We start from the raw sequence: 96442 nt of genomic DNA on the forward strand, positions 1-96442 counted from the left end.
CGCCCAGGTCGCCCGCCAATCACCGCTGTCGTAATAGGACTGTGAACGGAACCAAGCGGTATTGATCCAAGTGGCTCTCGTCAGCTGCCCCAGTTCACCGCTGCCAACCAATTCCTTGATTTTTTTATAATAGGGAAGCGTCCGTTCCTGGAACATCATGCCAAATGCCAGATCCGGAAACTTCTCCTTGGCTTCGGCATAAGCATCGATGGTAAGCTTGGCGTCATTGACATGAACGGCCAATGGCTTCTCGCAGAGCACATGGATTCCGCGTTCGAACGCATCACTTGCAATGGCCGGGTGGCTGTAATGCGGCACCGCTATAATGACGGCCTCGAGCCCGGATTGCTCGAACAGCTCCAAATGGCTGTAATATGCCTTTGTGCTGCATTCGGCAGCAAACCTGTCCGCCCGCTCTTGAACCGTATCACACACGCCTACAAGCTCAATTTGCTCCATCGACTTTATATTATGGATATGAGTTCTTCCGATGTTTCCTAAACCGACCAATCCGAGCTTCACCTTCTGCATGCTCATGCGTAATTCCCCTCTCCATAGTGTATTCGTTTCGATTACGACCAGGCCAGGCCTTCGTTTAACAGCAGCCTTTTTAAGGCTTGTGCCGCTATTTTAAATCGCTCGGGTCCTTCTTGTTCCGGGAATGCACGGTGCAGATGAGGCTCGATGGATAAAAATCCGGAAAAGCTTCTCTCCTTCAGTGCTTTCACAAACGCTGGGAACTCGCCATCCCCTTCGCCTGCAGGGACAAACATGCGCGACTGCTCGTTCGCATCCTTGATATGTACGTACTCCAGATAATTTGACAGCTGCGGGTACGCCTCACTCATCGGCATCACCCGGTTCATGACAAAATTGCCGGGATCAAAGGCAAGTCTCAGGCAAGGAGAGTCACAATGCTGCAGAATGCTCAAGCAGCGCTCATGGGTATCTCCGTAAACGCCGCTGTCATTTTCCATCAGCAGCGTAATATGTTCCTCCTCAGCTATTCCGGTCAGCATCTTCATACGGGAGAGCACTTCGCCGCGGTAGTTCTCCGGCTCTTCATTGTCGGGGATGTAATAAGAAAATACGCGGATATAGCGGGCATCCAATTGTTTGGCGATATCCGATGCGCGCTTCAATTTCGCAAGTTCGGGGGCAAAGGGGTCTTGAATCGGGTATTTACCGATTGGCGAGCCAATGGAGGACACGCGAATACTTTTTTTGCTTAATGCAGATTTCAATCGGACCAGTTCTTCATCGGTCAATTCCAGTACATTTTTACCATACACGTTCCGGAGCTCCAAATAGGAAATGCCCTCGGACACGAGCACGTCGAGCTGTTCCTCCAAACGATCGGAAATTTCATCGGCAAATCCGGTTAGTACCAGCACTCTCGCATCACCTCTCCTTAAATTCGCAGCGACTAGGCTTAACTGTCGATATGGATTAGTGTAGCAGGCGGCGAGAAGTTGAAGGTACTTTCCGGTTGACCAGGTTGGTATCCTAAATGTTCTAAAATTGACTTTTTACCAAGCGTCTGTACTGCGTCGGTGTTTTACCCTCCCATTGCTTGAACACCTTGCTGAAATGGGAATGATTTTTAAAGCCCGTTTCATAACAAATATCCGTCACCGATTTCTCCGGGTCGAGCAGAAACAGGATTTTGGCCTGATTGATCCGTCTTCTGTAAATGTAATGAAATATCGTCATCCCCGTCACTTCTTGAAAAATGCGCACCAAATAATACTTGTTGATATGCAGGTTCTCTTGCAATTGGTCGAGACGAATATCGGTCATATAATGTTGTTCGATATAGGACAACGCGTTCTGAACGTGCTGCTCTTTTTCGGACGGGAAACCGGCTTCTTCTTTCACCGGCTTCATCAGCACTTGGCAAATGAAAAAAAGCGCGTCCAGACACAAGACCCGAAACCGCTCATGGGAGACGGCATCCGGTGCGGAATATAAGCAGTTCAATTTACGCAGCATTTCTTCGAATTCGTCCTGCTCCTCCATGCTGAGTTGAACTTTGTAGTTCCGAAGTCTTTCGAAAGGCTGCAGGGGATTGATCGAAAATACATGCTCGGATGCAGCACGGAAGTAACCGGGATCAAAATTCAAAAGCGTCCGCACATAGGGATGTCCTTCAAAGCTCTTAGGCATATGAAGAGTCAAACCATGCATCACGATGAGTGTACCTGGTTTGAGAACATGAATTTTGTCACCGATCAAATACTGCCCTTTGCCCTCATGGAAATAAAAAATCTCATAGTGATCGTGGGATTGAAAATTCCCTGCCGTTACCGGGACGCTTTTTAAATACTCGTATTTCAGCAGATAAGCAGGTTCCACATCGCTGCCTCCGATCCAGGGAACGTAATTTGATGCCACAGGATGTCTCATCTGTCCACCTTATAAAATTTGCATAGGCATCACAATAATAACACTTCTTACGTATAAAAAATGGTTCTGATTGCATTTGTTTTAAATTTCCTCTTGCTCAATATTACCTATCCTGCTATTATGGAGAAGCGTAAATTTTGGAAAGCGAAATATTCGGATATATTAGGATCTTTCCAAGCAGATAAACTTTGACCACTTCCTCTCGGGAAGTTAAGGCCATACGGACAGCCGGGTCAAATGCCGACTGGCAACTTTCGTTGCCTTATTGATTGAGTTAAAAGCTCAAATTTTATAAGTTGGTAACTTTATAACCAGTGCTGACGCACACAACTTGTGAAACGGTCAATAAGAGTGGTAAAAGTAATTATTTGCTATATAGACTCTGATCCTAACAAAGTATATTTGAATATTAAGAGCCCTTCCATGAAACGTTAGCGTTTTATGGCTGAATGATAAGCACACTAGGGGTTTGTCCGGTCATGCTTATTGGAATTTCTTATTATTTGACTATATCAAGCAAGTGTGATGCGCATGGTGCGTGTTTCGCTTGCTTTTTTGTTGCCGTTTTTACAGAAAAAATTGAATTGGATGAGGAGATTGATTGAAAAATGGGAAAAGCACTAATCATCGGCGCCGGTGGCGTAGCATCTGTAGCAGTTCATAAATGCGTTCAAAACAGCGATGTCTTCGAAGAAATCTGCATTGCCAGCCGTACCAAGTCCAAATGCGATGAACTTAAAGCAAAACTTGACGGTGGAAAAACCAAAATTACGACCGCACAGGTCGATGCCAACAACGTGGATGAGCTGATCGCTCTGATTAACGAAGTGAAGCCGGATATCGTTATGAACCTGGCCCTTCCTTACCAAGATTTGACGATCATGGATGCTTGCCTGGCAACCAAAACACACTACATGGATACGGCTAACTATGAGCCGGAAGATACAGCGAAATTTGAATATAAATGGCAGTGGGAATACCGCGAGCGCTTCGAAAAAGCAGGAATTACAGCTCTGCTCGGCAGCGGATTCGACCCAGGCGTTACCGGCGTATTCTCGGCTTACGCGCTGAAGCACTATTTCGACGAAATTGAATACATCGACATTCTGGATTGCAACGGCGGAGATCACGGCTATCCTTTCGCCACCAACTTCAACCCGGAGATCAACATCCGTGAAGTGTCCGCTAACGGCCGCTACTGGGAAAACGGGGAATGGATCGAAACGAAACCGATGGAAATCAAACGCGAGTATAACTTCGCTGAAGTCGGCCAAAAGGACATGTACCTGCTGTACCATGAGGAGCTGGAATCCCTTGCGCAAAACATCCCTGGACTGAAGCGCATCCGCTTCTTCATGACGTTCGGCCAAAGCTACCTGATGCACCTCAAGGCGCTTGAAAACGTAGGAATGACCTCCATCGAACCGATCGAATTCGAAGGAAAGCAAATCATTCCGCTGCAATTCCTGAAGGCCGTGCTTCCGGACCCGGCTTCCCTCGGACCTCGTACGGTGGGTAAAACCAACATCGGCTGTATCTTCAAAGGGAAAAAAGACGGCCAAGATAAAACGTACTATGTCTACAATGTTTGCGACCACCAAGAGTGCTACAAAGAAGTCGGCTCCCAAGCGATCTCTTATACAACTGGCGTTCCTGCCATGATCGGCGCTGCGATGGTCCTCACTGGCAAATGGAACAAACCGGGCGTATACAACGTCGAAGAGTTCGATCCGGATCCATTCATGGAAGAGCTGAACAAATGGGGCCTTCCTTGGGTAGAAGACTTTAACCCGGTGCTGGTTGACGCCTTGCCTGAAGAAGCAAGAGAGCCGGAGCTTGTTCGTTAAGATGCGGTTCGAGGAGTTACCTACACCCTGTTTTGTAGTCAGTGAAGAACTCATTGAGAAAAACCTGAACATTCTGAACGGTGTCATGCAGCGTACGGGAGCCAAGATCGTGCTTGCGCAAAAGGCTTTTTCCATGACCGAGATGTACCCGCTTATCGGAAAATACTTAAGCGGTACGACCGCCAGCGGATTATTCGAGGCACGGCTGGGCCATGAGGAAATGGGCAAAGAGAATCATGTCTTTGCCCCCGCTTACCGTGAAGATGAGATCGACGAAATTGTTTCCATTTGCGACCATATCATCTTCAACTCGTTCTCCCAGCTGGCAAAGTATAAGGATAAAGCTCTTGCAGCCGGCAGAAAAGTCGGCCTTCGCATCAATCCGGAATGCTCGACGCAAGTGGGACATGAAATCTACGATCCCTGTTCGCCGGGGTCAAGATTCGGCGTGAAGCGGGAGGATTTCCAGCCGGAACTGCTTGAAGGTGTTACGGGACTGCACTTCCATACCCTGTGCCAACAGAACTCCGACGATTTGGAAACCACGCTGAATGCCGTCGAAGATAAGTTCGGACAATGGCTGCCGCAAATGGAATGGATCAATTTCGGCGGCGGCCACCATATCACGAGAGACGACTACGATATTCCGAGACTCGAGGCTTGTATTACTCGAATGCAATCCAAATACGGCTTGGAAGTCTACCTCGAACCCGGAGAAGCCATCGCGCTGAATGCGGGCTATATGGTCACTTCCGTGCTGGATATCCATCGTAACGGCATCGAGATCGCCATCGTGGACACCTCGGCCACCTGTCATATGCCGGATGTGCTGGAAATGCCTTACCGTCCGCCGCTGATCGGTTCAGGCGAAGCCGGCGAGAAGCCGTACACCTACCGGCTCGGCGGTCCGACCTGCCTTACGGGCGACGTCATCGGAGACTACTCCTTCGATCAGCCGCTTCAGAGCGGCGACAGATTAGTATTCGAAGACATGGCGATCTACTCCATGGTCAAAACGAATACCTTCAACGGCATGCCGCTGCCGGCCATCGCCGTGCAGGAGAAAGACGGCAGCTGCCGCGTCGTGCGCCAGTTCGGCTATCAGGATTTCAAGATGAGACTTGCTTGATGAATAAGAAAAACATCTATCGACGTACCTTCACAGAAGACAGACCGCGTCTAGAGGAAGTTTTTCTTGCGAGATCAGGAAGCAGAAGCTCCGAAACTTATACTTTCTGATCTCTTAAGCAAAGCCTTAACCCTGTCACAAGGGTTAAGGCTTTTTGGTTTAACGTTCTCTTTTAAGATAAAGCCTTGTATAGACTTACTTAAGGATAATTTTCAAATAGGCTAATTCCCCTGGCTGCATGATCAATTGTACATCTTTACCACTGCTAGGGATCTGGCGAACTACTTCCTCCAGCGGATTGACCAAGCAGGCAGCTTCGACTTCTTTATCCATTACGCTAAAGATGTACTCGGACGGCTCGGTTCCGGCATTTCGCAGGGTCAGAATAAACCCATTTCCATCCACAGCCGGTTTCACGTATAGCAGGACGACTGTACCGCTTGACTGGCTAAACCACTGCCCTTCTTCCTCCCTATCACACATCACCGCCGCATTCATGGCTATAGGATCCGCTGCAGCTATGCCCGCACGATATGCCTCAACGGGATCAAATTGCCCGAACGGACTTAGCTCATAACGCAAAACGATCTCTCCAGGTTGACTGGCCCAGAAGTTAGTATCCCAATAATTGTTCATGGCCCATGCAAGCAGCAGCGGATTTTCCTGGCGGTCGATCTGCTTACTCTCCTTGCCGAAATGAAAATCACCGATTTGAATGAGCGGCGCATCGGGACAAGCTAAGGTGATCCCCTTCTGCTGATCATAGATGGATACCGTCTGGTCAACCGTCACCCAGTCCCGGCAAGCGGTGCCAAGCTGCTCCCTGTCTAGCTCGACTAACAAGCCGGCTGTATCATAATGGGCGCGCCAGCCTTGATCCATCCGCAGCGGAAAGGCGAAATAGATCGACTCGGGCGTCCTTATATCCGATTTATTCATGGACGCAGTAAGACAGATTCGGGGATGGATGGCAAAAAAAGTAATCCGCTGTTCCAGCCGGGAAACCCCCGGCGCTTCAACCTGCAGGACATACGTTACCGAATCATTGGTTTGTTCGACCGAATAAGCTTGCAGCCGGTCGGCACCGGCACGCTTTGCTTTCCATTCATGATTCCAAACGGATATGCTGCGGTTCCCTTTATCGACATCCCGCGGGAACAAGGTGCTTCGATGCTCATGATTGTGAAGCCCGTCGATCGTCTCCTGAACAAACTCAAATAACGTCCATGGGCTCTTTTCGTCGAGCATAGGCCACTGATGTATCTTATCGAATAACTGCACAATTCTTCCGCTGACAGGGTTGTATGTCATCCGGTAAAATGGTGTTTCGATCACCCCTTCCGTGACCGAAATACGGTTGGACGAGGCGGCCAGCCGGGCTTCCAGCTGGGCAAACGGGATCTTTTTCCACGAAAATGGTGCCATCTCTACCGTTCCATACGATTTATAGCTCTGAATCTCCTGCGTGTACGGCAAGAAGTCCATGACACGCGAGGCGGCTAAATGACGACCGCTGCCGAGGAAGTATTCAGGTACCTTGACCTCCGCATGCTGCGTTTCACTTGAGGTGTTGACCAGCATGACGCCGCCAGGCTCATGGGATTGTAGCGGGTTCCCTGCAATCGCTTCCATTTGTTTGGCATACACGTAAGCAGACAGGTCTGCCGATTTGTACGCCGTCACCCTCTTGTGCAGCTGCATCGAAATCGAAAGCGGATGGTCAGGGAGGTTGACCGAGCCCCATGAACCCCATGTATGCTCATCATACAGCAACGCCTGCTCCCATGCCGCGGTTTTCGCTTTCGAGTACTGCAGGTTTGGCGCTCCTTGGATCGCTTCAAGAAAATCAGCCTTCTTCAGGTTTTGCTTCGTTTGGCGAACGATCTTGGTTTCCTTCGCGGAACTTCCCGCGCCGAAATTCCAGTAGTCCGTCCAATCGCCCGAAAGAGTCTGGATTTGTTCTTTCGGCATCCGGCGAACCCGCTCCAGAAGCATCTCCGGGGTCGCAAAAATCACCTTCTGGTCATGTCCTTCTGCATTGTATCGGCGGATCAGCGACAGCAGGTTCGGGTCCGGGCAGTTATTGTCATACAGCGGCGGATTGGTAGCCGTTAAGTACACGAAATCGTATGGATAGCCCTCTCCTTCCAAACGGTCGATATAGTCCCTAATCCCTTGCGCCATCAGCTGGGTATCATCCTGACTCGTGTGGAAAAACTGGCTGAACAGAGAATAATGCTCGCCCAAGAACGTCAGCAGCTGCCGATTATCGGGGGTTGTCCAGTTAAACACGGCAGGACGTGGCAGCGGTATACCCCCGAAATGCACGTTAATCCCTGTGATATAAAACTCGATTCCCGCATCGAGCAAAACCTGGCTGAGCGGCCATGGCTGCCCGTTGACGTCATGATTTATCGCCGTTTTGATGGAAACGCCAAATCGCTCCCGCAGCTCGCGAACCGGCTGGAGCATTCGTGCAAGCTGATCCGTATGTACAAGCGGCGTCGTATGCATCGGAAGTGCAGCAATACTGATCTGTCCATTGTGCAGCAATCTGCGGAAATCGGAAATTTGCTCAGAGGCGGCTGTCTCCAGCCATTGCATCACGGGATACGTGGCCTCGCAGGTCCAACGGAATTTTGAGTCCTCTGGCTCATGCTCCGATTGAAGACACAGCCGGATTGCTTCATCAATATAGTCTTTCTGCAGCTCCAGCAGTAACGGCTGGGGATGCGTGTAGCCGATATCCAGGTGACTATGGTGCAAACACAATATTTCTTTGATTTTCGCCATTCCTGTCACGCTCCTAAGACTTTATGCATTCGTCATCCTTCATCTTCAGGGTTAAATGATAAATCTCTTAAAAATTGTATCAAGTTCTGTGGTCTGCGTATTTACAGAAACGTATATCTTTTATACAATCGTCATGCCTATTTTCGGAGTAAAGGAGATGGTCTGTAATGGATTTTGCCAATCTTCATCCTTACGTCTACCATGCCTGCCTATATCCATTTTCCAGAGGCCAGAACAGCCTATCGCGTACTTGCTACGCTTCATCGCTCTATCTGATCAGCGAGGGTAAGGGCATCATTCGCTTTCGGGGAGAAGACCACCCGGTCGTTCCCGGTTCTCTTGTATATATGCCGCCGGGCTTGCTTCACGACTGGTATGCAGATTGGGAAGAGCCAATGGTTCATTATTGCTGCTATTTTGATTGGGCGTTTATCGATCGCAGAGAAGCCTTCTCGACGCCCAACATGATCTGTTTTGACCTTTCTCAACTGCAGCCGTCGCTCATTGGGCCTGCGTTCCCAGTGCCGATTCCCGAATTGATGACGGTGAGTAAGCTGCGGATCTGGATGGACGGGTTTGAGACTTTTTTTAATAACAATGAATACATAAACGAGCGAACCTATTATCGAGGCCTGAAGATTCAATCCAATTTTCAGCAGTTCATGGAGTACTTCCTCACCTTCGCTCTCAAGGAGAACAATATCCCCGATCCGCGAATGCTTCATCTTTTAGAACGGCTGGATCAGGATCTGATGACCGGCAGCGTGAAGCCGCTGGAAGTGTATTTTCGGGAGCTTCACATCAGCCGCGGCTATTTTTTCGAAAAATTTCATCAGGCCACCGGCTTATCACCCACGCAATATATGAACCATTTTCGGATTAACCGTGCCAAGGATGATCTGCGGTTCTCCCATTTGAGCATCACGGAAATTTCCGAGAAATACGGCTTCTCGTCGGTTCATTATTTCTCTAAGCTGTTCAAGCAGTTAACGGGAACGCCGCCAAAAGAGTACCGCGCAGCTTATATCAGCGAGGGCATTAAGCAGGTAGAAGTTTTTTCACCATAGTCAGGGGCGTGAGTCTACAAGTGCGCTCCCTCTTGTTCGAATGATTGATTAAAAAAAGACCGCTTTTTGCGGACTTTTTAGTATACTCTTGGTATACAGCCAAGTTCATCACAGCGTAAATTGTAGTTTTCGACTCTCCAGGAATGACATGACGGATGCGAGGTGAGATGATCTGATTAAGTAGAGCAATCGTTACTGCGGCTCATTAAAAATATGAATAAGGTGGGTTACGAATGAAAATTACAGGTTATGAATTATTCCTTGTACCACCACGCTGGTTATTTTTAAAAGTCGAAACGGATGAGGGCATTGCAGGTTGGGGAGAGCCTGTTATTGAAGGGAAAGCCGCAACGGTAAAAACGGCGGTCGAGGAGCTGATGACTTATTTAATCGGTAAGGACCCTTTGCGTATTGAAGATCATTGGAATGTGATGTACCGTGCTGGATTCTACCGCGGCGGCCCGATCCTGATGAGTGCGATTGCCGGCATAGACCAGGCTCTTTGGGATATTAAAGGAAAGTTCTATCATGCACCTGTCTATCAGTTGATCGGCGGCGCTTGCCGGGACTCGATGAAAGTATATTCCTGGATCGGCGGGGATCGCCCAAGTGAAACGGCACAAATGGCGCAGGAGTGTGTGAAAAAAGGTTTTCAAGCCGTTAAAATGAATGCAACCGAAGAATTGCAGTACATCGATTCCTTTGACAAGGTTGAGAAAGTGTTAGAAAACGTTGCGGCGATTCGGACCGCTGTCGGGAACCACATTGGAATTGGAATCGATTTTCACGGCCGCGTACATAAGCCCATGGCAAAAGTACTGGCTAAAGAGCTCGAAGTGTTTCGACCTATGTTTTTAGAGGAACCAGTGTTACCTGAAAATAATGAAGCATTAAAAGAGATCGCCTCGTTAACCTCCACACCGATTGCGACGGGAGAGCGGATGTTCTCAAGATGGGATTTTAAGCATCTGCTGTCCGGCGGTTACGTGGATATCATTCAGCCTGATTTATCCCATGCCGGCGGCATCACGGAATGCAAGAAAATCATCAGCATGGCGGAAGCCTACGATATCGCGGCTGCTCCGCATTGTCCATTAGGCCCGATTGCACTGGCCGCCTGCTTACAGGTCGATGCGACCGCCCACAATGCCTTCATCCAGGAGCAGAGCTTAGGCATCCATTACAATCAAGGAAATGATCTGCTTGATTATTTGATAGATCCCGCTGTTTTCCAGTATGAAAACGGTTACGTTAAAATACCGGACGGTCCAGGCTTAGGGATCGAGATCAACGAAGAAAAGGTGCGCGAAATGGCGAAAATAGGCCATCAATGGCAAAATCCGCTGTGGCGCCACAAGGACGGAAGCGTAGCCGAGTGGTAGAACCGCTCCTTGCGCATCTCATCCGGATCAACAAATTAAAAAGATCGTTCCTCTCACGATGGGGAGCGATCTTTATTTGTTTCAACATTAGCGAGTATGTTCAGTTTGACTGCCGTGACTTCTTCCCCACCGGGATACTTTGGGCAAAACGGAATACATTATGGGGGTCATATTTCCGCTTGACCCGCTTCAGTCTGTTAACATTCACTCCATAATACGCCTTGGGCCAGTTTTTGATTTGCAGATCGGGGAAATTTACATAATCCCCTTTGACAAAGGGACGTAACGCTTTGCGGAACCTTGTCACCCACTGGATATTCCGCTGCTGCTCGCCGTCGTTCCTCCATCTTGCCGACAGCTCATAGACCGTCTCTGCCTTCCGATGTGGATAGGCTGTCGCAGTCGGGGATATCCGGCTTACCGCACTTCCTGCCCCGCCTAAGCTTTGACACCACACAGTAGCATGCTGATTAGGCGCATGGGACAGAAAATCACGAATCACTCGCACGCCTTCGCGAGGCAGCGGCTTAAACCCGAAAGCCCCGGTAATTTTAAATTTCGGCTCCAGGTTGAGATCCCCTTGGGCAAAAAATTGGGTCGCTTCGATAAAAGGTACTGTCCTTACCATCACCTTCACCGGAGTTCCTGTTTGCAGCAAAGGTTGGATTAATCGCCGCAGTTCTTCCGCGCTTCCCAGCAGCTGTCCGGTAGACACGATGGTCCCCACCTGTTTCGCGGCGACTTCGATGGTTGAAGTTAAGCGGTTCGTAATAGCAGGAGCCCAGCGCTGCCAAGCCGGAAATACCTTCTCCAGATCGCGCCATTTCCAGGTGATGCTGTAGATAGAGACGTTCTGGATGGGCCTTACCCGAAACGTATATTCGGTAGCAATCCCAAAGTTCCCTCCCCCGCCCCCTCGTGATGCCCAGAGCAGATCGGAATGTTTCTTCTCGTTGACGATAATCGGCTTCGCCCCGCGCCGTCCTGAAGCCACAACCATCTTCACCTGTTTTAGGTTATCGCAGGTAAGTCCATACTTTCGCGAGAGCAGCCCGATTCCGCCTCCCAGGGTAAGTCCGGCAATGCCCACATCTGGCGCCGTTCCACCCGGCAGGGCTACCCGCTTGTTCCACAGTTTTCTGTATACGCGGGCTAGCGGATTGCCTGTTTCTACTCGGGCTACCATGTTTTTGCGATCCACCTTCACGTTATTCATTTCGCTCACATCGATAATTAACCCGCCATTAACAGACGAAAATCCTTCATAGCTGTGCCTCCCGCTGCGGACTCTAAACCGTACGCCTCGCTCACGAGCCCATTTCACTGCGTTGATAACATCCTGCGTTCGTTGGCAAAATACGATGATCCGTGGGAACTTGGAAAAGCGCCGATTGTATTCCATTCTGGCCGTATTATAAGACGGATTGCCAGGCACCACGATTCCTCCGGTCAATGGGGTGCCGGCTGTATTCCGCTTTTGTGTCATTATATGTCCACCATCCTCGATCATGGAGTCAGCTGTACTCATCTGCTTATTCCTATGTCGGGGCAATTGACCTGGCAACGGCACCTGCCTTATAGGCGCCCTGTATAGAAACCTTTGCATTTCCCGAAAATCATGTCACCTCTGATGTCATGTATTTAGTGAGTCGAAATGCAGGAAAGAAAAAACGGCTCCGGTTTACGGAAGCCGTTTTTTTGCGGTACTACTTCACTCAGCAGTTCTTTCCACTCTTTTTGCCTGGATTCATCGGTTGATTCCCCCCGGTTTCAGCCAGCTTCTCTCCGAATTGATCCAGCCGTTCTGGCGAAGATGCAGGGCCGTCGTTTTTCGGCTTGTTGTTTCTTCCAGTCATGACGCTCACCTCCATCCATAACATGAGCGCCTGGCCTTGTTTTCATACCCTGGTACTTCATCCGAACTTAAAATCAGGTCCTTTTTGCAGATTGCTTTGAACTCGGCACTATACAACCACTCCAAAAGCGCTTAATATTTTCAATAGCAAGTTGTTTCAAATCCGCAATCGTTGCAGTGAACTTATTCGAGAAGGAGTCATCAGAGGCATGCTGGAACCAAACATCACCAACCTATTGAAAAATACGCTGAAAGCAAGTATTGATAAAAAGGAGATCGCCGGCGCGAACTTCATGGTACTCAAGGACGGGAACGAAGTTTTTTACCATGAAGACGGATTAGCTGACCTTGAGTCGGGGCGCCCGATAACAAGGGATTCGATTTTCCGGTTATATTCGATGACGAAGCCGGTGACTTCCACCTCCATCATGATGCTGTTGGAGCGTGGGGCTATCGATCTGTTCGATCCTGTAAGCCGTTACATTCCGGGTTTCAAAAACCAGCCGGTTGAAAAAAACGGCGAACTGGTTCCGGCCGGCCGCGAAGTCAACATTCACGATTTATTGAATATGACATCAGGATTAGTATACGGCGGAACCAACCAAGGCGGGCAGCAAACGGATGCATTGTTCCAGGAGCTGGGCAGCCGGTTGAACGGTGATAACCCGATGAGCACACTGGAGTTCGCGAACCGCCTGGGCCAGATCCCGCTTTCGTTCGAGCCCGGCTCGTATTGGCAGTACGGAACGTCGGCCGATGTGCTTGGCGCGATTGTAGAAGCGGTGAGCGGTATGCGGTACGGACAATTTTTGAAAAAGGAAATATTCGAGCCGCTGGGCATGAAGGATACCGGATTCTGGCTGCCTGAAGAAAAAAGAGACCGTCTTGTGAAAACCTATCAAGATGATAGCGAAGGCGGCTTAAAGCTGTACTCGCACAGCCACCTGGGCATCGCCCATCAGCTGGACCGTGATCCGGCATACGAGTCCGGCGGAGCCGGCCTGGCATCCACGATTGACGATGCTGCCAAGTTCACGACGATGCTGATGAATCAAGGCAGCTTCAACGGTGTTCAACTGTTAAAGCCAAGAACGGTTCAATATATGACGTCGGCGGCATTAACCGAGTGGCAGCAAAAAGGCTTCGATACGTGGCACACCATGCGCGGCCACAGCTATGGCAACCAGATGCGCATCATGACCGACCCCGGAAAAGCCGGATTTATCGGCAGCCCGGGCGAATACGGCTGGGACGGCTGGCTGGGGGCATACTTCAGCAACAGCCCACGGGACGGACTGACGATCTTGTTTATGATCCAGAAAAAAGATGGCGGCACGATGCCAATTACGCGCAAGCTGCGTAATATCGTGTTCAGCACCTTGTAAGGCCAAACGAAAGAACCGCACGGGAGCAGAGCTCCATGTGCGGTTTTATTTTTTCACGAAGAATGGTCTATAGGTGGCAGCTCCCCATCAGGAAGCGCTGAAATCGTTAAAATAGTGCACGCCGTCATGCGCCGTATCGCCGGGTGCGGTTCTTCGGTTGGTGCTGAACCATAATTTATCTCCGTTCGCAACTCCAACGCCCTCGATCTCAAACAGGTCAGGAAATGCCGAAGACGTCACGCGGAACGATAGATTGGGATCCGCTTGAATAGTGCCCGAAGCCGTAGAAATATTGCGATAAACGAGCACAATGCTGACGTTTTTATATGTCATCGGAACATAGATGGTGTTGTTATAATAACCGAAGCCTTGGAAAGCATACGAAGTGATATTGGAAATCGTGCTGCCGTTGACCTTGGCATCTTCAATATTCAGAGAGAAGCTATTCGTTACATTGATCGTTCCACTGGTTGCGGTTAGCGGCAGTGAACCTCTGTACAAGGTTCGTCCGGATTTGAATAAAAAGTTTATGTTGCTCGCGTCTTTGCTCGTAATTTTCACACCCGACATCGCCTTGTCTGCACCATCGTATTTAATGGTGTAATTACCTACTTTGTAGTAAGTCGTTCCTACATATTTCAGTTTCACGAGACTCATGCTGCCAGCGTTCATGGTGACGATGAACATATAATAATTGCCGTCGTTGGAGCTGAGAACGATATCGTTGGCATGACCGAGATACGTAGCGTAAGTAGATCCGTTATCCCCGTTGGTCATGAGCGTTGTGGTACCGTCACTCATTTTGGTACGATAAATGACCGCTTTATTGTTGTCGCCATTGACTTTTACAGAATAGACGTAAGTTGATCCCACGGCAAATCCCTGAGCGGCGTAGCAATCATTGGCATTGCCCAGCGTAGCGACGGTGGAGTACGTGTTGTAATATGCTGCACTGGCTGCAACGGGCATCAGCATGGATGCGCAGAGAAGAATAGCGATAAATAAGGTCAGTCGTCTGCTGCTCCTCCAAGTCTGGCCCATGACAGCCATCCTTTCCGTTAACCTCCACTTCATACACGGACACCTCCATAAAATTGATGTTATGTTGTCTGTATGAATGAAATCAGTTTCCTACCTGCCAACCTCCACATTACAGAGCAGCTGTTTATTGGAATTCCGGCAAATAATGGATCGTTCTATTAGTTTAACCTGAATTCAAGCTCATTCAAGTCATTATAGTCCTAAATCAGGTAGTTCTGGGCCTAATCCTTTCGTCCCCCTGGTTGTTGTGATTCAAGTAAAATACTTGTAGCGTTACCTCAGAACGTATTGTCATCATCGGATCCTTCTCATAGCTGGTACTCAGATGTAAAATTCCCCCTTGAACCTTACGCAGCGTCATGTCCTAAGATTCAATTGCCGGCAAAAAATTAAAAAGGGAGATCGATGATGATGACGAAACGGCAACTTCAACACAGCACACCGTTTTTTAAGTATGCAAGGCGAGGAGTGGGATCCAAATGAGCAGCACATCGTACAGCAATGAGCTGAAAGCCGGCCTAAAGGAATGGATCGGACTTGCCGTACTGGCTCTGCCTGCCCTTCTGGTCTCGATTGATCTCTCCGTGATGATTCTCGCGCTGCCGCATATCAGTTCCGACCTAGGCGCAGATAGCGCTCAGCAATTATGGATCATCGACATCTACGGATTTATGCTCTCCGGATTTCTAATCACGATGGGCTCGCTGGGAGACCGGATCGGCCGCAGGAAGCTGCTGATGATCGGCGGAATCTCTTTTGCGGCAGCTTCCATATTAGCCGCCTTTGCTCCAAACGCCTGGACTCTGATTGCAGCGCGTGCGCTGCTGGGGATCGCCGGGGCAACGGTCGCGCCTTCGACTTTAGCTTTAATCAGCAGCATGTTCCGCAATCCCAAGCAGCGCTCTCTCGCCATCGGCATATGGATGATGTGCTCCATGGGCGGCATGGCGCTTGGTCCGGTTTTCGGCGGCATGCTGTTAAACCATTTTTGGTGGGGCTCGGTATTCCTGCTTTCCTTGCCCATCATGTTGATTTTGGTCCTTACCGGACCCGTTCTGCTGCCGGAATATCGTCATCCCCAAACCGGCCCTCTTGATGTAACAAGTGTTTTGTTGTCGTTGCTTGCCATTTTGCCGGTCATCTATGGACTTAAACAAATAGCCAAATACGGCCTGCAAATTGTACCATTACTGTTTGTATTCGCTGGCTTAGTCTTTGGCGTGTTTTTCGTTACGAGGCAGAAAAGGTTGACCAGTCCATTGCTGGATCTGCGTCTATTTGCGAACCGGGGATTCAGCTCCGCGCTGGGAGGCATGTTCGGCATCACATTTACGGGAGCAACGATGCTCTATATCGGGCAGTATCTGCAATTCGTAAAGGGACTGTCTCCGCTTGAAGCAGGGTTATTTATGCTCCCCGGAGCCATCGCCTCCATGGCCGGGATGTTACTCTCACCGCTGGCCGCACGGCTGGTGCGCCCGGCTTGCCTGATCGGTGGAGGCCTTTTGATCTCCGCGACAGGATGTCTGTTCCTCACTCAGGTGGGCAGTGAATCCGGACTCACCTATCTTGTCATCGGGTATATGCTGTTCAATCTGGGTGCTGCTCCATTACCCAGCCTGTCCAGCGATCTGGTGATCGGCTCGGTCTCTCCGGCAAAGGCAGGATCGGCCGCCGCCATGCTGCAAACTAGCGGAGAATTTGCGTTTGCGCTGGGCATTGCCGTTTTGGGCAGCATCGGCACCGTTGTATATCGCAGCCAGGTGACGAGCTCGATCCCTGCCAACCTCCCGGAATCCTCTGCACAACTCTCACGCGACAGTTTGACCGGGGCGATCGAGACAGCAAAAAGTCTCACAGTGGAAGCCGGTACTTCGCTCGTCGAGGGGGCAAGCAAAGCTTTTATGGGCGGGTTTCACGCTATTGCAGCGATAAGTGGAGTCATCATGCTTGGTATCATCGTTTTGGTCGCGATCCAGTTCCGTCACTTACGGCCGATTGGAGAGAACCAGCCGGACCAAGCAGAAAGTATTCCGGAAGCAGAGCATTCCCTGCTCTAATGAATAATTGACCTCGGATAGCCTTGGCCATTAGGCCAAGGCTATTTGCAAACGTGTGGGCGAAAAAAATTCAATGTTAATAGGCCGCCATACTGTGCGATTACAACAGGAAGGTCAATGCAAAGCTTTAGTTCAATCTATATAGCCAGCGTTTTGACCATAATAAAATCCGTTTGTTCTTCGTCACCCATATAAAAAGAGTGCGCGCCGGTTTGAACAAAACCTATTTTTTTGTAAAATCGTATGGCTTTCTCGTTCTTTTCCCAAACCCCGAGCCACAGTCTCTTTTTGTTGTGAATTTTGGCGATTTCCATCGCTTGGTTGATTAAATATTGGCCAAGCCCTTTTCTTTGAAACTGGCTTCGAATATAAATCCGCTCAATTTCAAGCGACTCATCGCCCATTGGTTCGGATTGAGCATCATTCATATTGACCTTTAATAATCCGGCAAGTTCATCATGGAAATAGACGAAATAGAACTCCGAAGAGCTATGAGCCAATTCTTTTTCCAACTGTTCGGCGTTAAATGCCCTTTCCAAATAGGCTTTCAAATTCTCCGGTGAATTCTGGTTTTTAAATGTATCCGTAAATGTTTCGATGCTGATTTCCCCGAGCCGCGGTAAATCTTCACGGCTGCACTTTGTTATGCGTACTGTCATGTTAGTCGAAAGCTCCTTTATCTAAAATCAATAACCCCTCTTGTTCCCCTTTTTGACGTATTCCCAATCTACTTCTATATTCTTTCTAACCCTTTGCAGAAGTTGAAAAATGGTATCTGTTTCTTCTTCCGAAAATCCCGCTAACGCGACCCGATTCGAATGATCATGTTCTCTTTGGATAAAAGGATATACCGATTGCCCTTTTTCCGTCGGAAAAAGTTTTTTGATCTTTCGGTTATGCTCGTCCGCCTTCTTCTCAATAAAGCCATTCGTTTCAAGCTTTTGTATGGCACGGGCTGCGGTTGTCCGGTCTACCTTAACCATTTCGGCTAGCTTTTCTTGAATGATCCCAGGGCTCTCGCAAATCCGGACAAGATACAAATACTGCCCTTTCGTCAGGTCATATTCCTTAAATTCGATGTTGCTGATTGAATCCAACGCCCTGGCAATCATTCCGATTTCGCGCAGAATTTCTTTCATACGGGCAGCTCCTCATCCTTTTCAACTGATCAATCGTTCTTGATCCATATTATATTATTTTTATTGCATTTGCAACAAAATGAAAAGTGCGAATGATTTAATTAATTAATAGTAAATACAACATCAGATTGCTTAGAGCGTAACCTTAAGGCACTTTCGGCAGACCCAGGCCATTCATGACATAAGGACGAACCATTTCCACGAGTACATCGGTTCGGTCATTTTCTCCCACCGTTAACCAAGAATGCGCAGCGCCATAAATCGCAGAGGCAGTCATCGCCGAGATGATTTTCGTATGGCTGTCTTCCATGAGGTGAAGATTCCCTCTCCGTAAAATGTGTTCAATGGATTGCTGCAGCAGCTGCTTGATTTTCTCATCGACGAGCGATGCAATCGGTTTGGCATCCATTCTGCATATCTGATAAAAATCCATAATGTAGTGGTAAGTCATCATGATCAGCCCGTCACAGATTTCATCCGTAAAGTCGCTTGCATTCAGCACTTGATCAGGAATTCGATCGCGAAAAGCCTGCTCTGTGATTTCTTCCAGCAAAGCATATTTATCTTCATAATGCGCATAGAAGGTGGCGCGGTTAATCGTTGCTCTTTGTGCGATATCGTTAATGGTTATGGAATCAAAATCTTTCTTTCGGAGCAGCTCCCTAAACGCTTCCCTGATTAACTGGCGTGTGCGCAATACCCTCGGATCCTGCTGATTTACCATATTCAGCCTCCTGTTAAAACATCAAATTTCAAAATGTGTTGTCTATGCAACGTTCCACTCCATCTGCCGATTGAAAACATTAGCTTGCCATACTATCATCTTACCCAACAGATGTTGCTTAAGCAATCTCTGACTAATTCATGGAAAGGGTAGATCACTGTTGAATACGATAAAAAAGAGACTTTTAGTATTTGGCGCAGGTATCGTTGGCAGCATATACGCGCTCCGGTTTGCCCAATCGGGTCTGGATGTCACTCTGTTGGCTCGGGGAAAACGGCTCGAAGCCCTTCAAAAGAACGGGCTGCGCTACAACGATCACGGCACGATAAAACAAATGTCGATCACGACGATCGGGAAGCTTGAGGACGACGATATTTATGATTTTATCTTTGTTCCTGTACGGTTTGATCAAGCCGAATCCGCCCTGTCTGCGATCAAAAATAACCGGAGCCAAACGATCGTCACTTTGACCAACACCATCGGTTATGAATCCTGGCTTGATATCGTGGGCGACCGGCTGCTCCCCGGATTTCCCGGGGCAGGTGGAGACATGAAAGAGGATGTATTATACGCCCAATTCGGTACGGAAAAACACCAAGGGACCATTTTTGGCGAAATCAATGGACAGACGACCGAAAGGGTCAAAGAACTGGCCAAAGTCCTTGAAACGGCGGGTTTGCATTATGAGATCCAGCATGATATGTATGCATTTCATGTTTCGCATACTGCGGTTGCCGTGGGCAACAAGCATTTCTTTACGGACGAGGGTGTGGTTGATCTGGAGACAGCAAGAAGCGAACGCACGCTCAACAGGATCGCGGCCGATATTAAACAAAATCTTCGCTTGGTCGAGCAAGCCGGAATCCAAATCATTCCGAGCGAAACGAAGGCCATGGGGGAATTGTCGGAACAAGAACTTACCGCAATGTACCACCAGATGCTGAGCAATGATTTTATCATTGATGTCATGCTTGGGGACCATGCCGTCAGTCAGAGAGCGGAAATTATGCTGTTGGATGAGAAATTTCATGAAAAGTTTTCTGTTGGGCAATAACACCAGAACGGCTAGCCCGGTTAATCCCATGCAAAAAGAAGCGGCAGCCTAGGACTTTCGAGCCCGGGTCTGCCGCATTTCATCCAGTCATACCAAAAGCAAACGAAATGTGAAAACATCCACGACAGAAAAAATAGCTTCCCACACCCTCCTTAACCGGAGGTTATGAAAAGCTAGCCTGCTCTGCGATGACTATCGCGTTTGTTTAAAATTTCTCAGAAAACTGTTTAACAATACCTTCTGTCAGGATGTCCGCCAAATGAATCATATGAATCTCGTTTTTGTCGGTCGCCGCGATATCCCCTTTCCAGTCTTCCTTGAGGCAGTCAAGGACGATTTCCGTGATCAGCTGAAGATGCGTATACAGCATATCCTGTAGCGTTTTAAACGGCCAATTCGGATTCGCAGTGCTCAGAAATTTGGCGATATCGTCGGCGTTTCGATGCCAATCCGCTTCCAGCTTTTGCACATCCGCCTGATTTCCCGCTTTGGCTGCCGCTACAATTTTCCCTGCAATGAGAATATGTTCTCTTAGAATCTCAGCCAGCTTATTGCCGGCGGCTTCCCCGTAATAGGGTTTGATCACATTTCCGATGTCCTGCTGGTTCCGCAGGAGCCGGTCCAATACGTCCTGCTGATCCGGACGGTTCGAAATGGCGCTGACTATATAACTTCTCGTCCAGATGGTATGGTCGATCCAAGCTTTTTGCATATCGGTTTTCAGCTGCACCATATTAGGGCTGATACAAACCGAATTCTTCTTCCCGTCTACCATGGCTTGTGCAGGTGATGCGATCTGAATCATGCTGAAAATAAGCGTCAACATTATAAGCAAAGCCTTAAGCTGTTTGTTTTTCACTTTTATCTGCTCCTCTATACGTTTGGAAACATCAGGCTGTCTTAATATGGATAAAAAATACCTGATTTTATACAGAGGTGCAGCTTCATATCTGATTGCTTCGTTGATTCCTTCTAATTAGACGGTAGGGACGGTTCCTCCATCAATGACATATTCAGCACCCGTAATGGAAGCGGCACGATCTGACGCCAGAAAAGCGACAAGTTCACCAACTTCTTCCGGCAGTCCTGGTCGTCCAAGGGGGATTCCTCCCAATGCATCCATGACTGATTGGAGCGCACTTTCAAAGCTGCCTGTTACCTGTGCGATATTCTCCATCATTGCGTCTGCTGCAGCTGTTTGAATAAAGCCAGGGGCAACGCGGTTTACACGGATGCCTTGTGGAGAAAATTCTTTTGAAAGGCTTTTGCTGTAGTTGCTTAGCGCCGCCTTTGCAGCTGCATAAGGAATTGTAGATTCAACCAGGGGCAATACCCGCTGGATGGATGAGATGTGGATGATGACCCCCTTTCTTTTTTCGAGCATCAACGGGAGCAGTCCCCGGTCCAAGCGTACAGCAGCCAAAAGGTTCAAGTTTAAAGCTTCGAGCCAATGCTCGTCACTTGCCGCAAGAAAACCTCCCGGAGGTGTGCTGCTCCCCCCTACGTTATTGACGACGATATCGATCGTGCCGAACCGCTCTTTAACGGCTTCGATAACCTTCATCGTTCCTTCATTTGAGGATAAATCGGCCTCCACGAACCGTTCCGGATCAGCCAGGTCCGCTGGCACAGAACGCGCTGTTGTCATCACCGCAGCACCAGCCGATGCAAATCTTTTGGCGATAGCTTCCCCCATCCCTTTTGTACCTCCGGTTACCAGCACTTTTTTGCCTTGATATTCCGTCATTGGATTTGCATAAGTTACAGCCATGTTGTTTCCTCCTGAGCATAAATGATTGGGTTGGTTAGAAATCAAGAACGCCGCTTGGTACAGTGAACGTCCCCTGAGAACAACCTTATTGTAAGCTTGACGGACCCCAGCGTCTAATTTATAGTTTTCATTAAATTCATGAATAAATTTTATATAAGCGGGTGCCAAGATGGAGCTGACACAACTCGAATACTTTTTAACCGTTGCCCGGCTGCAGCATATGACGATGGCTTCGAAGGCATTGAATATTACGCAACCAGCCTTAAGCCACGCGATTGCCAAACTGGAGACCGAACTGGGAGTACCCCTTTTCGAGCGAAACGGCCGGAATGTCGAATTAAATCGCTATGGAAAAATGTTCGGCAGATGGGTTGAGACAGCCTTGAACAACATCCAAAACGGCATACAGGAAATTGAGGAGTGGTCCAACCCCGAAACTGGTGTGATTCACATCTCCTATTTGAATATTCTGGGCGTGGATTTGGTCCCTTCTATGGTTCGGGATTACCAGGTCCATCATCCCCAGGTCCGTTTTGAACTGTACCAAGGAGATCACGGGGATATCGACGAGTATTTGGATAAGGGTACGGCGGACATGATGATCACTTCGAGGGAAACGACGCTGGACAATCATGAGTGGATTGTAATTCGCAAATTACCGCTGTTTATCGTTGTTTCCGCAGATCATCCCTTTGCAAGCCGCTCCAGCTTAAGCTTGTTTGAATTATCAGGTGAGCCTTTTGTGGGACTCAAGAGAAATTGCGGCCTTAAAGCGACCATCACCTCCCGATTTCAGCATACGAATTTTGAACTGGCTTCCACATATGACGCCGAAGATTTGATTACCGTGGCCGGTTTTATTAAAGCGGGTCTGGGCGTGTCAGTGCTTCCACAAACATTAGGGCTGATGTTAGACGGGCTGGTATGGATCCCCATACAGGAGGAAGGCTGGGATTGGGAAGTCGGGCTGAAGTGGCGGAAAGACCGCTATTTGTCGCCCGCTGCCAAGAGGTTTATTGAGCATATAGGATACGGCATCCAAGTGAGTGGCGGTCTTGATGGATCATAAAAAAAGATACCGCGATATACACGGTATCTTTCTAATCCTCTTTTATTCGCTCGCCGCTTCAAATGTCGTGACGATTTCGTACATCCCCGGCTCAAACTTCGCTATTTTCAAAGCTTCCTGCAGATACGGAAGAGGCCTAGGGTCATTTCGCATGGCTTGATAATCCTCTGCGCTTCTCCATTGGGAATACATCGTAACCTTCGTTCCATCCGTACCTCGATGGAGAATACATGTTATAAATCCTGGGGCGTACCGGACGGAAACATTCGTTGCGTCGGTCAGCAGTTCGATCAGCCGTTCCTGATTGGCCGGTTCAACGGTAAATACATTGATCAGTGTCAGAACCTGGTTATTCAATGATATTTGAGTCATGATGTCAACTCCTTGTTGTTATAAGTGGATCTGCTTATATCATGACTCCGGAAGCTCTTGAATCATACGCGAAACTTCAGGATCCAATTCTTTTGCCTGGTAGTCCGTGGACAGGCTAAGTTTCTCCCAACGCTTGGTTTCTTCCAATTTGCCCTTATCCACCGCGTTCGCTATCGCAACGGCATCGCTTCCGAGCAGTAAGCGAAGCGGCGGGTTATCCTCATTCACAATGGAAATGATCGCTTGCGCAGCTTTATCCGGATCTCCGTTCTCTTTGCCGGTAGTCTCGCGGGCATGCTTCAAATGATTGCCGACCGTGTCCTTATAATCGTCGATAGGCTCGACATGCTTCATGGATGAACCTGCCCAATCGGTACGAAAACCGCCCGGCTCAATCAGCGTAACCTTTATCCCAAGCGGTCCAACTTCTTTGAAAAGGACCTCGGAGAATCCCTCCACCGCCCATTTTGCCGTTTGGTATGGTCCTAGACCGGGCGCGCCGATGCGGCCGCCGATCGAGGAGAACTGGACAATATGTCCATGACCCTGCTCTCTCAGGTGCGGCAGCGCTGCTTTCGTAACGTTAATGACGCCCCAAAGGTTCGTTTCCAATTGAGCTCGGAAGTCATCCATCGGAGTTTGTTCAATGGAAGAGATATTGCCGTAACCCGCATTATTCACAAGTACATCCAAACGCCCAAACGTTTCGAAGGCAGCTTTCACGGCAGCCTCAGCCTGCTCGAACCGGGTTACATCCAGCTCAACGATGTGGACTTGGCTGCCAAAGCGTGCTGCAAGATCAGCGATTTGTTCTGTATTGCGGGCTGTTGCCACCAGCTGATCTCCTTTTGCCAGTACTGCTTCTGCAAGACTGCGTCCAAATCCCCGGGAACTGCCTGTAATCAGCCAAACTTTACTCATATCAAAAATGCCTCCTCAACCTAGGTTTGGAATGTTTGTTCCAAAGCAAATATAACTCAGCCGCCTCATTGAGTCAAGGGATTTTGGAATATATATTCCGTTCGAGCTAATTAACCTCTATCTATACTCCGCAAGTTAGATGACTGGTTTGTTCCGTAAACATGCTTTTCATTAGGATTTTACAGAATAAACAGCTGCAAATTTCTCGCATTATATTTAACCCCAATCGGAAAAGAAATTGAAATGAGCCAAATAATTGTAGAATTGTGGAACATGTATTCCATTGTGTATACAGATCTAATCGTCAACTGTTTACAAAACGGAACGATAATTCCAATCTTCAGCAGCATATTGAGATCGCCAACAGATTTTTTTGAAACCGACGCGGTTAACGCCCCAAAAGGAGCAGTGAGGATAACAGACGAGAGTAGTGAAGTTAAATTAGATAAGAAATTCATTAGGCCGAGGAATCGAGATAACAAAAAAACAGCCTTTTTAGGACCATTCATAGGCGTCCAAAAGGCTGTTTCTACACGAGTATAGCTTTCCAAGAGGCTTCCAGCACTTGCTGAACCTGGACCTCGTCTAACGGATATTTCTGAATGTAGTACCCTTTCAGGATAGAAGAAATAATCCCATGAATGAGCTGATGGTATAAATGGGGGTCCATTTCTTTGATGATTCCCTGCTTCTGGCCTTCAACAATCAAAGAAATGACCACGTCGCTCGAATGGAGGGCATCGCCCATGTTCCGCAGCTCCGGCGAAATATACGGGGAAAAGGAAAAGCTGTCGATAAACAGAAACTCTTTGGGTGAATCGATGCCGAACTTTAACCTGTTCAACTGCAGGCATTTAAATCGCTCATAAAGGCTTGCTTCCGGGTCATAACCCTGTAGGAGGTACTCCCCCATATGTGTCCGCGCTTCTTTGTAAACCGCATTCACCAATTCTTCTTTATTGGCAAAATAATTATATACCGTGCCGGAACCTACATTGGCTTTCTTAAATATTTTCGAAAAGGTCACCGACTGCAGCCCCTCTTCATGGATCAAATCCAGCGTGGCCGCCATTATGTCCTGCTTCTTGCTCATGTATTCCACCTCTTGAAATAACATTAGTACGGGCTTGAAGGAGATGTCAAGTTCACACCACCTAATAACGATGTTGTGCAGCAGACATGATAGCCGATAATGGTCAAATGTATGTCGGGTATCCGAGATCCGTCATACCGTTAAACGCACAAAAAGCCGCAGTGTATGCGGCTCTTTAAGTTTGCTTTTTCTTGACTTCAAACTAGCAGCGACTAACGATATCCAGATGCATCTGCAGGTTTGCCTGCTTCCTGAACCTCTACAAGATACCGCCAGCAATCTGGCTGCGAACCATCGAGATCTGTGAAACCATAAACTTTTGCGAGCTGGCCGCTTGACAAGGACTTCCCATTCCACCGGCCAGCTTCCGGATCTCCAGCTAATGCTGCAACCGCACGGCCTACATAACGCGGAGATTCCGATATGATGAAATGGGGTTCCTTTTCGGTGGCATCACGCCAGTTTTCTTCCCCCACGCCGAAATGATCAAGCATGATTTCAGAACGCATCCAACCCGGCGTCATGGCTACTGCGGTACACTGATAAGGTGCGAGTTCATGCGCAAGTGACTGTGCCATACGAATGACAGATGTTTTAACTAAATCATAAAACATCGATATGCGGTAATTTTTATGATTGTACTCAGCGGTACCGTCCGTCATTTCAACCACCAGCCCGTTCTTATTTCTAATCAACAACGGCAGGGCAAAGTGGCTTGTAATCAAATGCGTGTCTATGCCAAGGCGTAGCATGCGAAATCCACGTTCGAGGGAGTGATCCCATACGGGCACATTCCAGTCTGCCAAATTTTCACCGCCCCATACATCATTGACCAGTATATCTAATCTCCCCTGTTCTTTCTCAATGCGAGCGATAAGGGCCTGGACCTGTTCAGGCTGGAGATGATCGACTTGAACTGCTATTCCTTGCCCTCCCGCTGCAGTTACCAGTTCCGCTGTTTCCTCAATCGTTTCAGGACGGTTATATTCGGATCGTTGTTGCCTTGTCGTTCTTCCTGTGACATATACGGTGGCGCCGGCTGCACCTAATTCGACAGCTATTCCTCTTCCCGCACCGCGTGTTGCTCCTGCTACCAAACCCACTTTTCCATGTAGAGGTTTCATATCATTTATTAACTCCTTTCGTTGATCTACTATCCATGATAAGTTCTAAATACGTCAAAATTCGTCGTATTTAAATCGCTTATTTTTCCAAAAAATTTCTTAAATAGGTATTGACTTCCCCTCACTGAACTCGTATATTATATATCAAATAGATATATCAAATCGATACATTAATGAGGTGAGCGCGTTGCTTGAATACATCATCTTAGGGCTGCTGATGGAAGGAGACATGAGCGGCTATGACATGAAGAAAACGATCGATCATTCCGTAGGCATTTTTTATAAAGCCAGTTACGGGAGCCTCTATCCCGCTCTTAAGCGTCTGACGGAGAAACAGTGGGTATCCATGACCGAAGAACCCGGAAACAGTAAGAAGAAGAAAATATATTCCCTGATGCCGGAGGGCAAGGAGAATTTTATGGTTTGGCTGGCTGGACCACTGGAGATGAGCCGCAATGAGTTTCTGCTAAAAATCTTTTTCTTTGATTATCTGGATGAAGACACCCGGACTGCCCTTTTGGAGGAGTATGAATTTAAATTGAATCGGGAGATTGGCCGCCTTCAGGCTGTTGAGCAGATTGTAGCCGGCGAACTGGCTGAAATTCCGAATTCTCAAAACTACTATTACCGCGTGTCTGCTCTCTCGTACGGAATGCTTTTTTTTAACATGGAGAAACAATTCGTAGATAACATTAAAAAGGGAGCTGAACTGCCATGACAGCATCAACCAAATCAAGCCTTGAACGAACCTCGTTTTCGCAAAAACGTCCTGTTCTCAGTGTGATTCTTATCGAGCTGCTGCTTCTGATCGCAGTCTTCATAGCCGGGGCATACGCCACCCTCAATGAGTTAAGCTACACGACACCCGTTCTGCTTTCATTCATCCCGATCTCGATCGTGCTTATCATTTATATCACCATGAAGAGAAAATGGAGCCACTATGGCTTCCGCTCTCTACTGACTATTCCAAAGCGCAGCTGGATCTACTACCTTCCCCAACTTGCCGTGCTTATCGTGGTCGCCTTTAACGGCTTCAAGGCTTTTACGCTTCAGGATCTGCTGTTCTTCCTCTTTTTTACGCTGCTGGTTGCTTTTGTCGAAGAAACGATATATCGCGGACTAATCCTGCAAATTCTCCTCAGAAGCAAGGGCATTATGGCTGCCGTCATCACTTCCAGCATCCTATTCTCGGTCACCCATGTGCTGAATATGCTCTCCGGACAGAGCACCGCCGATACAATCATGCAGCTTGCATATGCCCTCCTAACAGGTGCCGCTCTGGCTCTACTGATGGTCAAGAACGGAAACATCATCACATTAATCCTGTTTCATTTCATACATAACCTGATGCAGTTTCTGGGGAATGAAGGTCGCGGCACTTCCGCATGGGATTACGTCATCATCTTGATTTTGCTCGCACAGTGCATCTGGTTGATCCCAGATTTGAGGAAAAAACCTTGTTTACTGCAGCACGCCTCCGATCAACCTGAGCATACCTATTAATCTTCGAAACTATACAGCATTGATCACTTAAACACACCCACATTTCAGCAGCAAGAAAACTTATATGTTCTTGTCCTTTTCGGCTAACGTTGTATAGTTTTGTCTTCCTGCACGTTTCCACCGTCATCCGATACTGAACGATAGAGACAAGCCTTTCCACTCGACCGGGTTTATTGTATGCTTGCCTTATAAGGGAGGGGGGTGAAATTATGATGAAACAATTAATCGTCGGGGACGCCTTTCAGGAACTGACCACAACGCGGCGCGTCCTGGAGCGATTGCCTGACGAGCATATGTCGTGGAAGCCGCATGTGAAATCGATGGCCCTCGGCGGGCTGGCCACGCATCTGATCAACCTGCTGAACTGGCAAGTCGCGATTTTTCTTTACCCGGAACTCGATCTCTCGACCGTGCCGGTTCGGCGTGAACCGTTGGCAAGTCGCGAAGACATCCTGAACGAATTCGACTCCAACATCGTTAAGCTGGAAGAGCTGTTAGCCGAATGCGACGAGAAGATGCTTGGCGAGGAATGGACCTTGCGAAACGGTGACCATATCATCCTGCGCCAACCGCGGGCTATCGCGCTCCGCACCTTCGGACTAAGCCACATGGTCCACCATCGGGCGCAGCTCGGAGTTTATTTACGGCTTCTCGACATTCCAGTGCCGGGCCTCTATGGTCCCTCTGCTGACGAGGGAAAACAAATGAACTAAGACACACAGAAAAGTCGCAAAGCATCGGCATAACCGCCGGTTCTCTGCGACTTTTCTAAACGAACATTTTCCATCATTTTCAATTCCGTCATCCGCTTACAGCACAAACCGGAGTACCATTAAGGAAAGAATGCCTACCACTACCGTTCCTAATAAGCTTCGCGTCAGGATCGCTGTCGCAAAGGTAGGGATGGCGGCCAAAATTTCAACGTAATGCTGTAAAATATGGACCTTTCCGTCCGTCGTGAACAGCTCCTGCGCGATTAATGCCGCCATAACGGCAACAGGTACGTAATTAAGCCAGCGCATGGTCCACTCAGGCAATTGCATACGGCTCAGCAACACGAGCGGAAGAACGCGCGGAAGAAGCGTGACGACGGAGGCGCCCATGATCGCCAGCAGGATGTCCCATCTTATTTCCATTTTTCCACCACCATTCCAATGGCAGCCGCCACGATGGTTGCTATAATAACCGCCACACTCCCGGATACAAAGGAGCCCGCTCCGAGCACGATCAGAACCGCGCAGACGGCTACGATAAGATCTTTCCGGATGATCTTTCTGCTGATCATCTGGAGGACAAGGAGCCCGATAAACATGGCGGTCAGCGCAAAATCAAGGCCGTATTTCTCAGGATCGGTAATCCACTTCCCGAAAAACGCTCCCGCGATGGTGGCGATGATCCAATTCAAATATGCGGTAATATTGAGGCCGTGCATCCATTTTTCACTGAGGGAGCTGCGCTTCATCGCCTTATTCATGGCGACCCCGAAAGTTTCGTCTGTAAGCAGCGTGCCGATTAACATCGTCTTGAATGCGGACAGGTGGCGGAAATAAGGCGACATAGCAGCGCTGAGCAGCAGATGGCGCAAATTGACGATGAATACCGTAAGAATGATCGCTGCCGCCGACCCATGCGCCGCAATCATGCCCGCCATAATAAATTGTGCCGAACCGGCATAAATCAAGGTGGACATCAAGGTAATTTCGAGGACGGATAAACCGGAGGTTTTGCCTACGACACCTGCGGCGAATCCAATGCTTAAGTAACCCAGCAGTGTGGGGATGCAGTCTCTGATCCCCTGCAGCAAGCTGTCTTCTTTCACTTCGATTTCTTGTTGATGGTGTTGAACATTCTCTGACACGTCTTTTATCCTCAATTCTTTTCTGTGTTGTTCGTTGTTGAGCCGGAAAATAAAATAACGATACGTCTCTAAGTGTGGTCACAGCCCGGTCAATTCGTGCGTTATACCATCCTTTTTGTACATTATAACACACAATATAACGGGTGCGGTGTATTAAACTTGAATGGAGTTGAGAACATTTCAGATTCCATTCGGGCTTTCCTGCCCCTGTTCCATTGATCCTGAAACCCAAGCAAAATCAAAAAAACCGGCCCCTTCGTACCCAGTACGAAATGGAGCCGGAGTCTGATTGATCCGCTGCTTAATCGTTATCTTCAATGACTGCAATACCGTCGATTTCAAGGAGAACGGATGGGCGGGCAAATTCCGAAACAAATAGAACCGTGACCAAAGGAGGATGTTCTAATTCACCCGCTATCTCCTGAAATGCTTTGTAACCAACTCGGGGATCGCTGCCGCTGACTAAATAAATATTGAGTTTAACCAAATTGGCGAAACTTGCATGTTCAGATGCTAGAATCGTTGCGATATTATGCAGCGCCTGCTTGGTCTGTACTTCCAAATCGCCGGGTCCAACAAGTTCGCCTGACGCATTAACGGCATTTTGCCCACCGATATAAATCGTTTTTGCCTTTCCGCTTACAGTAATCGCCTGACTGAACGCTTTGGATTGGAATAACCCCTCCGGGTTTTTATGCTCCATTCTGAATGTAGACATTCATCTTCCTCCTTCAAGATTCATGGTTTACATTCATTATAGGCATCTTCACTGACAGCCCCCGTCAGTGAAGTTCAATTTTCATCATCCGCATACAGTTCGGCGATTTGACAGGCCATTGCTTTGATTTGATTTTTCAACGCGATCGGCTCCAACACCCGGATGCTTGTTCCAAAGGTAAGCAGATATCTCGGAAGATACTTGTCAATCGTTGGGATGTCGATGAGGAACCGCGCTTCGGCGTCGGTACGTTCCGTCAAATAGTGATGCATATGCCAGTGGCTGCATATCGCATCCAGACTCCTCGTATCTCCTTCAATTCGGATTAACGCCATCGGTCCTTCCGCTTCTCGTTCCTTGTGCGATTGTTCGCGGAAATAGTCCTCTGTCGAGAAGTTCTCCGGCGTGGTGAAAAAGGCTTCAGTCCGGTATACACTCTCGATCCGGTCCACACGGAAAGTCCGAATTTCGGAAGATTGGTGGCAGTATGCGATAAGATACCATTCGTTTCTGCGTAAGGTCAACCCATAGGGATCGATACTCCGCTCTTTGGCCGAATCGGAGTTTTCTTTACGGTAAGCGATGTGAAGCGTCTGTCCGTCCAAAATGGCCTGCTCCAACTGCCGGAGCATAGGAACAATACCCGGATGGGACGCGGAAGAGATGACACTGAAGCCGCTCGTCAGACGCTGCAGATCCAGCATTTGTTCTTCATTCAAACTGTGTTCGATTTTATCCAGGGCTTGCTCGAGTTCATCCGTATACGGATACCCGACCCCCTTCGCGAACTTCGATGCGTCTACGATCGCCTTGAGTTCTACCGACCGAAAAAATAAAGGAGTTTCCCTGAAGGTCTCCAATACATAGAACCCTCCGTCATGCCCTGAATCCGCAACAATCGGAACGCCACTGGCGCTTAATGCATCGATATAGCGGTAAACCGTCCGAACGCTGATCTCCAATTGATCCGCTATTTGCGCGGCCGTCAGCTTTTTTCTAGATTTAAGCATCCAAAGGATGGACAGCATATTATCCCATTTTGCCAAGATGAGGTACTCCTTCCAAACCGTATTCTTCCAAAAGTATACCGTTGAAATGAGTGCGGAGGAAGTCTCTTCATGGGAAAGATTGCGTCTTGTTAAAATAGAAGTTGTTGGACATTCTTGATTAAGGATAAAGAGCCCCCTGATTTCTCAGGCGGCTCCTTGCTTCCGGCTAATTTAGATTGACTCTCGAATGTCGAATTCCAGTTCCCAGATTGAAGACGTCAGCCCTTTTTCACGTTTGCCATCAATGGATTAAAGCTTGTCTGGGCATATTCCATTGCATCGATATACGCCTGCTGCTGAGAGCGCTCGATCATTTCTTCCGAGCTAACGTCTTCTGCCTTTGACGTGATCCACCATATATTCCCAAAGGGGTCGACCACCCGGCCTCCTCGTTCTCCCCATGCCATCGTTGTCGGTTCTGTCATAGAAACCGCGCCAGCTTTGATCGCCCTCGCATAAAACGCATCGCTATCGTCCACATACAATCGAATAAAGCTGATAAACGGCGGCCACTCCGGAGCAGAATCGAACATGAGTATTTTCGAGTCGCCGATACGCACTTCCGCATGTCCAATGGTTCCATCCGGAGTGTATACCCGCCCGAGCTCCTGTGCATCGAAAGCGTTGGTCAAAAAGTCAATTAACTTCCCGGTGCTTTGCGTCGTGATCCAGGGTGTAACCGTGCGGTTCACCGTTTCCGAAACTTGGCTTTCATTCATTTGCTCCAACCTCCAGTAATTTATTCTGTTTGGAGTGTATCACCAAAAACTTGACAGCAGCTTGTCATCTTTTTGGGGTGTCAGAAGAATGAATGGCGATCTCTCAACGGATTTATTTTAACTCGAATAAAGGGAGCAGTATGTACGATCAAAATTACCCGCCAGCAAATCTTCCTTCCGGATGAAAAACTGCAGTTCGCCGGCATCCCACCAGCAAAAACCTACATCATCGTCCGAATCTAGTGCCAACAGCAACAGGGTATCCCTGATTTCCTGCTGCGCCCGATCCGAATCACCGTTCAGGTGTCGGGTGATCTGCTTCAGCGCCTCCGTTTCGGAATAGTTGTATTTTTCGCCGGTCAACAGCTTCAGTGCCGCTTCGTATTCGCAATCGCCATGCTGGGTTTCGGGATAGCCGAACATCGTCGCCAGGTCAATAGAGCTGTATCCGGTCAGCTCGAAGCAAAGCTCCTCGTAATGTTCGTAATCATGCTCATCGTCTTCCACCTGCTCGTAATCCACATAACCGTAATTAGGCGGCTCCAGGGTGGACCTTGCCGACACCTGATAACCCGTAAATGCATCTTCGAGTGCCGTCACTTCCGGCGCATGCCGCCGCTGCACTGCTTGAAGCTGCTCCTCCTGCAAATAGAGCACTTTATGCTCAATGTCATAAGCCGGTTCATCGATCCCAATGAAAAAATAAAGCGCGCCGTTTGCCGGAAGGCGGGAAGCTTCATCATAATCCATCAGCTCAGGCAGCCTAAGCTGGGCCAGGAACGTCATGGGAGTTCCCTTTGAATCCACAGGCCATTCCACATCAGCCGGGAGATCCGGATCACCACCGATCCTGGAGCAACCGGCTGCCTTGTAATCTTCTACCCTACTTTTGCTCAAACGAATGCCTTGGCGTACGGTCTCCATTAGATAATCCAATGCATGTCCGAATTGCTGTTCATGGATGATCCGCTTTAATTTATTTTCGTTGTTCTCACTTAACATCGATTGCCACCTCCTCATTGCTGTGATGTTATTTGAATACCTTATGATCAAGCCGTCGTTTGTTTATTGGATGGTTACCTCAAGTATTTTCCCGTGATCGACTGCTCCGCATGGATAATCTCTTGTGGCGTGCCTTCGAACACCACCTGTCCGCCCTTGCTGCCTCCGTCCGGTCCCATATCGATGATCCAGTCCGCCTGGCTGATCACTTCCAGGTTATGCTCAATGACGATCACCGTGTTTCCGGCATCCACCAGGCGGTTCATGATCCCAAGCAGGTGGCCGATATCCGACATATGCAGGCCGGTCGTCGGCTCGTCCATCACGTAGATGCTGCCTTTCTTATGCAGCTCGCTAGCCAGTTTGATACGCTGGCATTCCCCGCCAGAGAGCGTGCTGAGCGGCTGGCCGAGGGTAATATAGTTCAGTCCCACATCGTTCATGGCCTGGAGCTTGCGGACAACCTCTTTGATCTGGAAAAATTCCAATGCCTGCTCAACCGTCATCTCAAGCACTTCGGCTATGGACTTGCCATTCAGCTTGTATTCGAGCACTTCTCCCTTAAACCGTTTCCCTCCGCAGACTTCGCATGGCAGCTTCACGCTCTCGAAAAACGAAAGATCCAAGTACACCACGCCCAGCCCTTGGCAATTTTCGCAGGCCCCCTTGGAGTTAAAGCTGAACAAGCTTGGACTCACCTTGTTCGCGGAAGCAAACGCCTTGCGCACATCATCCAATATGCCTGTGTAGGTTGCAGGGTTTGAGCGTGTCGACACGCCGATTGCCGATTGGTCGATGACGATGGCGTCCGGATGCTGACTGAGAAATACATCGTTAATGAGGGTACTTTTCCCAGAGCCGGCGACGCCGGTTATAACGTTCAGAACCCCGGTTGGTATATCGACATTTACGTTCTGCAAGTTATGCAGATTGGCATTCCGGATGGACAGCTTGCCGGATGGCTGCCTGCAATCTTGCTTGAGCAGGAGCTGACGCTTCATATGAGTACCCGTCAATGTGCCGGATTCCAACAGACCGGGGTAGCTTCCTTCATAGACGATGGTTCCTCCGCGGCTGCCGGCATGGGGACCGACGTCGACGATATGATCCGCTACTTTGATGACATCGGGATCATGCTCAACTACCAGGACGGTGTTGCCTTTGTCGCGCAGCTTCTGAAGCAGTTCATTTAACCGGTGCACATCGCGAGGATGAAGTCCGACACTGGGCTCGTCAAAAATATAAGTGACATCCACCAGGCTCCCGCTCAAGTGCTTCACCATTTTGACGCGCTGCGACTCTCCGCCGGATAAAGTATCTGTCTCACGGTCCAGCGTCAAGTAATCAAGGCCGATATCCACCAGATGCTGCAGCCGTTCCGTCAGCGACTTGACCATCGGCGCTGCCGCGGCATCGTCAATCTCGCGAATTACGCGAATGAGATGTCCGACTTCCATGGAAGACAGCTCTGCAATGTTGTGTCCATTAATTTTGCAGCCCAGCGCCGCCTGACTAAGTCTTGCGCCGTGACAGCTGGAGCAGGGCCCCTCGGTCATGAAAGGAGCAACGGTCTGCTGCGTGCGTTCGGACTTCGTTTTCACGTCCTGTTTGATATATTTGTTGGTGAACTTCTCAATGACGCCTTCGACGGTAATATTGGTTGCCTTACCTGCGAAATCCATCTTCACTTTCCTTGCCTTGCCATACAGCAGCTGATCCAAGTCTTCATCCGAATAGTCGCTGAGCTTCTTATCCGGGTCAAAGGAGCCCGACTGGATGAGCATGTTCCATTCCCATCCGTCCACCGTATATCCCGGCAGCATAATGGCCCCTTCCCGGAGCGACTTGGACATGTCCACCGCTTTGCTCATGTCGACGCCGAGGCTGCGGCCAATTCCGTTACATTCGGGACACATGCCTTGCGGATCGTTAAACGAGAACATGTTCGCCCCTCCGACATAAGGCTGACCCACTCTGGAGAAAAGCAGCCGGAGTATGGGTGAAATATCGGTAATGGTTCCCATTGTGGAGTGGGACCCTCCGCCCAGCCGCTTCTGATCGACTATGACAGCCATGCTCAGGTTTTCGATCGCATCCGCATCCGGCTGCGGATATTTGGGCAGGAACGTCCGTACAAACATGCTGAAATTCTCATTCAACAATCGCGTAGATTCTGCGGCAATCGTATCGAAAACGATCGATGACTTGCCGGATCCGGATACCCCGGTGAAAATCGAAATTTTCCGTTTGGGTATTTGCAGGGAAACGTTTTTGAGATTGTTTTCCCTTGCAGCCGAGATGACGATATATTCCTGATTCGATTCGCTCATGGCTAACATCCTTCCGTTCGTGATCATTTCTATTATTCCATTCGTATTGTACCATTCATTGCCCGAAGAAAGTCTATGAATCGTGCAAAAGGATGCCGCGTCCCTTGGTATATGTCGGCTCACTATTCCACATCGACCACGAACTCAGCCCATTGTGTCATCATTTGCCTGGATTCTACGGAAGAAATATACGCAGGACTGAGTACTCTGATCAGGTAGCTGCCCTTCTCGCTTAAAGTAAACGAACCTGCGAATGCTTGGTCCTTAATGGGCAGCTCAATGCTTTTCACCTTTTCATATTGCTGATACACTTCCTCGCTTGATTGTTGATACTGTTCGACACTCACGGTCAGCTTATCATACAGGTCGTTATGCTGCAGGATATCTCCTGACATATCTATCTTTTGATTCGGTTCCGCTAGAATATAGCCTTGAGTCGGACTGGTGAAGGCAATGTTTTCTTTCCCTTCTCCCACGATCGTGACTGGCAGCGAGGCAAGATTTGTTACATTCCTCCTCACTGTAACTACCTTGCTTCCTGCCGAATTTGCTGTGAGCATCACGGGATTGGAACCTGGGCGCAAATTTACTGTAAACTGAATACGGTTATACAACCGTCCATCCATGGATATATCCTTTTGCGTGAGCTTGCCTGTGCCTCCTAACCAACCCGCTTCACCGTATGAGAACATGTACTGCGGAGTGTACATATCCTTCTGATACAGCATGGTAAACGTGGTGCTGTCTTGATCCGTCTCCCATTCCGGATTCAGCACCTCGATAACTTTATCGCTCCAGTTCCATCTCACTGTGTCATTCACGGTTGAGACCGCCAATCCAAGCCAGGATAACGCCCGAATCGGTACATAAGCCTTTCCCGAAGATAGAAACGGTGCCGGAATTTTTTCACCGATCGGCTTTCCGTCCGGACGGTATACGTCCTCCGAGCCGATTCGGAAGGTTAGCCGGCTGAATGTAGACAGCAGCTCAGGATGGACTACAACTTGTACCTCCCGTTTATAGGCATTCCAGGTCACGGTGTCCGCCGCACCAGACTGCCGAAGGGTACGGAGTGGAACATATACCCGCCCCCCTTTCAGGATCGGCTTATCCGCAGATATAACCTTCCCGTCAAGCGTCGCCTTTTTCCCTTGGAGATCAAATTTCATTTCATGCTTGACTCTGTACATTTTCGCTACATCGCCCTTCGGCCCCGCTGCAGTTGTGGGGGCGGAATCTGCAAGGACACTTGCTCCGATACTACAAGCTGCAACTCCTGTTAATATCAGGCACAACCATTTCTTCATGTCCTACCATCCCTTCATCAGAAAATACTATCTTATACTTATTTAACGGGATCGAATAGCAACTAGTTGGATGTCCGCCGAAACCCGCTAATCCACACAAAAAAAGACAGCTCAGCAAGTGAGCTGCCTTTTCGTTTTTTTACTGCGCTCCGACAACCGGATGCGGAACATACGGTTCTTCCAGATATGCAATTTCTTCCGGAGTTAATTTTACGGATAGTGCTCCTACAGCATCTTCAACCTGGCCGATCTTCGTCACCCCTATGATTGGAGCAGCTACCGATTCCTTTTGCAGCAGCCAGGCTAGCGCGATATGGATACGGGGTACACCGCGTTTCTCTGCAATCGAGGCCACTCGCTCAACGACCAGCCGGTCTACAGCCGCCGTCGCATCGTACTTTGATTTTTGGACTTGATCGGTCTCCGATCTGTGCGTCGTTTCCGACCAATCGCGGATCAGCCTACCCGATGCTAAAGGACTGTAAGGGGTCACCGCTATTTTTTGATCCTTGCACAGCGGCATCATCTCCCGTTCTTCTTCGCGATAAATGAGGTTCAGGTGATTTTGCATGGAGACAAAGCGCGTCCAGCCATGCTTCTCTGCCGTATGCAGCGCCTTTTGAAACTGCCAAGCGTACATGGCGGAAGCACCGATATATCTTGCCTTTCCGGCCTTCACTACATCATGCAGGGCTTCCATCGTTTCTTCAATCGGCGTGTTGTAATCCCAGCGGTGGATAATGTAGAGATCTACATAGTCGGTGCCTAGTCTTTTCAGGCTTTTATCGATTTCGCTCATAATCGCCTTCCGGGAGAGCCCCCCACCGTTGGGGCCTGGATGCATGCGCCCCCAGACCTTGGTGGCGAGGACAATCTCGTCCCGATTCGCATAATCCTTTAATGCGCGTCCAGTGATCTCTTCGCTGGTTCCCCCGGAATAGACATTCGCTGTATCAAAAAAGTTGATCCCGAGCTCGAGAGCCCTTTTAATGATCAGTCGGCTTTGCTCCTCATCAAGCACCCATTGATGCCCTCCCGGCTGCACTTCGCCGAAGCTCATACAACCAAGGCATATCCGCGAGACATCCATACCCGTATTACCGAGCTTCATGTAATCCATAAATCAGGCCTCCGTTTCGGATTGTTATGTAAGCGCTAATCGTCGACTTCCATTATAATTCCTATAAACGAACATGCAATTGTTAAATATACGGGATTTGTTTAATACTGGACAGATTTGTCGAGATTGTTCATTATTTTTTATGGTCTTAATGGGATTTAGGGATGTCATCACAAAAAAACAAGCCGCGATTTACGCGGCCGCAGTAATTGTTAAATCATATAACAAAATTCATCCGGCGTTTTCTCCTTGAGGCCGAATTCAAACGTGTCTTGGCGAAGTCCGCGCCGGAGCGTCTCGAGTGCCATAACTTCGGTCGGAGCGATATTCCCCAGGTGAACATTGGATCCGAATTTGCGCAGGAGCATGGCCTGTTGGTTTTTAAGGGGCGCCTCCCAAATCAGTGTCCGATGATCCGGAACGAATTTGAGGATGTCGTCCACCACATCTTCCCTGCATTCCCCGTGTTTATCGAAAATGCCGACACTGACCCCCGACTCGCGGGCTTCGACCGTAACATATTCGGCGCCTGCAGCCAGATCCAATTCCACGGTATCGGCAAGAATAGCGGCATCAATCAAGGAACCGGACAGCTTCTTTCCAAATTCGGAAAAGACCCGAAGTCCGCGCTTCTTTCCTTCCTGGATCAGCTCCGTGCGTTTTTGGCGGGACAGTTCGATCGTACCGTCGGATACTTCGAGCGCATTAAAACCAAGATTACACACCGTATCAAAGAACGCAGGCACGATATCCTGCTGAACGGCAATTTCCAGCAAAGTGCCGCCTGTCATTACGGATATGCCGTGCTGTTTGGCAAGGCCGATTTTATACAGAAGCATATCCGTCCTATACAGCGGGGCCGTCCCAAATCCAAATTTGATGCAGTCGATGTAAGGTGAGGCGGTTTCGATCACATCTGCGAACGTATTTCTGCCGAGGCCTTTATCGATGACCATCGTCAATCCCCGGTCCGGATCCCGAGAGACGGCTGCGTCTTTCTTTTCCTTGTCGGAATCGAAGCGGGTCCCGCTCGGGTCACGTAACTCCCTGGGCCACACTGCACGCATGGAGTTGTTCATGTTGGATCTCCCTCAATTCTTTTTGGTTTGTCGTTTGAATCCCATGACATGCATATCATATGCGGGGGACGCATGACACGTGCCCAGGTCCGAATGATCTATTCCATGACGAATGCTTCGGAGAATTTGGCGGTTGGCTCCTCAACAAAAAAAGAGGGCTTTCCCTCCTATTTCCCGCGGACGACACGAAATCCCTGATCGGGGCCGAATCCGTTGGGATCGAATTTGCCTCGAAATGAAACCTCAGTGTTGCTGATATCCCCGATCCAGCCGCCCCCCTTCACAACCCGGAAGGAACCGCCTTGACGAACCGTGCCGTCGCCATACCAGTCCCAGCACCATTCCCTTACATTGCCGGACATATCGTAAAGACCCAGCTCGTTGGATTTCCGGGTACCGACCGGTTTCGTCCGGTTGTGGTTGCTCTCGATGACCGGCCAGTTCCAATTCCCTGCTAAATATTTATCCCCGGCGTTTCTCCAATACCATGCGACATCCTCGGCTTTATTGCTTCCGCTGTATTTGAAACCTTTGCCCTCCAGACCTCCGCTTGCGGCATATTCCCACTCTGCTTCTGTAGGCAGCCGGTAACCGTTCGCGCCTTGATTGACCGTTACGGTCCATTTTATTTGATCGTTTTCGTTTATGTTGTTCGGATCTTTATGATCCTTGTCTATGTTGTAAAACGGTTTTAAGCCCTCCTGGATACTTCTTTTGTTGCAATACTCCACGGCGTCATACCAGCTTATCATCTCTACCGGCAGCTGATCGCCTTTGAATGCTGAGGGGTTGCCACCCATGACGTTGGCCCACTCCGCTTGTGTAACCTCGTATTTGCCGATATAAAAGTCTGAAAGGGTCATGCTTGTTTCAGTATAGTTGGAGCCATTGCTCTTAAAAGTCCCGCCTTTAACGTACACCATATCTTCCTGCTTGCCCGTTTCTTCTTGTGAACAAGCGCTGGCCAAAAACATAGCTGCGAGTAAAATACAAACCCATAGCTTTCTCATAGGGATTTCTCCTTTAGGACGAATAGGAAAAAGACAGACCGCGGCGGACCGATGCCAATATCCGTCAACGTCGAAGACCGTTCGTCTGATGGCAAACGGCCTTCAACATGTCTGGATTGATTAATGTGTATGACTTATGATAAGCAGCTTCATGCTGATTACCACACGGTTACGTTAGAGCTTCCGCTGCTCTGGTATCCCTCTGTTGCCAATACCTGATAAGCCCAGCTGCTGCCTAAATTCATGCCTGCGTTCTTCCATGCGTTGACGTGATTGCTGAACGTGATGGAAGAATTGACCCCGGTCGCTCTTTTCGATTGCCGGACACTCCAGAACTGCTGGAAGGTTTGTGTGCCATCAATGGATGGCGCGTTATACCGCATGGTCGTATACATATCATAGGTGCCCCCATCACTCGTCACCGTTCCTTTGTAGGTTCCGGTAGGCCGGTAAGTTCCCCAGCTGTCCACGACGTAATATTCAATGAGGGAGTTTCTCGTCCATCCATAGAGCGTCAAATATCCATTTCCGGACGGCGCCCAGACGCCGGCATTATAGTTAATCGTCCGGTTAGGCGATCCGGTATTCCAGCCCTTGCCGACAACAAAGTTCCCGGAATTTTGCCAGGTCACGCTGTAATTTCCGCCGGATCCGTTGACGGCATTAACCGTGCCCCCGCCATCGGTCCAATTTTGCCAATAGTCCGTCGTGGCTGCATTTGAGGTAGCTGCAAATAACCCAAGACTCATGGAAGCTGCAAGAACGACCGTTAACCATTTTTTACTCCGTTTCAACATAAACTGCCTCCTCATGTTTTTTTGCACCTTACAACCGTCTGCCATTGGATTCTCTTGGCTCTGCTGTGCTCAACACGGCTAGTCCTTCTCTTTTTCCTTTCCTCCTTTCTGTGAAAATTATAAAATGACAGCGGTTACATAACACTTCGCAAATTAAACATGATATATAGATTTTCTTACAATTTTTAGAAACCGACGGACCATTCGGGAAAAATGGGCACAGAAAAACACCCATGGACCGCGCTTTTTTAAGCTTTTGGACCATGGGTACGTTAATAGAGGATATTTTGGGTAACCCTTTAAATCTTAATTATACAACGTGTCGACTAATTAAAGTCTATGTATGAAGCTTAGATCCGCTCGTAGAGACTGCTGGTTGGGATCACTTGAGCAAAAGTGCCGTCCAAGGATGCCATAAACGTATTATGAACAGTTTGTGCAGGAATCACGGCACCATCCCAGAGTAAATCTCTGGTTGTGCACGCTTCATCAAGCACGAGAACTTCATAACCCAAGCGGTTAGCGGATCTTACGGTAGAGTCGATACAAATGTGGCTCATCATGCCGCAAATGACTAACCGGGTTACATTCAGCGATTCAAGATACTGCTGTAACTCCGTTTGGAAAAAGCTGTCCGGCGTATGCTTTACAATCACTTTTTCGCCAGGCTCGGGTAAGATGCCTTCATGCGGTTGAATCCCTTCCGTACCGGGAAGAAAAAATGTGGCGTTGTCATCGAAAAGGATACACTGAATATGAACGATCGGTAACTTCTTGTCCCGGAACAGAGTTAAAGCTTCCTGTGCATGGGTTAGTGCCTTGTCGGGACGGAATAACTCGTTTCGGCCCCCTTTAAAATAATCCTTCTGAATGTCTACCATTATGAATGCGGTATTCATGGGTCATGATCTCCTTTAATTTGTAAGAGTAGTTTCTTACCGCATTATAATATCGGTATCATGAATGGTGAATTACCCACTTTTTTGTGGGTATGGGATGCCTTTGCGGTCCAGAAGCTCCGTCTGTCCCCGTTCCACCATATAATCAATTCCGATCTCCTGCATAATGAGTACCGCATCCAACAGCCTTCTTCCCCGCACCGTCAGAAAATATTCTACATGCAGCGGGTACCCTTCCGTTTTGATTTTATCTACGATCCCGCTGGAAATCAGTTCTTTAAGATGCTGCAGCAGCATCTTTTGGGTAATCTGGTCAATATCCCGTTCCAGTTGGGCCAGGGACGTATTTCCGTCTTTCAATTGATAAATGATCATCGTTTTCCATTTCCCTTTGATGATGTCATGAACGACTTCCAGCGGGCAGGTGCACTGCTCCCGAATCATCATGAAATTCACCTCCATCCATGTTATCTGGGTCAGATTTCCATCCGTTCTCATACATATTAACAAACAAAGACCTGGATTCGTAACCCAGGCCTTTGTTCATTTTACGGCAAAACATAAACTACTTATTTCCAAAAGGTGATCTTATCAGCGCTCAAACGAACGGACTCATAACCTTCTTCTTCCGCTTTACCTATGGCAAGAATGAGTACCGGAGTATATCTCTCCGGATCTAATCCGAAAGCAGCTGCGATTTGATCAGTCTCAAATCCACCGATAGGATTGGTATCATAACCATGAGCTCTGGCGGTGAGCATGAGCTGCATGGCCAGCAATCCACTATCCACTTTTACAATGTCATTTACAACTTCTTTAGGAAGCGTAGGATAGATCGTAAGAATGCTTTCCAATTGCCGATCCCGGACTTCCTGCGGCATTTTCCCCTGTTCCACCGCCGTATTGAAAATCTCTTCCGCATACTCATAAGATTTCATGTCCCCAAAGATCAGCAGCATGGCAGAAGATGTGTCATTTTGCTGGGTATTGAAGCGGATCAAAGGCCGCAACGTATTTTTCCCTTCTTCGCTTTCAACGACAACGATGCGCCAAGGCTGCAAATTTGCTGAAGATGGGGCTGTGGCAGCTTCTTCAATGATCTCTTTAAGTTCTTCTCTGGATATTTTAAAAGCGGGGTCATAGGCACGAATCGAACGTCTCCCTTTCATGATATGGGTAAAATCATTGTTTTTCATCGTAGTGGTCATATGGATATCTCTCCTCTTTTTTAATGTGTATTCTGATAACTCATTTGACCCTTTGAAATTCATTAAGTTATCATGAGGAAAGCATAAACTATGAACTATAGTTCATAGCAAGAAAGGATTTGGCATGATTTCGATGAAGATTAGCGACGTTTCCAAAATTGTGGATTTGCCGATTTCAACCCTCCGATACTATGAAAAAAAGGGAATTATCCCGGAGACCTACATGGTAAGAGATGAAAATAATTACCGAACCTATGACGAAAAAATAATCCCATTCATGATGAGTCTAAAATCATTACTCTCAGCCGGCTTTTCGATTCATGAGATTAAGGATATCCTTTCCCGAAAAGAACTTGCGCGAGAACAACAGTTGGAAATCATCGAAGAGAAAATGAATGAAATTGAAGAATTACAGAAAAAATTGGACGACGCAAAGCACTTTCTTCAAGACTCCCTACAGTCGGCAGAGGACTGCACCTGGTAACAAACCATCAAGTCGCCTCCTACCACAATGAGATCCGATAGATTTATATGCTTCCCCTCTCTCTTTTCGCAGCATTATACAACCCGTCTTCATCTCCCCTTCCCCTGCTATCGTTCCTTCATTCTCCCTCTTACCCGGGCATGCTTATTTTCAAAGTAGACTCCCCTTCATATCACCTTCATTTCACCATCTCAAATGCGAACTTGGTCTAAAAATTCATAGAAGGGAAGCCCCTGGCTTCTCTTTGAATGTTCCGTTTTCGACGGTTTTGGTTCGATCGAATGGGTTCCACGACAGCAGAAATCCATTTTACGAATGTTTTACAATTCGACATTTTTACAAAATCCACGTTTAGCCAACTTCTCTCGTTCGGGATCGAACCGAAATGAGCTTAAGCATTCATGTATTGGGCCTTGAAGCGTTCCAGGCACGATGCTGCTCCTTCCGGATGTAAAGCTTAACGAAGCGGTTCTAATGTCATTTTCCCTAAATATGGATTATTAAAAGGCTTTCATCGAGATTGGCTTTTATAATGATCGCCAATTCGTTTCATACGCGGCTTACATTCACGAGTTAATCTTGGGATGTGGGAACGGTCTCACATTCAGAAAGCGGGGTTAGACATGAGTCATACGATCCGGGAAATTGCCCAGTTAGCCGGGGTGTCCAAGTCAACCGTATCCAGAGTCATTTCGGGAAAAGGGTATATCCACCCGGAAACAAGGGACGCGGTGCTTAAAGTCATTGAAGAACTGCAATATAAGCCGAACGCTGTAGCCAGGGCCATGGTATCCCAGCGGACGCACAACATCGGAGTTCTGATTTACCGCAGGGAATACCCGATTGCCTCCCACCCGTTTTACGGCAAAATTGTGGATGCCATTCTGGCGACCGCAGCCAGCATGAACTATTCCGTCTTTGTGACGACGGATCATGAGATGTCGCTTCGATCCGCCGATTTTATGCTGGAGAAACGCGTGGACGGACTCATTCTGATCAGCCGGCTGCAGCAAAATGTGATCGATTATATTCACAACTTCGGCATTCCTTACGTCATGGTGAACGGATCTACCGATGTCGACAATGTGGTACATGTCGTTAACCGGGATCAGGACGGAGGCATGATGGCAGCCGAATATTTGACCGGTCTAGGGCACAGGCGAATCTTCGTGTTGGCCGGACCGCAGACCCACCGGAGCCATTATTTAAGGCTGCACGGCTTTCGCGATTATTTGAATGGTATTGGATCTCCTCTCGATCCAACATCGCTTGCCTACCCGCAGGCCTCTACCTTTGAGCAAGGATACGAAATGATGCGGCAGCATTGGCCTGATTTCAAGTCAGGAGGGTATACGGCCCTCTTTGCGACGAATGACATGATTGCGCTCGGTGCGATGAAATTTTTGATTGAGCAATCGGTCCGCATTCCGCACCAAGTGGCTGTCATCGGTTTTGATGGCATCGACGTCGCCTCCATTTATACACCTTCCCTAACGACCATCAAGGTGGACACGGAAGCGATGGGCAGAACCGCCTGCACCCTCCTGGACAAGCTGATTGACCAGCAGCCGGTTAACGAGCTGGATATTGAGCTGGTGCCCGAACTGATTATTCGTCAATCTACTTAAATCCATATTAGTAAAAACGAAAGGAGATTGATCCATGCGCTGGTATTTCAAAGCCATCGGACCAAAAAAAATCTTTGAATTTGTTGCCCTTGTCGTGTTTGTCATCTTTTTTATGGGGCCGCTGCTCAATTTGGCGATCCTGGCCTTCACAGGCAAATGGAATTATCCCGATCTGCTTCCCTCCGTTTGGTCGCTCAAATGGTGGACCTTCGTCTTTCAGCAGCAGGACATCGCCAAATCCATCGGGCTTTCCTTTGTGATCGCAGCGCTGGTGACGGGCATATCGATCGTGCTCTGCATCCCGGCGGCGTACGCATTTGCCCGGATTCGTTTTCCGTTAAGCCGGTTTTTCCTGTTCTCCTTCCTCCTCACCCATGCTTTCCCCAAAATGGGCCTGTACGTGTCGATCGCCGTGCTGTTCTATAAGTTTGGTCTGATGAACACGCTGGCGGGGGTCATCCTGATCCACATTATTAATGTGCTGATGTTCATGACGTGGATCCCGACTTCCGCGTTCCGGAACGTTCATACGGCGCAGGAAGAATCTGCGAGAGACGTCGGCGCCAGCCCTTTCCGCGTGTTCCGCAGCATTACGCTGCCGATGGCCCTGCCCGGGATTCTGGTGGCTTCGATCTTCACCTTTTTGAATTCCCTCGATGAAGCACAGGGCACCTTCCTGGTCGGTATTCCCGATTTCAAAACGATGCCGATCGTCATGTATTCGATTATCAGCGATTATCCGGCGTATGCCGGCGCGGTGTTCTCTATCATTTTAACGGCGCCTTCCATAATCCTGCTGGTGGCTGCCCAGCGTTTCGTCAGTGCGGACGTGCTGGCGAGCGGTTTCCAGATCAAATAAATAGATCGCGATAGATGTATTAAGGAGGTCCCTATGAACATTCAGTTATCGATTCAAAACCTGTCCAAACGCTATAAAACCGGCGACGGAGTATCGGATATCTCGCTGGACGTGCAGAAAGGAGAATTGATCACACTGCTCGGGCCTTCCGGATGCGGAAAAACAACCGTGCTTCGCAGCATCGGCGGTTTTCTGGAGCCGGACTCGGGAGACATCTTGATCGAAGGAAAAAGCGTGGTCAAGGTTCCGCCGGAGAAACGGCCTACTTCCATGGTATTTCAAGGCTACAATTTGTGGCCGCATATGTCGGTCCATGATAACCTCGCGTTTGGCTTGAAAATCCGCAAAATCAAAAAGAAGGACAGGGAAAAAGCGATTCAGGACGTGCTGGAACTGGTTCGTCTTCCGGGAGCCGGCAGTAAATTCCCTGCTCAATTGTCCGGAGGCCAGCAGCAGCGGATTGCCGTTGCCAGGTCGCTCCTGCTGAATCCCGCCGTCCTGCTGCTCGATGAGCCTTTCTCGGCACTGGATGCGAAGCTCCGGCACGAGATGCGCGAGGAACTGCGGGAAATCCAGGCCAATACCGGCCTGACCATGGTTTTTGTCACCCACGATCAGGAAGAAGCATTATCGATTTCGGACCGGATTGTCGTTATGAATCACGGCAACATTGAACAAATCGCCTCCCCTCAGGAGATCTACGATGCGCCGAAGTCGCTCTATGTGGCCCAGTTCATCGGGAAAATGAACTTCGTAAAGGGGGTGATTGACGCAGATCAAATTACGGTTGGTTCTATCCGCTTCCCGAACCCCTCCCGTCTCACGGGCAATGTCACGGTTGCCGTACGGCCGGAAGATATTATTCTGGATCTGGCCGGCGGCAGCGGTCTGCCGGGCACAGTCAAGCAAATCATGATCCTCGGGCATTATGCCGAAGTTTCCGTCGATGTACAAGGTTATGGCACCATCCGCGCCTTCCAGGCGCGCGATCAAATCAATGAACTGTCTAACGGGCAGTCCGTATCCGTTCAGTTTGCGAAGGTTATCGCGTATCCGTAAGGCGTAATCGGAATCAACCAACTTTACAAACCTATAGGAGGGTTTACTTCCATGTTGAATAAGAAATCGGCATTTGCATTTGTTACTTCTTTTGTCCTCGCGGCTTCTCTGCTGTCCGGCTGCGGCAGCAGCAAGGACGGCGGCGCGAGTTCGGCTGCTGAAGGTACGGGTACGTCAAGCAAACAGGTCGAATTTTCGTTTTATTATTCCGGATCACAGAACGTGGACGATTTGTGGAAAAATTTGATTCCGATGTTCGAAGAAAAGAATCCCGACATCAAGGTTAAAGCTGTGTACGTGCCGTCGGGTACCGGAGCGCAGCCGACCTATGACCGCATTCTTGCCGCGAAGCAATCCGGCAAAGGCTCGGGTGATATTGACCTCTTTGAAGATGGCCTCGGGGTAGTGACCAAAGGGCAAAAGGACGATTTATGGGACAATTTAAGCACGGACCATATTCCGAATTTGAACAACGTGGACCAAAACACGCTGAACGATGTGTCTAACCTCGCGATCCCTTACCGCTCCTCGGCGGTTGTCCTTGCCTATAACAGCGAAACCGTCAAGGATGTGCCGAAAACGCTGGACGACGTATATGAGTGGATCCGCAGCCATCCGGAGCGGTTTGCCTACAACGATCCGTCGACAGGTGGTGCAGGAAGTTCCTTCGTCACGACCAGCATCTACAAATTTTTGCCCGAAGACGCGATTCACAACACGGATCCCAGCATTGAAAGCCAGTGGGATCAAGGGTTCTCCCTCTTGAAGGATCTGGGCAAATACATGTACGGCAAGGGCATCTATCCGAAGAAAAACCAAGGTACGCTTGATCTGCTGACGAGCGGAGAAGTCGACATGATTCCGGCCTGGTCCGACATGGTGCTGGATCAGCTGGACAAAGGACAGCTCCCGGAAACGACAAAAATCACACAAATCACGCCTGGATTTAACGGCGGACCGACTTACTTGATGGTTCCGAAATTATCCGAGAAGAAAGACGCTGTGTACAAATTCCTTGATTTTGTGCTGTCGCCTGAAGCCCAGAATGTCGTCGTCGATAAAATGCACGGCTTCCCGGGCATAAAGCTGACGAACATGTCTCAAGAGGTTCAGGATTCCTTTAAAGGCGCTTCCGAAGGATTCCGTTCGTTCAACATCGGCGATTTGGACAAAGACATCAACAAACGCTGGCAAAGCGAAGTGGCTGCACAATGAGTAAATCATTCAAAAGAGGGATCCTGGGCATTTCCATGGTCCTTCCCTCCTTTCTCGTGCTGGTGCTGATTGTCGTCATCCCGATCATTAGTTCACTCCGCGAAAGCTTGAAGAATGATAACGGCGGGTATGATTTATCCAATTACACCTATTTGTTCACGGACAAATTGATGCGCTCCAACATTATTTTCACCTTGGAAATTACCATTGTTTCCTCCATCCTGGTTTTGCTTATCAGCTATTCACTGGCTGTGTATATGCGGTTCAATAACGGCTTTGCGGTACGGTGGATCCGGCGCACCTACATGATACCGATTTTTATCCCATCGGTCATTGCGACGTACGGCCTGATTCAGCTTCTCGGCAACCATGGCTGGATGGCAAGGATCCTGTACCATTTGGGCACGGACAGCTTTCCAAGGATTATATTTGACATGAAAGGCATCATTCTCGCGAATCTTTGGTTTAATATTCCGTTTACGACGATGCTGCTGGGCTCAGCCTTGTCGGGCGTACCCGATGCAGTCATTGAAAGCGCAAAGGATGTGGGGGCCGGACGGATGAGAATCTTTTTCCGGCTCATTCTGCCGCTGACGTTCAAGACGCTGCTCGTCGCCCTTACCTTTGTATTTATGGGCGTGATCGGTTCCTTCACCGCTCCCTTTCTGATTGGACCGAATGCGCCGCAAATGCTGGGCGTGTCCATGGAGCAAATTTTCAGTGTGTTTCAGGACCGCCAGCTGGCGGCGGCTACGGCTTTCTTTACCTTCCTGCTTTGCTCTTTTGTCGGATATTTCTATATCCGCTCCATGATCAAAGAAGAAAGCGTGCGTTCATCATGAATACTTTACTCGTTAACGTACAGGGAGCTGTAACGCCGGAGTGCTCCAAGACGCATATCGCTTACCGTTTTTTTCTGGCCGAATCCGGAGGGCGGATGAAAATCGACTTTTCCTATAGTCCGAAAAATCTAGAGGATGGCGCCAAGGCGAAAACGCTGATTGAGCAGGGCCTTGACCGATATGTTGAAGATGAACTCAGGGAACAGGCCAAGTCCAAGTGGCAGTCCTACCTTCCGCTGAAAAATTTGATCACGCTGTCCGTTGACGATCCGTCCGGTCACCGCGGGGCCGCCCACCGCCATGATCCGGAGCAGCATCTGTTTATTTCCGGGCTTGAATCGTCTCCCGGACTGAGCAAAGGGGCACTGCAGGCCGGCATGTGGACGGTTACCCTGAGCCTGCATGCCATCGTGACGGACGACTGCCGCTACTCGCTGCAAATCTGGCATGAGGAGGACCGTGGATGAACTGGATGGCTTGTGAGCTTCATACTCATACCTTTCACAGTGATGGAAGTCAGAGCCTGGAAGAATTGGCTGCCGGCGCAAAAGCGCTTGGTTTTGACTGCATCGCCCTGACGGACCACAACACGATGTCCGGCTTATGGAATAAAGAGACGGTTGAGCAGCAGACGGGCATGAACATCATTCAAGGCATGGAATGGACCACCTTTTTCGGACATATGGTGACGCTAGGCGTGAAGGACTATATCGATTGGCGTCCGGTAGGTCCTGGTGACATTCATGCTGGACTCGCCCGGGTGCACGAGCAAGGCGGTATCGCCGGCATGGCCCACCCCTTTCGCCCCGGCAGTCCCATGTGCACCGGCTGCTATTGGGAATTCGAGCTCCGTGACTGGAATGACCTTGATTATATCGAAGTGTGGTCCACGACCTTTGCCCCGCTGAAAAATAACAACGCCCGCGCATTTCGCCTCTGGACCGACAAGCTGAACGAAGGCTTCCGGATCGCGGCGACTTCCGGCCGGGATTGGCACCGCCAGGAACAGACGGATGAACCGCTGTCCGTCACGTACCTGCTTATGGAAGAGCATGAAGGCTCGATCACCGACAAGGCGGTCGCCGCCCTTTCCGCTGGAAGAGCCTCCGTCACCCTTGGTCCGCGGCTCGATCTTGGCGTCCATTTCGGCGGCCAACTTTACGGCATAGGGGATGCCGTCCCAGAGGGAACTTCGCCGGATCACACGATCGAACTGCAGGCAGCTGCCGATTTCGAGGCACGGAAAGAGCATTGGGAGCTGCCGGAACAAATCTATACCTTGCGCTTTCACAGCAATCTTGGTATGGTATCGGAACTCCCCTATGCTGCAGATAGCAAGGGCTGCAATGTGACGCTTTCACGCGAAGGATTGCGGTGGGTACGAGCGGAGCTGTGGGGAACAATCCGCGGGATCCGCACAATGATCGCTTTTACCAACCCGATTTATTTTAATTAACCGGGAGGTGTGATAACCCTCAATGACTACACCATTTCCACTGATCACGGCACACAGCGGCTGTATGGATACGCTCGATAATACGCTATCCTCGATCGAGACCGGCATCCGGCTTGGTGCCGACATTATTGAAGAAGACGTCCGGGTCACCAGAGACGGGATCGCCGTGCTTGCCCATGATGATGAATGGCGGACGGAGGACGGCAGGCTCATTCATATTTCGAAAATGAATATGGCAGAACTGCAGGAGCTGGTTCTCAGCGTAGACTACGCCGGCAAATCCGGGACGATGACGATCGCAAGGCTGGATGAGATGCTGGCCAGGGTCCAGGCTGCCGGTATCACCGCGAATCTGGATCTCAAAACCGATGACAGCGTCGAAGCGGCTGCGGCGCTCATTCATCACTACAAGATGGTGGACCAAGTCTTGCTGACAGGCTGCGGACCCGCCCGGGCCATGCTTGTGCAGCAAACGCATCCGGAGCTTAGGAAGCTGCTCAATGTCGACACGGAGCTTTTTCTAACTCAAGAGTATACGGATGCGGTCCGTCGTACCTGTGAGGATGCAGCTGCCGCAGCTTGCATCGGCCTCAATGTTCCGTACCAGCTGGTCAGGGAGGAACTGTTGGAACAGGCTGCAGCCCGCTCGCTTCCGGTTTTCGTGTGGACCGTCAATGAGGAGACATGGATGGAACGGTTCGCAAGTATGGGGGTCGCCTCCATAACGACGCGGAACGTCGATGCTTTGGTCCGGCTGAAGAGAAGTTTGACTACGGAAACAACAAAGGTCCCGGAATAGTTCCGGGACCTTTTGCTGTACGATCTCATTTTGCCACTCTTCTTCAGCAGCGGATAAACGGAGATCTTCCGCCTTAGTTCGAATGCCGATCTCTGAATTCGAAAATATGATCGACCGCTTGCCGGTAACCACCTGATTTGCGAAAGGAATCGCCCATCCTTGCGGCTGCTTCCTTGAAAGTAGCGCGGCTTAATACTAGGTCTGCCGCTTCCCGCAGCTGGTGGGCCGTTAAGCTCTGCATATCTAAGGTCATGCCCGCACCGGTCCGGGCGACTTGCCCCGCGATGACCGGCTGATCCGCGCTGAGCGGGAGGACAATGAGCGGTACCCCGAAGTAAAGGCCTTCATGGGCACTGTTCATCCCGCCGTGAGTAATGAATAGTTGGGCGTACTGCAGTACTTCGGTTTGCGGAACGTAACTTTTGACGATGAAATGATCCGGGATGTCTCCTAAATCGGATATCGGGGTTTTACTCCCGATCGACAAGACAATCGTATGATCGGAACTTCCAAATGCCTCAAAACAAAGCTTATAGAAATCCAGCGCCTGATTCATGACGGTGCCCAGTGAAATGTAGATCGGGCTTTTCCCCTGGATTTCGGAAAGGTAAAAGTCATCTTCCATGGACCGCGAAGTGATGGATGGACCCACAAATTTATACGACGGATCGAATGTATCCCCTCCCGGTTGGAACTCCCTTGCTGTATAGACAATCGTAAGTGATGCAGGGTTACAAAACGCCTCGTAAGGAGAATGGATCTCGACGCCGTATTTTTGCTGGATCATGGCCGTCAGGCTTTGATACTTATCGTTGATCGGTTTAGTGATCTCTTCAGGGACATCGTTAAAAAATTGTTCCATCATATGGTCGAAAGATGGTTTGGACTCTGCAAAAGTACTGCAAGAGCTGATGGCGGGAAGTTTAAGGATCACCGCCAGCAAACGTCCGCAGCCGAACATGGAGTCATGGATGATATAGTCAAAATGCTCTCCCTGGATCTGTTCAAGAACGCTGGGGATCACGACATCAGCCGTCAGCAAGAGACCGTTGACCCTTTCCAGCAAATAGTTTCTTCCGCCGGAGATAAAGGCTTTGATAAATTTCTGGTCGTCAAAAGTTCTAACGACCGCTCCCGCTTTCTCTAACCTCTCCCGAAAAGCTTCGATGCAAAAGTACACAACCTCTTCCCCGCGCGAGGTCAGCTCCTGAACAACGCCAATCGTCGGATTGATATGCCCTTCGGATCCGGCATTAATAAATAGTACGCGTGCCATATTCAATACTCCTTTCCGGTTTTACAATGGTAAACCCTATGTCAGTAAGCTGGTCTGTTCCAACAAGCCTCATTTTTTGGGCAAGGTCTGCAGGTCAACCAGATGCCCCTATTCGCGTCATTAATGTATCCATCATGCGACATCGTCATGCTGAAGCGATCATTCGCAGCTTCTCCACAAACAGCAGCAGAACGAGCCCCTGGCCGTAAAGCGTTGGAAAAGTCGGGACATGATCGTAAGCCTCGACGCTACCCAGCACTGGCGTACCTCCCGAGACGCCAAGGACAGCGCCATCCTCACGAACTTGGGTGAGAACGGCGGCGACTGCGCGATCAGCGCTGGTAAGTGCCAATTCCGCAGGAATCCATCCGGCGCGTGCCGCTTTGTACAATCCGCAGGCGATGCCGGCGGAACCCGACGTCTCCTCATAAAAGTGGGGGCGGTCCAAGACCGTCGGCCACAAGCCGCTCTCATTTTGACAGCGGACGAGCGCCTCGGCTAATCGCGAATAGCGTTCGCGGAGCTCGCTGATCAGCTTCATGTCGCCGCATAGTTCGCCCGCCTCTTCTGCAGTCATGGGCACGCCAACGGCGATCCAGGCGTTAGCCCGATTCCACCGTGCGGCGGACATCCAATCCCCCGTCTCGCCGTTCCAACCGTGGAATAGCATCCCCGTCTCCTCGTCCTGCAGCGTCTGAAGGTGCAGCAGCGTCTGGTTCATCGCTTCTTCCGCAAGCACTTTACTCCCTGTTAACCTGGCCGTCCGGGCCAAGAAGAGGATGGCCATGAAGACGGTGTCCGCCCATACCTGCTCGCTAAACGTGGCACTCTCGGTTACGGTATGCTCAAACGCACCATTCCTTGTCCGGGGCGCCTCCTTGATTAACCAAAGCGCCATCTCCTCTGCCTTGTCCTTGTAGAAGCGGTTACCGGTCTGTCGGAAGAGTAAAGGGAATATCGCGTAGGGTGCGAGTGAGTTAATGACCTTTATCTTCTCGGACCCGCCAATGTTTTGCTCCGTCCAGACCTCCACTGCCTGTATCATCCCTTCCGCTCCGCAGAAGGCTCCATAATCGGCTGCCGCGATTAAACCGACCCCCGGATTCCAATCCCAGCGGTTCCGTTCCATCGCCCATTCAGCCCATTCGTGTCCGCCCCAGCTCTCCGGGCTGCTGAACATCAGATAGCGGTAGACGCGGTCCGCCGCAGCCTTCAGGTCCGTTTGCTCCATTTGCATTCCCTGATCGCTCCTTTATATGTAGTTGTTTCGATAGTCTGTAGGGGTAAGTCCAAACTGCTTCTTAAACGTTTCGCGAAAATGGTCCTGGTCAACATAACCGATCCGGTCACATACCTCGTAAATCCGATTCGCGGGGTCTTTCAGCAGCCGGGCCGCCTCTTCCATACGCAGTTTGACGATCCAATGGTTGATCGTCATGCCGGTCACTTCCTTGACCAGCGCGTTTACATACTTCTCGCTAAGGCCAACCCCACTTGCAACGTCCCGAAGCGACAGATCCTTCCGCGAATAATTTTCACGAATGGCCTGAATCGCTTGTTCGACGAGCTTATTCTTCTTGAGGCTGCCGGACCACTCAGCCATTGGCAGCGTCTGGGCCAAATTAGGCAGGCGATCCCTAAGCCTTTGTTCCATAAGCTCGACACCGCGCTGTTCCTCCCGTTCCTTGTGCAGCTCTGCAACGATTCTGGTGAATACTTGCTCGATCTCCTCCGGATCGATCGGCTTCATGATGTATTCCTGCACCTGCAGCTTGATCGCCTGCCGCGCGTACTCGAATTCGTTCAGCCCCGACAGGATGATGCACCTCATGTCCGGCTTGCTGGCCCGGAACGCCTCAATCAGCTCCAGGCCATTCCCCTTCGGCATGCCGATATCGGTAAGCAGCAGATCCGGAGGATCGCGCTTCAGCCATTCGAGCGCTTCCTCTCCGTTCTTGGCGGCTCCGACGAGTTCAATGCCGAGCCGCTCCCAGTCGATGGAGCGTGACAGCGTCTCCCGGACGAGTTTGACGTCCTCGGCGATCAGCAGTTTATACATCAGGCGATTCCTCCTCAGGGTCGATTTGAACATGGGAACGCAGCGGGAGTACAACTTCAACGCATGTTCCTTCGTCCACGGGCACGTAGCGCAGCCCATAGCCTGGTCCGCATTGCAGTTGTATCCGCCGATGCACGTTCAGCGTTCCATAACCGTTCTCGGCAGATGAGTTTGACGTTAATCCGTGTTCCCCCGACTCCTGCTCCCGCAGCACACGATTGCGCTCCTCTATGTTGCAGCCCTTTCCGTTGTCTTTGACACGCAGAATAAGCGTAGTCCCTTCCGCCTGTGCGGTAATCGCGATACGGCAATCGTCCGTTCGCCCGGCAAAGCCGTGAACGATGGCATTCTCCGCAAGCGGCTGCAGAATAAAGTGAGGAATGACGATGTCCTGCAGATCGGAAGCGATATGAAACTCGGCGAGCAGATCGTCGTGCATCATTTGCTGGATGTGTAAATAGGCCTCTACCTGCTTGATCTCATTGTCCAAGGAGATCCACGTTCGGCCCCGGTTCAAACCGAATCGGAACACATTGGCAAGCGAACGCACGATCGCGCTCGTCTCCCGGTCTCCTGTCAAAATGGCACGGCAATTGATCAGATCGAGTGTATTGTATAGAAAATGAGGGTTGATCTGGGCATTCAGCAGTTCCAACTGTAGCTGGCGGCGCTCAATCTCCTCCTCAAAACTCTTCTCAATCAGGCCGTGTAGCGTAACCAGCATGGACGCGAATTTCTCGTTCAGCGTCTCGACCTCGTGAATGCCTGACTTCAATTTGGGCAGCTGCTCACGGAATGCAAGCACTTCGGGACGCTGAACAGCGTTAACGAGCCGGGTAATCGGAACGGTTACCCGTATGACGATACGCCGCAGCCACAGTCCCGCGATCAGTACGGCTGCGATCGCAGCCAAAGCGCCGATCGCCGAGATGGCAAACGTGTATCTTCCGAAGTGGCTCTTTGGGACGGCGGTCAAAAGCTTCCAGCCATTGTCCATCTTTACACACGTGACACGGTGCACCGTCCCTTCGACTTTCGCATCGGCCGAGCTTCCATCGCAGTTGGCCGATCGAACGAACGGAAGCCCGCCGGCCGGTTCGAGAAATGCATACCGTTCGCTGTAAATGACGCGGCCTTCTTCATCCACCAAAAGGTGAAAGCCTGATGTCAACGCAGCGTTCTCGAACAGGCTCCGGATGCTTCCAGTATCCGCCCCGATCATGACGGTGCCGATCACGCGGCCGTCCTTGGTGCTAATTTTCTTGGTCGCCGAATAGATCATCGCAGTCCCCGAGCGTCCGGCCTTCTGTCCCCACCAGACGTTGCGACGCCCTCCGGAGATCAGATCACGATACCAGCTCTCGTTCTGCAGGTCCGTCGATTTGTAAATGCCGGTCACCGGGTCGAAATGGTCGGTCGCGAGGGTGTATAGGCCGCTCTCCGGCTCCAACGCGACGGCGACGACATATGTCTGTTGAACGATACTGCCGGAATTGGCATCATTCAGCAGTGACAAGAGAGACAGATTCTGCAAATTCGTCTGCAGGGTGAAGAAGTCGTTGACCGCTTCGTAGGGCGCTGAATGCTCCGTCTCGAGCAAATTTTCGATCGATTGGTTGGACAGCAGAAAGGCGGCCATATTGTTCATTGTGTCCAGCTGATATTCTAGATTGCGGTGTACGAACTTCATTGATTGTTCCGCCATCTGACGCGTGTGTTCATTTTGCACCCGGATGAGAATGTAGCTTGCCGAAGCGGCGAACAGGGCGATGACCGTCACGACCAGCGCAAAGACCGGCAGACTGATTCGGGCCAGCAAGCTGGTGTGGCGCTTTTTCGTGACCATCACCAAACCCTCCCTTGCCAAATTGTTTTCCTTAAACCTCCAAGTAAATCACAATCTATAATCATCGTGGAGGCGAACGCTTTATTTAGCTTCTTCCCTCTCTCCGCCTAAATCTCCTGCAATATCGTGAGATGCTGGCGGCTTTCACCCGCTGCGTTCCTCTGAAACCGAGACGTTCTCTATTCAAACGGCAAAGCACCTCCCCAATGCTTCCGGCATGGCCGGATTACACCAGGAAGGCTGCTGACGTTCACGTTTTTACTTGCCTGCTTTTTTCTGATAGGAAGCTTCTAGTTCGCTCAGAATTTGATCGCCCCCTTGCGACTTCCACTTCTCTACGAATTCGTCGAACTTCTTGATGTCGGCACCCATAATGATTTGAGTGAATACCGAGTCACGCATCGTATCCAGCTCTGTCAGCTTGGCGATTTTCGTCGGCGATTCAAGGTAATTGGAAGCGTCGTTGATTTGATGCTCATTGTTGATCGCAACGCCGAGTGCTTCGGAGAACCGCAGCGGCAGCGACTCAAGGTAATGCGGCCAGCCCTTCAGTCCTGGAGCGAATAGATAGCTCTGCGTGCCTCTGAAATTGCCTTTCGGATCCTGCTGTGTCTTCGGATCGACGAGGGTCGTGTTCGTCTTAAGCTTCTCGTCTACGAGGGAATAGTCCTCGCCTTCAATGCCCCAGACGGTCAACATCTGGTTCTCCTCGGATAGCGAATCCTCGATGATCGACAGTACGCGCTTCGGGTCTTTTGTTTTTGCGCTAATGGCATTCATCTGCGAGAACGGTGCCCCCATTGGCGCAACGGCCGTACCGTCCGTCCCTAGCAGTGACCCGGTCAAAGTCAAGTATTTGAAGGGCTGATCAGCCTGATTCGGGAGTGAACCGTCCTTGGCCAGTTTGCCGCTCTTGATCAGCTCATTGGTCTCGATCTGCGTGTCGTAATCGCTGGCCGTCGACCACCAGCCCATCCAGGAGAACACCTTGCCGCTGAAAATTTTTGCCCGCAGCTGCTCTTCCTTAATCGTCGAAAACTCCTTGTCGATGAGCCCTTCCTTGTACATCTTCTGGAGAAACAGCAGCGCGTCCCGCATCCGGGGATCGATGTCATAGTTGCTGAATTTCCCATCCTTCTCTGTGAAAAAACCGGGTGTGACACCGAACGCGCCGAACACGTTGTCGAAGGAATTGTTTGCGAATTTTACCTGTCCGATCTGGGACGTATAACCCCCGAGCGGAATGACATCCGGATGCTGCTCCTTGACCTTTTTCAGCAGGTTATAATATTCGTCAAGCGTCTTTGGTACGGAAACGCCTGCCTGCTCCATGTAGTCCTTACGCATGACCAAGTCCCAGCGATACCCCGCCCCCGGCCCGCCCTGATACGGAATCCCGTAGATGCGGCCGTTTACCTTCGCCTGCTCGAACACATCCGGCGGTACTTCCTTCATAATATTCGGCGTGTCCTTTTCGTTAATGAGGTCGGTCAGATCAACGAAAGCGCCTTGCTGCGCGTATTTCTGAAAGTCATCGGCAAAATCGATCTTCGTCACGTCCGGAATGTCGCTGCTCGCCATCTTCAGATTCAGCTTCGTTTTGTATTGCTGGACATCGACCATCTCCGGGATGATCTTAATATTCAGCTTGGCCTCAATCGCTTGTTTCACCGCGTCCTTAGAAGGGTCATATGGCAGTGAAATATCCTGTGCCTTCAGCCACTTCAGCTCGTAAGGCGAATGTTCCGCAGTCGCTTCAGACGTACCTGACGGATTTCCCGGCTCGGGGCTTGCGCTCCCGCCTCCATCGTTGTTGCTGCCGCATCCCGACAGCGTAAGCGTTCCCAAAAGTAAGGCGGCGAGTACGCCGTAACCCCAATGTTTAACTGTCTTTGACATATACAGACATCCCCCTGTAATTTCACTTAAATGGTTGATTACCCTTTAACTGAACCGATCAGCATGCCCTGTTCAAAATACTTCTGAATGAACGGATACAGAACCATCATCGGCAGCGCTACGATGACAATGGCCGCCATCTGGATTCCGATCGTGGGCGGCGGCGTTCTCCCTGCCGCTTCGAGCAATTCAGGCGGCAGGCTGGAACTCGCGATGATGGTGCGCAATACGAGCTGCACCGGCGCTTTGTGCCAGTCCGTGACATACAGAAGCGCATTGAAGAAATCGTTCCAGTACGTCACCATGTAGAGCAAGCCAATCGAGGCAATGACCGGCATCGACATCGGGAGGACGATCGAACGCAGCGTCCTGATCTCGGATGCCCCGTCAATTGCAGCAGATTCCTTAAGACTGTCTGGAATACCTTCGAAGAAGGATTTCATAATGATCATATTAAAGGCACTAAAGGCCATGACCAAGATCAGTACGTAGTCCGTGTTCAGCAGACCTAAATTTTTGATCGTGATATATGTCGGAATTAAACCGCCCTTGAACAACATCGTGAACACGAAGATCAGCATAATGATCCGCCGCCCGGGCAGCTTCTTCTCCGCCAGGGAGTAAGCAGCCGCAGCTGTGAGCAGAAGCGCAAGCAGGACACCGGCGGCTGTATTACGGATCGTCACCCCATAAGCGTTATAGATGAGAGATCCCTTCTTGAGCAAGTAGGCGAAATAATCGAAGCTGAGCGATGTCGGAAACAGCACCAGCCCGTTCTTTTCGCTGAAGATCGAGTATGGCGTTACGGACACGCATAGAACATACCAGAACGGAATCATGATAATGAGCGTAATGAGCGACAGTACGAAATAGTTGGTAGCGATAAAAATGGATTCGCCTCGAGTGAGCTTCACGATTCGGATTCTCCTTTGTCAGAAAATACCGGAATCATTGATTCGCTTCGCGATCTGATTGGCAATCAGCACCATGGCGAAGCCGATGATTCCCTTGATGACGTCTGCCGCCGCCGCGAGACTGAGGCTGAACTGCTCGATGCCTACCCGATAGATGTAGGTGTCGAGAATGTCGCCAACTTCGAACACCATCGGGTTGTACAGGTTGAGCACCTGGTCCAAGCCGGCACTCATCAGATAGCCGACCCTTAGGATGAAAATGACGATAATCGTGCTCGATATGCCCGGGAGCGTGATGTGGATGATGCGTTGGAACCTCGTCGCTCCGTCCATCACCGCGGCTTCGTACACTTCGGGATTCAGCCCGGCGATGGCGGCCAAATAAATGATCGCTGCCCAGCCCATTTCTTTCATGGCATCGGTGACGACGAGAATGATCCGGAAATACGCAGGCTCGACGAGCAGATATACGGGTTTGCCGCCAAACCATTCGACGATTTTGTTAATCACGCCGGTCTCCGGTGAAAGCAGCAGCGTAATGATGCCGCCGTAGACAACCCAGGACATGAAACGCGGCAGATAGACGGCCGTCTGCAGCGTCTTCTTGAACCACTTGGTCCGAATTTCATTTAGCGACAGCGCTAACAAAATGGGACAGATAAATCCGCTGATCATCTTGTACAGGCTGATGAGCAGTGTGTTGCGAAAAGCGTTCAGGAACATCTCCGACGCAAACAGCTCCCGGAAATGTGCGAAACCAACCCACTTACTGGCCCCGAATCCTTGGATGACGTTGTAGTCCATGAACGCGATGCTGATGCCGTACAAAGGCAAGTAATCGAACACAATGACCCAGGCCAGTGCAGGCAACAGCAAGGCGTACAGCCATTTGTATTTCCATATCTTCATTAGCAGCCGCCTTCGCGGCTTCTCCGTTCTAACGGGAATTCCCGCAGTAACGATTTCCATCGTCCCTCCTCCATCCTTCTTACTGCCCCGGCAATCCGCATTTACCTCTCCGGTTGAACACTTGCCGCTGCGAATTTACCAGTTGCGCCAATTCATTCGTTGCAAGAACGGCGGTCTACAGGATGAACACCGATTCCCGCCGCTGCCTTCCAGAATGGAAGTGCTTACATGTTTAAGAATACCGGCTTCCTTGAACGTGGAAAACCGGAGCGAAGGATGATAATACCGGGGAAAAGTCGGAAATCTGACAATGATTTTCTAAGATTATAGTAATAGCAGCCTGACTGAACGGCCAGCACGATATGAATAAGATATTATCAGCTGCTTCAGCTCATCAAATAAGCTATTGGCTGCAGGTCATCCTGATTCCAACCGCAACGATCCCCGCTCAACAAGCGGGGATCGTTTTTTTTGACCAAATTTAAAGCCTTATCAAGTTCTTTAGGGGACCTCCAAAGTTATCTTCCATCTGCTGCAGGTTCCAATTACCCGTTCTCCCTTGACGCTTGGTTTCCACTCTTTTTTTCGCCCGAAAATAACGTCTTCAACAGCGGCGGCGTGACAAGCGTCGTCAATATCACGACAATAACAACGGAGGTGAAGTATTTCTGCAGCAGCAGTCCGGACTCCAGACCCGTTGCCGCTATAATGAGAGCTACCTCTCCGCGAGAAATCATTCCCGACCCGATCGCGAGCGATGAGCGGCCGTTAAACCCGGTGAGCTTGGCGCCCAGCCCGCCTCCGAGCAGTTTGGTCAGGATCGCAACAATCGTAATAACGCCCATGAACAGAAGTTGATTACCAGCACCTTCAAACGTAATGTTAAGACCGATGCTGACAAAAAACACCGGAACGAAAACGGAATAAGCCACCGGCTCCAAGCGGTCCTCGACGTCATGCTTGAACGGAGTCCGGGACACGGCAATGCCCGCTGCAAAAGCGCCAATAATAGCGGCTACCCCCATGAGATCGGCAAAATACGATAAGGCAAAGCACACGATAAGCGCTCCGCTGATGACGGCTTCTGTTACGCGCAGAGGTGCAAAAAACTTCAAGAACCAAGGGACGGCCAGCCAACCGACAACGATAGCAACGACAAAAAACAGCAGCTTTTTGCCGATGAGCAGGCCAAGGGAGATGTCGTGACCGGTGCCAAGCAAGCTCATCATCACAGCCAGCAGGACGACGACGATGACATCATCCACAACCGCCGCACCCAAGATCGTCGTGCCTTCCTTTGTGTTCAGCCGGTCCATTTCTTTCAGAGTCTGAACGGATATGCTAACCGAAGTGGCACACAGCAACAAGCCCAGGAAAAGTCCCTGGTTATTGCTCAGGCCAAAAACAGTTGCTGCTCCATAGCCGCCGATAAACGGCAGTATAATGCCTCCAACCGCTACGGCGAACGCCGACTTCCAATTTTTTCGCAGCTGTTCCAAATCGGTTTCCAGACCCGCCATAAACATCAACAGCAGTACGCCGATTTCAGAGAATATGGATATAAATTCATTCGGATGAATCCAGCCAAGCACAGCGGGACCGACAAGAATGCCGGCAAGCAGCTTTCCAAGAACAGCAGGCTGCCCTAGCCTGACGAACAAGTCCCCAAGCAGTTTGGTAGCGAGCAAAATAATAGCCAAGTATAGCATCATTTCCAACATTTAACCGCCTCCTTCGAGTATGAATATTGTGACCAGTCTTGAACTCCACCATCCATATCCGGAAAAAGGCACAAAAAGAGCCCGTCAACGACAGGGCTCTCCTATAAGAACGCAGAAAGAGCCTGTCGTGACAGGCTCCTCCGGTGTTCCGATGTATGAATTTCTTATATTATACATGATTAAATGCATTAATGCAATTTGGCACCAAACTGAATGAACTGTTGTTTAACCTCTATTATCCCGGAATTGCAGTGACGTAACATGATTACCATTTACGAATAGCGATCATAAAGGAAATCAGCGCTGCGATGGAGGAAAACGTTCTTACATGATTCCAGGGTAACCAGCCAGCAATATACTCGCTCCATACTTGCGCTCCCTCGGCAGCCCCCGGACTTACAGCTGCTAGAGAATTATTAAGCGGAACATTGAAGATGGCCGTAACCAGAAACACTCCGACAAAAATAAACAAGCTGCCAATGATTACATAGACCGCGCTATGGTTGCCCGATTTGAAGAACGAAGCAACGCCCAAAACGACGCTTAGGATGGTGGTCCCCATAAAGACGAGCATAAATAACGATTGCAATATCGTCGAATTGAACGACTGCATGGCAGAAATGCCCTGCTCTGCAGGAAGCCGGGAAAGCGATGTCATCACGAATGCCGAAAAGGTGAAAAATACGCCGGCCAGCAATCCGGATCCTAACGTAGATGCGAAGGTCAGATAATATAAAAAATTCACCACAGTTATTTCCTCCTACGATTTGATCGACCGCTTTGCTAAATTATTGTTTTAACCCCAAGCTCCGTCTGTAGCCGCCTGCCGTGCAAAGTCGAAGAAATCCCTTGGCTTTCTTCCTAGTATTTGCTCCACGCCATCCGCCGGAATCTCGTTTCGGCCATCCAGCACGGTGGAGAACAAATAAGACAGCAGTGTTATATACTCATCAGGTACTTGTTGTTGTGTAAGCATGGATAGGAATTGTTCGGAAGTAAGCTCGACATACCGAATATTCCGCTGACAGGCTTGAGCGATCAAGGACGTAGCTTCCGCAAAAGTAATTGCCTGCGGACCCGTCAATTCATACCGCTGCCCGATATGCCGGTCATCTGTCAAAGCCGAGACGACTGCATCTGCAATATCGTCTGCATCAATGAACGGTTCTCTCACGCTTCCTGCCGGCAGTGCTACCACTCCCGCTTGTACCATGTCATACAGGAAGCTCTCGCTGAAATTCTGGCAAAACCAGCTGCAGCGGAGGATCGTCCAGTCGGCGCCGGAATTCTGCAGCGCAAGTTCGCTCCGCTGAGCTTCCTCCTCACCTCGGCCGGACAAAAGAACTAATCGGCGCACGCCGGTTTCTACGGCCAATCTCGCGAACGAACCGATCGCTTGAGCAGCACCCGGAACGGCCAAGTCCGGATAATAGGTAATATACGCTGCCCTTGTCCCTTGCAGTACAGGCTCCCATGTGGACGAATCGCTCCAATCAAAGGGCTGCTCAGCGGAACGTGATCCGGAACGGACCGGTATTCCCTTTTGCAGCAGCTTCTCTGATACCCGACGCCCTGTTTTCCCCGTACCGCCTACGATAAGAACCGGCTGATTCATTCAATCTCCTCCAATATTTTATTTAGTTGCACAAGCAAACGTTGTGCGATTGAAAAACCGAATGCTCATTTCATTCGGCACTTTCCAAGCGGTTGCTTACCTCGTTCAGCTGAAGCGAGAGTTCATCGTCCTGGCTGTTTAATATCGTGTTATAACGCTGCCGCAGCTTTTGCCAACATTCGTGGATTTGGCTCTCCATCTCTCTTCCCCGGTCTGTTGCGTAAATCAAGGACATTCGGCCGTCCTGGCGGCTGCTGAGAAGTCCTTTGGCTTGAAGGCTCTCGATGAGCCGCGTAATGGTGGAAGGCTTAAGATGGAGGCTTTGGCCGATTTCTTTCTGGGAAATGCCGTCCTTCTCCAGCACCGTCAGCATCAGAAATGCAGAGGTTGGGTTTAGTCCACTTGGTGCAAACTCATCTTCGGCCATCTTGGTAATAATCCTGCTGAGGCGATTGGCTGTGAAATACAAGCATTCTTTAAAATAAGTGTCCAACATGTCGCTGCCTCGATTCAAAGTTCAATTTAATGTTTGCACAAACAAATATAATACACTTTCTCCAACTTGTAAAGAATGGAAATGTGAAGTGACTTTCACATTTTGAGCAATGGCACGTTAGTGCCTTATTGCCATCGCGGACAAAAAAGGAAGACTGCCGGACATCAGCCCGTCAGTCTCCTCTTCCCTACTTCGCAGTATGCTCCTCATCATATTCGCTGGACAATTCCTTCAGCGATTTGATTTTGCCATGGGGATGCTGTTCTTGCTTGCGTGACTTCCAGGCTGCTTCATTTCTTCTTTTCTGGTGAGCCATGACAGATATCCTCCTCTGGAAAAGTGAGTTGTATACCACTTCCTTATGTTGTCATTCCAGGGCCCTGTTCATTCGTGAAAAGAAACAGCCTCTATCACGGAACAATTCCTGACGGCGTTCATGCATCGCACTTCATTGTTTAGCCTTTCTCAATCGGATCTTGGGCTTCGTCAATTCATAGCTGTGCTTTACCATCTCATGGATATCATCATCCTGGAGGTCCCCATCCAAGATCACCGTATTCCAGTGCTCCTTATTCATGTGATACGCCGGCGTCACTTCTTGGAACATACTGCGCAAAAAATCGGACCGGCTCGGTTCGCATTTCAAATTGACGCACAAGTGATCGTTGTGATGGAAAATCAGCGCAAAGCTCTTTTTGTTCCCTTTATGGCGGATTACAGTCCATTCTGCTCCAAACGGATGGTCTTCATAACAGGCCGGGTAGGACAGACAGTATTCAATGATTTCGTCGATCGTCATTTGCTTCCCTCACTGCTTGATTTTTTGTAATTCGACATGATTATTTATTATAATCCAGCCCTATTGGTTTTTCATTTTTTTGTGAAGAGTAGAAGCAATCCGTAGATAAAATAAAGGATGCAAGCCGTGATGACGCTATACAGAAAAACAGGAATAGACGTCGGCGCCCATACTTGAATGAATGCCCAAGGTAATCCTCCGAGCAGGAGGGTCGGCAGCATGCTTATAAATATTAGAACGGCAGCAACCATACAAATATGGATGAGCAGCAGCAGCTTTCTTTTTCCGGTTAAAGGGCTTCTCCTGCGTTGTTTAACGGCTAGCTTTCTAACGATTCGGGCTGACAGGACAATCCATAATACACCGAATAAAATGACGATGATTTCGAGGATACTCACGATTCGATCCAGCAGTTGATAGCTGTCGGTATGATTCACCGCCGGAGACTGCCCTTTCCACAAGTCCATCACGCCTTGTCCAATTGCCGTTGTATAGCTCGTGTTCATATTGGCGAGAATCGCCACACCCAGCTGTTGATCCGGCTGCAAAATAAAATACGACGTAAATGACGGATTCTCACCGGCATGAAAAATAACATTTTCCTTGCTTTTGCTCATGACCGCCCATCCGTTGGCATAATACGTATTCTGGTCAAAAGGATTTACCGACTTGTCCGGATTGTGCGACTCCTGAATCAGTTTGGGATCGATGACCTGTTCGGGAGCGCTCTTTAGCTGGAGCTTGATCCATTTCGCGATATCATTCGCATTGCTGACGATATAACCCGCAGGGGTGTTGCCCCGGTAAATCGGAGGTGTGAATGGCCTATGTTTCATCCATCCGATTTTATAGCCGGAAGCCATATGGTCTGGTTGAGTCGACGATACACCCACGAACGAGCTAGTCATGCCGATCCGATCTAAAATGTGCTGCTTCATGTACTGATCATAGGGCATGTTGGAGACCCCTTCGATAATTAGGCCCAGCACGTCGTAATTGATCGTTGCGTATTCAAAGGAACTTCCCGGCTTTCGGTTCAGCGTCTGGCCCCGCAATGTTTTTACCGTCAGCTCAAGCGCGTTGTCCGCTTTGCTTTCAGGGATCCGGGTGATCGTATTGGAGGCGATGCCGCTGGTATGATGCAGCAGCTGGTTAATCGTTATCTTTTGCGGCACACCGTGATAAGTTAACTCTAACCATGGGATGTATTTTTGAACATCATCCGTCCGATGCAGCAGCCCTTGCTTCTCCAGCTGCAAAATCGCTAAACCCGTAAAAGCTTTGGTCGTCGAACCGATTTCAAATAAGGTATCGGAAGTTACGGGAGTTTTCGTCTTTACGTTCGCGTATCCAAAGCCTTTTTGATATACCGTCCCTTTCTCGACAATCACCAAAGAGATTCCGGGTATTTTACTGATGCTTTGCTGGTTTTTAACATACTGTTCGATCTTATGGATCTTATCGTTTGACTCCGCCCACACGATTCCTGGAGCGATACTGCTGATGGTCATAACGGCTGCAAGTAATAACAAGCCCATTTTGATCCATGATTTCAATGCGTTCATTCTTTTTCTCTCCCTAGTTCATTGACATCTGCCTGGCTTCATGAGTCGATTGCGATTTACTTATTTTTTGATGGTTATCCGTTTACCGTAAGTCAGCAGACGCCATAGCCATTCCATAGGCCCCATACGAAACCGTTTGAGCCAAAAGGAACTGAGCGGAATCTGAACGGCATAGATGCAAAGTGCGATGATTGTCGTATCATCCTGATTCATTCTGCATCACTCCTCATCTTGCTGTCTTCCGTCGCACCTCGCTAATGTAAGCTAAATGGAAAGTGATTTGAATAGAGAAAGCCTTACATATGCCTTACACTTTAGTAAGGGAATCATTTCCTCTATACGAAAAGACGATCATCCCTAATAGGAACGACCGTCTTTAATCACGGCAATGCCGGATGCCGCAAACGATGTATTTACCGATGGCTTAATCCATGAAAAAAGCACCCCGCGACTCGGTATAGGTACATACCGGATTTAGGGGTGCTGCTGCCAAACTAATGATTAATGTCACATTTGTTCATAATAAATGCGATCTGATTCTCGAGGCGGTTAATGTCTTCCTGCGTCTTGGGGTCTTCCTTGCCCATGCCCCGGAGCGAGGCGAGCTCCTGCTTCAACTGATGCAAATCCTCCCCGGCATTGCTGCAGTCATAGTTGCTTTCCAGGTTTTCGAGCATATGCTTTTCCTCCATTTTCTCTTGGATGTACTTCCCTATTATGGAGGATTCACCCGAAATTATTCAGAATGGGGTCAGCGAAGAAATTGGTTATGTTCCTTTACGAATCACACTCTAGATCCCTTGGTTTAAAAGCACATGAACGGCGTATGGTTCCAGGAGAATGCGGCCTTCAATGGTTTGCTTGCTCAGGGCATCTATATACGTGCCCCCCAGTTCTACATCGACGGATTCACTGCGGTGATTCAGCAGCATTAAGTAGCTTTTGCCATCCTTTTCTCTTTCAACTGCCTCGACTCCATCATATTTTTGGGACAAGGATGGGACAGCGTCCTCCCTTTCCAGAACCAGCTTCATCAAGCTCTCCATCGCCCGGTCATCCAGGTCGCACCCGACGTAATAAACCTTCCCTTTACCATAGGTGTGAACAGTAACTGCCGGTGTTCCGCTGTAATAATGACTCTCATAATCCGCGAGGCTCTCAGCCCCTTCCAGCTTAAGCACATCGCACCACATGGAAGCGGTGCCGTCCCCGAACTCTCCGCTCACGGATACGGTCCGGCCGAAATTAACCGAGTCATACTCTTCCAGTTCAACGCCTGCCAGTCTCCGGAACAAGCCCGGCAGGGCCAAAGTCGTCATCCGGTTATTCCAGGTACGTGTTCCCGACCGGAACGTGATGAGCAGCGCACCGCCGCCTGCCACATATGCCTCACATTTGTCTGCGATCTCCTCCGTCGTCAAATTAAATGCCGGCATCAGAACAAGCTTGTAAGGCGTAAAGTCATTCTCCACGCTGACCACGTCTACGCCGACATGCTGCCCGGCAACTGCATCGTAGTAGCCTGCCAGCAGAGCTTCATAACTGAAATTCCGGTTATGAGGCTGAGCGCGGTGGCTCCACACTTGATCATAGCTTTTAATGAGGGCTACGGTATTGTTATTGGCGGCCCCTACGAACAGGGGTGACAGTTCTTTGAGTTCATGTCCGATCGCGGTGATCTCCCGGTACCTTCTCCGGCCGATGCCGTCATGATCAAGGATGCCGTGCCAATACTGTTCGATGCCGACCGTGCAGGCCCGCCAGCGGAAATAGACCATGGCATCCGCTCCATGCGCGATCGCCTGATAGGTCCATAAACGAAGTTGTCCCGGCTCGGGCGTATCGCCCAACGAGTGCCAGCCGCACGGACCGCTCTGCTGTTCCATCATCCAGTAGTTTTGATTTTTGATGCCGCGCATCAGATCATGGGCCATGGCGACGGTCAGAGGCGAAGATTTGCCCCACATATTATTCGGATAGTTATCCCAAGAGATAAAGTCAAGATCCTTGCCTAAGTCGAAGTAATCGATCTCGCTGAAATGACCCATCAAGTTATGGGTGATCGGCAGGGAGGTGCATGCACGAATCTCTTCGATTTGAAGCCGCTGATAGGCGGCCGTCGAGTCGGAATAGAATCGGCGGTAATCGAGCTGCATGCCGGGATTATGGTTATATGGGGTGGACATCAATCCGCCGGAACCGCCCTGGCTGAAGCCGTCGCTTGCGGCATACGTAGGAAGCATAATTTCTTCCCAGCTGCGGTAAGTATGGCTCCAGAACACGGTTCCCCACTCTTCGTTCAGCTTGTCGACAGTGCCGTACTTTTCGCGGAGCCAGATCCGAAAAGCATGCAGATCGCTCTGGCAGTAGCACGGACCGCCGAATTCGTTATCGATCTGCCAAGCAACGATGTGCTCATTGTCTTTGTAATGCTCGGCCATGACCCGGGCAATGCTTGCGGAATACTTCTGATACACCGGATGATTAACGCAATAATGCCTCCGTGTACCAAAACCTTTAGTTAAGCCGTGAACATCGACGGGGTACATATCCGGATATTTGTCCATCAGCCACTTGGGAGCCGCCGCCGTCGGTGTTCCCAAAATGATCTTGATCCCTTCCTTGGCCAGCACCTCAATGGCATGGTCGAGCCACGCAAAGTCGTACCGTCCTTCCTCCGGCTCCAGTTTGGCCCAGGCGAATTCCGCCAGCCGGACAATGTTGATATTCGCTTCCCGCATCATTCGGGCATCAACGGCCCAACGTTCTTCGGGCCAATGCTCAGGGTAATAATCCACGCCGAAATACATGGGCATCTCCTCCAATATGTATCATTATTTTGCTTGATAACATCTTCTTGAACCCATTATATTATTAATCATATGAGGCTGAAATCGTAAGATTTTGATACTATAGTATAACAATTATGCTAAAAAGGAAGCTGAGATATGAGAATCAATTACTTCATTCCGAGCCCGCGATTCACGAACCTCATTTGTTATCCCGAGTCGTTCGGACATTATGCAGATGAGCCATCACACAGTGAAAACCGGACGCACGGACTCTCCACCTATAACTGGCATATCGTACGCGGTGGGAAAGGATACATTCAAGTCGGTGAAACCATACTGGAACTTGGCCAAGGTACCGGCTTTCTATGCGGCCCCGGTGTTCCCCAGCGGTATTATGCCGATCAAGACGAGCCTTGGGATATCCGGTGGGTTCATTTTACGGCTCCTGGTCTTAGTACGTTACTCCAAGGGAGAGGTGAACGGGAGGCATGGGTATTTTCGTGGGAGGGCGCGGACCGGCTTGATCGGCTGTGGTCGGATCTCCTGGCCACCGGCCTTCACCCGCTGCAGGAAGGCGAAGCACGGTTGTCCGCGATGCTGTACGAAATGCTTGCCGAGTTCATCATGTACGTAGACGGCTCGGAAGAACGTCCTCAGCCGGGGATGCGCACCAAGCTGATGGAGACGGCGCAGTGGATTCGAACTCACAGCCATCAGCCTCTTACGCTCGAGCAAATGGCGAGCCAGGCAGAGTACAGTCCCTCCCATTTCAGCAGGCAGTTTCACGGTTTGTTCGGCAAAACGCCGATCGAGTTTTTGAACGAATGCCGTATTCTACAATCCAAATCCCTGCTGATATCAACCGGTTGGACCGTGAAAAAGGTCGCGGAGACAGTCGGATTTGCCAGCAGTACGTACTTTATTCAGCGTTTCCGCAAAAACGAAGGCATTACGCCAGAGCAGTTTCGGGAACTTCGTGGCGTTCACGTCAAGTGATGCGTTATTAACGGGCGTCTCAATCCTCACAGACGGTTAGAACTACGTTGCCTTTCTTGTGGCCTTGCTCAACATAGGCATGTGCCTCGGCGGCTTGCTCCAGCCGATAACGACGGTCGATAACCGCCCGGAGCTGACCCGCTTCGATCCGTTCCTTCAGAAAGGCCAAGTCTTTCGCGTTTTCCTTCATATTTCCGCCAATCACCTTCTTGCTGCTCGTCAAGCTGGCCCACAGCCCGCGAACGATGATCACCGGGTTCACATGATAAGCCCGAAGGTAGACACCGTTGGGTGCCAAAAGCTTGACGCATGCTTTAAAGGGGCTTTTTCCCACCGTGTCGAAAATAATATCGTAAGGCGGGCCGTCATTAGGCAGCTGCTGTTTCGTATAATCCACAACCCGATCGGCTCCAATTGACGTCACCAGCTCTGCATTCGAAGCGCTGCATACTCCGGTGACTTCCGCTCCAAAGTGCTTTGCCAGCTGCACGGCATACGTGCCGACGCTGCCTGAAGCACCATATACGAGTACGCGCATGCCGCTTTTTATTTTCCCTGCTCTAAGAAACTGGAGCGCTGTGAGGGCGCCAACCGGAACGGCAGCCGCCTCTTCAAACGTCATATTCGCCGGCTTTAGCGCCACGCTCCCCGCCTCGGGCAGGCATTTGTATTCCGAATATGCACCAAAGCTGCTGCCACAGGCTGCGTAGACGGCATCCCCTGGCTTGAAGCGGGTAACACTTGATCCCGTGGATTCGACCACACCGGCCAGTTCAAATCCGAGAATCCGGATGCGCTTCGGTCTCCACAATCCGTTGAACAGTCTTGCCAGAAAAGGGTCCGCCCTGCGTAATCGCCAATCTCCTGCTGCAGCGGTTGTAGCATAGACCTTGATTAATATGTCGCCTGCTTTAGGGGCAGGCTTGGTCATTTCCTTGAGCTGAAGCACATTTGGCGGTCCGTATTGTTCATACACGACGGCTCTCATTTTTCCGCCCCCTGTGTTGGTTTCGGACCTGTCCCTGCGCTGCTTCCAGACTCCGTTCTGACCAAACCGCATAACCCATACCTGCGAGAGCGATTCCCATCGGAACCGCCAATACCCGATCCAGCGGGTGTGGAAGCAGTGATGAAGCCAGTGTCGACACAGCGGCGCAAGCCAACAGAACAGCTGTCCAGCGCGGGAGGATCCCGGCGCGGAACGTAGCTATGCCAAGCAGCAGACCGCCGAGCACATACAACCCACCACCTACAGGTGCTACTCCGGGCAGGAGCCCGAGGTTGGACACGGCTGATGATCCGGCAAAAATCCCTAAGTACCCCTCCACGAAACTCGGTGCATCCGCAGCGATAACCGGTAAAACAAAAGCTTCTACAAAGGTGAAAGCCGTTGTAGCTGTCCAAAAGAGACCAAACAGGAGAAAACCGGCCAATCCGGTCCACCCGGCTACATGGACTTGCCTTGTATAAATTCCGGTTATGCCGAGCAGTCCGAGTAGAGACATCGCGAGAGTCATGTAATGGACGATGGCCCAGGCCTTTGTGGTAACGGATGATAGAATTTCAGGCGGATGAATTGCCTGGATGACGATAAAAAGAATGCCCGCCAAGATGGCGGATAAACCGCTCCAACGAATGACGCGATAAGCTGTTATGTTCATATCGTTTTCTCCTCTTTGTTTTTATTCTTGTCGACGATTAGCAAGTTCTGTTCACTCTGGTATATTTACTGACAGCCTTCTTGTGTCCTATTAATCTCTGATGGTGATTTCGGGTGTGGTTCTAGCCGGATGACTGAAATCAGCCGCAGGTTGAGATCGCGGAATCTTCTAAGCAAGCCGTATAAGGCGGGTTGATCGGCCACGGGTCCGGTCAAAATGGATGTTCCGTCTGGCTCTTGATTGAGACGAAGTCCCTCGAACCCGTCAGCCCACCGGTCGCCGAGATATCCCTGAAACCGAATTTCATACCGTTCAGGCTCATTTGGGTTATCTCGTATATCATGTGTTTCGTTCATTCAACCGCCTCCCTTAATTTCCTTTCCATTTCATGTCGTGGTCAGTCTCCTTTCATCGTGCAGCTCCGTTCCTAAATTGAAGATACAAGATCATGTGGTGAGACGGCATCACCAGATGTGGTGATTTTAATTGGTCACTGTACATTCATTCGAAGTAAGCGGCATAAAAAAGAGCCCCGATCCTGGGCTTATTCCTCCTTCCAGGTCCGAAGCTATAAGGAAATCGCGATGTCACAAGTCATCAAGCTCTTCGGCGCGCCTAACGGCTGCCCGACGATTGTTCACCTCAAGCTTGTCGTAAATATTTTTGGTATGAGTTCGCAGTGTATTCAGCGAGACATGGAGCTCTCGTGCGATTTCAGGCCCGCTCAAATCGGTTTTGAGCAGACGCAGCACGTCCCGCTCCCGTTCGCTCAGCGGCTCTCCAACTGCCTTTTTCGCAGCCGATCCGCTCCCCTCCTTGCCAATGGATAGCAGAAGAAGCCGGACATAGTTTGGACAGATCCCTCCATTCCAAGCTGCTTCCAGCAATGCGGCCATCGGTTGGCCCTCGTCTGCAAAAATCCGAACGTACCTTTCCGGCTCTGCAAGTGTCAGTGCTCGTTCCAGCGATGCAAGTGCGGAGGACATGTCACCTTGGCTATGATGAGCAAGGGCTTGAAGGATCAAAATTTCGATTTGACTCCCCGTCCTTCCGCTGTCTGCCGCTGCTTGGGACAGGCGTTCCAGGAATCCCAACGTTTCCTGAATTGGTGCAAGGTTACTTGGATGCGGGTGCAAAAGTACCAGGGCGAGGGTTATGTGCTCAAATTCGCGCAGATAGTGCAGGTCATCCGCTGTGGAGAGCCCCTGTTCGTGTACCCACTCGGCAGCCTCGCTCCATCTATTCAGAGCCAGCCACACGCGTGCTTTCAAGGCCGACACCGGACGCACGTTTGGAAAAAAATCACCGACATACCGCTGCTCAGCCTCTTGAAGCAGTTCAAGCGCGCCATCCAAGTCTCCTTGCGATTGCCGAATACGCGCCATAGCTACCCGCCAGCGGTACGGATATTGGGGCAGTCCCATTTGCTCACCCAACTCCTGGCTTCTGTGCAGATGCTGCATGGCGGCGTCCAAGTCCCCCTGCTCCCGGCTTAGCTCGCTCATTCCGACGTACATGTCCGCTGTGCCCCGCATTTCAGGAGTACCCATCTCCGCAGCAAGCAGTAATCCATTCTGAAAGATATCCATGGCCTGGCGAAGCCGCCCCAACGCTATGTTTATATCGGCCAGAGCGATGGAGCCCCCGATCGCGTCCGAGATGTTCCCTGCCCGCCGGACATTCGCCATTCCCTCACTGAACATCCGGTACGCCTCCTGAAGATCACCGCTCGTCCATGCCGCAAGACCAAGGAGCGCGGCTGCCGCGCCGCGCCGAAGATGATCGTCCGCCGGAACGAGTTCAAGTACTCTCTTCGAATATGTAATGGCGGCGGGGATATCCCCCATGGCCTGGGCATAAGCGGCGCGGTATCCGGCAATGGTGCCCGGAAGGCGACGAAATTCCTCCTCGTCTACGTAACACATATCGGTTGCTGAAGTTTCCGGCGTCCTATCCAATGAGGAATTCTCCAGCCACCTTTCGGCATCGCGTAACCGTTCCTCTGCCCCTTCGACCTGGCCGACGGCAAGTAACGCCCATGCATATTCAACGCTGAGAACGGGCCTATGGCGAATGATTTCCTTGGGCAGCGCCTGAATCCACCCGAGCACTGCGGATTCCTGCCTGCTCCTGCGCATGGCTGCCCAAGCCTGCTCGATCAGATCTGCCGCTCGAGGGAAGTCTTTGGCGGCCAACGCATGCCCTATTGCTTCGGCGTAGGAGCCGTGCCGTCCGTACCACTCACTCGCACGCCGATGCAGTTCAGGAATGAGGTCAGGCTGATCCGTTCTTAAATGTATGGACAGCACTTCACCAAAAAGATGGTGATAGCGATACCACTGCCGCCTGTCATCCAGGGGCACGATAAAGAAGCTGCCCTGCTCCAGCGATTGAAGCCGAGCTCCCCCTTCGTTCTGGCCGGTAACGGCATCGCACAGCGGGCCATGCAGCCGATCCAGAATCGAGGTTTGAAGCAGGAAATTACGGACATCGGCCGGCTGACGCTGAAGAACCTCCTCGACCAGATAGTCGACGATGTACCGGTTGTCTCCGGCGAAGGAACGGATAAAAGCGGGAATGTCATTACGTCCCTGCATCGATAGAGCCGCGAGCTGCAGCCCCGCGATCCAGCCCTCGGTACGATGATCCAGCGCGTCAATATCCTCTGCTGACAGATGCAGCCCCATCACCTGATTGAGAAACTCGGCTGCTTCGCCTGCAGTAAAGCGCAGGTCCGAGTCGCGCAATTCGGTTAAATGGCCGCCGGCGCGAAGCCTGCTGAGGGAAAGCTGCGGGTTCTCCCGAGTCGCGATCACCAGGTGCATTTGCGGCGGTAAATGCTCGACCAGAAACGCGATGGTATGATCGATCTGCCTGTCTCCTACAGCATGATAATCGTCCAGCACAAGGACGAATTCAAACGGCATTGTTGAAATTTCATTCAGCAGCATTGTGAGCATCGATTCGGCTTCCGGTGGCGGTTGGGATTGGATTGCACGCATTACGGTTTCTCCGAAATGCTGCTCTATTGTCTGCAAAGCAGCGACTAGGAGCGCAAGCAGACGCAGACTATCCTTATCCCTTTCGTCTAAAGACACCCAAGCGACAGGCCGTTCATAACCGGCAGCCCATTCGCTGATCAGTGTCGTCTTGCCAAAGCCGGCGGAAGCAGAGATTAAGGTCAACTTGCGCCCCATCCCCGCCTTCAGCCGCTCAATCAGACGCGGCCTAGCGACGAGCCTCGTTCGTGGCTGCGGGATGTATAGTTTAGTAGATAATACAGGAAGTTCCGGAATATTCATGGATATAATCCCTCGTTAAACCCATTTTTGCTCATATCAATCCGCATCCGAGATAGCCCCATTCTATGATTTATATCCATCATGATATCTTTAATCGGATGTTTCCACCACTAAAATTTAAACGAATAAACGGCTGCTTTTACATCTTCAGTGTATGGTTCTACGACGATGACCGCGGCTATCTTTCCAGCATTCGTATCACTGTCCATACTGCAAGCGTTGCAATGATTGCAACGATGGATGATCCGCCGGCATGCAGAAGCAGCACTGGAGCCCACAGAATGCCGAGATAACGATGCACCACGCGCATCCTCTTGTTACGAATTCTTTTTATGAAGAAGCCGTAACCGGCGATCATCAATAAGATCGTGAATGCGGAAAGACCGGTAAATATTTTATGATCATCTGGCTTGGTTATCAAAAAATATAAACCGTGAGCCGTGACGAGCGTTAGAATTATCCAACCCAAAAGCTTGTGCACGCCGTACAGCAATTTTCCGGTTTTTCGCACCAGCTTCGAAGGCGATTTCATTTTCTTTTTAAACCAGACCCAAGAGAAACTAGCCGCACCGAGGAACACGGCGAGCGTTCCCAGGAACTTAAAAATTTCCGCGCCACCTTCAGGCCGCTGTTCTCCGTGTGAATGCACGCTCAACCCACGTCCTTCCGGGGATGCCAAGAGGTGATCACCATTACTGTGAAAAGAAGAAATATAGAAATAGTAAGCTAAGAGCAGGACGGCAGCAGCAGCTGCTATGATTGCAGGGATCCAAACCTTTTTTGTTTTCATGGGCTGCACCTTTCATAGAGAATTGACTTCACTATAAAAGAACAAGATTAAAAACCGATTAGAATCCGCTGTGATGTTGACGGCAGACAAAAAAAGAAGAGCGCCGCAGCATGCCAGCACTCTCCTATCACTTTTTTACCCCTGCTTATCATTATTGATGTTGACCGTTGAATTTTCATTCAGCTTAATGATCCGGGATGAAATGCTGCTTATGATCCGTGCGGAAAACGTACTTGCGATCAGGCACACCCCGATGAATACAAATATTTGCGGTACCTGCGTGCTGATCACATTCTCCAATTGAATGAAATTCAGCAGCAGCGGTACGGAAAAGGAAGCAATATTTCCGCAGAACACCGCGGTGACCAGCAGGTAGAACGACTTGTTGTCCCTAAAGTGCATCCCGGTGTCGGTATCCGTGTTTTTAACCAGCAGGAAGCTGGTTACACCTCCTACGGACCCGCACAGCGTCATGGTCAGAAAATAAATCTCTCCTTCCGACAGCGCCTGAAAAAAGACAAGGCGTGCCAAATACCACAAGATCAGCAGCAATGCCACAAGACAGCCGACCTTAAACGCCGCATCGACATTGATCAGCCATAGAGGCTCCTTAGTTGGCTGGGGAGCAGCCGCCTCTTGGGAAGACGGCTGCTGAACGGCCATAGGGGCTGAATCCAGCATCGGGGATGAAGCTAAAGGAGCATGTATCGGAGTGGATGGATCATCCATTGGGGGTATCCACAATTAAACCAATGATTTTCGGAATTCCGCTCGTATCGCGAACTTCGAAACCGTCCTGGAGCTGGGTCGTCATCGAGCTGTAGTCGGAACCGGAAGCGGACGCCGACTCGAAGTTGAACGGGCCGATGCCAAACGTTGCTTTGGCGGACCATTGGGTTTGCGTCGTTGTGTTGGTCCAGTCTTTAGATGAGAATCTCAAGTAAGGCGCGTATCCTAGGACGACTCCCTTGACGACAATATTCATGAGTCCGGATTCGCCCCAGAGCGGTTTACCTGCAAACACGCTGCCCTGCGGCCAGTCGGTGTAATCCTTATACGTGGACAGCAGTCCTTCGAAGAACCAATCCCCCGGGTTGATATTCACGGTAATCACATCTTGATACGTGATCAGAATATCGTAAGAATAATCCTCTTTAAACTGTGTGGATCTGGAATCATTGGTGCTTCCGCCAAGCCAGAACCAGTCGATGGGGATGCCCACGTTGGCACTGAATTTCCATGAGCTGTCCCTTTCGGTCTGCTGCTGATCATTTAATGCGATTTGTACGTTTGCCTGCTCTGCGAACAGCGGACCTCCGTTCTTCGTAGCGATGTTATTTTGCTTGATAAGCCATTCCCGGACGTCTTTAAGCTCGCTCGTTTTAAACCGGGGAACACTTGCTGTCGTATCGTTCTCCTTGATCGTCATTTGGAACTGAGCCGTTTTTTGCAGCTCATCCGCTGAATGAGGCTCAAAAGGATCGGCGAGTGCGACCGCTTCGGTCGCATCGGCCAGCTCCTGGTAGCCGGGTCCGAACTTTTTCAGCAGCAGAGCGTTCAGCTGTTCAGTCATTCCGCCAAGCAGGGCGCCGTATGTCGTTTGCAGCGACTCTACCTTTGCCTTATAATCTTCGGTTCCCATTTGCTGGGTACGGAAGTTAGCCCAGGTCGGATCCGGCGGGTTGGTAAAATACACGCTGCACGCTTTTCCCGTTGAGTCGAGCTCCGCACAAACTTCGTTCAGCCAGTCCGAATAGATGCCTTGGTTGATTTTGGAAACGTCGCTGCTGAGGAGCGCGATTTTCGACCGGAGGTCTTCGATTTGCGTGTCCAGTGGATCGGCCGATCCCCCGCCGGAAGACGAGCCGCCGCTTCCCGAATCGCCGCTGCCGGCAGGGACGATATCCCGGACCCATTGCTGGTAAATATCGAACAGCTTATTATTAAACGCGCCGCTCCACGTTAATCCCCAGGAAGGGATCGTATTGCCTACATTATAGGCGTCCGTCAGAGCGACAACTTCAGTCTCGCTGCCCAGATGGGAGTCCACCCGTCCGGCCGCCGCTATGAAATTTTTTGGATCGCTGCCCGGCAGATGCCCGGATATCGCTTGAACGAACAATTGCCAAAAACGTGCCTGGTCCTGCGCCACCGCATTATTGCTCATCACCATTACGCCTCCCCAAACAGCTCAGCTAAGCCCTCAAATTCGTTTTCCTCATTGCCTTGAATTTTATCGTCAACCGGATTTGGATCCTCTTGAACATTTTCCTCGTTTTGATTGATTTCTCCGTTTTCGTTCATGTTTTCAATGCCTTGCTCCATCGCCTGAACATCGCTTGCCGGCGGCAGCTGCTCGTTATTAATGAAGTCGAGTCCCTGCTCATTGTTGAAATTTTCCGGCTGCACATTGTCGATATTGTCCACAAACGAACCGTTCTCCTCGAGTGCTTTCGGATCACTGGATTCCTTGATTTCCTCTTTGGTGCTGTCGAGCTTCTTCTCGACTTCCGGTTTATTCGGTTCGTTCGGCTTTTTGATTTTTTCTACGAATTCCGATATGGCCTTAAACCGCTTAGGCACAGAGGCGATGAAATCCACGACGAACACCGCAGCCATAAAGTAACCGAGGTATTTCATCGCTTTATCAACGACGGACAGCTGTACGGATGGCGGAGTAGGGCACGATTTCCGATTTCCGTCGTGACTGCCCGAAGAACCTTCCGGCGGCTTGCCGATCCGTCCAAATATGCTTTCCTTCTTTTCGGTGCCGTCGCTGTTGGAATACGTAATCGTACCGAAAAACTCATTGCCGACGTATGCATCTTTATCGTCTTTGGCTGACCGGGTAACCTGACTGAATGTCAGCTGACCCGAATGATTCACCGTAAAGTCATCCTTCGTCCAGCTGAGTACGCCGTCCTTGTAAGTGACTTTATTCAAGTCTTTATCCAGCATATCGCTGCCAATCGAGATCCCGTCGAGGCTGTCGTAAATAATGACTACGGGTCCCGTATCCGTTTTGCCGTCGGATGTGGTCATAACCGTATTGCCATAAATACCTGTCCAGAACTTCATGTCTACATTCCGCATCGCTTTAAAAGAAGCGTTGACCTGCTTCGCGGTACATGTATAGCCGTGCTGAGCCAGGAATTGATCCGGCGCCGACGTATCGGTATCCGTTGCCTTTTGCATCGCATCCTGCCAGCCGGCCAGAAGCGCGGTCTTCGCCAGGATGTCCTGGACGAAACGGTCGGACTCCGCATTCGGTTCGCTTTCCTTCAAATGGTCTTCGTAAAAATCGGTACGGGTTAGCTCAAGCACATACACTGAAGTGGTTTCATACCCTTTTTGCGCCAAAAAGTTGTTGATGATTTTGAGCTTTTCCTTATATACGGTCTCTTTGTCGCTGCCGGCCGGGGGATTCGCGTCGATTTTCGATTTGATATTGGCCAAGAGCGAAGTCCACTGCTGCTTCAGCACCTGGTTGACCTGCAGGTCAGATAAGAACAGCATAGCGTCCGCCTGCATTTTCAGCTTATCCGGATCCGTCGTATTTGGATCAAAGATTGAACCAGCGTCCGTTCCGTTTAAATGGGTGTTCACCGTCGTCACTTTTAAATTCCTCCTTCGATTCGGTTATGCTCTCAACGCCTCCATCATAACGGGCATTCCTTGCTGTCGATAAGTGACTGAAGTGTACATTTTGTCATATGACCTGGATATGACGAAAGTAACTGTTCGAGATTCTGGTTCACCGATATACTTATGGAGATAAAAAACACCGCTTCCTTTGAAGAGGAAACGGTGCTGGTGAGAAGTTCATTTTCATTTAGTTTACAGCCTCCAAGGCATGCTTCAGCAGCAGGATGGCCTTGGTCCGGTCATTCGTCCCGATTTTCTCATAAATCACGCTGATGTAGTTTTTCACCGTCCCTTCGGTGATGTACAGCGTATCGGCAATTTCCCGGTTGTTCTTATGTGCCGTAATCAGCTTGGCGATCTCAAGCTCCCTCGGGGTCAGCCCATAATCGATTCCAGGCTGCCTGGGGGCTGCTGCTGTGCGCATACGGGCAGCAAACTTGGCGGCCAGCTTGGAGGGCAGCATCAGCTCGCCCCGAACCGCCTCTTTCAATGAGTGAATCAGTTTGTCGGATGAAAAATCTTTGAGCAGGTAGCCGGACGCTCCGCTGGCAAGACCCTCAATAATATAATCTTCATTGGTAAACGTCGTTAAAATCAGAACAATCGTTTCCGGGCTCGACTCCTTAATCAGCCGGGTCGCCGTAATCCCGTTCATCACCGGCATTTCGATGTCCATCAACACAAGCTGCGGCCTCAAGCTCTTAGTAAGCTCATAGGCGGTTTGGCCGTTGTCGGTTGTCGCTACAACCTCTATATCGGATTCCAGATTAAGGATGGTCTCAAGGCCTTCCCGCACAAGCGTCTGATCTTCTGCGATAAGTATCGTTAGTTTTGACATCATTGATCCTCCCTTCTACTTGGCAGTGTGAGCACCAATAGGCAGCCTGCACCTTCATTCGTGCCGATCCGGAAGGTTCCACCTCTTCGACGGATCGTTTGCCGCATCATGGTCAGACCGAAACCAAGCCGATCCGATGCAAATGGCAAGCCGTTGTTCACCAGTGTGAACCGGACCGAGCCGTCCTCTTCCACCAGCTCGAACCGAAAATGCGTACACCGGCCATGCCTGATGCCGTTCGTGATTCCTTCCTGCAGCGCATGGCGGATCAGCTTTTCCGCTTGCGGGTCCAGACGGCCATCCGTGATTTCAATGATGTGCTCCAGTGTCACCTCAGCGTATTTTTCCGAATCTTCTATGATCTGCAGCAGGGAATCCTGGAACGAAGATGCGGCCGCTGCTTCCTCGCCCAGCATATGTACCGATTTCCTCATTTCATGGAGCCCTTTGCGAACCAATTCTGATGCTAGATTCAGCTTGTCGACCGATTCAGGGGCGCTCATGGACAACATTTTCAGACCGGCTTGAAGCTGAACGATGCTCGCCGTAAGAATATGCCCCACATGATCGTGGATTTCACCGGCAATCCGGTTGCGCTCGACGAGGACCGAGACTTCGGACATCGCTCTTGCCCGCTCCTCAAGCGAATGCTCCAGCTCAATCGTTCTTGCTTCAACCTCGCGCTCCAGGGTCTGGTTCCAGCGGACCAGCTGCAGATGCAATTCCAGCCTGGCCAGCAGCTCCTGTTTGTCCACCGGCTTCACAAGATAATCGTTGCCGCCATGCTCAAAGCCTGCAACGAGGTCGGTCATTTGACTCTTGGCGCTGAGGAAAATCATCGGCAGCTCCCCGGAATTGTAATGCCGGCGTATCTCTTGGCCCACCTGAAGCCCCGACACAAACGGCATCATCACATCCAGCAGAGCGATGTCCGGCTTGTAGCCGTTCCTGATCCATTCCACGGCTTCTTGCCCGCTTCCCGTTGACTTAAGCGCATATTTCCCTCCGAGAAATTGCAGCAGCACCTGGACGTTGATCGGGTCGTCATCGACGATAAGCACTGAAGGCAGATGTATCTGGGCTTCCGCGGGTTCCGCGGTTGTCCGGATCATGCTCCAATCCGTATGCCGATCCTGCACCACGGTGTCCTGTGATGGGAGCGCCGTCCTCGGCTGTATCCGCGGCGTTTGCGGCATCGCCAGCGGAAGCGTAAAGCTGAACGTTGAGCCCTCGCCCAATTTGGACACCACTTCAATCTCGCCTTCATGCAGTTCAATCAGCTTCTTCGTAATAGATAGCCCAATTCCGGTTCCGCCCTGCTGAGGACCGTTCATGGGATGGACCTGCTCAAACGATTCGAAAATGCGGGACAAGTCCGACTCAGCAATGCCGATTCCCGAATCCTTGATCTGAATTTTGGCTTGACCGTGCGACTTGCGTCCCGTGATCGTGACGGTTCCGGATTCCGTATACGCAATGGCATTGCCGATCAAGTTATGCAATATTTGCTGGAGCCTGTTCTCGTCCGCTATTACATATAGATCATCCGGCAGCTTATTTTCCATATGGAGTCCCTTGTTTACTGCCAGAGGCTTAAGGACTTGAAGGGTCAGGTCGACGGCAAGGCGCAAATCCACCGTCACTTTGTGCAAAGTAATCTCCTGGTGTTTGAGCTTGGAGAAATCCAGGATGTCGTTCACCAGATGGGCCAGCCTTTGCCCGCTGATTTTCATGAGCCGCAGCAGCTCGATCACGGGCAGAGGGAGCTTGCCGGAGCTTCCGTCGATCAGCGAATCCGCCAGTCCGATAATGCCGTGCAGCGGTGTCCGGAGTTCATGGGATGTTTTGGCCAGAAATTCATCTTTCAGCTTATCCAGCGTCAACAAGCGCTCTGATAAGCTCTCGACCTGGGAGAAAGCACGGGAAAATTTTTTGGATATAAGCAGGGATTGCATAAAAACAAAGCTAAGTACGCCAAATTGCAGCAGTGCCGGGGTATCCAGAATGCCTTTCCTGTTCAGCGTATCATTCAGTGCGGTCACGAAGATCAAACTAAACCCGAGGATGAGCAGCAGAGACCCTTCCTGGCGCTGACGGGCGATCCGGTAAGAAGCATAAATGGCGTACAGCACGAGGCCAATCGAATAAATCTCAAAGGGCAGCAGCGAATAATCGTAAATCCGTATATCCGTGGTAAGCACAAGCAAAGTCAAGATGAGGGTGAACATTTGTGTAACGCGTCGAACGGAACGCGACAAATATTGAGGAAACAAATAATAAATAAATGAGATCAAGAAAAACTCGCCCACGTAAACCGTTAAATAGGAAGCTTTGGCGAACCATTCCCACGAAAAACCGGGAAGGATCTCCAGAATGTATCTCGAACCGACCAGCATCGTTCGAAAGGCGATGCACATGCAGAACAACCCGAAATACAGCGGGGTAACATCTTTTCGCCTGAATCCATACAAGAACAGATGGTAGACTCCCATGACAAGCAGCGCCCCGATGACCAGGCTGTCCTGAACCAGCTCTCCTGACCTCTCCTTTTGAAGCTGCTGGGCATCTCCCAGCTCGAGAGAATTGTTGATTCCTCCCTTGGGATAAGTGAAATTGGACACCTGGATCAGCAGTGTCAAGCTCCCTTCCGGGCTGGGTTTAACCGGTACGACGATGGAGGCACCATATTTTGGAGATGTGTTTTCGGGCGTCGTTCCGGGTTGTCCGGATGAAGCCTCCAGTTCGTCATTCACCCACAAAGCGTAAGAAGAATACATATTCCGCAGTTTAATGGCCACATCGTCCGACGGGTGAAGCCCGCGAATCACCATACAGTACGTTGCATAGCCGTCCGCCGGAAGCGGTGATCCGTTCAGCCTGTGATTCGTCCAGTAGCCGGGGACTTCCACATATCCGCTGACCTCCGGTGACGTTGTGCTCTGCAAATCATCCGGCCAGAGGAGCTGCTTCCAGTAAAATTCCCAAGTCCCGTTCAGTTCGATGGATCCGTCGCTTCTAAAGTCCCATCCGGAGAGCTGCATTTCGCCGTTCTTCACAGTCAGCGAAGACGAAGCGGAGATTACCGCCGGATTCCAGGCTGCAGTGAAGACCAGCACAGCAAATACGGCAGCCCTGATGCGGCGACGCCAACTCATGCACGAAACGAAGAGGCGTCCAAGTAAATTTCGTCGCCGAGTCTGGCGTCCCCAAGCAATGACAAACGATGCTTCGATGTGAAATCTCTAGGTTCGTAACTGTTAGGCGCTTTAGTGGAGGACAGCAGTTTGAGCTGAATATACGTTTCAGCTAACAATTTGCTGCAAAAGAAGTCGCGGAAAGAAGAAGTTATCCCGAACTTTCCCTCTATAATTTCCCAATACATTCTTTTCTTGTCGGGAAAAAATGCACCATGCACTTCTTCAATGAAGCGATCGAGCATAGCCTGCATCTCCGGTGTACGATCAGCATGAAGCTGCCGGATCGCGAAAATCGAGTCATAATGGTTCCCGACGTCCGTAGACAAGCGGTCACGAAGCTTAACGAGTTGGGGACCGGATTTCTTGACATGCAGCCAAGTATCCTCCAGATTATCCAGTGACGTGGATTCCCACAGCAGCGCTTCACCGTCCGGCGCCCGAACCACCATCGCCACGTGCGACCATGGACAATGCTCCAGCTCTTCGATCCGCTGACTGCCTTTGGCGACGCCGTGTGCCAGCAAAATATCCCCCGTTTGCAGCTTAGGTTCAATTTCTTGATAAGTAACCGTTAACAATTTCATCCAGACCCCCTGCCGGTATACGAAATACCTAATTTTTTCCTTCCATGTTTATAGTAAACCCAGCCTGACAATTGTCAATAACTTGATAGAACCGGGTGTTACCATTACTCCAGAAAGCTGCGCAGAGGACGTGAACACGCAGCAAAAAAGCCGCCTGCCAGAGGCGACTTCGTTGTCTGGATTAAACTCAGGTCATTTCCCGGATACGCCGCTCCGCATCACGGATTACGCGTGCCATATTCGCGGTCATCATGTTATCGGCTTGATCGAAACCGATGTATTCATAACCGTCTATCTCCGGCTTCGCCTGACCGCTGTATCGGTCAATAAACATAGAGGTACAGGCCATTTCCTCTATCGGAGGGAGAAATTCCGTTTCCCATAAAAATAGATGAAGGTTTTTGGCTCGGGTATACGGGAACACGCCTAAATCCTTGATTTGATCCGGTAGAATGTTAAGTCCGCTTTCTTCCCGGACTTCCCGGCATGCGGTCTGCTCCGGTGTCTCTCCCTCCTCTGGCATACCTTTTGGCAGATCGTAAAACGTATTGCCCGTGGAATGGCAGGCGAGGAATACGGTACGGTTCGTGATGATGACTCCGACGGATGTTGCAGGCATATCAACATGTTCCTTTCCTGGCATGGATCATTTATTTTATCCATACGATGCTTCTGTATAAAGATCTATTCTAACCGTTTCTGAGTGATTATTATCGTTTTTCAAATCCCTGCAAAGTGCATTCTCATTGATTTCATCCAATCCGCAAGCACGCCCCTTGCCCGATGCAGCCTTGCCCTGACGGCGCCTTCCGAAATATCAAGGATTTCCGCGATTTGCTTGACCGACAGGTCCTGATAATAAAACAAATGCACAACCAGTCTTAGCGTATCGTTTAACCGGTCAACAGCCTCCTGCAGGTCGCTCGTTTGATGATCTGCGCCAAGAGCAGCTAGAGGGTAGTTCGTTTCGGGAAGCTCACCCATCACGATGGTTCGTTTTCGGAGCCGCAGCACTTGATTGCATTCGTTGATCAAAATCCGGATGATCCAAGTATTGAAAAATTCGGGCTTCTTCAACGTATTTAACGACTTATATGTCTTAAGCAGCGTTTCCTGGATTGCATCCGCACAATCCTCATCACGCTTCACAATAGACTTGGCCAAGCCGTACAGCCGTGATTCCAGTTGGCGTATAAGCTTGACAAAAGTATCGAGATCGCCCTCTTGGGCTTTTTTGACTTCCACTACCATATCCAGCAAGTTGTTTTCTCTCCTTTTCAAGCACCATTATTAAGATGGACCGGCCGCATAAAGCGTGATTTGGATTTGACAAAATACAAAGAACCAGCCGAGACGTTTTCTGCAGCTTGCGCTCCTACGCGATTTAGAATCGGAAAGCGAACTTTCCTTTTATGCGAAGCAGCTTCTCCCCTTGATTTAAGCTATAAATTCAATAAATCTTTATAAAAAAATCCATATCTTGAAACATTTTCATATTTAACGACGTCTAGTGCATGAATACCAAAACCATTTGGATACAAGACACAGGAGGGAAAACAACAAATGAAAAAATGGAGTTCGATCACGTTATCGGCCGCCGCCCTTTCGCTGCTGCTGTCTGCTGCCCCGATCTATGCGGCCCCCCAATCCATGACTGCTGAAGCGAAAATCGAAGCATCATCCGTAAGCTTGGATCCTGCAGTTGAAGCTCAATTGACAAAAGTTCTGAACAAACTCTCAGGCAGCACCAAGATCGAATTTACGAGCGTGGATAAGGATGCTAACGGCCAGCCCCTGTTTATTTACGGAAAACTCAGCGGTCAAATCGATGCCGAGTTTAACCAGCAGTATAATCCGGCAAAGAAACGGGTGGAATCAACCAGCATCATCTATAAATCTTCGAATACCAATGCGGTTATCGGTGCAGCCCTGGCCAATAAAACGGCTGCCTTCTTGAAAACCTATGACAGGGATCACAAGTTCAAAACAGAAGCTATCTGGCGTGTTTACTCCCCTTACCAGGATAATGCTCCCCGAAATTATTGGGTTCTCTGGGGGAACAACCAGAGCCTGTACATCGATCTGGATCAAGGGAACCAAATATCGGCAAGCATGACTTATTCATTAGCCTCCGTCAAAGCACAGCTTGCCAATAAAGCGAATCAGTCCCTTAAAACGCTGGGCATCAGCCTCACCAAACCGTTCGAATATGTGCTGCGCGAAAAAACCGGGGACAAGAAGTTTGTCTGGAACTTCCGGGACGATGATGATAACAATCACGTCGTCATCGGGGCAAAAACCGGTAAGGTCTGGGAGATCCAAAATTTACTCGGCCAGGATTGGACGAACGACCAGGACTTCGCCAAATCCTTTGCCAAGCCCGTTCTCAGCAAAAACCAGGCCCTGTCCGCGATCAAGCCCAAAGCCAAGGCTGTGTTCGGAATTCAAATGAAAGGGTACTCGGTGCAAATCAAGAAGAACGAATACATCTTTACAAAGAAAGGCGCAGCCACCATTACCGGAAAGATTAATAAAAAAGGAAAGTTTTATTTCCTTCAGATGACACCGGTGAACGGCATTCGAAACTGATCTCCGGCAGGAGCCTTAGGGCTCCTTTTTTGCTGCAAGAGAACGGATAAGCCAGATCGAAACATGCTCAGGTCAAAATACCCTAACAAAGTCATCCATCCCCCTTACCTGTTCGGCGCAATCCGCCGCGCACACCGATGACCGATCCACACGACAGGCAGCACGGTAGCAGCACCAACGGGGATGCTCCAGGCGAGGTCTGAGCCATATACCAAGCCTGCATCCAGCAGGCGGTAAAATAAGTACATTGAATACGGAAGTGTAACCAACACCGCGGTCACCACACCAGGTGTATATCTCCGAAGGTATATACTCTGCCCCACATGCGTAAATACATGGATAAGCATAATCGTATTAAAGCCTGTAAACAGAAGCATCCAACGATGCTCGGCGGCCAAATATGTAAAAGGGATGAATAAGATAAACTCGAAAAATACGGCTACTGCAAACTGGGAACCGGTGATATTAGAGAAATCTTTGAGGATCCGGCCCGCGCGGTCAGGGACGATCCGGCTGACCTGATCATAATTTCGCCTCATCCAGCCTTCCACCGTAATGATTTCTTCAAAATCGTGAATCATAAATGCAGCAAGAAACAACCATATGAGCGAATTGATGCTCACTGCTTCGTCGATAGCTTCTAACATGCAAGCTTCTCCCCCGTTTCTGCCAAAGTCTCGCTAAATATATTATCGGGCCAGGCGGGATAATGCTCAAGCATCGTATCGTTTTCCAAGCCTCCGATGTGAAGGGCAATGCTAAAGCTGAATCCTAGTCATCACTTTGGCAGGGAAAATGGAATGGGATGCATGTCTATCGTTAAAACAGCCGCCCTTTCGGGCGGCTGTTTAGCATACTCGCACTATTCGCTTGTATTCGCTTTTTGATCGTTTTTAAGCCTACAGTTGTGCAGCGATTTTATATGCCGTTTGCTCGCCGTTAGCAATACAATCCGGAATGCCGACACCATAATAGGAACATCCGGCAAGATAGATGTTCGGGAACCGCTCGGCCATTTTCTGTTCAAGCTCCTTGACGATGCTGTGGTGCTTGATATGATAATTCGGCATCACATTATGCCACTTCGTGACCTCGTGGGTGACCGGCTCGCCAGTAATCCCCAGGCTCTTACGGATATCTTCCAGCGCAACGTTCAGCAGCTCTCCCTCGCTTAACTGAACCAGCTCATCGTAGCGTGGATTGCTGCTTTTGTAAAAGAGTCTGACGAGCAGCTTACGTTCACGGGAGGTATGCTCCCATTTCCGGCTTGTCCATGTGCAAGCATTGCACGTAATGTCGCTGCCATCGGCCGTAATAAAGCCCGTGCCGTCTGCAGGCAGCTCGGCATCCGGAAGATCGAAGCCGACGTATACGCTGATCATGGAGCTGTTCTTCAGCTGGTTGAAATCCTGGTCCAATACCGGATCCGCAAGCAGCTGCTGCGCCGCATAGTGCATCGTGCCGAGCACCACATAGTCAGCATCAATCACGCGGCCGTCTGCCAGCGTCACCGCATAACGGCTTCCATCCTTAGCCACGGATTCGGCCCGTACCCCCTTCACGATCTCCGTTCCGGTCAGCTGCTGCTCTAAGGCATCAATCAACGCTGAAACACCGTTTTGGAAGGACATGAACTTTTTTTGCCCGCCGCTTTGAAATTTTGCGCGATTTTCGGAAAGTCCTTTGATCAGGCTTCCGTATTCGTTTTTATAATCGATCAAGTAAGGCAGCGTTGATGCGATCGTCAAATCGCTCAGTTTACCTGAATAAACGCCTGACAAGACGGGCGCGATCTGCTTCTCCACGAACTCCTTTCCAAGAAAGGCTTCCAGAAACGCACCGACCGAATCATTTTTTGTGAAATGCTCATTGGGGGTATACAGGTCTTTCAGGGCTTCCACCTTGCCCTCCGCGGATACCAGCTCGGTTGTGGCAAGCGATTCGATGCTGGTCGGAATCCCAAAAACGGCATCCTTCGGTATCTGCTTCAGCCTGCCGTCCGTATAGATGTAGGAAATTCCCGTCGCATTATAGACGACCTGATCCGCCAGGTTCAGTTCCTGAATCAGCGGAGCCACATTCGTTTTCCGGGTCACGATCGAATCGGCGCCGGATTCCATCGTAAAACCGCCGTCGTATACGGTCCGCATTTTTCCGCCCAGCGTCTGTTCCGCTTCAACGAGAATGATGTTCGCCGGCTCCGTCTGCCCGCTGTATTGATTTAAGGTCCGGCGCAAATAATACGCGGCCGACAACCCCGTAATCCCCCCGCCGATAATGACGACTGTTTTCAAGACGCTTCACTCCTGCTTCCAAGATGACTGCATGTTCAACCTTCCCGTAAATTATAACATAGTGCTTCGTACCCGGACTTCCTCATTCGTGACGTTAATCGTACAAAAAAACCGCGGAATCCCGCGGAGATTTTCGCCTGCTTCATATTATTTATGCTTAGCCTTCTTCTTAAAACGGTCACGTTCCGTATCAATATCGCCGTCCTTTTGATTGCTTTGAACGACCCCGTAAGCGACATAACTGAGCAGCCCCATAAAGACGCCGGTGCCCACAACGATGTAAATCATCGTAAAAATTTTGCCGAGTCCCGTCTTGGGCATGAAGTCCGGATGACCTACCGTACTCAGCGTCGTGATACAGAAATACAGTGCGTCTATGATAGCTAAGTTTTCTTCCGTAGTATAAAAAATCGTGCCAGAAACCAGCAACAGAACAATTAAGACAAAGAAAACCTGGAAATTTTTCAGTTTAAACGCATGAAACAGTCCGGTCAGCAGCCGTTTCAAGGTCAAGACAAAGGATATCATGGTCGTTCCGCCTTGTCATAGATATTGGTAAATGAGTCCGCGTTCGGGTGGTGATTCTCCCTTAATATTCCCCCTTTTCCATCCAATAAACCGTGACTTGAGCACGAACTTTGGGGTAGCGTTTTTTACTTTGGCTTAACCTAACGCAGGAGATTTTCACGACCATGGGTCCGGAAAATCATTTATAATGAAAAAGACCTAAACAGAGAAGGCTCGTAGGAAGGGAGTTATGTTATGAAACATTTAGCTGTGTATTGCGGATCAAGTTACGGTGCGTCGCCGGCGTATCGGGAAGCGGCAGTCGAGCTGGGCAAAGAAATGGTACGCCGCGGGTTAACCCTGGTTTATGGGGGATCCAGCGTAGGGATCATGGGCGTACTGGCCGATACGGTCATTGCTGAAGGCGGGCAGACCATCGGCGTCATTCCACAGGTGCTGGTAGACCGGGAAATTTCGCATCAAGGGTTGACCGAGCTTCACGTGGTCGGCACGATGCATGACCGGAAGTTTAAAATGGCGGAGCTCGCCGACGCATTCCTCGTGCTTCCGGGTGGACCGGGCACGATGGAGGAGTTTTTCGAGGCGTTCACGTGGGCCCAGATCGGCATTCACCGCAAGCCCATTGGCATGCTGAACGTGAATCGTTATTACGATCCGATGATCTCCCTGTTTGAGCATATGGTACGGGAACAGTTCATGCAGCCGCAGTACCAATCTATGGCCATCATTGAGCCAAATGTGTCTGTATTGCTGGACATGATGAGTAAATATGAAGCCCCTGCCGTTAAAAGTTATGTTAAATAAGCCTTAACATACAGACAGCCGCAGTCCGGAGACTGCGGCTGTTGTTCAAGAGGCAACCCGGGTAATGGCAATCCCAGGCTCGATCACGTAAAACGACTAGTATCGTCTTTGGTTAAGCGGGGTATCCACTTTGCTTTGGAGATGTGCCAAGCGGACCATAATGGTCGCCGCTTCAGCCTTGGTGACCGGCTTCGCCGGGTCGAATTTACCCCCCGCGGCGTCCATCAGTCCGAGCTTCAACATAAGCGCAACAGCGCCTTTGTCCTGGATCGTATTCGCGTCGGAGAGGGACAACGCCTGTGCATCCTGCTGGAAGAACTTGGACAGGCGGTTGTAATGCAGAGCCGTGGTCAGGCTGGTGGCCACCGCTTCACGGGTCAGCTTCTGCTCCGGATGCAGCTCCGAGGATTTCAAGTCTTTCAGCCAGCCTTTATCCGTGAATAGCTGTACCGCTCCCGCGATCGGACTGTCGGCTGGAACGTCGGTGAAGACTGGTTGATACTGGCCCCCATAATAGTTTTGATCCGGGTAAACCCCTTTTGCCATCATTTGGATCCAGTCCCCCAAAGTCAGCTCCGCATCGGGATGGAGCAAGCCATCTTCACCAGGCGACAACACGCGGTATTCGAGCAGCGTCGCCAAATCCTTGCTTGCCGCGTGGTTTGCCGCATCGCTCGGAAGCGCAGCGCTCTTGTCCTTGTTCGAAACGGGCAGCAGACTTGATGCTTCGGTTTTCCCTGTAACCCCATCGATATATCCTACGTTCCGGTCTCCGTTCAGCGTTGGAACATACGCCAATCGAACAGCCGGCTCCACGTACGTGTTATCCACTGTGTAGCCGCCGCTGCTGATGTACCGCAGCTCCACGCTGAGATCGTCCAGCAGGCGCTGCTGTGCGTCTTTCGCTTCAACTTTTGCTGTCAGATTGTCCAACGCTTTGATATCTTTATCCGACAGGTAGGTATCCGCATTGTAGCTTACCAACTTGCCGCTGCCGTCGATGGAGACGCTCACCGTCATTCCGTTAACAGGCAAGTCCTTGTAGAAACGCTGGAACACAAATTGGTAAACCGTCTTCGATGCCGGATTCAATGTTTTGGCATCTGACAGCTTCAAAACTTCGGCAGCATTCGGATAATGGGCCAGCACCAGCTCAATGGCTTTCGCTTGTGCCTGGGCTTCTGTCACGGACGGAGCGGTAGCTTTAGCCGGTTCGGCATCCGGATACTGAAACTCATGGTAGCTCAGCAGCTGCCCTGTGTCGGCGTCCACGTACGCGTACTTGCTGTCATCGCGGTTTATTCCGGCAGTTCTTTTGTTCCAGTTCAAGCTCCAAACTTGCTTACCGGTGCCGCCCCAATAATTGCTGAGATTTGATTGGATCTGGTAATCCGGGCCCGGGGCAATGCCTTGAAGCCGCTGCAGCACTTCGTCCGAAGTCAGTTGTCCGCCTTTGTTCGGGGTGAATACTTTACCGGAAGCCTTTAAAGCGGTATAGCTAACCGCTTGGCTTGGGCCTTCCAAATCCTTACCAAAAATGGTATCGATCCGCTTTCCGGAATTGGCATCCATCGGCTCCAATGTCCGGTCTGGAACATAGCCGATCTTCCATTCCCGGTTGGCAGACGTATCGTACAGCGAGGTAGACGGTATGTACGCTAGCGTTACGGACAAGCCCTGCTCAAGTCTCTTCTCAGCATCGTCCTTGCTGATGGCTGCTTTCGCCGCCGGATAATTTCCCTGGTAAGTATTACGGTTAAAGCGGACGATATTTCCGTTGCCATCCACGTCCAGGCTCACATACTCGTTGTCGGCAGGAATCCCATTGACGTCAACCGTGTAAGAAAATGAATACTGAACCGGTCCGAACAAAGCCTTGCTGGAAGAATAGAGATACTGGTTTGACGGTTTCATCGTACCTGCTTTAATGGAAGGAGCCGCTTTGGGTATAAACGCCTCGGCGATTTTCTGAGCTTCCTGCTCGGAAACCGCCGGCGGGTAATAGGCTGTGTTGGAATCGTCTAACGGGTACATATATGGATAACTATAACTGAGAATATCTCCTGTAATCGCATCCACTTCGGTACTGAAGCCCATCGAGTGGTTCCCCTGTTGAATCGTCCAATTCTGCTCCCATACCTTCTTCGTGTTGGATGGGTACACGTTCTGCTCACCATAGGTTACTCCGTTCAGCTTTGCATCTTTCAATTCAGGAAACAAAGACCTAATACGCGATTCCGCTTGGGCTTTCGTAATTTTGGCGTCGGCCGGATTGAGTCCCTTCGAGGCTGTGGAGCCGCTGTCCTGGGACGCTGATACTACGGAATCCTTCACAACGGAAGTCCCGCTGGCTGTATCCGCTGATGCCAACAAGGGCACCTGCAGCAGACTGAGTCCAAGTGTGCCTGCAAGCACCTTTTTGGCTACAGATGTGTTTCTTAAGCTCCTCTCCTTTGCCTGATTTTTTGGCATGCCCGCGGCATGTTGTTGTTCGTCCATCCTTCTTCCTCCCTGTTATACCAATATAAACCATTTTGATTATAACATGGGACGTTAGAGAATTGGCCTCCACTTTGGATTTTTCAGGAAAATTTTTGTACCGCAGCATCTTGTGCTAAGCAGAAAGTCCGTTTATGCTATAATCAGTTGAACGCCGGAAGCTTTGATTTGCCGTGAAGTTAGACACCCGTTTCCGGGCGAACATGATAACGATGGAGGAATCTACAGATGAAAAGAATGAAGACGATCGATTCCGGGAAGCCGCAAAAGGTTTCCAGCGATCCGGTTCTCGGGGGACGCAATTCCTGGAGCCGCAAGCCGATGACACAGGTAGTCAGCAATAAGAAAGCAGAACAGCGCCGATCGTGGTGCCGCAAAGGCACGGACGACGGCGCTTTTTTAATAGGAAATCAGAAAGTATACATTTAGCGGATGAATCGAACCATCCGGGACGAAGCGGGATTAATAAGCCGTCCAGCCGGCGTCCGCTGTAATGACCGTACCGTTTACAAAGCTGGAATCGTCCGAGGCGAGGAACAAAGCGACCTTCGCGATTTCATCCGGCTTGCCGGTTCTTGGATTCACGCCCATGCCGGCCATCGCTTGCTGCACGCCAAGCGCGTTCATATCCATACTAGGCGTATCTGACATAATGTTGGTCTCCACCCCGCCCGGGGCGATCGCGTTGCAGCGAATGCCGAGCTTCGCGTACTGGTAGCCGACATTTTTGGTCAAACCAATCACGGCATGCTTGGACGCCGTATAAGCTGCCCCAGCCCGGGAGCCAAACAATCCGCCGACGGATGCCGTATTGACGATGACGCCTTTTCCCTGCTTGACCATAATGGGAAGCGCTTTGCGGATTGCCCGCATCGGGCCTGTCGTATTGACGGCGAAGACACGCTCCCACAGTTCGTCGGTCACTTCGGCCGCTGCCACCATTTTATCCATAATTCCCGCATTGTTGACCAGAACGTCCAGCGATCCGTACTGATTCACTGCGGTATCGATCATGTTCTGCACATCTTCTTCCTTGGCAACATTCGCGATGACCCCAACTGCGGTACCGCCCTGCTGCTGAATTTCCGCAACGACTTGGTCAAGAGAGGCCTGGGAGATATCAGCGAGAACCAGTTTGGCGCCTTCCTTAGCGAATAAAAGAGCCATTTCCTTTCCCATTCCTGATCCGGCACCTGTAATAACCGTTACTTTGTCTTGTAGCTTCATGACCAACCTACCTCCAACCTTTGAATTAGACAACACATTGTCTATAATCATTATAGCGCCCGTCCAATTTGGCGATCAAACGTCAATCTGGCCGAAAATGTCTATTTTACAGCGTTTTCAATATCATTTGGAGGATATTAGATATATGAACAAACGAGTCACCTACACCCAGCACTACCTATCCGAGGCTTTAATCAGCCTTATGGCGGAAAAGGACTACGCTTCGATCACCATCCGCAACATTGTGGAAAAAGCGGGCGTGAACCGTTCGACCTTCTATCTTCATTATTACGACAAGGATGACCTGCTGAACCAAACTGCATCCGGCATTCTTACGGCGCTTCGCAGCGCGATGCGCAATCCTTCCTATACCCATGAGTCGGCCAGGAAGGAATATGAGGAATCCGGTAAACCGATTTCTTCAGCCGTGGCCTTGTTTGAGCATATCCGTCAGCATGCGGCATTCTACACCATCATGATGAATGTCAAGGATTTCCCTGTCCAGCTGGACCAGGTGATCAAGAGCGAACTGCTCGCTTTCACCACAGACGCGCTCCAGGCTTCCTTCTCCTCCGGCGGGATGATGGGGCTCATCTACTATTGGCTGAACCATCAAATGCAAGAGACGGCTGAGGAGATGGCCCTATGGCTTACGCGCGCTGCGCTGTATCCGCTGAATCGGCCGGAGGCGTAACCAGCAGGACCGACCTTTTTCCCCTTCTGCACCATTCTCAATGCATGCTAGCCGAACTTGATCACGAACCTATGAATCCAGTTTCTATAATCCATTTGCAGGGCTGCCGTGGCTCTCAAGCGTCTAATGAATATGATGTCACTGGTCAACGGCAGTGAAGTGGATCGTGAGCAGCGCCCCCCGACTTAAGTCCAGTTTGAGACTGGTCCACGGGCCGTTTTGTTTGAACGCATGAAAGCATACACTGTTACTATAGCAGGTTCATTACATAAGCTTACCCACTTATAACATAAGCAAACTTTTTTATAGAAACGAGGGCCGCTCTCTAGCGAAGCCCGAAATTAATCTAGGTAGAAGGTGAACAATCGTGCAAAAGAAGCGTGTACTCATATTATCCGAGGGATTCGGCAGCGGTCATACCCAGGCGGGTTATGCGCTGGCTGCTGGCATGAAGGAAATTCAACCCAATGTCCATACCAAGGTGATCGAGCTTGGCTCTTTTCTGAATCCTACCGTAGCTCCATGGATCTTGTCAGCCTACCGTCTCACGGTAAGCACCAATCCGGCCCTTGTCGGCATGCTTTATCGAAAACAGCATGACAAACCGCTGAAGCGTCTGACCGCTTTGGCGCTCCATAAATTGTTCTACAATCATACGGCTGATGTGATCCGTCAGCTGAGACCCGACCTCATCGTCTGCACCCATCCGATCCCCAGCGCAATTATCGGACGGCTGAAGGCTTCCGGACTGGACGTTCCGCTCTGCACGGTCATTACCGATTACGACGCACACGGCTCCTGGATGAACCGTCAGGTGGACCAGTTCCTCGTATCGACGGAATCCGTCCGCCGGATTTTGTTGAAACGCGGGGTTCATCCAAACAGCGTGAACGTAACCGGCATCCCGGTCCATCCGACGTTTTGGACGAAGGAAGATAAAGCGGCGGTAAGGCGGAAGCTGAAGCTGAAAAACATGCCGACGGTCTTCATTATGGGCGGCGGCTGGGGATTGGTCGCAAACAAGGAGCTGTTCTACCAGCTCGCCCAATGGAAGGATCGCGTACAGCTCGTGTTCTGTGTCGGGAATAACCAGAAGCTGCTAACCAAGTTAAAGAGCTCGCCCGCATTCTCGCATCCGAATATCGTTGTGATCGGGCAGACGAAGGAAGTCAGCAAATGGATGGATGCCTCCGACCTGCTCATTACAAAGCCGGGCGGGATGACCTGCACCGAAGCGATGGCCAAAGGGCTGCCCATGCTGTTCTGTGAGTCCATTCCGGGCCAAGAGGAGAAAAACTGCGAATATTTTGTCAGCGGCGGCTATGGTGAAGTCCTGAGCCCGCTTGTCCTGGACCGGTGGCTGCATGCCATCAGCACCGGCGGTACCGCTGCCGCACCGCACGGCTTCCGCATGAGCCCGTACCATTCCGCTCCACGCGAGGTTTACCGGCCGGAGCGGTGCGCGGAGGAGCTCGTAGAACTGCTGAACGCACGCACGGCCGGTTCAAGACCGGCGGAGCTGCGGCGCAGTCTCTGGGCCAGCATGTAACGCTGATCCGTGCTTACGATCATAAGAAAAACGTCTATCGACGTACCTTCAATGAAGACAGACCGCGTTTAGCTGAAGTTTTTCTTGCGAGATCCGGAAGCGGAGGCTCCGAATCCTATACTTTCTGATCTCTTAAGAAAAACGTCTATCGACGTACCTTCAAAGAAGACAGACCGCGTTT

General features: G+C 50.2%; 92 protein-coding genes. 26 read left to right on the plus strand and 66 right to left on the minus strand.

Annotation, left to right across the window (positions count from 1 at the left end; all coding sequences use genetic code 11):
* The 3 genes from IAE55_RS29495 to IAE55_RS29505 form a co-directional block, all read right to left on the minus strand.
* The coding region (locus IAE55_RS29495) for a Gfo/Idh/MocA family protein (protein ID WP_200634621.1) at positions 1-537 on the minus strand (537 nt) is incomplete at its 3' end.
* Positions 538-572: 35 nt separating this feature from the next.
* Positions 573-1394, minus strand: a complete 822-nt coding sequence (locus IAE55_RS29500) for a sugar phosphate isomerase/epimerase family protein (RefSeq protein WP_200634622.1) — start codon at positions 1392-1394, stop codon at positions 573-575.
* Between the two features lie 121 nt (positions 1395-1515).
* Positions 1516-2355, minus strand: coding sequence for a helix-turn-helix transcriptional regulator (locus tag IAE55_RS29505; protein WP_181152740.1), 840 nt, complete (start codon positions 2353-2355; stop codon positions 1516-1518).
* Positions 2356-3014: 659 nt separating this feature from the next.
* Between IAE55_RS29505 and IAE55_RS29510 the strand changes: the two genes are divergently transcribed.
* Entirely contained in the window at positions 3015-4253 is a 1239-nt protein-coding gene (locus tag IAE55_RS29510; protein WP_116230109.1) for a saccharopine dehydrogenase family protein, read from the plus strand.
* A 1-nt stretch (position 4254) separates the two neighbouring features.
* Complete coding sequence (gene nspC, locus IAE55_RS29515; RefSeq protein ID WP_145159516.1) at positions 4255-5382, plus strand: carboxynorspermidine decarboxylase; 1128 nt, start codon at positions 4255-4257, stop codon at positions 5380-5382.
* A gap of 195 nt (positions 5383-5577) precedes the next feature.
* Here nspC and IAE55_RS29520 read toward each other — a convergent pair whose 3' ends face one another.
* Positions 5578-8175 carry a hypothetical protein gene (locus tag IAE55_RS29520; protein WP_200634623.1) on the minus strand — a complete coding sequence of 866 codons (2598 nt, stop codon included), beginning with the start codon at positions 8173-8175 and terminating at the stop codon, positions 5578-5580.
* Between the two features lie 167 nt (positions 8176-8342).
* On the opposite strand from IAE55_RS29520, the gene IAE55_RS29525 reads away from it, so the two are divergent.
* Positions 8343-9242, plus strand: coding sequence for a helix-turn-helix transcriptional regulator (locus IAE55_RS29525; protein WP_145159174.1), 900 nt, complete (start codon positions 8343-8345; stop codon positions 9240-9242).
* 233 nt (positions 9243-9475) lie between these two features.
* A complete protein-coding gene (dgoD, locus tag IAE55_RS29530; RefSeq protein WP_200634624.1) occupies positions 9476-10624 on the plus strand; it encodes a galactonate dehydratase in 1149 nt (382 codons plus the stop codon).
* Between the two features lie 100 nt (positions 10625-10724).
* Here the strand turns inward: dgoD and IAE55_RS29535 are convergent, their stop codons facing one another.
* Positions 10725-12110, minus strand: a complete 1386-nt coding sequence (locus tag IAE55_RS29535) for an FAD-binding oxidoreductase (RefSeq protein WP_200634625.1) — start codon at positions 12108-12110, stop codon at positions 10725-10727.
* A gap of 229 nt (positions 12111-12339) precedes the next feature.
* Positions 12340-12480: a hypothetical protein gene (locus IAE55_RS29540; RefSeq protein WP_163875666.1), complete on the minus strand. Its 141-nt coding sequence runs from the start codon at positions 12478-12480 to the stop codon at positions 12340-12342.
* Between the two features lie 208 nt (positions 12481-12688).
* Between IAE55_RS29540 and IAE55_RS29545 the strand changes: the two genes are divergently transcribed.
* Positions 12689-13864, plus strand: coding sequence for a serine hydrolase domain-containing protein (locus IAE55_RS29545; RefSeq protein ID WP_200634626.1), 1176 nt, complete (start codon positions 12689-12691; stop codon positions 13862-13864).
* 87 nt (positions 13865-13951) lie between these two features.
* Here IAE55_RS29545 and IAE55_RS29550 read toward each other — a convergent pair whose 3' ends face one another.
* Positions 13952-14938, minus strand: a complete 987-nt coding sequence (locus tag IAE55_RS29550; protein WP_234489964.1) for a hypothetical protein — start codon at positions 14936-14938, stop codon at positions 13952-13954.
* A gap of 446 nt (positions 14939-15384) precedes the next feature.
* On the opposite strand from IAE55_RS29550, the gene IAE55_RS29555 reads away from it, so the two are divergent.
* Positions 15385-16965, plus strand: coding sequence for an MFS transporter (locus IAE55_RS29555; protein ID WP_200634627.1), 1581 nt, complete (start codon positions 15385-15387; stop codon positions 16963-16965).
* A gap of 137 nt (positions 16966-17102) precedes the next feature.
* Here IAE55_RS29555 and IAE55_RS29560 read toward each other — a convergent pair whose 3' ends face one another.
* From IAE55_RS29560 to IAE55_RS29570, 3 genes are all read right to left on the minus strand, one after another.
* On the minus strand, positions 17103-17624 hold the full coding sequence (locus IAE55_RS29560) for a GNAT family N-acetyltransferase (RefSeq protein ID WP_200634628.1): 522 nt from the start codon (positions 17622-17624) through the stop codon (positions 17103-17105).
* A 27-nt stretch (positions 17625-17651) separates the two neighbouring features.
* Positions 17652-18104, minus strand: coding sequence for a MarR family winged helix-turn-helix transcriptional regulator (locus IAE55_RS29565; RefSeq protein WP_105442566.1), 453 nt, complete (start codon positions 18102-18104; stop codon positions 17652-17654).
* Between the two features lie 145 nt (positions 18105-18249).
* Positions 18250-18828, minus strand: a complete 579-nt coding sequence (locus IAE55_RS29570; protein WP_200634629.1) for a TetR/AcrR family transcriptional regulator — start codon at positions 18826-18828, stop codon at positions 18250-18252.
* A gap of 160 nt (positions 18829-18988) precedes the next feature.
* Between IAE55_RS29570 and IAE55_RS29575 the strand changes: the two genes are divergently transcribed.
* A complete protein-coding gene (locus IAE55_RS29575; RefSeq protein ID WP_105442564.1) occupies positions 18989-19882 on the plus strand; it encodes a ketopantoate reductase family protein in 894 nt (297 codons plus the stop codon).
* 205 nt (positions 19883-20087) lie between these two features.
* Here IAE55_RS29575 and IAE55_RS29580 read toward each other — a convergent pair whose 3' ends face one another.
* A complete protein-coding gene (locus tag IAE55_RS29580; RefSeq protein ID WP_200634630.1) occupies positions 20088-20741 on the minus strand; it encodes a glycosyltransferase in 654 nt (217 codons plus the stop codon).
* Positions 20742-20858: 117 nt separating this feature from the next.
* Positions 20859-21653 (minus strand): SDR family oxidoreductase, encoded by a 795-nt coding sequence (locus tag IAE55_RS29585; RefSeq protein WP_105442557.1) that lies wholly within the window; start codon positions 21651-21653, stop codon positions 20859-20861.
* Between the two features lie 169 nt (positions 21654-21822).
* On the opposite strand from IAE55_RS29585, the gene IAE55_RS29590 reads away from it, so the two are divergent.
* The gene (locus IAE55_RS29590; protein WP_145159148.1) at positions 21823-22722 is read left to right on the plus strand and encodes a LysR family transcriptional regulator; all 900 of its coding nucleotides are present in this window, start codon (positions 21823-21825) and stop codon (positions 22720-22722) included.
* A gap of 42 nt (positions 22723-22764) precedes the next feature.
* Here IAE55_RS29590 and IAE55_RS29595 read toward each other — a convergent pair whose 3' ends face one another.
* The 4 genes from IAE55_RS29595 to IAE55_RS29610 form a co-directional block, all read right to left on the minus strand.
* A complete protein-coding gene (locus tag IAE55_RS29595) occupies positions 22765-23094 on the minus strand; it encodes an antibiotic biosynthesis monooxygenase family protein (protein WP_145159146.1) in 330 nt (109 codons plus the stop codon).
* A gap of 39 nt (positions 23095-23133) precedes the next feature.
* Positions 23134-24015 carry an oxidoreductase gene (locus tag IAE55_RS29600; protein WP_145159144.1) on the minus strand — a complete coding sequence of 294 codons (882 nt, stop codon included), beginning with the start codon at positions 24013-24015 and terminating at the stop codon, positions 23134-23136.
* A 529-nt stretch (positions 24016-24544) separates the two neighbouring features.
* Entirely contained in the window at positions 24545-25108 is a 564-nt protein-coding gene (locus IAE55_RS29605; protein ID WP_200634631.1) for a TetR/AcrR family transcriptional regulator, read from the minus strand.
* Between the two features lie 212 nt (positions 25109-25320).
* Positions 25321-26232, minus strand: coding sequence for an SDR family oxidoreductase (locus IAE55_RS29610; protein WP_200634632.1), 912 nt, complete (start codon positions 26230-26232; stop codon positions 25321-25323).
* Positions 26233-26419: 187 nt separating this feature from the next.
* Here IAE55_RS29610 and IAE55_RS29615 point away from each other — a divergent pair, with 187 nt between their 5' ends.
* The 3 genes from IAE55_RS29615 (at position 26420) to IAE55_RS29625 (ending at position 28448) form a co-directional block, all read left to right on the plus strand.
* Positions 26420-26950 (plus strand): PadR family transcriptional regulator, encoded by a 531-nt coding sequence (locus IAE55_RS29615; protein ID WP_200634633.1) that lies wholly within the window; start codon positions 26420-26422, stop codon positions 26948-26950.
* Complete coding sequence (locus IAE55_RS29620) at positions 26947-27735, plus strand: CPBP family intramembrane glutamic endopeptidase (protein WP_200634634.1); 789 nt, start codon at positions 26947-26949, stop codon at positions 27733-27735. The genes IAE55_RS29615 and IAE55_RS29620 overlap by 4 nt, the downstream gene beginning before the upstream one ends.
* A 209-nt stretch (positions 27736-27944) precedes the next feature.
* Positions 27945-28448, plus strand: a complete 504-nt coding sequence (locus IAE55_RS29625; RefSeq protein WP_200634635.1) for a DinB family protein — start codon at positions 27945-27947, stop codon at positions 28446-28448.
* Positions 28449-28544: 96 nt separating this feature from the next.
* Here IAE55_RS29625 and IAE55_RS29630 read toward each other — a convergent pair whose 3' ends face one another.
* The 15 genes from IAE55_RS29630 to IAE55_RS29700 all read right to left on the minus strand — a co-directional run bounded on the left by IAE55_RS29630 (position 28545) and on the right by IAE55_RS29700 (position 42831).
* On the minus strand, positions 28545-28871 hold the full coding sequence (locus IAE55_RS29630; RefSeq protein WP_200634636.1) for an AzlD domain-containing protein: 327 nt from the start codon (positions 28869-28871) through the stop codon (positions 28545-28547).
* Positions 28862-29593, minus strand: coding sequence for an AzlC family ABC transporter permease (locus tag IAE55_RS29635; RefSeq protein WP_200634637.1), 732 nt, complete (start codon positions 29591-29593; stop codon positions 28862-28864). Before IAE55_RS29635 ends, IAE55_RS29630 begins: the two co-directional genes overlap by 10 nt.
* Before the next feature lie 301 nt (positions 29594-29894).
* Positions 29895-30311, minus strand: coding sequence for a RidA family protein (locus IAE55_RS29640; protein WP_145945382.1), 417 nt, complete (start codon positions 30309-30311; stop codon positions 29895-29897).
* Between the two features lie 74 nt (positions 30312-30385).
* A complete protein-coding gene (locus IAE55_RS29645; RefSeq protein WP_200634638.1) occupies positions 30386-31357 on the minus strand; it encodes a helix-turn-helix transcriptional regulator in 972 nt (323 codons plus the stop codon).
* A 221-nt stretch (positions 31358-31578) separates the two neighbouring features.
* A complete protein-coding gene (locus IAE55_RS29650) occupies positions 31579-32079 on the minus strand; it encodes a VOC family protein (protein ID WP_200634639.1) in 501 nt (166 codons plus the stop codon).
* 117 nt (positions 32080-32196) lie between these two features.
* Complete coding sequence (locus IAE55_RS29655) at positions 32197-33081, minus strand: DUF1963 domain-containing protein (protein WP_200634640.1); 885 nt, start codon at positions 33079-33081, stop codon at positions 32197-32199.
* Positions 33082-33155: 74 nt separating this feature from the next.
* A complete protein-coding gene (locus tag IAE55_RS29660; protein ID WP_200634641.1) occupies positions 33156-35411 on the minus strand; it encodes an ATP-binding cassette domain-containing protein in 2256 nt (751 codons plus the stop codon).
* Positions 35412-35533: 122 nt separating this feature from the next.
* Positions 35534-36718 carry a stalk domain-containing protein gene (locus IAE55_RS29665; RefSeq protein WP_200634642.1) on the minus strand — a complete coding sequence of 395 codons (1185 nt, stop codon included), beginning with the start codon at positions 36716-36718 and terminating at the stop codon, positions 35534-35536.
* 139 nt (positions 36719-36857) lie between these two features.
* Positions 36858-37838 carry an aldo/keto reductase gene (locus tag IAE55_RS29670; protein ID WP_200634643.1) on the minus strand — a complete coding sequence of 327 codons (981 nt, stop codon included), beginning with the start codon at positions 37836-37838 and terminating at the stop codon, positions 36858-36860.
* Between the two features lie 212 nt (positions 37839-38050).
* The gene (locus IAE55_RS29675) at positions 38051-38917 is read right to left on the minus strand and encodes a phosphosulfolactate synthase (protein WP_145159116.1); all 867 of its coding nucleotides are present in this window, start codon (positions 38915-38917) and stop codon (positions 38051-38053) included.
* Between the two features lie 167 nt (positions 38918-39084).
* Entirely contained in the window at positions 39085-39927 is an 843-nt protein-coding gene (locus IAE55_RS29680; RefSeq protein WP_200634644.1) for a formylglycine-generating enzyme family protein, read from the minus strand.
* Between the two features lie 158 nt (positions 39928-40085).
* On the minus strand, positions 40086-40724 hold the full coding sequence (locus tag IAE55_RS29685; RefSeq protein ID WP_200634645.1) for a glycoside hydrolase family 11 protein: 639 nt from the start codon (positions 40722-40724) through the stop codon (positions 40086-40088).
* Between the two features lie 350 nt (positions 40725-41074).
* On the minus strand, positions 41075-41623 hold the full coding sequence (locus IAE55_RS29690) for a cysteine hydrolase family protein (RefSeq protein ID WP_200634646.1): 549 nt from the start codon (positions 41621-41623) through the stop codon (positions 41075-41077).
* 72 nt (positions 41624-41695) lie between these two features.
* The gene (locus tag IAE55_RS29695) at positions 41696-42070 is read right to left on the minus strand and encodes a winged helix-turn-helix transcriptional regulator (RefSeq protein ID WP_200634647.1); all 375 of its coding nucleotides are present in this window, start codon (positions 42068-42070) and stop codon (positions 41696-41698) included.
* A gap of 122 nt (positions 42071-42192) precedes the next feature.
* Positions 42193-42831: a nitroreductase family protein gene (locus IAE55_RS29700; protein ID WP_200634648.1), complete on the minus strand. Its 639-nt coding sequence runs from the start codon at positions 42829-42831 to the stop codon at positions 42193-42195.
* A gap of 124 nt (positions 42832-42955) precedes the next feature.
* Here IAE55_RS29700 and IAE55_RS29705 point away from each other — a divergent pair, with 124 nt between their 5' ends.
* The 9 genes from IAE55_RS29705 to IAE55_RS29745 all read left to right on the plus strand — a co-directional run bounded on the left by IAE55_RS29705 (position 42956) and on the right by IAE55_RS29745 (position 51173).
* On the plus strand, positions 42956-43315 hold the full coding sequence (locus tag IAE55_RS29705; RefSeq protein WP_234489965.1) for a helix-turn-helix domain-containing protein: 360 nt from the start codon (positions 42956-42958) through the stop codon (positions 43313-43315).
* Between the two features lie 623 nt (positions 43316-43938).
* Positions 43939-44943: a LacI family DNA-binding transcriptional regulator gene (locus tag IAE55_RS29710; protein ID WP_200634649.1), complete on the plus strand. Its 1005-nt coding sequence runs from the start codon at positions 43939-43941 to the stop codon at positions 44941-44943.
* Between the two features lie 34 nt (positions 44944-44977).
* A complete protein-coding gene (locus IAE55_RS29715) occupies positions 44978-45802 on the plus strand; it encodes an ABC transporter permease (RefSeq protein ID WP_076164462.1) in 825 nt (274 codons plus the stop codon).
* A gap of 33 nt (positions 45803-45835) precedes the next feature.
* Entirely contained in the window at positions 45836-46861 is a 1026-nt protein-coding gene (locus IAE55_RS29720) for an ABC transporter ATP-binding protein (RefSeq protein ID WP_200634650.1), read from the plus strand.
* 51 nt (positions 46862-46912) lie between these two features.
* Positions 46913-48076: an extracellular solute-binding protein gene (locus tag IAE55_RS29725; protein ID WP_116230061.1), complete on the plus strand. Its 1164-nt coding sequence runs from the start codon at positions 46913-46915 to the stop codon at positions 48074-48076.
* Positions 48073-48918 carry an ABC transporter permease gene (locus IAE55_RS29730; RefSeq protein ID WP_076164456.1) on the plus strand — a complete coding sequence of 282 codons (846 nt, stop codon included), beginning with the start codon at positions 48073-48075 and terminating at the stop codon, positions 48916-48918. Before IAE55_RS29725 ends, IAE55_RS29730 begins: the two co-directional genes overlap by 4 nt.
* Positions 48915-49385, plus strand: coding sequence for a hypothetical protein (locus tag IAE55_RS29735; protein WP_200634651.1), 471 nt, complete (start codon positions 48915-48917; stop codon positions 49383-49385). The genes IAE55_RS29730 and IAE55_RS29735 overlap by 4 nt, the downstream gene beginning before the upstream one ends.
* On the plus strand, positions 49382-50374 hold the full coding sequence (locus IAE55_RS29740; RefSeq protein WP_200634652.1) for a CehA/McbA family metallohydrolase: 993 nt from the start codon (positions 49382-49384) through the stop codon (positions 50372-50374). Before IAE55_RS29735 ends, IAE55_RS29740 begins: the two co-directional genes overlap by 4 nt.
* Positions 50375-50396: 22 nt before the next feature.
* A complete protein-coding gene (locus IAE55_RS29745; RefSeq protein ID WP_200634653.1) occupies positions 50397-51173 on the plus strand; it encodes a glycerophosphodiester phosphodiesterase in 777 nt (258 codons plus the stop codon).
* A gap of 73 nt (positions 51174-51246) precedes the next feature.
* Here the strand turns inward: IAE55_RS29745 and IAE55_RS29750 are convergent, their stop codons facing one another.
* From IAE55_RS29750 to IAE55_RS29825, 17 genes are all read right to left on the minus strand, one after another.
* Entirely contained in the window at positions 51247-52449 is a 1203-nt protein-coding gene (locus tag IAE55_RS29750; RefSeq protein ID WP_200634654.1) for a macrolide family glycosyltransferase, read from the minus strand.
* Positions 52450-52594: 145 nt separating this feature from the next.
* Positions 52595-53686 carry a glycoside hydrolase family 88/105 protein gene (locus IAE55_RS29755; protein ID WP_200634655.1) on the minus strand — a complete coding sequence of 364 codons (1092 nt, stop codon included), beginning with the start codon at positions 53684-53686 and terminating at the stop codon, positions 52595-52597.
* Positions 53687-53701: 15 nt separating this feature from the next.
* On the minus strand, positions 53702-54508 hold the full coding sequence (locus tag IAE55_RS29760; RefSeq protein ID WP_167527069.1) for a response regulator transcription factor: 807 nt from the start codon (positions 54506-54508) through the stop codon (positions 53702-53704).
* Positions 54501-56354, minus strand: coding sequence for a cache domain-containing sensor histidine kinase (locus IAE55_RS29765; protein WP_200634656.1), 1854 nt, complete (start codon positions 56352-56354; stop codon positions 54501-54503). The genes IAE55_RS29760 and IAE55_RS29765 overlap by 8 nt, the downstream gene beginning before the upstream one ends.
* 258 nt (positions 56355-56612) lie before the next feature.
* A complete protein-coding gene (locus IAE55_RS29770; protein WP_200634657.1) occupies positions 56613-58253 on the minus strand; it encodes an extracellular solute-binding protein in 1641 nt (546 codons plus the stop codon).
* Between the two features lie 38 nt (positions 58254-58291).
* Positions 58292-59167, minus strand: coding sequence for a carbohydrate ABC transporter permease (locus IAE55_RS34310; protein WP_105442525.1), 876 nt, complete (start codon positions 59165-59167; stop codon positions 58292-58294).
* 18 nt (positions 59168-59185) lie between these two features.
* Complete coding sequence (locus IAE55_RS29780) at positions 59186-60136, minus strand: ABC transporter permease (RefSeq protein WP_200634658.1); 951 nt, start codon at positions 60134-60136, stop codon at positions 59186-59188.
* A gap of 485 nt (positions 60137-60621) precedes the next feature.
* The gene (locus IAE55_RS29785) at positions 60622-61794 is read right to left on the minus strand and encodes a cation:proton antiporter (protein ID WP_200634673.1); all 1173 of its coding nucleotides are present in this window, start codon (positions 61792-61794) and stop codon (positions 60622-60624) included.
* A gap of 268 nt (positions 61795-62062) precedes the next feature.
* Complete coding sequence (locus IAE55_RS29790) at positions 62063-62545, minus strand: anthrone oxygenase family protein (RefSeq protein ID WP_200634659.1); 483 nt, start codon at positions 62543-62545, stop codon at positions 62063-62065.
* Between the two features lie 48 nt (positions 62546-62593).
* Entirely contained in the window at positions 62594-63412 is an 819-nt protein-coding gene (locus IAE55_RS29795; RefSeq protein ID WP_145159087.1) for an SDR family oxidoreductase, read from the minus strand.
* A 70-nt stretch (positions 63413-63482) separates the two neighbouring features.
* Positions 63483-63839 carry a MarR family winged helix-turn-helix transcriptional regulator gene (locus tag IAE55_RS29800; protein ID WP_234489966.1) on the minus strand — a complete coding sequence of 119 codons (357 nt, stop codon included), beginning with the start codon at positions 63837-63839 and terminating at the stop codon, positions 63483-63485.
* Between the two features lie 256 nt (positions 63840-64095).
* Positions 64096-64224 carry a DUF6254 family protein gene (locus IAE55_RS34005; RefSeq protein ID WP_219845392.1) on the minus strand — a complete coding sequence of 43 codons (129 nt, stop codon included), beginning with the start codon at positions 64222-64224 and terminating at the stop codon, positions 64096-64098.
* Between the two features lie 132 nt (positions 64225-64356).
* Positions 64357-64707 carry an MmcQ/YjbR family DNA-binding protein gene (locus IAE55_RS29805; protein WP_105442521.1) on the minus strand — a complete coding sequence of 117 codons (351 nt, stop codon included), beginning with the start codon at positions 64705-64707 and terminating at the stop codon, positions 64357-64359.
* A 71-nt stretch (positions 64708-64778) separates the two neighbouring features.
* On the minus strand, positions 64779-66272 hold the full coding sequence (locus IAE55_RS29810; protein ID WP_234489967.1) for a serine hydrolase domain-containing protein: 1494 nt from the start codon (positions 66270-66272) through the stop codon (positions 64779-64781).
* Positions 66273-66332: 60 nt separating this feature from the next.
* Complete coding sequence (locus IAE55_RS29815; RefSeq protein ID WP_145159083.1) at positions 66333-66485, minus strand: DUF418 domain-containing protein; 153 nt, start codon at positions 66483-66485, stop codon at positions 66333-66335.
* 281 nt (positions 66486-66766) lie between these two features.
* Positions 66767-66949 (minus strand): DUF2524 domain-containing protein, encoded by a 183-nt coding sequence (locus IAE55_RS29820; protein WP_076164415.1) that lies wholly within the window; start codon positions 66947-66949, stop codon positions 66767-66769.
* Between the two features lie 114 nt (positions 66950-67063).
* Positions 67064-69082 carry a beta-galactosidase gene (locus IAE55_RS29825; protein WP_186381919.1) on the minus strand — a complete coding sequence of 673 codons (2019 nt, stop codon included), beginning with the start codon at positions 69080-69082 and terminating at the stop codon, positions 67064-67066.
* A gap of 138 nt (positions 69083-69220) precedes the next feature.
* On the opposite strand from IAE55_RS29825, the gene IAE55_RS29830 reads away from it, so the two are divergent.
* Positions 69221-70060, plus strand: coding sequence for a helix-turn-helix transcriptional regulator (locus IAE55_RS29830; protein WP_145159079.1), 840 nt, complete (start codon positions 69221-69223; stop codon positions 70058-70060).
* A gap of 19 nt (positions 70061-70079) precedes the next feature.
* On the opposite strand, the gene IAE55_RS29835 is transcribed toward IAE55_RS29830, so the two are convergent.
* The 13 genes from IAE55_RS29835 to IAE55_RS29895 all read right to left on the minus strand — a co-directional run bounded on the left by IAE55_RS29835 (position 70080) and on the right by IAE55_RS29895 (position 85328).
* The gene (locus IAE55_RS29835; protein ID WP_145159077.1) at positions 70080-71048 is read right to left on the minus strand and encodes an NAD(P)-dependent alcohol dehydrogenase; all 969 of its coding nucleotides are present in this window, start codon (positions 71046-71048) and stop codon (positions 70080-70082) included.
* Entirely contained in the window at positions 71029-71721 is a 693-nt protein-coding gene (locus tag IAE55_RS29840; protein ID WP_186381918.1) for a hypothetical protein, read from the minus strand. Before IAE55_RS29840 ends, IAE55_RS29835 begins: the two co-directional genes overlap by 20 nt.
* A gap of 65 nt (positions 71722-71786) precedes the next feature.
* Complete coding sequence (locus IAE55_RS29845) at positions 71787-72077, minus strand: hypothetical protein (protein ID WP_145159075.1); 291 nt, start codon at positions 72075-72077, stop codon at positions 71787-71789.
* Positions 72078-72308: 231 nt separating this feature from the next.
* Positions 72309-75023, minus strand: a complete 2715-nt coding sequence (locus IAE55_RS29850; RefSeq protein ID WP_200634660.1) for a LuxR C-terminal-related transcriptional regulator — start codon at positions 75021-75023, stop codon at positions 72309-72311.
* 178 nt (positions 75024-75201) lie between these two features.
* Positions 75202-75813, minus strand: coding sequence for a hypothetical protein (locus IAE55_RS29855; RefSeq protein ID WP_200634661.1), 612 nt, complete (start codon positions 75811-75813; stop codon positions 75202-75204).
* A 135-nt stretch (positions 75814-75948) separates the two neighbouring features.
* Positions 75949-76476, minus strand: a complete 528-nt coding sequence (locus tag IAE55_RS29860; RefSeq protein ID WP_186381917.1) for a YEATS-associated helix-containing protein — start codon at positions 76474-76476, stop codon at positions 75949-75951.
* A 58-nt stretch (positions 76477-76534) separates the two neighbouring features.
* Positions 76535-77980 (minus strand): hypothetical protein, encoded by a 1446-nt coding sequence (locus IAE55_RS29865; protein WP_200634662.1) that lies wholly within the window; start codon positions 77978-77980, stop codon positions 76535-76537.
* 5 nt (positions 77981-77985) lie between these two features.
* A complete protein-coding gene (locus tag IAE55_RS29870; RefSeq protein ID WP_200634663.1) occupies positions 77986-79428 on the minus strand; it encodes a hypothetical protein in 1443 nt (480 codons plus the stop codon).
* 217 nt (positions 79429-79645) lie between these two features.
* Complete coding sequence (locus IAE55_RS29875; RefSeq protein WP_076164392.1) at positions 79646-80296, minus strand: response regulator transcription factor; 651 nt, start codon at positions 80294-80296, stop codon at positions 79646-79648.
* Positions 80296-83451, minus strand: a complete 3156-nt coding sequence (locus IAE55_RS29880; RefSeq protein ID WP_234489968.1) for an ATP-binding protein — start codon at positions 83449-83451, stop codon at positions 80296-80298. The genes IAE55_RS29875 and IAE55_RS29880 overlap by 1 nt, the downstream gene beginning before the upstream one ends.
* Positions 83448-84077 carry a hypothetical protein gene (locus IAE55_RS29885; protein ID WP_105442508.1) on the minus strand — a complete coding sequence of 210 codons (630 nt, stop codon included), beginning with the start codon at positions 84075-84077 and terminating at the stop codon, positions 83448-83450. The genes IAE55_RS29880 and IAE55_RS29885 overlap by 4 nt, the downstream gene beginning before the upstream one ends.
* Before the next feature lie 187 nt (positions 84078-84264).
* On the minus strand, positions 84265-84696 hold the full coding sequence (locus tag IAE55_RS29890) for an NUDIX domain-containing protein (RefSeq protein ID WP_200634664.1): 432 nt from the start codon (positions 84694-84696) through the stop codon (positions 84265-84267).
* Between the two features lie 101 nt (positions 84697-84797).
* A complete protein-coding gene (locus tag IAE55_RS29895) occupies positions 84798-85328 on the minus strand; it encodes a sigma-70 family RNA polymerase sigma factor (RefSeq protein ID WP_200634675.1) in 531 nt (176 codons plus the stop codon).
* A gap of 312 nt (positions 85329-85640) precedes the next feature.
* On the opposite strand from IAE55_RS29895, the gene IAE55_RS29900 reads away from it, so the two are divergent.
* On the plus strand, positions 85641-86666 hold the full coding sequence (locus IAE55_RS29900; protein ID WP_200634665.1) for a hypothetical protein: 1026 nt from the start codon (positions 85641-85643) through the stop codon (positions 86664-86666).
* Between the two features lie 104 nt (positions 86667-86770).
* On the opposite strand, the gene IAE55_RS29905 is transcribed toward IAE55_RS29900, so the two are convergent.
* From IAE55_RS29905 to IAE55_RS29915, 3 genes are all read right to left on the minus strand, one after another.
* Entirely contained in the window at positions 86771-87313 is a 543-nt protein-coding gene (locus IAE55_RS29905; RefSeq protein ID WP_200634666.1) for an HXXEE domain-containing protein, read from the minus strand.
* A 252-nt stretch (positions 87314-87565) separates the two neighbouring features.
* Positions 87566-88960, minus strand: a complete 1395-nt coding sequence (locus IAE55_RS29910) for a protoporphyrinogen oxidase (protein ID WP_200634667.1) — start codon at positions 88958-88960, stop codon at positions 87566-87568.
* Positions 88961-89107: 147 nt separating this feature from the next.
* Positions 89108-89488, minus strand: a complete 381-nt coding sequence (locus IAE55_RS29915) for a potassium channel family protein (protein ID WP_200634668.1) — start codon at positions 89486-89488, stop codon at positions 89108-89110.
* A gap of 234 nt (positions 89489-89722) precedes the next feature.
* Between IAE55_RS29915 and IAE55_RS29920 the strand changes: the two genes are divergently transcribed.
* Positions 89723-90292: a TIGR00730 family Rossman fold protein gene (locus tag IAE55_RS29920; protein WP_089547749.1), complete on the plus strand. Its 570-nt coding sequence runs from the start codon at positions 89723-89725 to the stop codon at positions 90290-90292.
* 96 nt (positions 90293-90388) lie between these two features.
* Here the strand turns inward: IAE55_RS29920 and IAE55_RS29925 are convergent, their stop codons facing one another.
* Positions 90389-92791 carry a YcdB/YcdC domain-containing protein gene (locus IAE55_RS29925; protein ID WP_105442502.1) on the minus strand — a complete coding sequence of 801 codons (2403 nt, stop codon included), beginning with the start codon at positions 92789-92791 and terminating at the stop codon, positions 90389-90391.
* A gap of 228 nt (positions 92792-93019) precedes the next feature.
* On the opposite strand from IAE55_RS29925, the gene IAE55_RS29930 reads away from it, so the two are divergent.
* Positions 93020-93220, plus strand: coding sequence for a hypothetical protein (locus IAE55_RS29930; protein WP_200634669.1), 201 nt, complete (start codon positions 93020-93022; stop codon positions 93218-93220).
* Positions 93221-93253: 33 nt separating this feature from the next.
* Here the strand turns inward: IAE55_RS29930 and IAE55_RS29935 are convergent, their stop codons facing one another.
* Positions 93254-94018: an SDR family oxidoreductase gene (locus IAE55_RS29935; RefSeq protein WP_076164369.1), complete on the minus strand. Its 765-nt coding sequence runs from the start codon at positions 94016-94018 to the stop codon at positions 93254-93256.
* 145 nt (positions 94019-94163) lie between these two features.
* Here IAE55_RS29935 and IAE55_RS29940 point away from each other — a divergent pair, with 145 nt between their 5' ends.
* Together IAE55_RS29940 and IAE55_RS29945 are read left to right on the plus strand one after the other, a co-directional pair.
* Positions 94164-94712 carry a TetR/AcrR family transcriptional regulator gene (locus IAE55_RS29940; protein WP_186381916.1) on the plus strand — a complete coding sequence of 183 codons (549 nt, stop codon included), beginning with the start codon at positions 94164-94166 and terminating at the stop codon, positions 94710-94712.
* Positions 94713-95079: 367 nt separating this feature from the next.
* Entirely contained in the window at positions 95080-96261 is a 1182-nt protein-coding gene (locus IAE55_RS29945; protein WP_200634670.1) for an MGDG synthase family glycosyltransferase, read from the plus strand.
* Positions 96262-96442: the final 181 nt, after the last annotated feature.

The sequence above is a fragment of the Paenibacillus sp. S28 genome (assembly GCF_016624415.1).
GTDB lineage: Bacteria > Bacillota > Bacilli > Paenibacillales > Paenibacillaceae > Paenibacillus_AQ > Paenibacillus_AQ favisporus.

Excerpts from the sequence above, each read along its gene's own strand:
- IAE55_RS29510 (WP_116230109.1), top strand. The coding sequence starts at position 3,015 with ATGGGAAAAGCACTAATCATCGGCGCCGGTGGCGTAGCATCTGTAGCA.
- nspC (WP_145159516.1), top strand. The coding sequence starts at position 4,255 with ATGCGGTTCGAGGAGTTACCTACACCCTGTTTTGTAGTCAGTGAAGAA.
- IAE55_RS29520 (WP_200634623.1), bottom strand. The coding sequence starts at position 8,175 with ATGGCGAAAATCAAAGAAATATTGTGTTTGCACCATAGTCACCTGGAT.
- IAE55_RS29525 (WP_145159174.1), top strand. The coding sequence starts at position 8,343 with ATGGATTTTGCCAATCTTCATCCTTACGTCTACCATGCCTGCCTATAT.
- dgoD (WP_200634624.1), top strand. The coding sequence starts at position 9,476 with ATGAAAATTACAGGTTATGAATTATTCCTTGTACCACCACGCTGGTTA.
- IAE55_RS29535 (WP_200634625.1), bottom strand. The coding sequence starts at position 12,110 with ATGACACAAAAGCGGAATACAGCCGGCACCCCATTGACCGGAGGAATC.
- IAE55_RS29540 (WP_163875666.1), bottom strand. The coding sequence starts at position 12,480 with ATGACTGGAAGAAACAACAAGCCGAAAAACGACGGCCCTGCATCTTCG.
- IAE55_RS29545 (WP_200634626.1), top strand. The coding sequence starts at position 12,689 with ATGCTGGAACCAAACATCACCAACCTATTGAAAAATACGCTGAAAGCA.
- IAE55_RS29550 (WP_234489964.1), bottom strand. The coding sequence starts at position 14,938 with ATGAAGTGGAGGTTAACGGAAAGGATGGCTGTCATGGGCCAGACTTGG.
- IAE55_RS29555 (WP_200634627.1), top strand. The coding sequence starts at position 15,385 with ATGAGCAGCACATCGTACAGCAATGAGCTGAAAGCCGGCCTAAAGGAA.
- IAE55_RS29560 (WP_200634628.1), bottom strand. The coding sequence starts at position 17,624 with ATGACAGTACGCATAACAAAGTGCAGCCGTGAAGATTTACCGCGGCTC.
- IAE55_RS29565 (WP_105442566.1), bottom strand. The coding sequence starts at position 18,104 with ATGAAAGAAATTCTGCGCGAAATCGGAATGATTGCCAGGGCGTTGGAT.
- IAE55_RS29570 (WP_200634629.1), bottom strand. The coding sequence starts at position 18,828 with ATGGTAAATCAGCAGGATCCGAGGGTATTGCGCACACGCCAGTTAATC.
- IAE55_RS29585 (WP_105442557.1), bottom strand. The coding sequence starts at position 21,653 with ATGGCTGTAACTTATGCAAATCCAATGACGGAATATCAAGGCAAAAAA.
- IAE55_RS29590 (WP_145159148.1), top strand. The coding sequence starts at position 21,823 with ATGGAGCTGACACAACTCGAATACTTTTTAACCGTTGCCCGGCTGCAG.
- IAE55_RS29595 (WP_145159146.1), bottom strand. The coding sequence starts at position 23,094 with ATGACTCAAATATCATTGAATAACCAGGTTCTGACACTGATCAATGTA.
- IAE55_RS29600 (WP_145159144.1), bottom strand. The coding sequence starts at position 24,015 with ATGAGTAAAGTTTGGCTGATTACAGGCAGTTCCCGGGGATTTGGACGC.
- IAE55_RS29605 (WP_200634631.1), bottom strand. The coding sequence starts at position 25,108 with ATGAGCAAGAAGCAGGACATAATGGCGGCCACGCTGGATTTGATCCAT.
- IAE55_RS29610 (WP_200634632.1), bottom strand. The coding sequence starts at position 26,232 with ATGAAACCTCTACATGGAAAAGTGGGTTTGGTAGCAGGAGCAACACGC.
- IAE55_RS29620 (WP_200634634.1), top strand. The coding sequence starts at position 26,947 with ATGACAGCATCAACCAAATCAAGCCTTGAACGAACCTCGTTTTCGCAA.
- IAE55_RS29625 (WP_200634635.1), top strand. The coding sequence starts at position 27,945 with ATGATGAAACAATTAATCGTCGGGGACGCCTTTCAGGAACTGACCACA.
- IAE55_RS29630 (WP_200634636.1), bottom strand. The coding sequence starts at position 28,871 with ATGGAAATAAGATGGGACATCCTGCTGGCGATCATGGGCGCCTCCGTC.
- IAE55_RS29640 (WP_145945382.1), bottom strand. The coding sequence starts at position 30,311 with ATGTCTACATTCAGAATGGAGCATAAAAACCCGGAGGGGTTATTCCAA.
- IAE55_RS29650 (WP_200634639.1), bottom strand. The coding sequence starts at position 32,079 with ATGAATGAAAGCCAAGTTTCGGAAACGGTGAACCGCACGGTTACACCC.
- IAE55_RS29655 (WP_200634640.1), bottom strand. The coding sequence starts at position 33,081 with ATGTTAAGTGAGAACAACGAAAATAAATTAAAGCGGATCATCCATGAA.
- IAE55_RS29660 (WP_200634641.1), bottom strand. The coding sequence starts at position 35,411 with ATGAGCGAATCGAATCAGGAATATATCGTCATCTCGGCTGCAAGGGAA.
- IAE55_RS29665 (WP_200634642.1), bottom strand. The coding sequence starts at position 36,718 with ATGAAGAAATGGTTGTGCCTGATATTAACAGGAGTTGCAGCTTGTAGT.
- IAE55_RS29670 (WP_200634643.1), bottom strand. The coding sequence starts at position 37,838 with ATGGATTACATGAAGCTCGGTAATACGGGTATGGATGTCTCGCGGATA.
- IAE55_RS29675 (WP_145159116.1), bottom strand. The coding sequence starts at position 38,917 with ATGAACAACTCCATGCGTGCAGTGTGGCCCAGGGAGTTACGTGACCCG.
- IAE55_RS29680 (WP_200634644.1), bottom strand. The coding sequence starts at position 39,927 with ATGAGAAAGCTATGGGTTTGTATTTTACTCGCAGCTATGTTTTTGGCC.
- IAE55_RS29685 (WP_200634645.1), bottom strand. The coding sequence starts at position 40,724 with ATGTTGAAACGGAGTAAAAAATGGTTAACGGTCGTTCTTGCAGCTTCC.
- IAE55_RS29690 (WP_200634646.1), bottom strand. The coding sequence starts at position 41,623 with ATGAATACCGCATTCATAATGGTAGACATTCAGAAGGATTATTTTAAA.
- IAE55_RS29695 (WP_200634647.1), bottom strand. The coding sequence starts at position 42,070 with ATGATGATTCGGGAGCAGTGCACCTGCCCGCTGGAAGTCGTTCATGAC.
- IAE55_RS29700 (WP_200634648.1), bottom strand. The coding sequence starts at position 42,831 with ATGACCACTACGATGAAAAACAATGATTTTACCCATATCATGAAAGGG.
- IAE55_RS29705 (WP_234489965.1), top strand. The coding sequence starts at position 42,956 with ATGATTTCGATGAAGATTAGCGACGTTTCCAAAATTGTGGATTTGCCG.
- IAE55_RS29710 (WP_200634649.1), top strand. The coding sequence starts at position 43,939 with ATGAGTCATACGATCCGGGAAATTGCCCAGTTAGCCGGGGTGTCCAAG.
- IAE55_RS29715 (WP_076164462.1), top strand. The coding sequence starts at position 44,978 with ATGCGCTGGTATTTCAAAGCCATCGGACCAAAAAAAATCTTTGAATTT.
- IAE55_RS29720 (WP_200634650.1), top strand. The coding sequence starts at position 45,836 with ATGAACATTCAGTTATCGATTCAAAACCTGTCCAAACGCTATAAAACC.
- IAE55_RS29725 (WP_116230061.1), top strand. The coding sequence starts at position 46,913 with ATGTTGAATAAGAAATCGGCATTTGCATTTGTTACTTCTTTTGTCCTC.
- IAE55_RS29730 (WP_076164456.1), top strand. The coding sequence starts at position 48,073 with ATGAGTAAATCATTCAAAAGAGGGATCCTGGGCATTTCCATGGTCCTT.
- IAE55_RS29735 (WP_200634651.1), top strand. The coding sequence starts at position 48,915 with ATGAATACTTTACTCGTTAACGTACAGGGAGCTGTAACGCCGGAGTGC.
- IAE55_RS29740 (WP_200634652.1), top strand. The coding sequence starts at position 49,382 with ATGAACTGGATGGCTTGTGAGCTTCATACTCATACCTTTCACAGTGAT.
- IAE55_RS29745 (WP_200634653.1), top strand. The coding sequence starts at position 50,397 with ATGACTACACCATTTCCACTGATCACGGCACACAGCGGCTGTATGGAT.
- IAE55_RS29750 (WP_200634654.1), bottom strand. The coding sequence starts at position 52,449 with ATGGCACGCGTACTATTTATTAATGCCGGATCCGAAGGGCATATCAAT.
- IAE55_RS29755 (WP_200634655.1), bottom strand. The coding sequence starts at position 53,686 with ATGCAAATGGAGCAAACGGACCTGAAGGCTGCGGCGGACCGCGTCTAC.
- IAE55_RS29760 (WP_167527069.1), bottom strand. The coding sequence starts at position 54,508 with ATGTATAAACTGCTGATCGCCGAGGACGTCAAACTCGTCCGGGAGACG.
- IAE55_RS29765 (WP_200634656.1), bottom strand. The coding sequence starts at position 56,354 with ATGGTCACGAAAAAGCGCCACACCAGCTTGCTGGCCCGAATCAGTCTG.
- IAE55_RS29770 (WP_200634657.1), bottom strand. The coding sequence starts at position 58,253 with ATGTCAAAGACAGTTAAACATTGGGGTTACGGCGTACTCGCCGCCTTA.
- IAE55_RS29780 (WP_200634658.1), bottom strand. The coding sequence starts at position 60,136 with ATGGAAATCGTTACTGCGGGAATTCCCGTTAGAACGGAGAAGCCGCGA.
- IAE55_RS29795 (WP_145159087.1), bottom strand. The coding sequence starts at position 63,412 with ATGAATCAGCCGGTTCTTATCGTAGGCGGTACGGGGAAAACAGGGCGT.
- IAE55_RS29800 (WP_234489966.1), bottom strand. The coding sequence starts at position 63,839 with ATGGCCGAAGATGAGTTTGCACCAAGTGGACTAAACCCAACCTCTGCA.
- IAE55_RS34005 (WP_219845392.1), bottom strand. The coding sequence starts at position 64,224 with ATGGCTCACCAGAAAAGAAGAAATGAAGCAGCCTGGAAGTCACGCAAG.
- IAE55_RS29805 (WP_105442521.1), bottom strand. The coding sequence starts at position 64,707 with ATGACGATCGACGAAATCATTGAATACTGTCTGTCCTACCCGGCCTGT.
- IAE55_RS29810 (WP_234489967.1), bottom strand. The coding sequence starts at position 66,272 with ATGAACGCATTGAAATCATGGATCAAAATGGGCTTGTTATTACTTGCA.
- IAE55_RS29815 (WP_145159083.1), bottom strand. The coding sequence starts at position 66,485 with ATGAATCAGGATGATACGACAATCATCGCACTTTGCATCTATGCCGTT.
- IAE55_RS29820 (WP_076164415.1), bottom strand. The coding sequence starts at position 66,949 with ATGCTCGAAAACCTGGAAAGCAACTATGACTGCAGCAATGCCGGGGAG.
- IAE55_RS29825 (WP_186381919.1), bottom strand. The coding sequence starts at position 69,082 with ATGTATTTCGGCGTGGATTATTACCCTGAGCATTGGCCCGAAGAACGT.
- IAE55_RS29830 (WP_145159079.1), top strand. The coding sequence starts at position 69,221 with ATGAGAATCAATTACTTCATTCCGAGCCCGCGATTCACGAACCTCATT.
- IAE55_RS29835 (WP_145159077.1), bottom strand. The coding sequence starts at position 71,048 with ATGAGAGCCGTCGTGTATGAACAATACGGACCGCCAAATGTGCTTCAG.
- IAE55_RS29840 (WP_186381918.1), bottom strand. The coding sequence starts at position 71,721 with ATGAACATAACAGCTTATCGCGTCATTCGTTGGAGCGGTTTATCCGCC.
- IAE55_RS29845 (WP_145159075.1), bottom strand. The coding sequence starts at position 72,077 with ATGAACGAAACACATGATATACGAGATAACCCAAATGAGCCTGAACGG.
- IAE55_RS29850 (WP_200634660.1), bottom strand. The coding sequence starts at position 75,023 with ATGAATATTCCGGAACTTCCTGTATTATCTACTAAACTATACATCCCG.
- IAE55_RS29855 (WP_200634661.1), bottom strand. The coding sequence starts at position 75,813 with ATGAAAACAAAAAAGGTTTGGATCCCTGCAATCATAGCAGCTGCTGCT.
- IAE55_RS29860 (WP_186381917.1), bottom strand. The coding sequence starts at position 76,476 with ATGGCCGTTCAGCAGCCGTCTTCCCAAGAGGCGGCTGCTCCCCAGCCA.
- IAE55_RS29865 (WP_200634662.1), bottom strand. The coding sequence starts at position 77,980 with ATGAGCAATAATGCGGTGGCGCAGGACCAGGCACGTTTTTGGCAATTG.
- IAE55_RS29875 (WP_076164392.1), bottom strand. The coding sequence starts at position 80,296 with ATGTCAAAACTAACGATACTTATCGCAGAAGATCAGACGCTTGTGCGG.
- IAE55_RS29880 (WP_234489968.1), bottom strand. The coding sequence starts at position 83,451 with ATGAGTTGGCGTCGCCGCATCAGGGCTGCCGTATTTGCTGTGCTGGTC.
- IAE55_RS29885 (WP_105442508.1), bottom strand. The coding sequence starts at position 84,077 with ATGAAATTGTTAACGGTTACTTATCAAGAAATTGAACCTAAGCTGCAA.
- IAE55_RS29890 (WP_200634664.1), bottom strand. The coding sequence starts at position 84,696 with ATGCCTGCAACATCCGTCGGAGTCATCATCACGAACCGTACCGTATTC.
- IAE55_RS29895 (WP_200634675.1), bottom strand. The coding sequence starts at position 85,328 with ATGGTAGTGGAAGTCAAAAAAGCCCAAGAGGGCGATCTCGATACTTTT.
- IAE55_RS29900 (WP_200634665.1), top strand. The coding sequence starts at position 85,641 with ATGAAAAAATGGAGTTCGATCACGTTATCGGCCGCCGCCCTTTCGCTG.
- IAE55_RS29905 (WP_200634666.1), bottom strand. The coding sequence starts at position 87,313 with ATGTTAGAAGCTATCGACGAAGCAGTGAGCATCAATTCGCTCATATGG.
- IAE55_RS29915 (WP_200634668.1), bottom strand. The coding sequence starts at position 89,488 with ATGATATCCTTTGTCTTGACCTTGAAACGGCTGCTGACCGGACTGTTT.
- IAE55_RS29920 (WP_089547749.1), top strand. The coding sequence starts at position 89,723 with ATGAAACATTTAGCTGTGTATTGCGGATCAAGTTACGGTGCGTCGCCG.
- IAE55_RS29925 (WP_105442502.1), bottom strand. The coding sequence starts at position 92,791 with ATGGACGAACAACAACATGCCGCGGGCATGCCAAAAAATCAGGCAAAG.
- IAE55_RS29930 (WP_200634669.1), top strand. The coding sequence starts at position 93,020 with ATGAAAAGAATGAAGACGATCGATTCCGGGAAGCCGCAAAAGGTTTCC.
- IAE55_RS29935 (WP_076164369.1), bottom strand. The coding sequence starts at position 94,018 with ATGAAGCTACAAGACAAAGTAACGGTTATTACAGGTGCCGGATCAGGA.
- IAE55_RS29940 (WP_186381916.1), top strand. The coding sequence starts at position 94,164 with ATGAACAAACGAGTCACCTACACCCAGCACTACCTATCCGAGGCTTTA.